At 70.7% G+C, this 113,360-nt stretch carries 96 protein-coding genes, 5 tRNA genes and 1 pseudogene (1 of these 102 only partly in view); 47 read left to right on the top strand and 55 right to left on the bottom strand.

Features of this window, described 5'->3' with window-relative positions; translation table 11 throughout:
- Positions 1-451: the 3' portion of an HNH endonuclease signature motif containing protein gene (locus tag ACFV9W_RS15355; protein WP_385760253.1), read on the top strand. Its footprint begins 299 nt before the window's first position; 451 of the gene's 750 nt are visible here — the last part of the coding sequence; its start codon lies off the left edge, out of view; it ends in the stop codon at positions 449-451.
- A gap of 41 nt (positions 452-492) precedes the next feature.
- Positions 493-576 (top strand) — tRNA-Leu (locus ACFV9W_RS15350).
- 67 nt (positions 577-643) lie between these two features.
- On the opposite strand, the gene ACFV9W_RS15345 is transcribed toward ACFV9W_RS15350, so the two are convergent.
- Positions 644-1,963 carry an SGNH/GDSL hydrolase family protein gene (locus tag ACFV9W_RS15345; RefSeq protein WP_385760250.1) on the bottom strand — a complete coding sequence of 440 codons (1,320 nt, stop codon included), beginning with the start codon at positions 1,961-1,963 and terminating at the stop codon, positions 644-646.
- A 351-nt stretch (positions 1,964-2,314) separates the two neighbouring features.
- Here ACFV9W_RS15345 and ACFV9W_RS15340 point away from each other — a divergent pair, with 351 nt between their 5' ends.
- The 3 genes from ACFV9W_RS15340 to ACFV9W_RS15330 all read left to right on the top strand — a co-directional run bounded on the left by ACFV9W_RS15340 (position 2,315) and on the right by ACFV9W_RS15330 (position 5,152).
- Positions 2,315-3,664 carry a DUF445 domain-containing protein gene (locus tag ACFV9W_RS15340; RefSeq protein ID WP_385760247.1) on the top strand — a complete coding sequence of 450 codons (1,350 nt, stop codon included), beginning with the start codon at positions 2,315-2,317 and terminating at the stop codon, positions 3,662-3,664.
- A 97-nt stretch (positions 3,665-3,761) separates the two neighbouring features.
- A complete protein-coding gene (locus tag ACFV9W_RS15335) occupies positions 3,762-4,754 on the top strand; it encodes a GlxA family transcriptional regulator (RefSeq protein ID WP_385760244.1) in 993 nt (330 codons plus the stop codon).
- A gap of 5 nt (positions 4,755-4,759) precedes the next feature.
- Positions 4,760-5,152, top strand: a complete 393-nt coding sequence (locus ACFV9W_RS15330) for a VOC family protein (protein ID WP_385760241.1) — start codon at positions 4,760-4,762, stop codon at positions 5,150-5,152.
- On the opposite strand, the gene ACFV9W_RS15325 is transcribed toward ACFV9W_RS15330, so the two are convergent.
- Both ACFV9W_RS15325 and ACFV9W_RS15320 read right to left on the bottom strand, forming a co-directional pair.
- On the bottom strand, positions 5,149-5,457 hold the full coding sequence (locus ACFV9W_RS15325; protein WP_385760238.1) for a hypothetical protein: 309 nt from the start codon (positions 5,455-5,457) through the stop codon (positions 5,149-5,151). The genes ACFV9W_RS15330 and ACFV9W_RS15325 overlap by 4 nt on opposite strands.
- A 134-nt stretch (positions 5,458-5,591) precedes the next feature.
- On the bottom strand, positions 5,592-6,065 hold the full coding sequence (locus tag ACFV9W_RS15320; protein WP_385760235.1) for a carboxymuconolactone decarboxylase family protein: 474 nt from the start codon (positions 6,063-6,065) through the stop codon (positions 5,592-5,594).
- 230 nt (positions 6,066-6,295) lie between these two features.
- Between ACFV9W_RS15320 and ACFV9W_RS15315 the strand changes: the two genes are divergently transcribed.
- Positions 6,296-7,282 carry a hypothetical protein gene (locus ACFV9W_RS15315; protein WP_385760232.1) on the top strand — a complete coding sequence of 329 codons (987 nt, stop codon included), beginning with the start codon at positions 6,296-6,298 and terminating at the stop codon, positions 7,280-7,282.
- Here ACFV9W_RS15315 and ACFV9W_RS15310 read toward each other — a convergent pair.
- The gene (locus ACFV9W_RS15310) at positions 7,254-7,493 is read right to left on the bottom strand and encodes a DUF397 domain-containing protein (protein ID WP_385760229.1); all 240 of its coding nucleotides are present in this window, start codon (positions 7,491-7,493) and stop codon (positions 7,254-7,256) included. The two genes, ACFV9W_RS15315 and ACFV9W_RS15310, sit on opposite strands and share 29 nt — an antisense overlap.
- On the bottom strand, positions 7,490-8,344 hold the full coding sequence (locus tag ACFV9W_RS15305; RefSeq protein WP_385760226.1) for a helix-turn-helix domain-containing protein: 855 nt from the start codon (positions 8,342-8,344) through the stop codon (positions 7,490-7,492). Before ACFV9W_RS15305 ends, ACFV9W_RS15310 begins: the two co-directional genes overlap by 4 nt.
- A gap of 160 nt (positions 8,345-8,504) precedes the next feature.
- On the opposite strand from ACFV9W_RS15305, the gene ACFV9W_RS15300 reads away from it, so the two are divergent.
- On the top strand, positions 8,505-9,188 hold the full coding sequence (locus ACFV9W_RS15300; protein WP_385760223.1) for an ATP-binding protein: 684 nt from the start codon (positions 8,505-8,507) through the stop codon (positions 9,186-9,188).
- Positions 9,189-9,235: 47 nt separating this feature from the next.
- Here the strand turns inward: ACFV9W_RS15300 and ACFV9W_RS15295 are convergent, their stop codons facing one another.
- The gene (locus tag ACFV9W_RS15295; protein WP_385760220.1) at positions 9,236-12,382 is read right to left on the bottom strand and encodes a DUF3427 domain-containing protein; all 3,147 of its coding nucleotides are present in this window, start codon (positions 12,380-12,382) and stop codon (positions 9,236-9,238) included.
- Between the two features lie 193 nt (positions 12,383-12,575).
- Between ACFV9W_RS15295 and ACFV9W_RS15290 the strand changes: the two genes are divergently transcribed.
- A complete protein-coding gene (locus tag ACFV9W_RS15290; RefSeq protein ID WP_385760217.1) occupies positions 12,576-13,508 on the top strand; it encodes a YDG/SRA domain-containing protein in 933 nt (310 codons plus the stop codon).
- A 25-nt stretch (positions 13,509-13,533) separates the two neighbouring features.
- Here the strand turns inward: ACFV9W_RS15290 and ACFV9W_RS15285 are convergent, their stop codons facing one another.
- Positions 13,534-14,583, bottom strand: coding sequence for an SEC-C domain-containing protein (locus tag ACFV9W_RS15285; protein WP_385760214.1), 1,050 nt, complete (start codon positions 14,581-14,583; stop codon positions 13,534-13,536).
- 194 nt (positions 14,584-14,777) lie between these two features.
- Between ACFV9W_RS15285 and ACFV9W_RS15280 the strand changes: the two genes are divergently transcribed.
- From ACFV9W_RS15280 to ACFV9W_RS15270, 3 genes are all read left to right on the top strand, one after another.
- The gene (locus ACFV9W_RS15280) at positions 14,778-15,554 is read left to right on the top strand and encodes a class E sortase (protein ID WP_385760398.1); all 777 of its coding nucleotides are present in this window, start codon (positions 14,778-14,780) and stop codon (positions 15,552-15,554) included.
- A gap of 90 nt (positions 15,555-15,644) precedes the next feature.
- Positions 15,645-15,848 (top strand): DUF3311 domain-containing protein, encoded by a 204-nt coding sequence (locus ACFV9W_RS15275; protein ID WP_385760211.1) that lies wholly within the window; start codon positions 15,645-15,647, stop codon positions 15,846-15,848.
- A 38-nt stretch (positions 15,849-15,886) separates the two neighbouring features.
- Positions 15,887-17,338 (top strand): sodium:solute symporter, encoded by a 1,452-nt coding sequence (locus ACFV9W_RS15270; RefSeq protein ID WP_385760395.1) that lies wholly within the window; start codon positions 15,887-15,889, stop codon positions 17,336-17,338.
- A 52-nt stretch (positions 17,339-17,390) separates the two neighbouring features.
- Here ACFV9W_RS15270 and ACFV9W_RS15265 read toward each other — a convergent pair whose 3' ends face one another.
- Positions 17,391-19,916: an ABC transporter permease gene (locus tag ACFV9W_RS15265; protein WP_385760209.1), complete on the bottom strand. Its 2,526-nt coding sequence runs from the start codon at positions 19,914-19,916 to the stop codon at positions 17,391-17,393.
- A gap of 293 nt (positions 19,917-20,209) precedes the next feature.
- On the opposite strand from ACFV9W_RS15265, the gene ACFV9W_RS15260 reads away from it, so the two are divergent.
- The 4 genes from ACFV9W_RS15260 (at position 20,210) to ACFV9W_RS15245 (ending at position 23,893) form a co-directional block, all read left to right on the top strand.
- Positions 20,210-20,527, top strand: coding sequence for a DUF6412 domain-containing protein (locus ACFV9W_RS15260; RefSeq protein WP_385760206.1), 318 nt, complete (start codon positions 20,210-20,212; stop codon positions 20,525-20,527).
- Positions 20,528-20,645: 118 nt separating this feature from the next.
- Entirely contained in the window at positions 20,646-21,407 is a 762-nt protein-coding gene (locus ACFV9W_RS15255) for a YidC/Oxa1 family membrane protein insertase (protein ID WP_385760204.1), read from the top strand.
- A 143-nt stretch (positions 21,408-21,550) separates the two neighbouring features.
- Positions 21,551-22,408, top strand: a complete 858-nt coding sequence (locus ACFV9W_RS15250) for a fumarylacetoacetate hydrolase family protein (protein WP_385760201.1) — start codon at positions 21,551-21,553, stop codon at positions 22,406-22,408.
- Positions 22,409-22,759: 351 nt separating this feature from the next.
- A complete protein-coding gene (locus ACFV9W_RS15245; protein WP_385760198.1) occupies positions 22,760-23,893 on the top strand; it encodes a choice-of-anchor A family protein in 1,134 nt (377 codons plus the stop codon).
- Positions 23,894-23,904: 11 nt separating this feature from the next.
- Here ACFV9W_RS15245 and ACFV9W_RS15240 read toward each other — a convergent pair whose 3' ends face one another.
- Positions 23,905-24,378, bottom strand: a complete 474-nt coding sequence (locus tag ACFV9W_RS15240) for a heme-degrading domain-containing protein (RefSeq protein WP_385760196.1) — start codon at positions 24,376-24,378, stop codon at positions 23,905-23,907.
- Positions 24,375-25,457, bottom strand: a complete 1,083-nt coding sequence (locus tag ACFV9W_RS15235; protein ID WP_385760194.1) for a Gfo/Idh/MocA family oxidoreductase — start codon at positions 25,455-25,457, stop codon at positions 24,375-24,377. The genes ACFV9W_RS15240 and ACFV9W_RS15235 overlap by 4 nt, the downstream gene beginning before the upstream one ends.
- Positions 25,458-25,548: 91 nt before the next feature.
- Between ACFV9W_RS15235 and ACFV9W_RS15230 the strand changes: the two genes are divergently transcribed.
- From ACFV9W_RS15230 to ACFV9W_RS15200, 7 genes are all read left to right on the top strand, one after another.
- Positions 25,549-26,652 carry an ROK family protein gene (locus ACFV9W_RS15230; RefSeq protein WP_385760192.1) on the top strand — a complete coding sequence of 368 codons (1,104 nt, stop codon included), beginning with the start codon at positions 25,549-25,551 and terminating at the stop codon, positions 26,650-26,652.
- A gap of 342 nt (positions 26,653-26,994) precedes the next feature.
- Positions 26,995-27,708, top strand: coding sequence for a hypothetical protein (locus ACFV9W_RS15225; RefSeq protein WP_385760190.1), 714 nt, complete (start codon positions 26,995-26,997; stop codon positions 27,706-27,708).
- 37 nt (positions 27,709-27,745) lie between these two features.
- Entirely contained in the window at positions 27,746-28,513 is a 768-nt protein-coding gene (locus ACFV9W_RS15220; RefSeq protein WP_385760188.1) for a GntR family transcriptional regulator, read from the top strand.
- A 147-nt stretch (positions 28,514-28,660) separates the two neighbouring features.
- Positions 28,661-29,746, top strand: a complete 1,086-nt coding sequence (locus ACFV9W_RS15215) for an ABC transporter ATP-binding protein (protein WP_385760185.1) — start codon at positions 28,661-28,663, stop codon at positions 29,744-29,746.
- A complete protein-coding gene (locus ACFV9W_RS15210) occupies positions 29,739-30,611 on the top strand; it encodes a 2-aminoethylphosphonate ABC transporter permease subunit (protein WP_385760183.1) in 873 nt (290 codons plus the stop codon). Before ACFV9W_RS15215 ends, ACFV9W_RS15210 begins: the two co-directional genes overlap by 8 nt.
- Entirely contained in the window at positions 30,598-31,395 is a 798-nt protein-coding gene (locus ACFV9W_RS15205) for an ABC transporter permease (protein WP_385760179.1), read from the top strand. Before ACFV9W_RS15210 ends, ACFV9W_RS15205 begins: the two co-directional genes overlap by 14 nt.
- Positions 31,396-31,427: 32 nt before the next feature.
- Positions 31,428-32,489 (top strand): 2-aminoethylphosphonate ABC transporter substrate-binding protein, encoded by a 1,062-nt coding sequence (locus ACFV9W_RS15200; RefSeq protein ID WP_385760176.1) that lies wholly within the window; start codon positions 31,428-31,430, stop codon positions 32,487-32,489.
- Positions 32,490-32,515: 26 nt separating this feature from the next.
- Here the strand turns inward: ACFV9W_RS15200 and ACFV9W_RS15195 are convergent, their stop codons facing one another.
- Positions 32,516-33,295: an HAD-IIA family hydrolase gene (locus ACFV9W_RS15195; protein ID WP_385760173.1), complete on the bottom strand. Its 780-nt coding sequence runs from the start codon at positions 33,293-33,295 to the stop codon at positions 32,516-32,518.
- 135 nt (positions 33,296-33,430) lie between these two features.
- Between ACFV9W_RS15195 and ACFV9W_RS15190 the strand changes: the two genes are divergently transcribed.
- From ACFV9W_RS15190 to ACFV9W_RS15180, 3 genes are all read left to right on the top strand, one after another.
- Positions 33,431-34,018, top strand: a complete 588-nt coding sequence (locus ACFV9W_RS15190) for a hypothetical protein (RefSeq protein WP_385760170.1) — start codon at positions 33,431-33,433, stop codon at positions 34,016-34,018.
- Between the two features lie 7 nt (positions 34,019-34,025).
- Positions 34,026-34,697: a class F sortase gene (locus ACFV9W_RS15185; protein WP_385760167.1), complete on the top strand. Its 672-nt coding sequence runs from the start codon at positions 34,026-34,028 to the stop codon at positions 34,695-34,697.
- A gap of 343 nt (positions 34,698-35,040) precedes the next feature.
- Positions 35,041-36,045 carry a glycoside hydrolase family 6 protein gene (locus tag ACFV9W_RS15180; protein WP_385760164.1) on the top strand — a complete coding sequence of 335 codons (1,005 nt, stop codon included), beginning with the start codon at positions 35,041-35,043 and terminating at the stop codon, positions 36,043-36,045.
- A gap of 55 nt (positions 36,046-36,100) precedes the next feature.
- On the opposite strand, the gene ACFV9W_RS15175 is transcribed toward ACFV9W_RS15180, so the two are convergent.
- The 3 genes from ACFV9W_RS15175 to ACFV9W_RS15165 all read right to left on the bottom strand — a co-directional run bounded on the left by ACFV9W_RS15175 (position 36,101) and on the right by ACFV9W_RS15165 (position 40,798).
- Entirely contained in the window at positions 36,101-38,038 is a 1,938-nt protein-coding gene (locus ACFV9W_RS15175) for a galactose oxidase-like domain-containing protein (protein ID WP_385760162.1), read from the bottom strand.
- Positions 38,035-40,005, bottom strand: coding sequence for a glycosyltransferase family 2 protein (locus ACFV9W_RS15170; RefSeq protein WP_385760160.1), 1,971 nt, complete (start codon positions 40,003-40,005; stop codon positions 38,035-38,037). Before ACFV9W_RS15170 ends, ACFV9W_RS15175 begins: the two co-directional genes overlap by 4 nt.
- Before the next feature lie 719 nt (positions 40,006-40,724).
- Positions 40,725-40,798: transfer RNA gene (locus ACFV9W_RS15165), tRNA-Lys, on the bottom strand.
- A gap of 234 nt (positions 40,799-41,032) precedes the next feature.
- On the opposite strand from ACFV9W_RS15165, the gene ACFV9W_RS15160 reads away from it, so the two are divergent.
- The 5 genes from ACFV9W_RS15160 (at position 41,033) to ACFV9W_RS15140 (ending at position 46,148) form a co-directional block, all read left to right on the top strand.
- Entirely contained in the window at positions 41,033-42,319 is a 1,287-nt protein-coding gene (locus tag ACFV9W_RS15160) for a peptidoglycan-binding protein (RefSeq protein WP_385760391.1), read from the top strand.
- 20 nt (positions 42,320-42,339) lie between these two features.
- Entirely contained in the window at positions 42,340-43,446 is a 1,107-nt protein-coding gene (locus tag ACFV9W_RS15155) for an SPFH domain-containing protein (protein WP_385760157.1), read from the top strand.
- A gap of 179 nt (positions 43,447-43,625) precedes the next feature.
- Entirely contained in the window at positions 43,626-44,237 is a 612-nt protein-coding gene (locus tag ACFV9W_RS15150; protein ID WP_385760155.1) for a lytic polysaccharide monooxygenase, read from the top strand.
- Between the two features lie 103 nt (positions 44,238-44,340).
- Positions 44,341-46,011, top strand: coding sequence for an AMP-binding protein (locus tag ACFV9W_RS15145; protein ID WP_385760152.1), 1,671 nt, complete (start codon positions 44,341-44,343; stop codon positions 46,009-46,011).
- Positions 46,012-46,074: 63 nt separating this feature from the next.
- Positions 46,075-46,148: transfer RNA gene (locus ACFV9W_RS15140), tRNA-Lys, on the top strand.
- Between the two features lie 362 nt (positions 46,149-46,510).
- On the opposite strand, the gene ACFV9W_RS15135 is transcribed toward ACFV9W_RS15140, so the two are convergent.
- The 6 genes from ACFV9W_RS15135 to ACFV9W_RS15110 all read right to left on the bottom strand — a co-directional run bounded on the left by ACFV9W_RS15135 (position 46,511) and on the right by ACFV9W_RS15110 (position 52,093).
- Positions 46,511-47,281: an IclR family transcriptional regulator gene (locus ACFV9W_RS15135; protein WP_385760150.1), complete on the bottom strand. Its 771-nt coding sequence runs from the start codon at positions 47,279-47,281 to the stop codon at positions 46,511-46,513.
- Between the two features lie 175 nt (positions 47,282-47,456).
- A complete protein-coding gene (gene ehuA, locus ACFV9W_RS15130) occupies positions 47,457-48,272 on the bottom strand; it encodes an ectoine/hydroxyectoine ABC transporter ATP-binding protein EhuA (protein ID WP_385760148.1) in 816 nt (271 codons plus the stop codon).
- The gene (ehuD, locus tag ACFV9W_RS15125) at positions 48,262-48,909 is read right to left on the bottom strand and encodes an ectoine/hydroxyectoine ABC transporter permease subunit EhuD (protein ID WP_385760145.1); all 648 of its coding nucleotides are present in this window, start codon (positions 48,907-48,909) and stop codon (positions 48,262-48,264) included. Before ehuD ends, ehuA begins: the two co-directional genes overlap by 11 nt.
- Entirely contained in the window at positions 48,906-49,649 is a 744-nt protein-coding gene (ehuC, locus tag ACFV9W_RS15120) for an ectoine/hydroxyectoine ABC transporter permease subunit EhuC (RefSeq protein WP_385760142.1), read from the bottom strand. The genes ehuD and ehuC overlap by 4 nt, the downstream gene beginning before the upstream one ends.
- Positions 49,646-50,578: an ectoine/hydroxyectoine ABC transporter substrate-binding protein EhuB gene (ehuB, locus tag ACFV9W_RS15115; RefSeq protein WP_385760139.1), complete on the bottom strand. Its 933-nt coding sequence runs from the start codon at positions 50,576-50,578 to the stop codon at positions 49,646-49,648. Before ehuB ends, ehuC begins: the two co-directional genes overlap by 4 nt.
- A gap of 99 nt (positions 50,579-50,677) precedes the next feature.
- Entirely contained in the window at positions 50,678-52,093 is a 1,416-nt protein-coding gene (locus tag ACFV9W_RS15110) for an amidase (RefSeq protein WP_385760137.1), read from the bottom strand.
- Between the two features lie 344 nt (positions 52,094-52,437).
- On the opposite strand from ACFV9W_RS15110, the gene ACFV9W_RS15105 reads away from it, so the two are divergent.
- The 3 genes from ACFV9W_RS15105 to ACFV9W_RS15095 all read left to right on the top strand — a co-directional run bounded on the left by ACFV9W_RS15105 (position 52,438) and on the right by ACFV9W_RS15095 (position 55,220).
- A complete protein-coding gene (locus ACFV9W_RS15105) occupies positions 52,438-53,262 on the top strand; it encodes an aspartate/glutamate racemase family protein (protein WP_385760134.1) in 825 nt (274 codons plus the stop codon).
- 3 nt (positions 53,263-53,265) lie between these two features.
- Positions 53,266-53,997: a decarboxylase gene (locus tag ACFV9W_RS15100; protein WP_385760131.1), complete on the top strand. Its 732-nt coding sequence runs from the start codon at positions 53,266-53,268 to the stop codon at positions 53,995-53,997.
- A 143-nt stretch (positions 53,998-54,140) separates the two neighbouring features.
- Complete coding sequence (locus ACFV9W_RS15095; protein WP_385760128.1) at positions 54,141-55,220, top strand: LLM class flavin-dependent oxidoreductase; 1,080 nt, start codon at positions 54,141-54,143, stop codon at positions 55,218-55,220.
- A 28-nt stretch (positions 55,221-55,248) separates the two neighbouring features.
- On the opposite strand, the gene ACFV9W_RS15090 is transcribed toward ACFV9W_RS15095, so the two are convergent.
- Complete coding sequence (locus ACFV9W_RS15090; protein ID WP_385760125.1) at positions 55,249-57,117, bottom strand: putative bifunctional diguanylate cyclase/phosphodiesterase; 1,869 nt, start codon at positions 57,115-57,117, stop codon at positions 55,249-55,251.
- Between the two features lie 336 nt (positions 57,118-57,453).
- Between ACFV9W_RS15090 and ACFV9W_RS15085 the strand changes: the two genes are divergently transcribed.
- Positions 57,454-58,713, top strand: a complete 1,260-nt coding sequence (locus tag ACFV9W_RS15085; RefSeq protein WP_385760388.1) for a M6 family metalloprotease domain-containing protein — start codon at positions 57,454-57,456, stop codon at positions 58,711-58,713.
- 518 nt (positions 58,714-59,231) lie between these two features.
- Here ACFV9W_RS15085 and ACFV9W_RS15080 read toward each other — a convergent pair.
- The 7 genes from ACFV9W_RS15080 to ACFV9W_RS15050 form a co-directional block, all read right to left on the bottom strand.
- Positions 59,232-59,305: transfer RNA gene (locus tag ACFV9W_RS15080), tRNA-Lys, on the bottom strand.
- Positions 59,296-59,937, bottom strand: a complete 642-nt coding sequence (locus ACFV9W_RS15075) for a bifunctional DNA primase/polymerase (protein ID WP_385760122.1) — start codon at positions 59,935-59,937, stop codon at positions 59,296-59,298. Before ACFV9W_RS15075 ends, ACFV9W_RS15080 begins: the two co-directional genes overlap by 10 nt.
- A gap of 144 nt (positions 59,938-60,081) precedes the next feature.
- Positions 60,082-60,432 (bottom strand): hypothetical protein, encoded by a 351-nt coding sequence (locus ACFV9W_RS15070; RefSeq protein ID WP_385760120.1) that lies wholly within the window; start codon positions 60,430-60,432, stop codon positions 60,082-60,084.
- Positions 60,433-60,538: 106 nt separating this feature from the next.
- Entirely contained in the window at positions 60,539-61,879 is a 1,341-nt protein-coding gene (locus ACFV9W_RS15065; protein WP_385760118.1) for an AAA domain-containing protein, read from the bottom strand.
- Entirely contained in the window at positions 61,876-63,462 is a 1,587-nt protein-coding gene (locus ACFV9W_RS15060; protein WP_385760115.1) for a hypothetical protein, read from the bottom strand. Before ACFV9W_RS15060 ends, ACFV9W_RS15065 begins: the two co-directional genes overlap by 4 nt.
- A 46-nt stretch (positions 63,463-63,508) precedes the next feature.
- Positions 63,509-64,666, bottom strand: coding sequence for a hypothetical protein (locus tag ACFV9W_RS15055; RefSeq protein WP_385760112.1), 1,158 nt, complete (start codon positions 64,664-64,666; stop codon positions 63,509-63,511).
- Complete coding sequence (locus ACFV9W_RS15050) at positions 64,590-65,519, bottom strand: phosphatase PAP2 family protein (protein WP_385760109.1); 930 nt, start codon at positions 65,517-65,519, stop codon at positions 64,590-64,592. The genes ACFV9W_RS15055 and ACFV9W_RS15050 overlap by 77 nt, the downstream gene beginning before the upstream one ends.
- A 242-nt stretch (positions 65,520-65,761) precedes the next feature.
- On the opposite strand from ACFV9W_RS15050, the gene ACFV9W_RS15045 reads away from it, so the two are divergent.
- On the top strand, positions 65,762-66,361 hold the full coding sequence (locus tag ACFV9W_RS15045) for a histidine phosphatase family protein (protein WP_385760106.1): 600 nt from the start codon (positions 65,762-65,764) through the stop codon (positions 66,359-66,361).
- Between the two features lie 37 nt (positions 66,362-66,398).
- Here the strand turns inward: ACFV9W_RS15045 and ACFV9W_RS15040 are convergent, their stop codons facing one another.
- Positions 66,399-67,766: a tetratricopeptide repeat protein gene (locus ACFV9W_RS15040; protein WP_385760103.1), complete on the bottom strand. Its 1,368-nt coding sequence runs from the start codon at positions 67,764-67,766 to the stop codon at positions 66,399-66,401.
- Positions 67,767-68,059: 293 nt separating this feature from the next.
- Between ACFV9W_RS15040 and ACFV9W_RS15035 the strand changes: the two genes are divergently transcribed.
- On the top strand, positions 68,060-68,500 hold the full coding sequence (locus ACFV9W_RS15035; RefSeq protein ID WP_385760385.1) for a hypothetical protein: 441 nt from the start codon (positions 68,060-68,062) through the stop codon (positions 68,498-68,500).
- A 33-nt stretch (positions 68,501-68,533) separates the two neighbouring features.
- Positions 68,534-69,406, top strand: a complete 873-nt coding sequence (locus ACFV9W_RS15030; protein ID WP_385760100.1) for a spermidine synthase — start codon at positions 68,534-68,536, stop codon at positions 69,404-69,406.
- Positions 69,407-69,495: 89 nt separating this feature from the next.
- Here the strand turns inward: ACFV9W_RS15030 and ACFV9W_RS15025 are convergent, their stop codons facing one another.
- Positions 69,496-70,053 carry a hypothetical protein gene (locus ACFV9W_RS15025; protein ID WP_385760099.1) on the bottom strand — a complete coding sequence of 186 codons (558 nt, stop codon included), beginning with the start codon at positions 70,051-70,053 and terminating at the stop codon, positions 69,496-69,498.
- Positions 70,054-70,315: 262 nt separating this feature from the next.
- On the opposite strand from ACFV9W_RS15025, the gene ACFV9W_RS15020 reads away from it, so the two are divergent.
- The 3 genes and pseudogenes from ACFV9W_RS15020 to ACFV9W_RS15010 form a co-directional block, all read left to right on the top strand.
- The gene (locus ACFV9W_RS15020) at positions 70,316-71,020 is read left to right on the top strand and encodes a response regulator transcription factor (RefSeq protein WP_385760097.1); all 705 of its coding nucleotides are present in this window, start codon (positions 70,316-70,318) and stop codon (positions 71,018-71,020) included.
- Positions 71,017-72,450, top strand: a complete 1,434-nt coding sequence (locus ACFV9W_RS15015) for a sensor histidine kinase (RefSeq protein ID WP_385760094.1) — start codon at positions 71,017-71,019, stop codon at positions 72,448-72,450. The genes ACFV9W_RS15020 and ACFV9W_RS15015 overlap by 4 nt, the downstream gene beginning before the upstream one ends.
- 253 nt (positions 72,451-72,703) lie before the next feature.
- Positions 72,704-73,603 (top strand): annotated as a pseudogene (locus tag ACFV9W_RS15010) (chitinase); the annotation flags it as partial.
- 9 nt (positions 73,604-73,612) lie between these two features.
- On the opposite strand, the gene ACFV9W_RS15005 reads toward ACFV9W_RS15010, so the two are convergent.
- The 7 genes from ACFV9W_RS15005 to ACFV9W_RS14975 form a co-directional block, all read right to left on the bottom strand.
- Positions 73,613-75,265 carry a bifunctional aspartate transaminase/aspartate 4-decarboxylase gene (locus ACFV9W_RS15005; protein ID WP_385760091.1) on the bottom strand — a complete coding sequence of 551 codons (1,653 nt, stop codon included), beginning with the start codon at positions 75,263-75,265 and terminating at the stop codon, positions 73,613-73,615.
- Positions 75,266-75,293: 28 nt separating this feature from the next.
- Positions 75,294-76,997: an aspartate-alanine antiporter gene (aspT, locus tag ACFV9W_RS15000; RefSeq protein WP_385760088.1), complete on the bottom strand. Its 1,704-nt coding sequence runs from the start codon at positions 76,995-76,997 to the stop codon at positions 75,294-75,296.
- Between the two features lie 16 nt (positions 76,998-77,013).
- Positions 77,014-78,690, bottom strand: coding sequence for an aspartate-alanine antiporter (gene aspT, locus ACFV9W_RS14995; protein ID WP_385760085.1), 1,677 nt, complete (start codon positions 78,688-78,690; stop codon positions 77,014-77,016).
- Positions 78,691-78,796: 106 nt separating this feature from the next.
- Complete coding sequence (locus ACFV9W_RS14990; protein ID WP_385760082.1) at positions 78,797-80,248, bottom strand: GH1 family beta-glucosidase; 1,452 nt, start codon at positions 80,246-80,248, stop codon at positions 78,797-78,799.
- A 202-nt stretch (positions 80,249-80,450) separates the two neighbouring features.
- Complete coding sequence (locus ACFV9W_RS14985; RefSeq protein WP_385760079.1) at positions 80,451-81,326, bottom strand: carbohydrate ABC transporter permease; 876 nt, start codon at positions 81,324-81,326, stop codon at positions 80,451-80,453.
- Entirely contained in the window at positions 81,323-82,354 is a 1,032-nt protein-coding gene (locus ACFV9W_RS14980; RefSeq protein ID WP_385760077.1) for a carbohydrate ABC transporter permease, read from the bottom strand. The genes ACFV9W_RS14985 and ACFV9W_RS14980 overlap by 4 nt, the downstream gene beginning before the upstream one ends.
- On the bottom strand, positions 82,351-83,676 hold the full coding sequence (locus ACFV9W_RS14975; RefSeq protein ID WP_385760074.1) for an ABC transporter substrate-binding protein: 1,326 nt from the start codon (positions 83,674-83,676) through the stop codon (positions 82,351-82,353). Before ACFV9W_RS14975 ends, ACFV9W_RS14980 begins: the two co-directional genes overlap by 4 nt.
- 269 nt (positions 83,677-83,945) lie before the next feature.
- Between ACFV9W_RS14975 and ACFV9W_RS14970 the strand changes: the two genes are divergently transcribed.
- Positions 83,946-85,001 carry a LacI family DNA-binding transcriptional regulator gene (locus tag ACFV9W_RS14970; RefSeq protein ID WP_385760071.1) on the top strand — a complete coding sequence of 352 codons (1,056 nt, stop codon included), beginning with the start codon at positions 83,946-83,948 and terminating at the stop codon, positions 84,999-85,001.
- A gap of 57 nt (positions 85,002-85,058) precedes the next feature.
- Here ACFV9W_RS14970 and ACFV9W_RS14965 read toward each other — a convergent pair.
- The 3 genes from ACFV9W_RS14965 to ACFV9W_RS14955 form a co-directional block, all read right to left on the bottom strand.
- Positions 85,059-85,131, bottom strand: a tRNA-His gene (locus tag ACFV9W_RS14965).
- Positions 85,132-85,253: 122 nt separating this feature from the next.
- Entirely contained in the window at positions 85,254-85,856 is a 603-nt protein-coding gene (gene orn / locus ACFV9W_RS14960) for an oligoribonuclease (protein WP_385760069.1), read from the bottom strand.
- Between the two features lie 80 nt (positions 85,857-85,936).
- The gene (locus ACFV9W_RS14955; RefSeq protein ID WP_385760067.1) at positions 85,937-87,139 is read right to left on the bottom strand and encodes a GlxA family transcriptional regulator; all 1,203 of its coding nucleotides are present in this window, start codon (positions 87,137-87,139) and stop codon (positions 85,937-85,939) included.
- Between the two features lie 1,066 nt (positions 87,140-88,205).
- Between ACFV9W_RS14955 and ACFV9W_RS14950 the strand changes: the two genes are divergently transcribed.
- A complete protein-coding gene (locus tag ACFV9W_RS14950; RefSeq protein WP_385760064.1) occupies positions 88,206-88,730 on the top strand; it encodes a universal stress protein in 525 nt (174 codons plus the stop codon).
- A 265-nt stretch (positions 88,731-88,995) separates the two neighbouring features.
- Here the strand turns inward: ACFV9W_RS14950 and glmS are convergent, their stop codons facing one another.
- Both glmS and ACFV9W_RS14940 read right to left on the bottom strand, forming a co-directional pair.
- Positions 88,996-90,813 (bottom strand): glutamine--fructose-6-phosphate transaminase (isomerizing), encoded by a 1,818-nt coding sequence (gene glmS / locus ACFV9W_RS14945; RefSeq protein WP_385760061.1) that lies wholly within the window; start codon positions 90,811-90,813, stop codon positions 88,996-88,998.
- A gap of 17 nt (positions 90,814-90,830) precedes the next feature.
- Positions 90,831-91,088, bottom strand: a complete 258-nt coding sequence (locus tag ACFV9W_RS14940) for a hypothetical protein (RefSeq protein ID WP_385760058.1) — start codon at positions 91,086-91,088, stop codon at positions 90,831-90,833.
- A gap of 212 nt (positions 91,089-91,300) precedes the next feature.
- Between ACFV9W_RS14940 and ACFV9W_RS14935 the strand changes: the two genes are divergently transcribed.
- The gene (locus ACFV9W_RS14935) at positions 91,301-92,875 is read left to right on the top strand and encodes a purple acid phosphatase family protein (RefSeq protein WP_385760055.1); all 1,575 of its coding nucleotides are present in this window, start codon (positions 91,301-91,303) and stop codon (positions 92,873-92,875) included.
- A 1-nt stretch (position 92,876) separates the two neighbouring features.
- On the opposite strand, the gene ACFV9W_RS14930 is transcribed toward ACFV9W_RS14935, so the two are convergent.
- The 11 genes from ACFV9W_RS14930 to ACFV9W_RS14880 form a co-directional block, all read right to left on the bottom strand.
- Positions 92,877-93,743 (bottom strand): DUF4429 domain-containing protein, encoded by an 867-nt coding sequence (locus ACFV9W_RS14930; protein ID WP_385760053.1) that lies wholly within the window; start codon positions 93,741-93,743, stop codon positions 92,877-92,879.
- A 78-nt stretch (positions 93,744-93,821) separates the two neighbouring features.
- A complete protein-coding gene (locus ACFV9W_RS14925; protein WP_385760050.1) occupies positions 93,822-95,597 on the bottom strand; it encodes an IucA/IucC family protein in 1,776 nt (591 codons plus the stop codon).
- Positions 95,594-96,181, bottom strand: coding sequence for a GNAT family N-acetyltransferase (locus tag ACFV9W_RS14920; RefSeq protein WP_385760048.1), 588 nt, complete (start codon positions 96,179-96,181; stop codon positions 95,594-95,596). Before ACFV9W_RS14920 ends, ACFV9W_RS14925 begins: the two co-directional genes overlap by 4 nt.
- Positions 96,178-97,467 (bottom strand): lysine N(6)-hydroxylase/L-ornithine N(5)-oxygenase family protein, encoded by a 1,290-nt coding sequence (locus tag ACFV9W_RS14915; RefSeq protein ID WP_385760045.1) that lies wholly within the window; start codon positions 97,465-97,467, stop codon positions 96,178-96,180. Before ACFV9W_RS14915 ends, ACFV9W_RS14920 begins: the two co-directional genes overlap by 4 nt.
- A complete protein-coding gene (desA, locus tag ACFV9W_RS14910) occupies positions 97,451-98,893 on the bottom strand; it encodes a lysine decarboxylase DesA (RefSeq protein ID WP_385760042.1) in 1,443 nt (480 codons plus the stop codon). The genes ACFV9W_RS14915 and desA overlap by 17 nt, the downstream gene beginning before the upstream one ends.
- 199 nt (positions 98,894-99,092) lie before the next feature.
- A complete protein-coding gene (locus ACFV9W_RS14905; protein WP_385760039.1) occupies positions 99,093-99,950 on the bottom strand; it encodes a siderophore-interacting protein in 858 nt (285 codons plus the stop codon).
- Positions 99,951-99,954: 4 nt separating this feature from the next.
- Positions 99,955-101,001, bottom strand: coding sequence for an ABC transporter substrate-binding protein (locus ACFV9W_RS14900; RefSeq protein WP_385760037.1), 1,047 nt, complete (start codon positions 100,999-101,001; stop codon positions 99,955-99,957).
- A gap of 152 nt (positions 101,002-101,153) precedes the next feature.
- Entirely contained in the window at positions 101,154-102,314 is a 1,161-nt protein-coding gene (locus ACFV9W_RS14895) for an acyl-CoA dehydrogenase family protein (protein ID WP_385760034.1), read from the bottom strand.
- A gap of 7 nt (positions 102,315-102,321) precedes the next feature.
- The gene (locus ACFV9W_RS14890; RefSeq protein WP_385760031.1) at positions 102,322-103,305 is read right to left on the bottom strand and encodes a hydroxymethylglutaryl-CoA lyase; all 984 of its coding nucleotides are present in this window, start codon (positions 103,303-103,305) and stop codon (positions 102,322-102,324) included.
- Positions 103,302-105,230, bottom strand: a complete 1,929-nt coding sequence (locus ACFV9W_RS14885) for an acetyl/propionyl/methylcrotonyl-CoA carboxylase subunit alpha (protein WP_385760028.1) — start codon at positions 105,228-105,230, stop codon at positions 103,302-103,304. Before ACFV9W_RS14885 ends, ACFV9W_RS14890 begins: the two co-directional genes overlap by 4 nt.
- Positions 105,231-105,244: 14 nt before the next feature.
- The gene (locus tag ACFV9W_RS14880) at positions 105,245-106,867 is read right to left on the bottom strand and encodes a carboxyl transferase domain-containing protein (RefSeq protein WP_385760025.1); all 1,623 of its coding nucleotides are present in this window, start codon (positions 106,865-106,867) and stop codon (positions 105,245-105,247) included.
- Between the two features lie 97 nt (positions 106,868-106,964).
- Between ACFV9W_RS14880 and ACFV9W_RS14875 the strand changes: the two genes are divergently transcribed.
- The 4 genes from ACFV9W_RS14875 to ACFV9W_RS14860 all read left to right on the top strand — a co-directional run bounded on the left by ACFV9W_RS14875 (position 106,965) and on the right by ACFV9W_RS14860 (position 110,759).
- Positions 106,965-107,558 (top strand): TetR/AcrR family transcriptional regulator, encoded by a 594-nt coding sequence (locus ACFV9W_RS14875; protein ID WP_385760022.1) that lies wholly within the window; start codon positions 106,965-106,967, stop codon positions 107,556-107,558.
- 128 nt (positions 107,559-107,686) lie between these two features.
- A complete protein-coding gene (locus tag ACFV9W_RS14870; RefSeq protein ID WP_385760020.1) occupies positions 107,687-108,844 on the top strand; it encodes an acyl-CoA dehydrogenase family protein in 1,158 nt (385 codons plus the stop codon).
- A gap of 35 nt (positions 108,845-108,879) precedes the next feature.
- Positions 108,880-109,752, top strand: coding sequence for an acyl-CoA thioesterase (locus ACFV9W_RS14865; protein WP_385760017.1), 873 nt, complete (start codon positions 108,880-108,882; stop codon positions 109,750-109,752).
- Positions 109,753-109,772: 20 nt separating this feature from the next.
- Complete coding sequence (locus tag ACFV9W_RS14860; protein ID WP_385760014.1) at positions 109,773-110,759, top strand: cation diffusion facilitator family transporter; 987 nt, start codon at positions 109,773-109,775, stop codon at positions 110,757-110,759.
- 117 nt (positions 110,760-110,876) lie between these two features.
- Here ACFV9W_RS14860 and ACFV9W_RS14855 read toward each other — a convergent pair whose 3' ends face one another.
- Together ACFV9W_RS14855 and ACFV9W_RS14850 are read right to left on the bottom strand one after the other, a co-directional pair.
- Positions 110,877-111,677, bottom strand: coding sequence for a phosphatase (locus ACFV9W_RS14855; RefSeq protein WP_385760011.1), 801 nt, complete (start codon positions 111,675-111,677; stop codon positions 110,877-110,879).
- Between the two features lie 69 nt (positions 111,678-111,746).
- Positions 111,747-113,165, bottom strand: a complete 1,419-nt coding sequence (locus ACFV9W_RS14850) for a PucR family transcriptional regulator ligand-binding domain-containing protein (protein ID WP_385760009.1) — start codon at positions 113,163-113,165, stop codon at positions 111,747-111,749.
- Positions 113,166-113,360: the final 195 nt, after the last annotated feature.

Genomic DNA, 113,360 nt, shown 5'->3' with positions numbered 1-113,360 from the left:
CAAAGGGTTGGCCGACCTGCTGCGCCACCTGGGGCTGGCGCCCATGAACGGCAAGGCTCGCGCCAAGGCGAAGCGCAGCATCGACGAGTACGGTCTCTCGACCGAGCACTTCACCGGGCAGGCACACCGCGCCGGTGCCTCCTCGCCCACGCGTAGACCTGCGCAGGAAATCCTTGTAAACCATCCCGCCGGCAGTCGACGCACCCGCACCTCCCTGCTGCGCCGGGCGCTTGACGACATCGGTGTACCGCGTGTGTGTGACGGATGCGATCAGGGCGAGCTGTGGCAAGGCAAGAGGTTGGTCCTGGAGATCGACCACATCAATGCCGACCCGTTGGACAACCGTCGGGAGAACCTGCGCTACCTGTGTCCCAACTGCCATGCGCTGACCAGTACTTGGTGCCGAGGTGGCGGGCGCGCTCCCGTGCCGAGCGGCGTCGCCGTACACTGACGGGGCGGAACGCGCCAGCCAGGCGCAATGTCCGGTTTGTTGCGGTTGTGGCGGAATTGGCAGACGCCCGGGCCTTAGGAGCCCGTGGGAGAAATCCCGTGAGGGTTCGAGTCCCTCCAGCCGCACACACGAAAGGGCGCCCCGGCAGTGGGGCGCCCTTCGTCGTACGTCGCCGGTCTCAGCCGGTACCGGTTACAGCTCCGCCCCCGTCGACCCCCGCAGCGACGACAGGTCCACGGTCTCCGCCATCTTGCGGTAGCCCGCGTCGCTGGGGTGGAGGTGGTCGCCGGAGTCGTACTGGTCCAGGAGGCGGCGCGGGTTGTACGGGTCGCGCAGGGCGCGGTCGAAGTCGGCGTAGCTGTCGAAGACCTTGCCGGCGCGGATCTGCGCGTTCACGGACTGGCGGACCGCCTCGAGGTTCGGGCGGTAGCCGGGGTGGCCCTGGAACGGCATGAGCGTCGCGCCGACGACCCGCAGGCCGCGCGCGTGCGACTGGCGGACCATTTCCTTCAGGCCGTCGACGATCTTCGTGGGGTCGGTCTGCTGCGGCGTGCGCAGGATGTCGTTGATGCCGAGGTCGATGACGACGGCGCGGGCGCCGGAGCGGCTGAGCACGTCGCGCTCGAAGCGGGAGAGGCCGCTCGGGTTGTTGGCGGGGCGGCCGAAGCCGTCGGCCAGTATCCGGTTGCCGCTGATGCCCTGGTTGACGACGCCGTAGCGCGGGGCGTCCGACTCGGTGCGCAGTCGCTCGGCGAGTATGTCCGTCCACCGGCGGTTGGCGCCCATGGTGGAGGTGATGCCGTCGGTGAGGGAGTCGCCGATGACGACGACGGTGCCCTGCGCCTCGTTGCTGAGCACGTCGAGGGCGCTGAGGTAGCGCCAGTACGGGCTCTGCTGGTTGTAGAGCGTGCCGCTGGGGTCCTCGGTGCGGTCACCGCGGGCGACGTACGACATCTGGCGGGCCTGCGGGTGGTACGTGACCGGTCCGGACGGCGTCGGCGAGTACGTGGTGACCAGGATGTCGGAGTCGCTGGGCACGGTGATCCGCAGCGCGTCGCTGACGGCCTGTCGGCCGGGCTGGATGACGACCGAGGAGTTCCCGTTGAACGTCAGGCGGCGCATCGTGTCGGACAGGGCCGTCGGGTTGTTGGGTGCCGAGGCCACGGCGATGGAGGCGTGCGTGATGCGCAGGGGCGACTGCCCGTACAGGTTGGAGAGGGTGATGCGTGCGGCGTTGCCGCCGACGCTGGTGTGCACGATGTTGCGGATGGAGTGGCCGTAGTAGCCGTTCGTCTCCGTGCCGGGTTCGCCGCCCGCGGGGGAGGCGGACCAGCTGCCGGTCCAGGTGCCGGTGGAGGCGGGTGCGGCGGAGCTGCGCGGGTGTGCGCCGCCCGCCTCTATGTTGTCGTCGCCGCCGAGGACTCCTGAGAAGCCCACGTAGATGGCGGCAGAGATCATCACGACGATCGCGGCGAGCGCGGTCAACAAGGCATAACCGTGACGCTTGGTCATGCGGTGTGTGTCTCCTCGGGCAGGGGGAGCCCGAGGCTCCGATGTGATGAATCCATGATGCGTCATGGGGCGGGTGGGGGCCGACACTGCCCCCCTCCGGACAGGTAGACGCCGGGAACCTTTGGTTCGTTCCGGGAGTAGGTCAGGAAGGGACAATGTGTGAGGCGGATGACAGTCGAGTCGAAGTCGACGAGTCGGGCCGATGACCGATGCGGAGTGGGCTGAGTGGACGGCGACGTGAAGCGCGGGGCCCAGGGGGCCGAGGGGGCGTCCCGGGGTGTGTCCCGGGGGGAGTCTCCGGGGGCGTACGACACAGCGGGTACAGCGGGCAAAGCGGTTGAAGCGGCCGAAGTGGACACCGGGGAGTCTTCCCGCGCCACATCGGGCCAATCCCGGTCCTCGGGGCCCACCCGCCCCTCCCATCCCGCCCGCCGCTTCGTCGCCGAGTTCACGGCGGCCGACGAGGAGAAGCGGCGCGGCGTGCGCCGGATGAAGCTGATGGCGACCGGGCTGCTGGTCTTCGTGGCGCTGGTCTACGTACTGGCGACGTGGGCGGAGCACCAGGGGGCGGGCACCTGGGCGGGGTATGTCGCGGCGGCCGCGGAGGCCGGCATGGTGGGCGCGCTGGCCGACTGGTTCGCGGTCACGGCGCTGTTCCGGCACCCGCTGGGCATCCCGATCCCGCACACGGCGATCATCCCGAAGAAGAAGGATCAGCTGGGTGTCTCGCTCGGCGAGTTCGTCGGCGAGAACTTCCTGTCGGGCGAGGTCGTACGGGACCGGCTGCGCTCCGTCGGCATCGCGGGCCGTCTCGGTTCCTGGCTCGCGGAGCCGGAGCACGCCGATCGGGTGACGGCGGAGGCGGCGACGGCGCTGCGGGGCGCTCTGACGGTGCTGCGCGACTCCGATGTGCAGGCGATCGTCGGCGAGGCCATCACACGCCGCGCGGACAACGCGGAGATCGCGCCGGGCCTCGGCAAGATGCTGGAGAAGGTGGTGGCGGACGGCGGCCACAAGCGGGTCGTCGACCTGGTGTGCGCCCGCGCCCATGACTGGCTGGTGCTGCACTCCGCCTCGGTGATGGACGCGGTGGAGGGCGGCGCCCCCGGCTGGACGCCACGTTTCGTCGACAAGCGGGTGGGCGAGCGCGTCTACAAGGAACTGCTGCGTTTCGTGACGGAGATGCGCGACATGCCGGACCACCCGGCGCGCGGCGCGCTCGACCGTTTCCTGGGCGACTTCGCGGGTGACCTCCAGTCGGACTCGGACACCCGGGAGCGGGTGGAGCGTCTGAAGTCGGAGATCCTGGGCCGTTCCGAGGTGCAGGACATCATCGCTTCGGCGTGGTCCGCGGTCCGCCAGATGATCGTCGCGGCGGCCGAGGACGAGCGCAGCGAGCTGCGTCTGCGGGCGCGGGCCTCGCTGCTGTCGCTGGGCCGCCGGATGGCGTCGGAGCCGGATGTCCGCTCGAAGGTCGACGGCTGGGTGGAGGGCGCGGCGGTGTACGTCGTGACGACGTACCGGGCGGAGATCACGTCGCTGATCACGGACACGGTCGCGGGCTGGGACGCCGAGCACACGACCCGCAAGATCGAGGCGCACATCGGCCGTGACCTGCAGTTCATCCGGATCAACGGCACGGTGGTGGGTTCGCTGGCGGGCCTGCTGATCTTCACGGTGTCGCGGGCGCTGGGGGCGTAGGGCGATGCGGCGATGAGCGGGGCGTGACCATGAGTGGGGCGCGGCCATGAGCGGAGCGCGGCCATGAGCGGAGCGCGGCGATGAGTGGGGCGCAGCCATGAGCGGAACGCGCGCGAGGCGCCGCCGTCAGCCGGTGGCGGTCCTCGTACGGGACGGGGTCCTGCCCATGGAGCTGGGCCTGGTCCACCAGCTCTTCGGGACGGCCCGCGACCCGGTCACGGGGGAGCGCCTCTACGAGGTGACGACGTGCGCGCCCCGCCCCGGCCGGATCCGTACGGACGCCGACTTCCCGATCTACGCGGAGCACGGCCTGGAGGCGGTGGCGGCGGCGGACACGGTGCTGGTCCCGGCATCGCACGAGTCGGACGAGGAGCTCCGGGCGGGGGATCTGGACGCCGAACTGGCCGAGTCGCTGTCGGCGGTCCGCGGCCGGGTGGCGTCGATCTGCACGGGCTCGTTCGTCCTGGCGGCGGCGGGCCTCCTGGACGGCCGCCGGGCGACGACGCACTGGATGTCCTCGGCCCGCTTCGCCCGCGCGTTCCCGTCGGTGACGGTCGACGCGGACGTCCTCTACGTCGACGAGGGCCGGGTGCTGACGTCGGCGGGGGAGGCCGCGGGCATCGATCTGTGCCTGCACATGATCCGCGAGGACCACGGCGCGGCGGTGGCGACGGAGCTGGCGCGCCGCACGGTGGTGCCGCCGCACCGGGAGGGCGGCCAGGCGCAGTACATCCAGCGGCCGGTGCCGTTGGAGGAGCCGGGCGGCCCTTCGTCGACGTCCCGCTCGCGGGAGTGGGCGCTGGGGCGACTGGCGGACCCCCTGACCCTGGCGCAGCTGGCCGCGCGCGACGCCATGTCGGTCCGCACGTACAACCGCCGCTTCCGCGAGGAGACCGGTCTGACTCCGATGACGTGGCTGAACCGTCAACGGGTGGACCGGGCGCGGGAGTTGCTGGAGCGGACGGATCACACGGTGGACCGAGTGGCGGCGGAGACGGGCTTCGGTTCCGGGACGACGCTGCGGCAGCACTTCCAGGCGGTGCTCGGGGTGTCGCCGGGGGCGTACAGGGCGACGTTCCGGGGACGATGACGTCCATGGCAACCGACGAGAACGAGACGCACACCCACATCCGCAGGGCAGTCCCGAACGTGTCAGTGCCCGACGAGGCGGCGATGAGGACGAACCGCGACTTCTACGAAACCCTCGGCTTCCGCGAGGCCATGAACATGGGCTGGATCATGACGATGGTCTCCCCGTCCGATCCCACCGCCCAGATCCAGTTCTTCACGCACGAGGCGACGGGCCCGGTGGTGCCGGACATCAGCGTGGAGGTGGACGACGTGGACGGGGTGTACGAGGCGCTGCGCGCGGCGGGCGCCGAGATCGTCCACGACCTGCGGGACGAGGAGTGGGGCGTGCGCCGCTTCTTCGTACGGGACCCGCAGGGCAAGGTGGTGAACGTGCTCACGCACGTCCGCGCCGATTAGGCGGCGCGGCGGTCCACGAGGACGTACGACGCGGCGGCGACGACACCCGCCGCTCCGAACACGGCGGGCCACGCCCCGACCTTCTTGGCCAGCGGGTGCGACCCGGCGAACGCGGCGACGTACGCGCCGGTCAGCGCCCCCGCGACCTTCCCGCCCCGCGTCTTCGTCCACTGCGTCGCGGCGGCGGCCCCGGCCACGGCGAGCACGGCGCCGCCCAGCTGCCGCTTCTTGGTGAACCGGGCGGTGGCGTAGCCCCCGACGAGTCCGGCGGCGGCTATCGGGGCGGTGGGGAGGGCGCGGGCCATGGGGTGAACCTCCTGCGTAGTGGCGTCCGGAAGCGGCTTCCGGTGGGCGGGCCGGGGACCGTGGGTGGTCCGGGGCCTGAAAGTGGTCCGGGTGGTCCGGTCCCGCCCATTTGTGAGGTTACGCCCTGGGTCCGTCAGGCGAACTGGCCGGGCTGGTAGGACCCGGCGGGCATCTGCACCATGACGTTCATGCGGTTGTAGACGTTGATGATCGCGATCAGCGAGACGAGGGCGGTGAGCTGCTCCTCGTCGTAGTGCTTCGCGGCGTTCGCCCACACCTCGTCGGGGACGCCGCCGGCGGCGTCGGCGATCCGGGTGCCCTGCTCGGTGAGTTCGAGGGCGGCGCGCTCGGCGTCGGTGAACACGGTGGCCTCGCGCCAGGCGGCGACGAGGTTGAGCCGCTGCTGGGTCTCGCCGGCGTGCGCGGCGTCCTTGGTGTGCATGTCGGTGCAGAACCCGCACCCGTTGATCTGGCTGGCCCGGATCTTCACGAGTTCCTGGGTGACGGCGGGAAGCGAGGAGTCGGCGACGACCTTCCCGGCGGAGTTGATGTGCTTGATGACCTTCCCGGCGAGGGGGCTGGTGAAGGGGTTGAGGCGGGCTTCCATGGTGGGCTCCTCGGGTACGCCCTGCGCGGGCCTTGTTGATGGCTACGTAGATGTGACGGAGCCGGGAGCGGAAGTGTGACAGCGCGGAATGTGACCTGGGTCTCGCGGTCGCGTGGGACTGTGACGCGAGATCACGGCGGAACGGTGCTGAGCCGTCACAGTCCGGTCCGCGCCCCGCCACAAGCCGGGTACGGGAAGGTGAGCGCGCAGGCGGCGGGCACAAACCGAACGTGAACGCCACATCCATGCGCACCCTGGCCCGCCACCCGCTCGCCCTCACCCAGGACCAACTCCTCACACGCGAACAGCTGATGGAACTCGGCTGCGCGAACTCGACCACGGACCAACGTTGCCGCCGCGGCGGCCCGTGGCAGCGGCTGCTGCCGCGGGTCCACCTCCTCCACTCCGGCACCCCGACCCCACGCCAGCGCATGCGCGCGGCGCTCCTGTACGCGGGTGAGCACTCCCTGCTGACCGGGCACGCGGCACTCGCGACCCACGGTTTCCGCGCGGCGCCGCGCCCGGAGCGGTTGCGGTGGGTGGACGTACTGGTGCCGTACGAGGGGGCGGGCGCGCGCGGAACGTCGTACGTGAAGGTGCACCGCACGCGCCGTATGCCGGAGAACCACCCGATGGCGGGCCTGGGCTGCGCGGCCGTCGCGCGGGCGGTGGCGGACGCGGTGCCGGGGCTGCGCTGCGAGGCGGACGTGACCGCGCTGCTTGCGGAGGCGGTGCAGCGGGGCTTCTGCACGCCGGAGGACCTGCTGGCGGAACTGGCGGCGTCGCGGCGCCGCTACGCCCCGTACGTGGCGAGGTCGACGGCCCACCTGGCGGCGGGCGTCCACTCACCCCTGGAGGCCGACGCCCGCACGCTGATCCACACCTTCGCCCTCCCGGAACCCCTGTGGAACCCGAACCTCCACGACCCGGCGACCGGCGCGTTCCTGGCCCGCCCGGACGCGTACTGGCCGGCGGAGGGCCTGGCCCTGGAGGTCGACTCCCGCGAGTACCACCTGGACCCGTCCTCCTGGCGCCGCACCCTCTCCCACCGCAACCGCCTCGCCGCGGCGGGCCTCCCGGTCCTTGCCGTCACGGCGGAGGATCTGCGGGGGCGGGCGGAGGGGGTGGCGGGGGAGATTCGGGGGGCGTTGGCGCGGTGCCGCGGCCGCCGGGTGCCTGATGTGTGGGTCAACCGGCAGCTTGTGACCGGGAGTTAGCCAGGCGCAGGAAGCCGGTCCAAGCTCGCGGGCCGAAGGTGAGGACGTCGCTGCTCGACCACTTGGAGTCTCGTATGAGGACGGACCCCTTGGGGGCTATGGCGCACTCCAGGCACTCGCCGCCGGCTCCGTTGCTGTACGACGCCTTGAACCAGTCGAGCTGGTCGATGTTCTCCGAACGATCCACGCCACGCTCGTTGTTCACGATCACTGCGCGTACTCCTTGATGGTGTTCTCGATCAGGCGGAGGGATCGATGGGGACTGAGGGCGGCTGCCCTGAGCCCGTCGAACGCTCGCGTGTACTCCCGAACATGATGCTCCCCTTCGAGGTACACGGCATCGGTGATGCCGTCCCGGTACACGACGTCAGGGTCTTCTTGGTCTGGGAAGCCGAGGATGGTGAACGGCCCGGTCAGAGGGCGTGTTCCTGAGTCGAAAGCCAGCACTTGGAGAGTGATCGCGGGGAGTTGAGCGGCCTCCAGTAGGCGCTCGAGCTGGTCCCGCATGACGGCGTGGTCGCCGACGACGTTCCGCAGTGCTGCCTCGCTGATGACGAACCAAGCGTCCGGCGGCGCGGGGTCCTGGCGCGACAGCATCTCCTGGCGTTCGAGCCTGACGCGGATGGCTCGCTCCGCATCCTCCGGCTTCATGTGCGAGCCCGCGACGTGCAGCTCTCGGATGTACGTGGGTGTCTGCATCAAGCCCGGGACGATCTCGCACTGGTATTGGCGAAACGAGTCCGCTTCCTGTTCCAGGCCGATGTAGATGTTGAACCACTCCGGCACGCCCGACCCGTGGACCTGCCACCACCCCTTCGTCTTGGCCTGGCGGGCCAGAGACTTGAGGAAATCCCGCATCTCGGCCGTGGTTTCGTAGAGCCGACACAGGGCTTCCACGTCGGACGGTTGTACGCGCCCGTGGCCGGTCTCCATCCGGTTCACCTTGGAGCCGCTCCAGTCCACAGCGGCGCCAACTTGCGCACAGGTCATTCCGCTTGACTCTCGGAGCTTCTTCAACTCGAACGACAGTCGCCGACGTCGTGCGGTCGGAGATCCAGCCATCTAGACACCCTCCTCGCTAGCGAGGCTCAGTCTCCGCGCCAAGCCCCGTGCTTGCCAATCACTCGAAGGTGGGAATCCCGCCGTGCAAATTGCAAGAAGGGATGCTCTGGCGCCACGCTGGTAGTGCGGTTGGAGCGTGTTGAGGTGGATGTGCAGGCGGATGAACTCGTCTGAACTCGACGCTTACGGCGCCCAGTTGATGCAGGACGGTCCAGCGGTTGTGAACCTCAATGGAGAGGGAGAGCTCGTGATCCAGCAACACTGCATGCTCCGCAAGCCCTGGAGTCTGGCCTTCGCGGCCGAGCCCGAGGAACTGGCGGCCCTGCGGCGCATCGCGCGGCTGCACCTGAGGTTGTGGGGGCTAAGTCACCTGGATGAAGCCGTTGAGCTATGCGTGACCGAGATGGTGGCGAACGTGATCAGGCACGTGGGCCTTGGCACCCCCGTAGAGCTGACGCTCTCGATGAGCGGCACGTATCTACGCATCGAAGTACGAGACCCGGAGCTGAAGGCGCTTCCCACTCTGCTGGTCGGAGCACTCGACTCGGAGTCGGGCCGAGGTATGCGGCTCGTCGACGCGGTGACGGATCGCTGGGGTGTGCTCCTCAAGGCTGACCGGAAGGTGGTCTGGTGCGAACTGACCACGGGTCTCGCACATCCGGAAGGCCATGTGGTGCACGGGGGCGTTGATCGGGCGGAGGCGCTACTCGGAGTATCCGGGCAGACGGCGGTCGAGGTCATCGCCGACATGCTGTGCTGGGCTGACGCGCATGGGCTCGACGTAGACGAGGTGGTGGAGTCCGCCGAACTGCGTTGCGAGAGCGAGATGCGTACCCGTGGATGAGTTGGCGGCACTGGTGCCCTTGCCAACTCATCCACCAGGTGCGGCTGTTATGCGACGGCCGATGCGTACGTCCACACGTCAGCAGGAAGCTCGTGGTGAAGGCGCCAGGTGATGGACATGGGCTTGCTTCCGGTGTGGGAGTCGTACGTGGCCGGGCCGAGCAGCATCCACGGCTGAGCCTTGCCGGTGTCCGTGTCCTTGTAGCGCCTCATGAAGAGAAGGACGTGGCTGCCGCGCTGGGCGTGCTGCTGGTAGCGCTGCCCCGTACGGGATGTGTCTGCGGTCGCGTTCTGCGACTCCCAGTGGAAGAGGCTTGGGCTCAGGGCGTAGTCCTTGTAACGGACGGTGGGCGAGAAGTCCTTCTCGTTCTTCTCCAGGGTGATGAGGAGGGTGTCCGTCTGGTTGGCCTCGTCCCAGAGGACGCCTTGGGCGAATGATCCGGGCATCTGGCCGCCGAACCGGGCCACGCCGAGGGCAGCCAGGATTTCGGAGCGGTTGTATGCGCTGTGGATCTTCAGGGGGAGGTGCGCGTGCGGGCCTTCCAGCGGGATCGGGAAGTGGTCGGCCTCGTCCATGACGTAGTCGAGCACTTGGCGCAACTCGTCGCGGAGCGCTGTCTGTTCGCGCAGTGATGCAAGGCCTGCCTCGTAGGAGCTAAAGCCTCCGGCCTTGTCCCAGAGGTTGAAGAACAGCATGCGGGCGAATGTCTTGTCCGTCGCGTTCAGATCCTCGTAGGCCGGAGCGTCGTCGCTCAGTAGCCGCTTGTAGGCCGCGGCGCGTTCGGGATCGTCGACATGCAGAAAAGCGTGGACGCGCTTCAACAGGTCACTTTCTCCCGGCTGTTCTGGGGTGTCGGCGAGGCCGGCCCGGCGTAGGACGGCGGTCCATGAGTTGCTGGACTTATACAGTTCCTTGATCTCGCGACGACTCTCCCGCAAGTAGTCGGCGAGCCGCGGAGTGCTGTAGGCGCTGACCTCCTTGGCCAAGGTCTGCACTGTTGCCTTGATCTGCGTGCGGATGTTGTCCAGCACCAGGTCCTTGGACTTGCCCTCCAGGATGATTTGGCAGCCAGAGGGCAACTGCGGGAAGTCGTGCTCGGCGTGCTCAAGGAGACGGTTGCGCGACAGGTTCGTCATCGCGCGGAACTGCTCCTCGAAACGGAACTCGGCGCGGTGCTGTCCGATGAAGTCCAAGACGGTCAGAACCGGCTTATGTGGTGTGCGGCGGAGCCCGCGGCCGAGCTGCTGGAGGAACACGGTGGCGCTGCTCGTCGGACGCAAGAGCAGCAGTGTGTCGACGTCAGGAATGTCCAAGCCCTCATTGAAGAGGTCGACAGAGAACAGAACCTGGATCTTCCCCGACTTGAGGTCAGCTAGCGCCTGCTCCCGGACCTCTGGCCTCGATTCGCTGTCCAGCGCCTTGGCTTGGAAGCCGGCCTCTTGGAAGCACTTGGCCATGAAGTGAGCGTGCTTGCGGGACACGCAGAACCCGAGCGCCCGCATGTTCCCGGGGTCGGACACCTTGTCCCGCACTTGCTTGATGACGATGCGGGCGCGGGCGTGGTCAGCCGAGAATAGGTCGCCGAGCTGGCTCTGGTCGTACGTTCCGGAACGCCAGTTGAGGCGGGTCAGGTCGGTTCCATCAGGGACGCCGAAGTAGTGGAACGGGCAGAGTAGGTCGTTATCGAGGGCCTCCCAGAGACGCATCTCTGCGGCGATACGGCCACCGAAGAACTCGCCCTGCACGTTGAGCCCGTCCGCCCGCTCGGGGGTGGCGGTGAGTCCTAGAAGTTGCTTGGGCTTGAAGTGGTTCAGTACGCGGCGATACGTCGTCGCGGTGGCGTGATGGAACTCGTCGACGACGATGATGTCGAAGTGCTCGGGATCGAACTGATCGAGTCGCTGGTCGGTAAGGGACTGGACGCTGGCGAAGACGTGCTTCCAGTCGCGAGGGAGTTCGCCACTGAAGAGCAGCTCGCCGAACGAGGCGTCGTCGAGCACCTCTCGGTACTTGCGTAGCGACTGCTTCAGGATCTCCTTGCGGTGCGCGATAAAGAGGAGCCGCGGGTACTCCTTGCCGCCCCACTGCTGGTGCAGGCTGCGGAAGTCTAGGGCAGCCATGACGGTCTTTCCTGTCCCTGTGGCTGCCACCAGCAAGTTGTGGTCATGGCCTCGCACTTCACGCTCCACACGAAGGCGCTCCAGCATGTCGGCCTGGTGCGGATAGGGCCGCACCTCAAGCCCAGACAGGCTGATCTTGAGGTCATCGGTGGACGTTGAGCTGCCAGCCACTCCCAACGCTTCGTCCAGCTTGGCGGCATCCCGATCAGGGTCGTAGGACTCGAAGGAGATGTCATTCCAGTAGGAGTCGAAACTCGCCTCGAACTTCTTCAAGACGGCAGGTGTGGCGACCGACGACAGCCGAACGTTCCACTCAAGCCCGTCGAGCAAGGCGGCCTTGGAGAGGTTGGAGCTGCCGACGTAGGCGGTGTCGAACCCGCTGTTCCGCCGAAAGAGCCAGGCCTTGGCGTGCAGCCGTGTCGACCGCGTCTCGTAATTGACCTTCACCTCGGCGCCAAAGTCACGAACGAGCCGGTCGAGGGCGTGACGGTCGGTGGCACCCATGTAGGTCGTGGTGACGACGCGAATACGCACACCACGGTCGGCGGCCTCGCGCAGGGCCCCTTCGAGAACTCGGATGCCGTACCACTTCACGAACGCGCAGAGCAGGTCGATGCGGTCGGCCACAGCTATTTCCGCTCGGAGCTCTGCCCCGAGGCTGGGGTCTTCGGGCGAGTTCGTGATGAGAGCCGTTTCAGAGAGCGGTGTCAGCGGGCGGATCGCGTAGACCCCGGGAGCCTCTTGCTCGGCGAGAGCGAGCAGTTGATGAGGGCCGTCTTCAATCTGCTGCGTGCCCGCAGATGAATCGTCCGAGGGGGCTGCCGACTCCAAGGCGGCCATGATCGTGTTGGCTGCTGCGACTTGCTGGTCGTGTGGCAGTTGTTGGAGGCGCCGCCCGATGGCTTCGCCAAGATGATGTGCCAGGACGTGCGGAGTTGACTCTGCGGTCACCTCGCCCTCGATGGCTTTCCAGCCCGCAGCCTCGAGCCGCGTCATGTCGCCTCGAAGGGCTCGGGTGATGAGCCTCTCGTGTACCCCCGGCTCCAGCGGTTCGGGCTGATGTGACGTGGCCATCTGTCCCCCTGTGTGCTCTCGACCTCAGATCCGTGTGGCTCAGTTCTAGCAAGAGCCACTGACAGCCATGGGGTACGTGATGCCAGGGGCTCCCTGGCAGGCAACGACTGGATTCAGCCTGGAGGTGATCGACTGTCGCCAAATCGAGCCCAAAGTAGCTGAACTGCATGCTGCAACTTGTCAGAGTGCCAGCATGACTACGTCTTCGCGCCAGCCCTCCAAAAGCATCTACTTCGGGCCTCCGCCGGGGGTGAGCCCCGGCCAGTGGTTCAAGGGGCACACGGAGCTCCACGCTGCAGGCGTCCATCGCTTCCGCGGGCGAGGCATCTCCGGCACAGCACACGCGGGTGTGGACTCCATCGTCGCAAGCGGCGGGTATGCGGCAGATAGGGATGAAGGAGACGTCGTCATCTACACGGCGATGGGTGGAAATCCAGATAAGGACGGGCACATAACCGAGGACCAGCAACTCGATGGATGTAACGCGGGGTTGGTCCTCAACCAGAACGAAGGGCTCCCCGTGCGCTACGTCCGCGGTCTGGACATTCGTAGCGGTAAGGCTAGGGGTGGGTATAGGTACGCGGGGCTCTATCGCGTAGAGGATCATTGGTGCGCGCGGACCGCGCGGGGGCACCTAATGTGGCAATTTCGCCTTGTTAGGGACATTGGCGAGAGTGTTCCGGGGGACGTGGAAGTCGAGCTGGACCCCGACATGACGGAGCTGGAACGGGCGACCGCTCGCTACGTCACGTCCCAGCGGAGAGTCCGCAACACCAGGGCATCACGCAAGGTCAAGTCGATCTACGCCAATACCTGCCAGGTGTGTCGAATCCCTGTGGTCGTGGGGGTGGATGGAGAGCGATATAGCGAAGGGGCTCATATACAGGCTCTAGGTGAGCCGCATCATGGCCCCGACGTAGTCTCTAACATCCTGTGTCTTTGCCCGAACTGCCACATCAGGTTCGATAACGGTGCGCTACTGATTACCGACGACCTGGACATCGTCGACGGCTTTACCCGGCAAGTGGTGGGGAGGCTTTATGTCGAGAAGCCTCGACACCGCATCGGCGTAGATTTTCTGAAGCAGCACCGATCGCGCTGGGCTGACAGGAGCGAGGGGCTCTAACCCCCATCGCCCAGCGCCGCAGGCTTTACGCCCCGCCCCCGTGGCACTGCCCATACGCCACCCCCGACCCACACCAACACTCCGCCCCCGGAGGCCACGCAACCGCCCGCCCCCGCGCCGCCAGCGTCGTCGCGTACTGCGGCAGCAGCGACACGTCCTCCGGTGAAGACCCCTCCGACGCCGCGAACGCCTCGTAGGACGGGACCGTGCCCGTGACGATGCCGAGGTTGGCTGTGCCGGAGGAGGAGAGTTCGCGGAGGGAGGCCTCCGTGGCGGACAAGTGGGCCTCGTAGGACGGGTATTCCGAGGTCAGGGACGGGTACGCCGACAGGAGTTCCGTGTATTCCTGCGACGGCCAGTGGAGGACTGCCACGGGGAACGGGCGCGACAAGGCCTCCCGGTACGTGCCCAACTCCGCGCGGAGGCGGGAGATTTCGGCCTGGAGTTCTGCCGGGTTCTCCGAGCCGAGGGCCCACGTGCGCTTCGGGTCGTGGAGTTCGTCGAGGGAGACCGGTGTGCGGTTGGCCTGGTCGGCGAGGGCGTCCCACGCGTCGTGCTCCGACCCGAGCATGCGGCGCACGCGGTGGCGGCCGAGGAGCAGGGGGTGTTTCGGCAGCGGGACTCCCGACTCCCGCTCCGAGGCCGGGACCAGGAGTTCCAGGCCCTCCGTGAACGTCTCGTGGGCCTGTTCCAGTTCGTCGTGGGCCTCCAAGGACTCCGCCACGATCACCCAGGGCGCCGGGTCGCGCGGCGCCGACGTGCGGATACCCGTGATGATCGCCCGGGCCTCCGCCTCGTGCCCGTACTCCCACAGGTTCGCCGCCTTGAGCGCGCGGATCAGGGCGGGGGCCTGCGGGGACTCGGCGGCCAGCAGGTTGTCGTAGAGGGTGGTCGCGCGGTCGCGGGCCTCGGCCAGTTCGTAGTGGGCCGCGGCCTGGAGGAGCAGGTGCTCCGCGTCCTCCGGGTACATCGCCGCCGTGCGCTCCAGGCGCTCGGCTTCCGTGACGTGGTTCGCGCGATCGGTCTCGGCGTTCTCGGCGTTCTCTGCGGGCGTGGCAGGGGTGTCGGGGCGCATGGGGGACACCGTACTGCCGGAAGCTTTCGCAGGGACCCGCCCGATCGGGTCGCGGACACCCGGCCACCGCACGCATGTCCGCCACCCCACCGCCCCGCGGCCTCCGCGTCCCGCACACTCCCCGTCGCCCGCCTCTGGCGACTTCGCGCCCCGCGATCTATCTTGCGCGCGTGCTGCTGCAACGTATGCCCCGGATGCGTACCGACCGGCCCGCCGTCGTCACCCAAGGGCGGGGCCGCAGGTCCACCGCCCGGCGCCTGCTGTGGAACAGTGCCGAGGCCGCCGTCACCCTCGGCCTCGTCGTGCTGCTGCTCGTCGTGCACCAGCTGTGGTGGACCAACCGGCAGGCCAGGGCCGGCGCCGACCATCAGGTGCAGGCCCTGGAGCAGGAGTGGGGGGACGGGACCGGAGCCGGTGAACCCGACGTGCCCACCGAACCCGCCGCCGGTACCGCCGAACCCACCAACACCCCTACCAGCGCCCCCGACAGCCCCGCCAAGCCCGACCCCCGGCCCAACTGGGACCAGGCCTACGCCATCCTCGGCATTCCACGGCTCGGCCTGCGCGCCCCCGTCGCCCAGGGGGTCAGCAAGTCCGGCGTTCTCAATCAGGGCTACGTCGGGCACTACCCGGACACCGCGCAGCCCGGCGGCGCCGGGAACTTCGCGGTCGCCGGGCACCGGAACACGCACGGCGAACCGTTCCGGTACATCAACCGGCTGCGGCGCGGCGACACCCTCACCGTCGAGACGAAGTCCGCCTCGTACACGTACGTCGTCGACAAGACGCTCGCGCAGACCTCGGCCGGGGATGGAGGGGTCATCAACCCTGTGCCGCGCAGTCGCGTCGTGCCGGGGGCCGGGTACGAGGACCCCGGGTACTACATCACCCTCACCACCTGTACGCCCGAGTTCACCTCCAAGTACCGGCTCATCGTGTGGGGGAAGCTCAGCGCCATGCGCCCCAGGTAGGCGCCATGCGGCCCAGGTAGTCGCCGTGCGTCCCAGGTAGTCGCCATGCGTCCGCGATGGCCGGGAACACCCCCGATAGGCTGCCGTTTCGTGATCAAACGGCCCCATCTGCTCTGGCTCCTCGTCCCCTTCGTGCTCTACATCGGCGCGCTGCCCTTCGTGAACCGCGTCGAACCCGTCGTGTTCGGGCTGCCGTTCCTGTTCGTGTGGCTGCTGGGGGCCACGCTCGTCACCCCGTTCGCCGCCTGGCTCACCTGGCGCGGCGACCAGCGGCTCAAGGGGGCCCGCAAGTGAGCGACGCCGCTGTCGCCACCAGCCTCTTCGGCGTCTTCATGGTCGCCACCGTCGCCCTCGGGCTGCTCGCCGTGCGCGGCAGGGGCAGTGGCGGCGGGCTCGCCGAGTGGTCCGTGGGCGGGCGCTCGCTGGGGGCCGTGTTCGTGTGGGTGCTGATGGCGGGGGAGGGGTACACCAGCTTCAGTTACCTGGGCGCTGCCGGGTGGGGGTACAACTACGGCGCCCCTGTTCTGTACGTCGTCGCTTACATGTCCTGCGGGTACGCCATCGGGTACGTCGTCGGGCCGTTGTTGTGGTCGTACGCGCGGCAGCACGGGCTCGTCAGCATCACCGACATGGTCGCCCACCGGTACCGCCGGCCCTGGCTGGGTGCCGCCATCGCCGTCCTCGTCACCGTGTTCCTGCTTCCGTACATCCAGTTGCAGATCACGGGGATGGGCGTCGTCGTCTCGACGATCTCGTACGGCGCCGTCAGCCTCAACTGGGCCTATTTCATCGGCTTCGCCGTCACCACGTTGTTCGTGGTGGTCAGCGGGTTGCGCGGGAGCGCGTGGGTGTCGGTGATGAAGGACCTGCTCGTCATCGTCACGCTCGCCTTTCTCGCCTTCTATGTGCCGCTGCACTACTTCGACGGCTACGGGGCGTTCCTCGACCGGCTCGTCGAGGAGAAGAGTGCCTGGCTCACCCTGCCCGGGAGCGGTGGATCGCCTTATGGGGAGGGGTGGTTCGCCACCACCACCTTCCTGAACGCCCTCACCGTCGTCATCTTCCCGACCACCGTCGCCGGGTATCTGGGCGCGCGCAGCGCCGACGCGCTGCGGCGCAATGCCATGTGGCTGCCCGCGTACAACGTGCTGCTGTTCGTGCCCATGCTGCTCGGGATGGCGGCGCTGTTCGTCGTGCCCGGGCTCACCGGGGCCGACTCGAACCTCGCGCTGTTCAAGCTCGTCGTCGATTCGCTGCCCGCGTGGGTCGTGGGGATCGTCGGGGTCGCGGCCGCGCTGTCGTCGATCGTGCCGATGGCCGTGTTCATGCTGGTCATCGGGACGATGTGGGGGAGCAGCGTCTTCTCGCTCGTGCCGCGGTGGCGGGGCGTCTCCCGGGCGCAGAAGACCGGGGCGCAGGTCGTCGTCGTGGTGGCCGGGACGCTCGCGCTGGTCCTCACGTATGCCGCGCCCAACACCCTCGTACGGCTTTCCCTCATCTCGTACGAGGGGATGGCGCAGCTCGTGCCGATGCTGTTGGTGGGGCTGGTGTGGCGGCGGCTGAGTTTCGTGGGCGCGCTGAGCGGGCTCGTCGTCGGGGTCGGTGTCGTGTGCGGGCTCGTGTTCAGCGGGCGCGATCCCGTGTTCGGGGTGAACGCCGGGATCGTCGCGCTCGCCGTCAATCTCGTGGTGACGCTGGTCGTGACGTACGCGCGTCCGGCGGACCGGGACGAGCGGGCGGACGAGGACGTGCTGGCCCGGGATCCGGTCGGGGCGGCGGGGTAGCCGCTCCCGCTCCGGAAACGGTTGCTCCAACTCCTGCGCCCCCCGCCTGCTCCTACTCCTGCGCCCCCGCCGCCTCCACCGGCCGGGTGCGCAGCGCCGACCAGGCCGGCAGCAGCGTCGAGGCCAGCGACAGCGTGACGGCGCCGGTCACGATCGCCCCGTAGATCCACCAGGGCCCGGACGGCATCCAGGTGTTCGCCGCCGCGTGGGCGAACGGGATCAGCGAGGTGCTCGCGGCCGCCGTGCCGAGCAGCAGTCCGATCGCGGCGACCATCAGGGACTCGATGGTCAGCGCCTTCATGACCTGGCCCTTCGTGGCACCGACCAGCCGCTGGAGCGCGAACTCCCGGCGGCGGCTGCCGACGGAGAGCACCAGCGTGTTCACCACCGCGAGCACCGTGTAGGCCACGATCATCGCGATCAGCAGGTAGTTGATCCAGGCCTGGGTCTGCGCGCCCTCGGCATGGGCCTCGATCAGCGTCTCGCGGTCGGTGACCTCAAGACCCGGCGCGAGGGCCGCGAGACCGGCCGCGGCCGAGGGCGAGGCCCGGACCAGGATCTGCGAGGGCCTGCCCGCATCCGTGTGGGCCGCGAGCAGCTCGGCGGGCAGGAAGGCCGTCTCGTAGCCGGGGCGGCCCTTGAACAGCGCGACGACGCGGACGTCGACCTCGGCGCGGTCGCCGAGGCGGAGCGTGAAGCTGTCGCCGACCGTCTTGTCCAGCGCGCGGGCCCGCTCGGTGGTCAGCGCCACGGTGTTCCCGTCGAGTTCGCCGAGGCTGCCCGCGACCGGTCGTACGGCCGTGGTGAGGGAGGCCTGCCGCGCGCTGACGCCCTGGAGCGGGATGCCGTCCTCGTCGGTCACGCCGTCGATGAAGCCCGTGCTCGTGGCGTAGGCGCTCGCCGCCTCGACGCCCTCGGTGCGCCGGACCTCGGCCAGGAGCGTGTCGGAGACCCCGCCCGCCGCCGGTGAGAGCACCGCGTCCGCCCGGAGGTTGGCCGCGTACGCCGAGTTCGTGGCGTCGATCTGCGTGGTCTGGAGGTAGAGGTTGCCGGTCGCCATGCCCGTCGCCAGCATCAGCGGTGTCACCGCGGCGGCCATGCGGACGGCGCGGACCCGGGCGTGCGAGACGGCCAGCTTTCCGCCGGCTCCGGTGAGCCGGCGCACGGGACCGCCGATCAGCCACGCCATCAGCTTGGTGAGACCCGGTCCGAGCAGCGCCAACCCGATGACGGCGCACAGCACGGTCGGTCCCGCGGTGCTGCCCGCGATCGGGCCGTCGAAGAGCAGGACGGTGAGGATCGCCAGCGCGGCGGCCCCGGCCAGGAACAGGACCGCCAAGGCGATGCGCAGCGGGTGCGCCCAGCGCAGCTGCACCTCGGCCTCCCGCAGGGCCTCCACCGGCCTGACGTTCACCCCGCGCCGGGCGCCGATCCAGCCGCCGAGGAGCGCGGTGAGCAGCAGCGCGCCGCCCGCGGCCACGGCCGGGATCCAGCCCTGCGCGTACGTCACGGAGTCGGAGACGAAGCCCGTGTCCTGGAACTCGCCGAACAGCCATCGGCCCACCGGCGGTCCCGCGAACCAGCCCGCGCCCGCCGCGGCCACGGCGACCATCAGCGTCTCGGTCAGCAGCATCCGCCGCAGCTGCCGCTGCGTTGAGCCGATGGACCGCAGCAGCCCGAACTCCCGGCGCCGCTGGCCCACCGACAGCGCGACCGTCCCGGACACCACCATGATCGCGACGACGGTGGTCATGCCGCCGAACGCCCCTGCCAGCGCGACCAGATCGCTGCCGCCGCTCATCACCTCGGGGAACTCCACGGTGCCCCTGCCGTCACCGGACACGACCTCGAGCGGCTGCCCGTCGAGCGCCGCGGCGACCCGCTCGCGCACGTCACCGAGGTCCGTGCCGGAGTCCGTCGTCACGGCGATGTCCGCGACCGCCGGGGCGAGCGCCCGCGCCGCGTCGTCGGAGAGGAACAGCGCCGCCCGGTCCAGCTGCCGGGCGGTGCCCACCACCGCGCTCACGGTGTACTTCCGCGTACCTTCCCCGGCCGCGATCCGGACCTCGTCACCGACGCCGGTGCCCGCGGCCCGAGCCGTCCCGGCGTCCAGCGCCACCTCGCCGTCCCGCGCCGGAGCCCGGCCCTCGACGATGTCGTACGGCGCGAAGGCGGCCGAGGCCCAGCCGTGCGCCTGCGCCTTCACCGGACCCGCCCCGCCCCGGCCGTCTTCTCCGTCCCGTACGAGCGCCGCGTCGAAGGTGCGCTCGGCGACGGCCTCGCGGACGCCCTCGACGCCCCGCACCCGGTCGAGCGCCGAGGCGGGCACGGGGACCCGCTCGGGCATGACCGCCGGGTCCTCGGTGTCGTCACCCTTGGCGGGCGGGGTCACCGAGCGGTCGCCCGTCACCACGAGGTCGGCCTGCGCGAGCCGCTGCGCGGGCGCGTTGTTGCGTACGCCGGTCTCCAGCAGTCCACCGCAGGTCATCACGGTGACCGTGCCGAGGAAGAGCGCGAGGAAGGTCGCCGTGAGGCTCTTCCCCCGGTACCGGATGGTGCGCCTGGCCAGCTTCCACATGTCCCCTCGTCCCCTCCGCCTGATCCCACCGATCACGCTAGGGACGCAGGTCGTGCACGCCCATGGGAGTGGCGCCCGTGTGCGGGGTGGGGAGAACCCCCGTACGGGAGCGGGCCGGTCGAACCGGAGGGCGCCGAGATGCTTCCGGGCACTGCTCGAACCGCGACGCCTCCTTCAGCCGGTCGTGACCGAGCCTGTATAACTGGCAGGACGCCCCAAGGCGGACACGCCTCAAGGCGGACACGCCTCAAGGCGGACACGTACGTACCCGAGCGGCGGGAGGAGGCAGGCGCATGGCACGCACGACCAGCGGCAGCACCGTGCTCCGGCCCGTCGCCCTGCTGCTCTTCGTCCTCCTCGGTTCCGCGCTCGTCGACACCGGAAGCTTCGTCGGTGCCGTCGCGCTCGCCGCGACCGCCGCCGCGGGCTCCGCGCTCGCCGCCTGCGCCGTCCTGGCCGCGCGCTCCGCGCCCACCGTGGCGCGCACCCGCGTCCGCACCGCCATCCGGGACCGCGAGCGGCGCACCGCGTTCCTGCCGCAGCGCGATCCCGACGCCTCCGGCCGGCCCAGGCCCCGAGCACCCGGACGCCTCGTCCCGACGGGCTGCTGAACCCCAGAACCCTTGAACCCCTGAACCCTCTGGGCTCACCGGTCCGTCACGCCGACTCAGTCGACTCATTTCTCGATCTTTGATGTCCGGCACGACGAGACCCCCGGAGGGCTCACCCATGTCGTCGTTCATGTCCGTTTTCGCCAGTCTGGTCGAGCAGCTCGCCGACCTGCTCCAGCCGCTGCTGCACGCCTCCGCCACCGCCGCGGCGATCGTCCTGTTCACCGCGTTCGTACGGCTCCTCGTCCACCCTCTGTCGCGCTCCGCGGCCCGTGGGCAGCGCGAGCGGGCCAGGCTCCAGCCGCGTATCGCCGAACTGCGCAAGAAGCACAAGAACAGCCCCGAGGCGATGCAGAAGGCGATCATGGAGCTGCACCGCGAGGAGAAGGTCTCCCCGCTGACCGGCTGCCTGCCGATGCTCTTCCAGATGCCGGCGTTCTTCCTGCTCTACCACCTGTTCTCCAACCAGAGCATCGGCGGCGAGCCCAACGCCCTGCTCGGCCACACCCTCGGCGCCGCCCCGCTCGGCGGCCGCTTCCACGACGCGCTCGCACACGGCGGGCTCTTCGGGGCGCAGGGGCTCGTCTACGTGGCGCTGTTCGCGCTCGTCGCCGCCGTCGCGACCTTCAATTACCGGCGCACGAAGCGACAGCTGGCGCAGGCGCCGCAGCCGCAGGGCGACCAGCCGGTGCCGGGCATGGCGGTGATGGGCAAATTCATGCCGCTGATGTCCTTCTTCACCCTGTTCACGGTGGCCTTCGTGCCGCTCGCCGCCGCGCTGTACGTCGTCACGTCGACGACGTGGAGCTCGATCGAGCGGGCCGTGCTCTACCGGGACATGCCGTACGCGGGCGGGGCGGCGGCCGCGCCCGCACTCTGACCGCTCCCGCCGGTGATCCGGGTCCAGTCCGTGAACGGGGTATTGCGGACTGGACGTTCTCCTTGGAGGATCGACCAGTCCTCCGATGGCTGCACGCCGCACCGGGCCGTGGAGGCTCCTCCTACTGCAGAGGGAGTTACACCATGAAGCTGCTGCGAGTCGGTCCCGCCGGAGCCGAGCGCCCCGCGCTGCTCGACACCGAGGGAACGCTGCGCGACCTGTCCGGACTCGTCACGGATGTCGACGGGGCACTGCTCGCCGACGACGCCGCGATCGAGCGCGTACGGGCCGCGGCCGCGGCCGGGGAACTGCCCGTCCTCGACGCGTCGGGGCTGCGGATCGGCCCGCCGGTGGCCCGTATCGGCAAGGTCGTGTGCATCGGGCTGAACTACCACGACCACGCGGCGGAGACCGGCGCCCAGCCGCCCGCCGAGCCCGTCGTGTTCTTCAAGGCGGCCGACACGGTCGTCGGGCCCGACGACACGGTCCTCGTGCCGCGCGGCTCCGTGAAGACCGACTGGGAGGTGGAGCTCGCCATCGTCATCGGGCACACGGCCCGCTACGTCGAGTCCCACGAGGCGGCGCTCGCGTGCGTCGCCGGGTACGCGGTCGCGCACGACGTGTCCGAGCGCGAGTTCCAGATCGAGCGCGGCGGCACCTGGGACAAGGGCAAGAACTGCGAGACGTTCAACCCGCTCGGCCCGTGGCTCGTGACCGCCGACGAGGTCCCCGACCCGCAGGCGCTCGGCCTGCGGCTGTGGGTGAACGGCGAGCTGAAGCAGGACGGCACGACGGCCGACCAGATCTTCCCGGTCGCCGAAGTGGTGCGCTACGTCAGCCAGTTCATGACCCTGTACCCCGGCGACGTCATCAACACCGGTACGCCGGCGGGTGTCGCCATGGGGCAGCCCGAGCCGAAGCCGTACCTGCGGGCGGGTGACGTGGTGGAGCTGGAGATCGACGGGCTCGGCCGCCAGCGGCAGGAGCTGAAGCCGGCGTAGCCGCGCCGCCGGGTTCCACGGGCCGAGGGCACCCCCGTTCGGGGTGCCCTTGCCCCGCCTGGGCGCGTGTCCGCGAGGCGGGAGGGCGGGCCGTTCCGTGGTTTCGCCGCTCCTGGCGTCCGCCCTGCTCGTCGTGGGAACCGTCACGGGGCGCTGCCCCGGACCCCGCGCCTCAAGCGCCGGCGGGGCTTGATGTGCCCACCCGCCGCCTGGGGGCGCATCGGGTGGCCGCCACCGCCTTGGGCAATCTGCCGCCTCATGGGGTCTCCCCTGCTCGGAGCTTGTCGGAGAGCTTGGGGAAGGCAGGGTGGGCAAGGCGGCCCCCGGTGCCGCGCACCGCTACGGGAGGCGTTGCCCCGGCACCCGCCGACCCGCCACGCGGGCGTCGGCTCGCGCGTGCCGCCGGACGACGGGACCGACTACCTCACCACCGGCGGCGACCTGTCCGTCGCGGCGGGGGAGCGGGTCGCCGTCGAGGACGCCTCGGCGCACGGCGTCGCGCGCCACGGGGGCGCGCTCGACGGCACCGTCGAGTCGAAGTCCGTGGACGACCCCGACGCCGCCGCCCCGTACGAGGACCTGCGGCAGCGGCTCACCGACGCCAGCCATTGCTACGCGTACGAGAACGGCGCGCGCCGCACCCCGACCGGCACCGCCGTCAACGACGGCTACACCACCGTCTTCACCGGCGACGGCAGCTCCGAGCTGCAAGTCTTCGACATCGACTTCGACGTGGCCGCCGCGAGCGGCGGCATGGGCGGCTTCCGGTTCGACAACATCCCGTCCGGGGCCACCGTCCTCGTCAACGCCTACGGCGACGCGCGGAAGATCAACACGTACGAGGGGCTGCTCCCGGCCGAGCTCCGGGACCGGCTGCTGTGGAACTTCCCCGACGCGAGCGGCGTGGAGCTCGCGGGCGGCACCCAGTTCTCCGGCAGCGCGCTGGTCGGCAACCTGTCGAGCACGACGACGATGACCATGTCCGGGTTCAACGGCCGCTTCTACAGCGCGGGTTCGCTGACCCACACCTCGGCCGCGGGCGGCGGCGGGGGCCAGGAGATCCACGCCTACCCGTTCAAGGGCGACCTGCCCTCCTGCGACGACGACAACGTCATCCCGACGCCGACGCCGACGCCGACGCCGACGCCGACGCCGACGCCGACGCCGACCCCGACCGACGTCACTCCCACTCCGACGCCCACCGAGACCACGCCCACTCCCACGCCCACCGAGACCACCGCGACCCCCACCCCCACCGACTCCACCCCCGCACCCACGCCTGACGGCGGTGACACCGGCGGCACGGACGGCGGCGGAACCACCGGCGGTACGGACGGCGGCTACGGCGGCGGGGACCACCTCGCCGACACCGGGACGCCGTCCCTGGGCGCCGCCGTGCTCGGCTCGATCGCGGCGGTCACCGCGGCGACGGGCGCGGCGCTCGTCTTCCTGAGCCGCAGGCGGCGGGCCGGCGGACGCGGCTGAGCCGCACACCGCTAGCCGACGAACCGCTCCAGCGCCGCCACGACCAGCTTGTGGTCCTCGATCTGAGGGAGGCCCGAGACCACCACGGCGCCGACGACTCCCGCTCCCCGTACGGAGATCGGGAAGGCGCCGCCGTGCGCCGCGTACGTGTCCGGGTCGAGGCGCGAGGCGTCCTCGAACGTCGTGCCCTTGGCCCGGAAGCGGCTGCCGACCAGGTAGGACGAGGCGTGGTAGCGCTCGACGACGCGGCGCTTGCGGGCGATCCACGCGTCGTTGTCCGGGGCCGAGCCCGGCAGCGCCGCGTGGAACAGCTGCTGGCCGCCGCGCGTGATGTCGATCGCCACCGGGGCCTCGCGCTCGCGGGCCAGGTCCACGAGGAGATTGCCGAGGGTCCAGGCGTCGTCGTACGTGAAGGAGTCCAGGACGAGGCGGCGCTCCTGCTCCTCCAACTCGGGGATCTGCGGGGCGCCTTCGGGGTTCGTCACAGGGTCACCGTCACACCGTCGCGGGCGGAGACGCGCGCCGCCTCCAGGACGTCGAGCGCGTCGGCGGCCTGCGTGGCGGGCACCGGGTTCGGGGTGCCGTCGCGCAGGGCCGCGGCGACGGCGGCGTAGTACGCGGGGTAGTCGCCGTCGACCGTCGCCAGCGGCCGGCCGCCGCCCGTCTGCGGGGACTCGCCGGAGCCGACCCGGCCCCACATCGACTCGCCCTCGACGCCCCACGGCTCACCGGCCGCCGGGCGCTTGCCGTCGCGCAGCGCCGCCTCCTGCGGGTCGAGGCCGTACTTCACGTAGCCCGCCTGCGAGCCGAGGACGCGGAAGCGCGGGCCGAGCTGGGCGGTGGTGGCGGAGACGTAGAGGTGCGAGCGCACGCCGTTCGCGTGGGTGATCGCGATGAACGTGTCGTCGTCGGCCTCGGCTCCGGGGCGGCGCACGTCCGACTCGGCGTAGACGGAGACGGCCGGGCCGAACAGGACGAGGGCCTGGTCGACGACGTGGCTGCCGAGGTCGTACAGCAGGCCGCCGATCTCCTCCGGGTCGCCGGACTCGCGCCAGCCGCCCTTGGGGTGCGGACGCCAGCGCTCGAAGCGGGACTCGAAGCGCCAGACGTCGCCCAGCTCGCCGTCCGCGAGGAGCTTTTGGAGGGTCAGGAAGTCGTTGTCCCAGCGGCGGTTCTGGAAGACCGAGAGCAGGACGCCCTGCTTCTCGGCCAGTTCGGCGAGCTCGCGAGCCTCGGCGGCGGTGCCCGCGACCGGCTTGTCGACGACGACCGGGAGGCCCGCGGCGATGGCGGCCTTCGCGAGCGGCACGTGCGTCTTGTTGGGCGACGCGATGACGATCAGGTCAAGGTCGTCCGCGTGCTCCCACAGGTCGTCGGGGGAGGCGGCGAAGCGCAGGTCGTCGCCGTGCTCGGCGCGGGCCTGGGCCTGGCGCTCGGGGTTCGAGGTGACGACCGTGTCCAGGGTCAGGCCCTCGGTCGCGGCGATCAGCGGGGCGTGGAAGACGGAGCCCGCCAGGCCGTAGCCGACCAGGCCCACGCGGAGGGCAGCACTCGTACCAGTCATGCCTCCACTTAAGCAACGGTGTTGCCAAAGTGCAAGCGCGGGGGACAATGGGCTGGTGACCGCACATGTGAGGAGCACCGTGAGGAGGACCATGGCCGCGACGGTGGGCGCCAACCTGAGCGCCCTGCGCGGGCACAACGCGGCGCTCGTGCTCGACCTGCTGCGCACGGCGGGGGAGGCGGGGATAAGCCGTCTTGAGCTCGCCGAGCGCACCGGGCTCACTCCGCAGGCCGTCAGCAAGATCACGGCGCGGCTGCGGGCGGACGGGCTGGCGGTGGAGGCGGGACGCCGGGCCTCCACCGGGGGCAAGCCGCGCACCGTGCTGCGGCTGCTCGCGGGCGCGGCGCACGCGGTCGGCCTGCACCTGGACCGCGACGAGCTGCACACCGTGCTCACCGACCTGTCCGGCGCCGTCGTCGCGGCCCGGCGTGCGCCGCTCGACCTCGGCGCGGGCTCCGACGCGGTGCTGGCGGCCGCAGCCTGCGAGGTGGACGCGCTGCTCGACGCGGACGGGGGCCGGACGGTCCTCGGCGTCGGCGTCGCGGTGCCGGGGCCGCTCGACCACACGGACGGGGTGCTGCACCGGGTCACCGGGTTCCCGCAGTGGGACGGCTTCCCGCTGCGCGACGCGCTCGCCGAGCGGCTGGGCCTGCCGGTCGTCGTGGACAAGGACACGAACGCGGCGGCGCTCGGCCTTGCCCTGGAGGGGGAGGGCGAGCGCTCCTTCGCCTACCTCCACCTCGGTACGGGGCTCGGCGCGGGCCTCGTCCTCGACGGTTCGCTCTACCGGGGCGCGCGCACGGGGGCGGGCGAGTTCGGCCATCAGGTGATCCAGCTCGACGGTCCTGTGTGCAGCTGCGGCAACCGGGGCTGCATCGAGGCGATCTGCCTCGCGGCGGTCGCTTCCGGTACGGAGCGGGGGCTCGATGAGGCGGCGCGGGTGCTGGGGGAGGGGGCGGCGAATCTGGTGAGTTTGCTGGACATCGACGCGGTGCTGCTGGGTGGGCGGACGGTGGCGGCGTACGAGGAGCGGTTCGTACGCGGGGCGGAACGGGTCGTCGCGGCCCGGGCGCGCCGGGAGGGCGGCGGCTCGTCGATACCCGTCCGGGCGGCCCCCGGCGGCGACACCCAAGCGGTGGAGGGCGCGGCCCACATGATCCTGGCCCCGTTGTTCGGGCGAGCGGCTTCGTCGTAAGGGTCCCGTGGCGGGGGCCGCCGTCCTGGGCGCGCGGCACCGGGGGCCGCCTTGCCCACCCTGCCTTCCCCAAGCTCTCCGACAAGCTCCGAGCAGGGGAGACCCCATTAGGCGGCAGATTGCCCAAGGCTCGGTCGGCATGATCAAGCCCCGCCGGCGTTTGAGGCGCGGGGTCCGGGGCGGAGCCCCGAGGCCGTAACCACGGTGCCGGTGTGCGTTCGGCTGGGCCGATCGAGGGAACCGCCGCGCGCGTCGCGGCGCGCAAACCCCACCCGGTCGCCCCGCGATGGAAACGTTCTGGCCCACGACTGTCGTCAACTCCGCGACCAGTGAAGGGCCTTCATGCGACTGCGCCGACCGCTCGCCCTCGCCGTCACCGCCCTCGCCACCTCCGCCCTCACCGCCCTCGCCCCCACGCACGGGGCCACCGCCGACACCGGCACCCAGGCCTGCGCGGCAGCGAAACGCGGCGGCGACTTCCCGGTCGACACCCGTATCGACGAGGGCCCCGCCACCTACCACCCCGGCGACGCCCCCCGGCACTTCTCGCTCGACCTGACCAACACCACCACCGCCCGCTGCGCCGACCTCCACCCCGTCCTCGTACTCGTCGACCGGACCCGGAAGCTGACGCCGAAGCGGATCAGGATGGAGTTCCGGGACGCGGGCCGCTGGCGCCCGGTGACCGTCGAGCGGGCCGACCGGGGCGAGAACATCGGCGTCTTCGACGGCTTCCCCGGGTTCTCGGTCGGCGCGGGCGACACGGTCACCGTCGACGTCCGCCTCGCGTTCGCCGACGGCACCCCGCCCGACCGGGTCGTCGCCAACGCCGCGCTCGTCCGGCGCAAGGACGACGACGGCGAATGGGTCGGCGAGTCCGACGACTACCCGTTCACCATCGAAGAGGCCGCGGGCCCGGGTCCGACCCTCGCCGAGGAACTCGCCCGCACGGGCCCGCGCGCCCTGCTCGGCCTCGGGGTCGCGGCCGGCACCCTCCTCCTCGCCGGCACGGCCCTCGTGGTGGGAGCCCGGCGGCTCCGCGTCGGCGGCAGCTGACCGCCCGCCGTTCACCCGCGTCTGCGACCATCCCCGCGTGGACTACCCGAACGACCAGGCCCCCGGCGCCCCCGTGCGCGACGGCATCCCCGAGCACGGGCGCATTCCGAAGTACTACGCCGTGAAGGCCCAAATCGCCGCGCTCGTCGACGAGTTGAGCGAGGGCGAGACCCTGCCCGCCGAGCGCGAGCTCGCCCTGCGCTACGAGGTGGCGCGCGAGACCGTGCGGCAGGCGCTGCGCGAGCTGCTGCTCGAAGGAAGGCTGCGGCGGCACGGCAGGGGCACCGTCGTCGCGGGCCCGAAGCTGGCGCAGCCGCTGTCCCTCGCCTCGTACACGGAGGGCGTGCGCCGCCAGGGCCGGCGCCCGGGCCGTACCCTCATCGGCCTCGAACGCTTCCCGTGCCCGCCCGCGCTCGCCGCCGAGATCGGCCTGGAGCGCGGCGAACCCGTCTGGCACATGGAGCGCGTGCTGCTCGCCGACGACGAGCGCGTCGGCCTGGAGTCGACCTACGTCCCGGTGTCCCGGGTGCCGAACCTCGACGCCGAGTTCGACCCCGACTCCTCGTTCTACTCCTACGTCCACGACCGTCTCGGCATCGAGTTCGGCTCGGCCGACGAGCGCATCGAGACGGTGCTCGCGACCCCGCGCGAGGCCCTGCTCATCGGCACGCCGCCCGCGCTGCCGATGCTGCTCATCCACCGGATCTCGTACGACACGGGGCGCCGCGCCACGGAGCGGGTGCGGACGCTTTACCGGGGGGACCGGTTCTCGTTCACCGCGCGTTTGGGCTCGGACGGCTGGTAACACCCGCCGTCCCGGCGGGAGTTGATCCGAGCCACTCGCTTGAGGTAACAGAACGATAACGGGTCTGGTCCAAGCTTGGGTGCCCGTTCACCGTCCCGTTGCCGGGCCGCTCCGCGCGGGACACCCGCCGCCAGGAGCGTGGCCGCCGTGAGAGACAACGACCAGAAGCTGAGCGGCATCCGGTTCGACCGGGTGTCGGTCGCGTACGGCGGCACCACCGTTCTCGACTCCCTCGACCTGACCGTCGAGCCCGGCGAGGTGATGGCCCTCCTCGGCCCATCGGGCTCGGGGAAGACCACCGCGCTGCGCGCCGTCGCCGGGTTCGTGCGGCCCGCGTCCGGGCGGGTGCTGCTCGGCGGACGCGACGTCACCGACCTGCCGCCGCACCGGCGCGGCATCGGCATGGTCGTGCAGAGCTACGCGCTCTTCCCGCACCTGCGCGTCGAGGACAACGTCGCCTTCGGGATGCGGGCGCAGAAGGTGCCGAAGGCCGAGATACCCGCGCGGGTCGCCGAGGCCCTCGAACTGACCGGCATGGCCGCCTACGCCAAACGCCACCCGCGCGAGCTCTCCGGCGGCCAGCAGCAGCGCGTCGCCATCGCCCGCGCCCTCGCCGTCCGCCCCGGAGTGCTGCTGCTCGACGAGCCGCTGTCCGCGCTCGACGCGACGCTGCGCTCCGGCATGCTCGCCGAACTGGCCCGGCTGCACCGCGAGCTGCCCGACGTCTCGATCCTGTACGTCACCCACGACCAGGTCGAGGCGCTCACCCTCGCCGACCGCATCGCCGTCATGGACCAGGCCCGCCTCCAGGACGTCGGCACACCCCAGGACCTGTACCGGCGGCCCCGCACCGAGTTCACCGCCTCCTTCGTCGGCAACGCCAACCTGCTCCCCGTACAGGTCGGCACGGACACCGTCTCGTTCGGTGCCGCCGAGCTGAAGGTCCCGACCCAGGACGTGGCCGCCGGGGCGACCGCCACCCTCTGCGTCCGCCCGCACCTCGTCGGCCTCGGCGAAGGCCCCAACTCCCTCACGGGAAAGGTCGCCGAGGTCCAGTGGCGCGGCGCGACCCACCGCCTCTACGTCGACGTGGACGGCCACCGCGTCAAGGCCGACCTGCGCGAACTGCGCGACCCGCCGTCGCTGGGGGAGCGGATCACCGTGCACTTCGCCCCCGAGGACGCGGTGCTGCTCGGCGCCGGGGTCTCGCCGGAGGTGGGCGGCAATGGCTAGCGCCACGCTCGCCGCGCCCCGCCAGGGCGCCGCCACGTCCCGGAAGCGGAACAGCGGCTGGATATGGGCGCTGCCGCCCGTCGCCGCGCTCGCGGTCGTCTTCCTCTACCCGCTCTACCTCGTCGTCCAGCAGTCGCTCACCCCCGACACCGGCGGCACCTCGCTCAAGCCGTACGCCGACGTCTTCGCGTCCTCCGCGTTCCGCGAGGCGCTCGGCACGACAGTGTGGCTCGCCGTCGGGTCCACGGCCGGCTGCCTCGTCCTCGGCTTCGCGCTCGCGCTGATCGTCGCGTTCGTGCCGTTCCCCGGCGCCAAGGCCGTCGCCCGCTTCATCGACGTGTTCCTGTCCTTCCCGTCCTTCCTGATCACGCTCGCGCTGCTGTTCGTGTACGGGCAGGTGGGCATGGCCAACGGGCTGTGGACGGACGTCACCGGGGCCGCCACCGGCCCCTTCCAGTTCCTGGCCACACCGTGGGGCGTGCTGCTCGCCGAGATCACCTACTTCACGCCGTTCGTGATGCGCCCGCTGCTCGCCGCGTTCTCGCAGGTGGAGACGGCGCAGCTGGAGGTCGCCGCCTCGCTCGGGGCGCGGCCCGCCCGGATCGTGCGGCAGGTGATCCTGCCGGAGGCGCTGCCCGCGCTCGCGGCCGGCGGTTCGCTGGTCCTCGTCCTGTGCCTGAACGAGTTCGGCATCGTCCTGTTCACCGGCGCCAAGGGCGTCACGACGCTCCCGACCCTCGTCTACAGCAAGGCGATCCTGGAGTCCGACTACCCGGGCGCCTGCGTGGTCGCCGTCGTCAACGTCCTTGTCTCCGTGGGCCTCTACGGCCTGTACCGGGTGGTGAGCCGTCGTGTTGGTTCATAGCAAGTCCGGCCGGTGGGCCGCCTGGGCGCTCTTCTTCGTCCTCTTCCTGCCGCTGTTCGCCCTGCCGCTGCTCGTCGTGCTCGCGGCGTCCTTCGCCACGAACTGGTCCGGCGCCCTGCCCTCGGGCTTCACCGGCGGGCACTACGACGCGGCCACCCGCGGCGAATCCCTCGCCGCTTTGACCACCAGCCTGGTCACGGCCGTCACCGCGAGCGTGCTCGCGCTGGTCGTCGGCGGCTGGGCCGCGCTCGCCGCCGCCGCGCTGAGGAAGCGCGGACGGCGCGTCATGGACGCCCTGTTCATGCTGCCGGTCGCCGTGCCGTCCGTGGTCGTCGGCCTCGCGGTCCTCGTCGCGTTCAGCCAGCCGCCGATGCTGCTCAACGGCACCCGCTGGATCGTGATCATCGCCCACACGATCCTGGTCACGGCCTTCGCCTACCAGTCCGTGTCGGCCGCGCTCCAGCGCCTCGACCCGGCGTACGAACAGGCCGCGGCCTCCCTCGGCGCCCGGCCCGCGTACGTCCTGTGGAAGGTGAAGCTGCCGCTGCTCCTGCCGTCCCTGAACGCCGCCGCGGGCCTCTGCTTCGCCCTGTCCATGGGTGAGTTGAGCGCCACGATGATGCTCTACCCGCCCGACTGGATGCCGCTCCCGGTGCAGATCTACGCGACCACCGACCGCGGCTCCCTGTTCACCGGCTCCGCGATCGCGGTGGTCCTGATGGCCGCCACGCTGTTCGTCCTGCTGGCCTTCTCGCGGATCCGCACCAAGGCCTCGTACCGCTAACCAGCCCACGCCATACGGGAGTTCACCACGCCATGCGCAAGAACACGCTCACCACCGTCGCCGCGGCCACCGGCTGTCTCGCCCTCGCCGCGACCCTGACCGGCTGCGGCGGCAGCTCCGCCGCCTCCGACGAGAAGACCGTCACCGTCTACAGCGCCGACGGCCTCAAGGGCGAGAACGGCGACGGCTGGTACGACAAGGTCTTCAAGGACTTCACCAAGGAGACCGGTATCAAGGTCAACTACGTGGAGGGCGGCTCCGGCGAGATGGTGCAGCGCGCCGTCCGCGAGAAGGTCAACACCCAGGCCGACGTCCTCGTCACCCTCCCGCCGTTCATCCAGCAGGCCGACGAGAAGGGCCTCCTGGCGAAGTACGCGCCCAAGGGCTCCGACCAGGTCGACGGCGCCGACAAGGCGGCGAACGGCACCTGGACGTCCGTCGTCAACAACTACTTCGGCTTCGTCCACAACAAGAAGGAGCTGAAGACCCCGCCCACCACGTGGGAGCAGCTCCTCGACCCGAAGTACAAGAACAAGCTCCAGTACTCCACGCCCGGCGTCGCGGGCGACGGCACCGCCCTGCTCGTCAAGGCCATGCACGACTTCGGCGGCAAGGAACAGGCCATGGCCTACCTGAAGAAGCTGCAGGCCAACAACGTCGGCCCGTCCGCCTCCACCGGCAAGCTCTCCCCGAAGGTCGACAAGGGCGAACTCCTCGTCGCCAACGGCGACGTGCAGATGAACTACGCCCAGTCCAAGGACATGCCCAACCTCGGCATCTGGTTCCCGAAGAAGGCCTCGGGCAAGCCGACCTCCTTCGCCCTGCCGTACGCGGGCGGCCTCGTGAAGAACGCCCCGCACACCGCCAACGGCAAGAAGCTCCTGGACTTCATGCTCGACGCGAAGCAGCAGAAGCAGGTCAGCTCCGTCGGCGGCGGCTTCTCGCCGCGCTCCGACGTGAAGGCCACCGACGAGGACGCCGTCGAACTCGCCAAGATCATGGACGGCGTGCAGATCTTCGAGCCGGACTGGGACGACGTCGCCAAGAACCTCCAGACGTACGTGGACGACTGGAAGACGGCGACCGGCAGCTGAGAGGGCCGGCCGCCGCCGTACGTTCCTCAGACCCGGTCGACGAGGTCCGCGATCGAGTCGACCACCTCGGTCGGCCGGAACGGGAAACGGTCTATGTCCGACTGGCCGGTCAGCCCGGTCAGGACGAGATACGTCGTCATCCCGGCCTCCAGGCCCGCCAGCACGTCCGTGTCCATCCGGTCGCCGATCATGGCGCTGGACTCGGAGTGCGCCCCGATGGCGTTGAGCCCGGTCCGCATCATCAGCGGATTGGGCTTGCCCACGAAGTACGGGTCCTTGCCGGTCGCCTTGGTGATCAGCGCCGCCACCGAGCCCGTCGCGGGCAGCACGCCCTCAGTGGAGGGGCCGGTGTTGTCGGGGTTGGTGGCGATGAACCGGGCCCCGCCGTTGATCAGCCGGATCGCCTTGGTGAGCGACTCGAAGGAGTACGTGCGGGTCTCGCCGAGGATCACGAAGTCGGGGTCGGAGTCGCTGAGGATGTAGCCCTCCTCGTGCAGCGCCGTCGTGAGCCCCGCCTCGCCGATCACGTACGCCGTGCCGTTCGGCCGCTGGCCGCGCACGAACCGGGCGGTCGCGAGGGCGGACGTCCAGATGTTCTCGACGGGGACTTCCAGGCCGATCCGGTTCAGGCGGGCGTGCAGGTCACGGGCCGTGTACATGGAATTGTTCGTCAGGACGAGGAACGGCTTGCCCGAGTCCCGCAGCTTCTTGATGAACGCGTCCGCGCCCGGGATCGGCACCCCCTCGTGCATGAGGACGCCGTCCATGTCGGTCAGCCACGATTCGATGGGCTTGGGCTCTGCCATGTGTGCGGACTCCTCGGCGCTCGATCGACTGGCTGCCATCGTATGCACGAGCCCCACCCGATGTGACGTGCCACTGGAGCCTCTCGGGATGCGGAACGCGGCCAGGAGCGTGACGCTGACACAAGGAGGTTCACGATGCGTACAGGACTGCTTGCTGTCGGTGTCGCGGGGGTGGCCGTCCTGGTGACCGCACCGGCCACCGCGGCCCAGTCGGCCGACGGCAGAGGAACGATCACCGTCACCCCGCGGGAGGCACCCGCGGGCACCGAGGTCGACCTGCGGGTGACCGGCTGCGACGGCGCCGCGGGCAGCGCCACTTCCGCGGCCTTCGTCTCCCCGGCCCGGCTCGCGCCCTCCGCCGACGAACCCACCCTGTTCGCGGAGGCCCGCGTGAAGTCCTCCGCCGCGCCCGACGCCTACCCGGTCTCGGTGACCTGCGACGGAGTCGAGGGCAAGGTCACCGGCACCCTCCGGGTCCTCGACGGATCCGCCGAGGGCGCCTCGGCCGCCCCGTCCCCGACCGCCCCCGTGCACGCGGGCGGCGGCGGCACCGCGCAGCGGCAGGCGCTCGCCGTCCACCGGGCCCCCTCGGCCGCGCCCAGCGAGGGCCCCGGCACCCGGCACGCGCTCATCGGCCTGGGCCTCGCGGCGGTCGCCGCCGTGGCCGTCGCCGTCCGCAGCACGCGGCGCCGCAGGTCGTCCGGTTCCCCGACGAGGCACTGAGTCCGCCATGGGTGACCGGTCGCAGGGGGCCGGGCGGCTCCTCACGGGAGTGGCCTGGGCCGTGCTGCTGCTCGGCCTGTGGCTGTGGGGCCACGGCGCCACCGATCTGAACCTGTCCTCGCCGACGACCGGGGACGCGGCCGCCGTCGGCCGGCCGTCGGACGTCGACCTGCCGGCCGCCCACCGGCCCGTCGAGGGCGCGCAGCCGCGCCGCGTCGACATCGCGGCGCTGCGTGTCCAGGCGCCCGTCGTGGCCCGCGGCCTCGACGGGAACGGCGCCGTCGACCCGCCGCCGTACGCGCGCGCCGGTGTCGTCGGCTGGTACGGCGACGGGGTGGAGCCGGGGGAGCGCGGCACCGCCCTGTTCGTCGGGCACGTCGACACCGAGAGCAGGCCGGCCGTCTTCTACCACCTCAGCGAGGCCGAGCCCGGGGACACGGTGCGGGTGACGCGGGCCGACGGCTCCGTCGCCTCCTTCACCGTCGACGACGTCCGGGTGTTCTCCCGCGAGAACTTCGACCCGGCCAAGGCGTACGGGCCGCACCGCTCCGAGCGCGCCGAGCTCCGCCTGATCACCTGCGGCGGCACCTTCGACAAGGCCTCGGGGACGTACACCGCGAACGTGGTCGTGTCCGCGTACCTGTCGGACGTGGACGGCTCGCCGCGGAAGGCGGGCTGAGCGTGGGCGCGGGTGCGGTCCACCTGTCCGGTCGGCGGCCCGCTCCCCCCGGGGCCGCCGACCGGACTGGTCCTCGACCGTGCGGGCTGCGGGCTGCGGGAGTGCCCGGCCTCGGCACGGGAGGCTGTGATGGTCCGTCGGGTCGGACCGGCCGAGGACTGGGGCCGCTCATCTCGACTTTAGAACGGATGGGCGGAACAGCACAGGGTCTGGTCGGCAGTTCACGACGGGCCGGTCCCCGCGCACGCTGTAACAGGTCCTTGACAAGCCGCGTACGCGCTCGTGGCACGGCAGGGGCGTGTGCCACGATTGAGAGCCAGACAGTGCACCCAAGGGGGAGTGGATGTACCGGAAATTGAGGGCTGGGGCGGTCGTCGTGGGGGCGGCGCTGCTCATGTCCGCCTGTTCCTCCGGCGGCGGGGACAACAACGAGGGGGGCGGGGCCACGGACCCCGTGAAGCAACAGCCCAAGGGCGCCGACCCGTTCTGGGTCAACCCCGACAGCAAGGCCGCGAAGGCCGCGTCGGCCCTCGCGAAGGACGGCAAGGACGCAGAGGCCGCGAAGGTCCGCAGGATCGCCGAACAGCCCAGCGGTGAATGGCTGTTGCCGGAGAACGCACGGGAACAGGCGCGCGGCTTCACCGAGGCTGCCCAGAAGGCGGACCGGGACGCGCTGCTCGTCGTCTACAACATTCCGCACCGCGACTGCGGCCAGTACTCGGGCGGCGGCGCGGCGGACGGGAACGCGTACCGGGAGTTCATCGACCAGGTCGCCGCGGGCATCGGGGACCGGCCGGCGACGGTGATCCTGGAGCCCGACGCGGTGCAGCACATGGTGGACAACTGCACGCCGGAGCAGTTCCACGAGGAGCGCTACGACCTGCTCAAGGGCGCCATCGCGAAGCTCAAGTCCCTGAAGAACACGACGGTCTACCTCGACGCGGGCAACGCGGGCTGGGGCAAGCCCGACCAGATCTACGAGCCGCTGAAGTGGTCCGGCATCGACCAGGCCGACGGCTTCTCGGTCAACGTGTCGAACTTCTACACCACCGACGAGTCCGTCAAGTACGGCAAGGAGCTGTCGGCGAAGGTCGGCAACAAGCCGTTCGTGGTCGACACGAGCCGCAACGGCAACGGGCCGTACACGGGCGGCGCCGCCGACGAGCGCTGGTGCAACCCGCCGGGCCGCGCCCTCGGCGAGAATCCGACCACCAAGACCGGCGACCCGCAGGTGAAGGCCTACCTCTGGGTCAAGCGCCCCGGCGAGTCCGACGGCACGTGCAAGGGCGGCCCGAAGGCGGGCGAGTGGTGGGGCGAGTACGCCATGAAGCTGGCGGACGCCAAGTAACGCACGAGGGCGGGAGGTTCCCCTCCCGCCCTCTCACGTGTCGCGTGCCGCTCGCCTACGGCACGTGCACCCACTGCGCCTTGCTGGGCGTCCCCTCGTCATCCGTCACGAACAGCATGTACCAGCCCGACTCCACCAGCGACCGGCTCTTCGGCACGGACACCGTCACCGAGCCGGCCGACTTCTTCAGGTCGAGCGCGATGGACGTCTGATCCACGTCCGTCACATGCGTCGAGGCACTCGGCCGGATCAGCCGGGCCGTCTTGATGGACGACGCGTGATCCGTCTTGTACGTCGCCGAGCCGCCGCGCCGGATCGTCTTCTCGCCGCCCTCCAGGGACGGCCGCGAGTCCCGGTACAGATACGGCGGCGTGTACATCTCGATGCGCTGCTCGAACGTGCCCGGCTTGGTGTTGGCCTTGTCGGCGTAGAGCGAGTCCGAGCCGAAGAACAGCACCCGTCCGTCGGGCAGCAGCAGCGAGCCCGAGTGGTAGTTGCGCCCCACGTGCGGGTCGGCGACCCGCTTGAACGCGTTCTTCTTCGTGTCGTAGAGCCGCGCCTCGAGGATGTTCGAGTCGCCGCGCCCCCGGTAGTCCTCCGAGCCGCCGGAGACCAGGATCGAGTCGTCCGGCAGGACCGAGGCCTGCGGGTACCGGGTCCCCTTGTCGAGCTTCGGCCCGTCCACGAACTTCGGGCTGCGGTCCTCCAGGTCGACGATCCGGGTCTTCTCGCTGGAGAGCTTGGACTCGCCGACGCCGCCGCCGCCGACCACCATGTACCTCTGGTCCTGCGCGGGCGGCAGTTCGACGGTGTTCGCCGTCTCCAGCATGTTCGCGTCCGAAAGCCCCGGTATCTTCTGGAACTTATTGTTTGTCAGATCCCAGATGCCGGGCTTGCGGCCGACGTTGTCGGGGCCGTAACCGGCGTTCGCGCCCGAGTAGAAGATCTTCCCGTTCTCCATCTGGAACAGCGCGGGATACGTCGGGAACTGGCGGACGTCCTTCAGGTACGTCCACTTCTTCGTCTTCGGGTCGTACACCTCGTTCTTGCCGGGAACCAGCTGCCCGATCTCGTCGAGCCCGGACACCGAGAGGACCTTGCCGTCGGAGAGCGTGGTCAGCGTCGGGTACCAGCGCGCCTCGTTCATCGGGTCGACCTTGATGTACTTCTCGGCGACCGGGTCGAACTCGAAGCTGTCCTTGATCCCCTGGAAGTCCTTCTTGTCCAGGGCGAGCTTCTGTGCGATGCCGTACAGATTGCGCGCGTCCTGGCCGGTGAGGCCCTGCACCCGGTAGTTGTCCTGGGTGCCGGTCTCGTACTTGGATCCGGACCGCTGCGCCTCCACGTACACCCGGCCGAGGCCCGGCTCATTGCGCAGGAATCTGCCGGTCGCCTTGTCGAAGACCTTCTTGGCGCGCTCGATCGTGATGTTGTCCTTGGCGACGAACGACTTGCCGTTCTTCTTGCCGGTGAAGACCGTGCCCGCCTTGATCGTCTTGGGCGCGTCCGGGTCCTCGTTGTGCACGATCATCAGGCCGCCGGCCTTCGTGACGTCGCCCTTGAGCTTCTCGTAGCGCTTGGTGCCGCCCGCGATCAGCAGATTCCCGTTCGCCAGCTGCGTGTGTCCCGTGCAGAACAGGTCGCTCGGCGTCGGGATCTTCTTGATGGTCTTCTTCACCGGGTCGTACAGCCGGGTGTCGAACTTCTTCGCGTCGAAGTTCTTCTGGTTGTTCCCCGACCCGGCGACGAGCAGGATCTTCCCGGTGTGCAGCAGCGCCGCGTGAATCGTGTTCAGGCGCATGTCCTTGGGGAAGTCGATGACGTCCCAGTGCCCGTTCTCGGCCTTGTACTCCGGTTTGTTGATCTTGTACTCGTGATACTTGGCCGACCCGAAGCGGTACAGCCAGGGTCCGTTCATCCCGGCCAGCGCCAGGACCACCACCGTGCCGATGACTATGCGCCGGGCACGGCGGCGGCTCGCACCGTCTTTCACTTGTTGTGTCCCCCCAGGGAAATCTGCATGGTCTGTTCATTGCCCCCGTCCGCGGCCGGACCCCCGTCCCGCGGCTGGGCGGCCCAACTCGGCTTCTGCTGCGGCGCGGTGTGCGTCCGCGCGGGCGCCGGGCGCTCGGCGGGCTCCGGCTGCGCGGCCTCGGCGGGCTGCTTCTTCGGCTTCTTCTTGTCCTGGCGCAGCATGTAGCGCCACGCGAACATCGGCGCCGCGGTGATCAGCAGCGCGAAGCAGGCCCAGATGATCATCGCCGGGTGGGAGTGGCCGAAGTAGAAGCCCGCGCCGATCGAGCCGCCGAAGATGAGGATGAAGTACCAGTGGTAGCGGAAGGTCCCGAACCAGCGGTCGGGGCTCGCCGAATCGCCCTTGGGGGTCACCACGAACTTGCTCTTGCGGCGCAGCACGGCGTCGAAGAGCGCCTTCGCGTACAGCGGCGCCGACAGCGCGGACATCACCATGCCGGCCACACCGCCGGAGCCCTCCGGCTCGTGCGGCGAGACGTTGTGCCGGCGGTTCCACACGTAGAGGCCGATCTGCAGCGCCGAGGCGTTGCCGTACAGCATCAGCCAGATCGTCGGGTCGATGTTCACGCCGGAGGCGCCGAGGCCCAGGAACAGCGCACAACTCAGCGCCGCCAGGATCCAGTTCATCGCCGCCATCGGGTAGAAGATGATCATCATCGTGTAGTTGAAGAGCTTGCTCGGCGGGAGCGTGAAGAAGCCCTTCCAGTACTGCTTGAGGATCGTCTCGTACGTGCCGCGCGACCAGCGCATCTGCTGAGTGAAGAAGTCCGTCCAGGCGCTGGGGCCCTCGCCGACCGCGAGCACGTCCGGTGTGTACACGGAGCGCCACTTCTTGCCGGTGGAGGGGTTGCGGTGCCGGTGGATCTCGAAGCCGGTGGCCATGTCCTCCGTGATGGAGTCGTACAGGCCGCCGATCTGCTTGAGCGCCTTGATGCGCACGGCGTTGGACGTGCCGACGAACATGGGCGCGCCGTAGCGGTTGCCCGCGCGCTGGATCAGCGCGTGGAAGAGGAACTGCTGGGACTCGGCGGCCTTGGTGACGAAGTTGTCGTAGTTGCCGTACACCTGCGGGCCGATGACGAACCCGACGTCGGGGTCGCGGAAGAAGCCGAGCATCCGCTCCAGGTAGTTGGGCAGCGGCACGTGGTCGGTGTCGACGGAGGCGAAGAAGTCGTAGTCGTCGCCGTGCGCGTCCAGCCAGGCGTTGTAGTTGCCGTGCTTGGTCTTGGCGCGGTGCGGGCCCTTCGGCTGGTTCCACTTCGCGACGCCCTTGCGGGAGAAGTGGTGCACGCCGAGCCGCTCGCAGACCTCCTTGACCTCCGGGTCGTCGCCCTCGTCGAGCAGCCAGACGTGCAGCAGACCCCGGTGGCGCAGCTTGACCGCCGCCTCCAGGGTCTTCGTCACCATCTCCAGCGGCTCCTTGCCGGGCACGAACGAGGTGAGGAACGCGACGCGGGTGCCGGTCTCCGGGACCACCGGGATCGGGTCGCGAGCGACCAGCGTCGCGTGCGCGTTCGACAGCACGTTCATGCAGCGGAAGAACTCGATGAGCCCGATCGACACCAGCATCACCATGTCGAGCGCGGGCAGGAAGTCGTAGGCGGGATAGTCCCGTTCGGTCCAGTGCTCGGGCTGCATCAGCCAGAACAGCAGGACGAGAGAGAGCAGCGGGGCCGCGCCCAGCATCAGCGCGGCCCGCATCCTGTGCGGCTCCTGTGAGAGCAGCGATCGGTAGCGCACCTTGTACGGCTGGTTCGGATCGGGCTGGGTCAGTGGCCCGGCGAGCCGGCTGTAGTGCTCGTAGTCGTAGCGCGGCAACGATTTCCTGATGCGCCGGAAACCGCCAGTGCGGTGCGGTGGCACTCGCAACTGGGTCGTCTCGGACGGGTCGAATTCCGGCCGGGCGCCCGTCGGCGTCGACGTCATGAGTCATCCCCCCGCACGCGTCACCGCGTGGTCGTCGGTCCTGCGCCCGGGAACGGGCCCCCTGACCGTGCCCCCGGACGTATCACTGGCGGGCCACCGTCCCACCCCTACCTACATACGTAAGACTGGTAAGGCGGCCTTCCGGTTGCATGATGCCCCCCTCGACATCGGTTCATGGGCGGGGCCCCCTCCCCGCGCGCTCGGCAACCGGCTCGGGCCCGGCGTGACACGGTGCCCATTTCAACTGCCTTGTACCGTAAGCATCTTGGGAGCCAATGGCTCCATGACAGAGTGCTGTGCCCCGGTTCATGATCGCAAGGCCGATACATGGTGTTTACCGGCCTTGATGCGGGTTGCGCCGCACCCGGGTTGCGGCCGCGGGGCTCCGCCCCGGACCCCGCGGGCTCTCGTCCAAGAGCGGGGCTTGATGGTTCCAGGCGCGCCCTGACCCCGGTTCCTTCATGGGGGTGTGGGTGGCGAAGCCCCCACAACGCGCGGCGGAGCCGCGCAGAAGCGGCGATGGCGGCCCGATTCGCGCTTTCCGCGAATACAGGCCGCCACCGTCAACGTGCGCCATCAGGGACTCGAACCCCGGACACGCGGATGCTGTATTCCCCGGGGGATAACCCCCGGACCCCCAGCCGCGCTTGTCGGCGCCGGGGCAGGCCCGAGGGCACGACAAGAGCCCCCCGCTGCTGCGGAGGGCACTCGCCTTTAGGTGCGCCATCAGGGACTCGAACCCCGGACACGCGGATTAAGAGTCCGCTGCTCTAACCAACTGAGCTAATGGCGCCGGTCGACCTGCATAACTTTACCCGAGCCTCCGGGGTGCTCCTGACCACTCGACACGCCGAGGAGGTGGGTGAATTCTGGTGGTTTCCACCTTTCGGACCGTCAACATGCGATTTGTCTGGACAGTTGAGACGCTTCCTGCGTGCGGAATCGAGGCTCTTTATTCCAAAGTCCGGCACCGGAGTGTGAGGGGAATCGCATGGAGCGGATGGAGCGAGGGGACACGGCGGAGCCGATGGGCGCCCCGGTGTTCGAGGACGTCGACCCGGCCGAGGACTGCGACTGCGCGGGCTGCGCCGAGTGGCGGCGCGCGGTGCCCCACCCGGTGCGCACCAAGGTGGGCGCCCGCCACGCCCTGGTCCTCGCCGCCGCCGCGGGCACCGTCGTCGGCGGCCTCCAGACCACCCCGGCCGCCGCGGCCGAACACCACGAGGCCAGACCGCTGACCCCGCCCCCGGGCGACGCGGGCGGCACGATGCCGCAGGGCGGCAGCGGCCCGCTGCACGGAGCGCCGGCCCCGGCCGCCGGCTCCGTGTCACTGGTCAAGTCCCCGACCCTGCGCAAGACCTCCCGGGCCGCGATCCTCGACCGCGCCCGCAAGTGGGTCGACGCCAAGGTCCCGTACAACATGAACAAGTACTGGAAGGACGGCTACCGTCAGGACTGCTCCGGCTTCGTCTCCATGGCGTGGGGCCTGCCGGGCAACGAGTGGACGGGCAGCCTCGCCCAGTACGGCACCCGGATCACCAAGGCGCAGCTGCAGCCCGGCGACATGCTGCTCTTCCACAACCCGGCCGACCCGGAGAAGGGCTCGCACGTCACGATCTTCGGAGGCTGGGCGGACGCGTCCCGCACCCGGTACATCGCGTACGAGCAGACCAGGCCCGGCACCCGGGTGCAGTCCACCCCGTACGCGTACTGGAGCCACTCGAGCAGCTACGTCGCCTACCGGTACCGGGCGGTCTCGGGCGGCAGCTCCGGGGCGGGCGCGACGACGAAGTTCCCCGGCGCCAAGTACTTCGGGCCCGGCAAGAACAACGCGTACGTGACGCGGCTCGGCAAGATGCTCGTCGAGCGGGGCGGCAAGCGGTACTACCGGGTCGGTCCTGGCCCGAAGTGGAGCGAGGCGGACCGCAGGGCCACGCGCGCGTTCCAGCGTGCGCAGGGCTGGCGCGGCGCGGCGGCGGACGGCATCCCGGGGCCCACGACCTGGTCGTACCTGTCGACGGGCCAGGGCCGGAGCATCCCGCCGGCGGGCAGCGGCGGCGCCGAGCGGACCGGCCCTTCGGCCTTCCCCGGCAAGGCGAAGTTCCGGCCGGGCGCGGAGAACTCCGATGTCACGCGGCTCGGCAAGCAGCTCGTGAAGAAAGGATTCGGCAAGTTCTACCGCACGGGCCCGGGACCGCGCTGGAGCGAGGCGGACCGGCGCAACGTCGAGGCCTTCCAGCGGGCCCAGGGCTGGCGCGGCAAGGCGGCCGACGGCTACCCCGGCCCCGAGACCTGGCGCCGGCTGTTCTCATGACGCGCAACGCGGAGGATTCCATGACCGAAACCGACGGAGGCGCGCGCGCCGCGCGGCTCATCCGCAACGAGTCCACCACCGAGATCCCGGTCCACCTCCTCTTCCGCGACGACCCGGACCCGGTGGCCGTGCCGCTGCGGCCCGCGGTCGTCACCAAGGCCCAGGTCGAGCGCGCGACCGCGGCGAACACCCGCCGGACGCCCGGACCCGCCCCGGCCAGGCCCGTACCCTCCGTCGACCCCGGCCTGGTGGAGCGGCCCGGGCGGGCGCTGCCCGGGGTCCTCGGGGTGGCCGGCGGGGCGGTGGGCGCGGCCGGGTCCGCGGCCGCGCTCGGCTGGGCGGGGGCGCTGCCCCGGATCATGACCGACCTCGCGGGCCTCGACGGATACGCGGGCGCCGGATTCGGGCCCGCGCAGTGGGCGGCGCTCGCCGGGTCGGGGGCGCTCGCCCTGTTCGGCGTCGGCGGGCTCGCGCGCGGGCGCACCGGCGGGGCCTGGGTGCTCACGCGCTTCGGCCGGTACCGGGGGAGCGTGCGCAGGGCGGGGCTGCTGTGGCTGAACCCGCTGCTCGTGCGCCGCCGGGTCGACCTGCGGCTGCGGCACTGGCGCAGCGAGCCGATGCCGGCGGTCGACACCAATGGCGAGGCGCTGCGCGTCGTCGTGCTCGTCGCCTGGCGGATCAAGGACACGGCGCGGGCGACGCTCGGCACCGAGGACCACGAGACGTATCTGCGGGAGTGCGTGGAGGCCGGGCTCGCGCGGGTGCTGTCCAGGCTGCCCGCCGTGGTCGGCGACCGGGACGCGCCCGTGCTGCGCAACGCCGAGGCCCTCGGCGATCTGCTCACCCGGCGTCTCGCGGAGGACGCGGCCCCGGTCGGCATCGAGGTGTTCTCTGCGCAGCCCACGCGCATCGAGTACGAGCCGGAGGTGGCCGCGGCGATGCGGCGCCGCCGGATCGCGGCCCTCGACGCGCGGCGCCGGGACAGCGTCCTCACCACGGTCGTGGACTCGGTGGAGGACACCGTGACGCGGCTGACCGCGCGCGGGCTCGTCGATCTCGACGACTACGAGCGCAAGTTGCTCGTGAAGGATCTGACCGTGGCGTTCTACACGGGCCGAGGGGAGTGACGCCCTGGGGGTGAGCAGGGTGAGCGGAAGGGCTCGTGCCGGGAATTGCGATTGGTCTGGACATGCTCAACTCGCGGTCCTACATTGTGCGTTGGTCTAGACCTGAACTACCTGAACCATCTGAACCATCGCTGTGCGCACAGCTTCCGGCACTCCCAACACCCCCCAGGAGCGGCAGCATGCGAAAGACCTCGAAGCGTACGAAGGCGTACGCGGCCCTGCTCGGCCTGACGACCGCGGGGGCGTTCGCGCTCTCCTCGGGCGGCGCGAGCGGCCACGGCTACACCGATCTGCCGATCAGCAGGCAGAAGCTCTGCGCCAACGGCGGCGTCAGCGGCTGCGGCAGCATCCAGTGGGAGCCGCAGAGCGTCGAGGGCCCCAAGGGCTTCCCGGCGGCCGGCCCCGCCGACGGCAAGCTCTGTTCGGCCGGGAACGGCGGCTTCAGCGCGCTCGACGCGGCGAAGCAGCCGAACGGGAACGCCTGGCCGACCACGAAGGTGACGGGCGGTCAGAGCCAGACCTTCCGCTGGCAGTTCACCGCGCGGCACTCCACCACGGACTTCCGCTACTACATCACCAAGGACGGCTGGGACCAGAGCAAGCCGCTGACCCGGTCGGCCCTGCAGACCGCGCCGTTCCTCACGGTCCCGTTCAGCGGTCAGCCGCCGGCGACGCTCTCGCACTCCGGCACGCTGCCCTCCGGGAAATCGGGCCACCACGTGATCCTCGCGGTGTGGACCGTCGCGGACACGGGGAACGCCTTCTACGCGTGCTCGGACGTCACGTTCTGATCCCATGGCCCCGGTGCGCCGCCCCACGGCGCGCCGGGGCTCCGGACGCAGGCGTCGTCCGCACCCTCCACATCTGACGGTACGTCAATTATGGTTCGCCGCCATGGGATCCATGATGACGCGCACCTTCGCGGAGCTGATCCAGGCGCGCTGGGGCGACCACAGGCCCGGGCTCGCGTACGAGGATCAGGTCCTCAGCCACCACCAGGTCGCGGCCGGGGCGGCGGCCCGCGCGGCGCTCCTCGGTGAGCTGCTGCCGCGGGCGGCGGACCCCCACATCGGCCTGCTCCTCGACAACACCCCCGAGTTCCCCCAGTGGCTGGGCGCGGCCGCGCTCTCCGGCGCCGCCGTCGCCGGCCTCAACCCGACCCGGCGCGGCGCCGAACTCGCCCGCGACATCACCCACACCGAATGCCGCGTCCTGGTCACCGAGCGGGCCCACCTCCCGCTGCTCGACGGCCTCGACCTCCCGGGCGTCCGGATCCTGGTGACCGACACCGACGCGTACGAGGAGCTGCTCACGCCGTACGAGGGCGCGAAGCCGGAGGCCGACGACCGGGTGCGCCCCGGCACCCGCATGCTGCTCTACTTCACCTCCGGGTCGACCGGGGCCCCGAAGGCGGCGCTGTGCACGCAGGGGCGGCTGGCGTCGGCCGGGCAGTCCCTGGTGGACAACTTCAAGGTCCGCCCCGACGACGTGCACTACGTCTGCATGCCCCTCTTCCACGGCAACGCGGTCATCGCGGACTGGGCGCCGGCCGTCGCGGCGGGGGCGGGGGTCGCGCTGCGCCGCCGCTTCTCGGCGTCCGGCTTCCTGGGCGACGTACGCCGATTCGGCGCGACGTACTTCACCTACGTGGGCCGGGCCGTCCAGTACATCCTGGCCACCGAGGAGCGCCCCGACGACCGCGACAACCCGCTCCGGGTCGGTTTCGGCACGGAGGCCGGGGCCGTGGACGCGGCGCGGTTCGAGGAGCGGTTCGGGGCGCGGCTCGTCGAGGGCTACGGGTCGTCGGAGGGCGGCGCCGCGGTGCAGCGGACCTCCGGCACGCCGGCGGGCGCGATCGGCCTGGCGGCCCCCGGCAGCGACCTCGCGGTCCTCGACCCGGAGACGAAGACGGAGTGCCCGCCGGCCCGCTTCGACGAGGGCGGCCGCCTCCTCAACGGCGCGGAGGCGATAGGCGAGCTGGTCAACCGCGGCCGCTCACCCTTCGAGGGCTACTGGCGCAACGACGCCGCGTACGCGGAGCGCGTCCGCGAACACGGCTGGTACTGGACCGGCGACCACTTCTACCGGGACGCCGACGGGTTCCTCTACTTCGCCGGGCGCGGCGACGACAAGATCCGCGTCGACAGCGAGAACCTCGCCCCCGCGATGATCGAGAACATCCTCGCCCGCTGGCCGGACGCGGCGGCCGTCGCGGTCTACGGGGTGCCGGACCCGGTGGCCGGCGACCAGGTGATGGCGACGCTGGCGCTCCGCCCGGGCCGCGCCTTCGACCCGGCCGCCTTCGACGCGTTCCTCCGCTCGCAGCCGGACCTCGGCACGAAGATGGCGCCCCGATTCATCCGGCTGGTGGAACGGATGCCGGTCACCGCGACGAACAAGGTGCGGCGCGGGGAGCTGCGCCGCGAGGGCTTCTGGTCCGGCGGCACCCTGTGGTGGCGCCCACCGACCGCCCCCGCCTACCGCCCCCTGACCCCCGAGGACCGCACGACCCTGACGACGGCCTACCGCACCCACGCCCGCGACCACCTCCTCACCGCCACGTGACGCCTGCGCCCCTGGTGGTCAAAAGCACCCCCTGGGGCCAGGTAGTATTTACCTCGTCAACCGGCGCCATTAGCTCAGTTGGTTAGAGCAGCGGACTCTTAATCCGCGTGTCCGGGGTTCGAGTCCCTGATGGCGCACCTAAAGGTGAGAGCCCTCCGCACCAGCGGGGGGCTCTTGTCGTTGCGGCGTCTTGCCTCGCTCAGGCCTGAGCGAGGGCGGGCAAATCGTCCCCGCTCTTGGGCGAGAGTCCGCGGGGCCCGGGCGGAGCCGGAGGCCGCCACGCCGTCGCCGATGAGCGCGGCTGGGGGTCCGGGGTTATCCCCCGGGGAATGCAGCATCCGCGTGTCCGGGGTTCGAGTCCCTGATGGCGCACAGAAGCGAAGGCCTCCCGCAGTAGCGGGGGGCCTTCGTTGTTGTTCTTGTTTTTAGCCCCTGCGGCGATTGAGCAGCGGGGTCCGGGGCGGAGCCCCGAGTCCGTAACGCCGTCGCCGGTGACCGGTCAGATCGCCATGGAAAGAAGAACCGGCGCCGCCTCCTTGTTGAGCTGTTCCGCCGCATCGTGCAGGCGATGCGCGTGCTCGACCGGAAGCGAGAGCGCCAGGCACCCGACGGCCGCGCCCGCCGTGATGGGAACGGCGGCGCACACCGTGCCCACCGCGTACTCCTGAAGATCGAGCACCGGAACCGTCGCCGGCTGCGAGGCGAGGCGGGACAGCAGCACCTTCTCGTTGGTGATCGTGCGCGACGTGAGCCGCGCCATCTTGTGCCGGGACAGATGGTCCCGCCGCCCGTTCATGTCCAGCTGGCCGAGCAGGCTCTTGCCGATCGCGCTCGCGTGCGCGGAGACGCGGAAGTCCACCCACTCGTTGACCGCGGGGGTCTCGGGCCCCGTCGCCATCTGCGTGACCCGGATCTCCCCGTCGACGTAACGGCTCATGTAGACCGCCGCGCCCACGTCGTCCCGCAGCCGGTCGAGCGTGCGCTGGAGCTTCGCGGTGAGCGCGGCCGCATGGCCGTCCGCCGCGCCGAGCCTGCTCAGGGTCTCGCCGGTGATGTACGCCCCGTCGGCGGTCTGCTGGACGTACCCCTCACGGCGCAGCATCCGCAGCAGGACCGTCAGCTGCTCGGCGGGCAGCGACGTGACGCGCGCCAGCTCCGTGTCGGTCACGCCCACGCCTCGGTGCGCGATGGTCTCCAGCACACGCAACGCGTGCTGCACCGCCTCGTGCGGCTGGTGCGGGGACGCACCCTGCTCGTGCTTCAGCGCCACGGTTCTTCCCCCTGCATGGACCGGTTCCGGACAGCTGGGCTGAAGTCCACGATAGCCGCCAACACCCCTTTCGGGGGCGCCGGTTGGGGAGATTGATGGCGCGCTCCGTGCCTCTCAGCAGGAACGCGCCACCGTGGCATATGCCAAAGTCATGCACCACTCGGTGAGCGGCTGGTCACAGGACCGCGCTCAGGAACTCCCTGGTGCGCTCGTGCTCCGGCTCCCCGAACATCTTCTCCGGCGAACCGGACTCGATGATGCGCCCCGAGTCGAACATCAGGACCTGGTCCGAGATGTCCCGGGCGAAGTTCATCTCGTGCGTCACGCACAGCATGGTGATGTCCGTGCTGTGCGCGATGTCGCGCAGGACGTCGAGGACGCCGGCCACCAGCTCCGGGTCGAGCGCCGACGTGACCTCGTCCAGGAGCAGCACCTGAGGCCGCATCGCCAGGGCGCGCGCGATCGCCACCCGCTGCTGCTGGCCGCCGGAGAGCTGGGACGGGTACGCCTCGCAGCGGTCGCCGAGGCCGACCATGTCGAGCAGCTCCTTGCCCCGCTGCTCCGCCTCGTCCTTGGACAGGCCGAGCACGTTGACCGGGGCCTCGGTGATGTTGCGCAGCACGTTCATGTTCGGGAACAGGTTGAACTGCTGGAAGACCATCCCGATGTTCTTGCGGATCTCGCGGATGTGCTTCTCGCCGGCCTGGACGAGCTTGCCGTCCTTCTGCTCGTGCGTGAGGTACTCGCCGCCGACCTTGATGGTGCCCTCGTCGGGCTTCATCAGCGTCATCAGGAGCCGCAGGATCGTGGTCTTGCCGGAACCGGACGGGCCGATCAGCGTGACGTGCTTGCCGGAGTCGACGGAGAAGTCGAGGTTGTCCAGGACGGTGTTGCTGCCGAACCGCTTGGTGACCTTGTCGAAGCGGATGAGCTCGCTGCCGTCGACGGCAGGATTGGGGATTTCCTGGGAAGTGCTGCTGTCAGCGGACAAGACGACGCTCCAAAACTCGCAGAAGAAGAGAAGCCGGGTAGGCGATGACGATGAAGGCGACACCGACGACGCTGATGGCCTCGTAGGTGAAGGTGGTCTGGCTGAAGCCCTGGGCCTCGCCCAGCATGTCCAGCGCGCCGATCGCCATGATCTGCGGCGATTCCTTCAGCATGACGATCACGTAGTTGCCGAGCGCGGGGATCACCCTGCGCACGGCCTGCGGCAGGATCACCGCGCGCCAGGTGCGGCCCTTGGGGAGGTTGAGCGCCGTGGCCGCCTCCCACTGGCCGGCGGGCACGCCGTCGATGCCGGCCCGGTAGACCTCGGACGTGTACGTCGAGTAGTGAAGGCCGAGCCCGACGATGCCGGTGACCAGCGGGGACATCGAGATGCCCCAGGAGGGAACGACGTAGAAGAGGAAGAACAGCTGCACCAGGAGCGGGGTGTTCCGGATGAACTCGGTGACCGCCGTCACCGGCCAGCTGATCCACTTCTGATCCGAGCGCTGGGCGATCGCCCACACCAGGCCCAGGGCGAAGGCGATGATCGCGCCCCAGAAGAGGGCCTGAAGCGTGACGAGTACGCCGTCCCAGAACTGCGGCATGAAGTCCGCGACGTTGGACCAGTCCCAGTTCACTTGGCACCTCCGGCACCGGTGACGGCGTCGATCGTCGACTTGGAGCGCATCCCGCCGAGGAGCACGCGCAGACCGCCCTGCTCGGGCGTCTGGCCGACACGGCTCTTGGCGTGGCGCTCAAGCAGGCGCATGAGGCGCGTGAAGATGAAGGCGAACACGAAGTACAGGACGAGCAGCAGCGTGTAGATCGGCGCGCTGTCGCCGGAGACGAGCCGCTTGAGGTTGCCCGCGAACGTCATGTCGGCCACCGCGATGAGGGACACCAGCGAGGTTCCCTTGAGCAGCTCGATCAGCAGGTTGTTGAACGGCGGGATCATCTCCGGCCAGGCCTGCGGGAGTTCGATGCGGCGCAGGCGCTGGGCGCGCGTGAAGTTGAGGGCGATGCCGGCCTCGCGCTGGGCGGGCGGCACCGCGGCGAGTGCACCGCGCACGATCTCCGAACCGTAGGCGCCGTAGGTGATGCTGAGCGCCAGAACGCCCGAGAAGAGCGGATCGAACTTGATCTGGAACAGCATCGGCACGGTGAACGCGATCCAGAACATGAAGACCAGCGACGACGTGCTGCGGAAGATCTCGAAGTACGCCCCGGACAGGAAACGCACGAACCACACATTGGACGTGCGCAGCACGCCGATGATGATCGCGACGACGAAGGCGAAGATCGCGCTGAGGACCGTGATCTCGAGCGTGATCCAGATACCCGGCAGGAACCAGTTCTCGAAGAACTTCGAGGACATCATGAGGCGGCTCCCTTGGCAGGGGGGCAGAGTTTCTCGACCGTGAGGTCGGTCATCTCCTCCTTGGTGAAGCCGAAGGGCGCCATGATGCGCAGGAGTTCACCGCTGTCCTTGAGCTTGTGCAACTCCTTGTTGAACGCGTCGCGCAGGTTCATCTCCGACTTCCGGAAGGCGAATCCGCCCGCTCCGTAGGCCGGCTTCCCGTCGACGACGGGCTGGAAGGGCGGGATGGCCTCGACCCCGCTCTTGCCCTTGATCACGGTGCGGACCGTGACGGCCGTGCCGGCGAAGGCGTCGACCCTGCCCTGGCGCACGGCGTCGAGGCCTGCCACCTGGTCGGGCAGGATCAGCATGTCCTTGATGCCGTAGGCCTTGGCGTACTCGATCTCCGCGTAGGCCGTGCCCGTCGCGAACTTCAGCTTCTTCTTCGCGACTTCCTCGTACGTCTTGATGCCGTGCGGATTTCCCTTGCGCACGATGAACGAGTCGGGCATCAGGTAGTCGGGATCGGAGAACAGCACCTGTGCGCAGCGATCCGGATTGATGTACATGCCCGCCGACACCACGTCGAACTGCTGCGCCTGGGTCAGCCCGGGAATCAGCGCGCTGAACTGCGTCGGCACCGCCTTCACCTTGGGCACACCGAGACGCGGGAAAATCACCTTGGCGATCGCCGGCGCCTCTCCGGTGACCTCGCCGTTCTCGTCGATGTATCCGAACGGGACCTCACCCGCGACGCCGATCTTGACCTCGCCCGCGTCACGCAGCCGGTCCAGCAGGTCGCCCCCTTCGACCTTCCCCTCCTCCGGTACGCGGGTACAGGCCGCGGTACCGAGCACACCCAGCGCCGCCGCCCCCGCACCGTAGAGCAGGGAGCGGCGGCGGACTGGTCTGGCGATGAATCCCTCATTGTTACCAAGTGGTGGAGCCATGGCGCGCCATTACCCGAAGCCCCGGGAGGTATGCCTATCGTTTTCGGCCCTTGATAAAGCCGAGATCTGAATTCGCGGCAATACGGCCATGTCCTAACTTCACGCGATTCCAGCGGTGTTGGGACTGGCGTGACTCGCCGTCCCGGACTCGTAGAACGCGTGCGCGGTCCGGAGTACGAGATCGTCCCTGTGGCGGGCGGCCACGAGCTGGAGGCCGACCGGAAGACCGTCCCCGTCGAGCCCCACCGGCACGGAAGCGGCGGGCTGCTGGGTCAGGTTGAAGGGGTATGTGAACGGGGTCCAGCCCGTCCATCGGCGCAGGCCGGAGCCGCGCGGCACCTCGGCCCCCGCCTCGAACGCGGTGATCGGCACGGTCGGCGTCACCAGCAGGTCGTACGTCGAGTGGAAGGCGCCCATCCGGCGCCCGAGCGCCATCCGCGCGTCGACCGCCGCCAGGTAGTCGAGCGCGCTGTACCGCGCGCCCCGCGTGCATATCTCCTGCAGCCCCGGGTCGAGCAACTGGCGCCTGGACGCCGGGAGATGCTGCACCACCCGCGCCGCGCCGCTGAACCACAGGGTGTGGAAGGCCTCGACCGGATCCGTGAAGTCCGGATCCACCTCCTCGACGTACGCGCCGAGTTCCGCCAGCCGGGTCACCGCGGCCCGCACCACCGCGGCGACGTCGGGCCGCACCGCGACCTGCCCGCCCAGCGTCGGCGAGTACGCGACCCGCAGCCCGCGCACCCCGCCGTGCAGCGCATCCTGGAAGCCGCCCGCCTGCGGGCCCGAGGCCGACCAGTCCCGCGGGTCGGGGCCCGAGATCACGTCCATCAGCAGCGCAGCGTCGGCCGCCGTACGCGCGAGCGGCCCCACGTGCGACAGCGTCCCGAACGCCGACGCCGGGTACAGCGGCACCCGCCCGTACGTCGGCTTGAGGCCGAAGATCCCGCAGAACGAGGCGGGGATCCGCACCGAACCCCCGCCGTCCGTGCCGAGCGACAGCGGCCCCGCGCCCACCGCGACCGCCGCCGCGCTGCCGCCGCTCGACCCGCCCGCCGTGCGCGAGGTGTCGTACGGATTGCGGGTCGCGCCCGACAGCGGCGAGTCGGTCACGCCCTTCCAGCCGAACTCGGGCGTCGTCGTCTTGCCGACGAGGACCGCTCCGTGCTCGCGCAGCCGGGCCACCGAAGGCGAGTCCTCGTCCCAGCCGCCCTGCTCGGGGACGGTCAGCGAACCGCGCAGCGTGGGCGCGCCCCGCTGCAGCAGGATGTCCTTCACCGACACCGGAACCCCGTCGACCAGGCCCGCCGGCTCGCCCTCGCGCCACCGCCGCGCGCTCTCCTCGGCCCGGGCGAGGGCCCCCGCCGCGTCGACCCGCACGAACGCGTTCAGCGCCGGTTCGGTTTCCTCGATCCTGGCGAGCACGGCGCGGGTCGCGTCGACCGGGCTGAACTCTCCCTTGCGATATCCCTCGATGAGGTCCTGCGCGGTCAGTCCGATCAGCTCGCCCGTCATCCGCCCTCCAGCGTCAGCGCTCGCGATACGTTGCCGGGGACCTACCCAGGAACACCTCGTCGGGCACGGACATCGCCGCGAAACCGTCCGGCAATGAAGATCCGCTCTGCTGGGGTCGAGGAGCCGGAACCGGCGGCGAACTCGTGAACACGGTAAGAATCGCGGGACCTGCCGACATGTGCGGATTGACCCCGCAGACACCGGAACCTACCGTCGACAACAGAGGTACTCCACTAGGGTTCCTGCACCTTGTTTCGCGCTGTGTCGCTGTCCCGACGTCCCGGCGGTTCGCCGGCTCAAGCACCACTCCGGCATTGATCAGACAGCTGACTTGGGGCCTGCTCATGGACGTCTCATTCCTGGGGGGACCGAAACCGCAGCGCGGTGTGGGCGTCGTCGCCCCGTTCGACTTCGCTCTCGACCGCGAGCTGTGGCGCTGGGTGCCCGACCACGTCTCCCTCCACCTCACCCGTACGCCGTTCGTGCCCGTCGAGGTCGGACTCGATCTGGCGCGCCTCGTCAGCGAGCACGAGACGCTCGGCGAGGCCGTGCGCGCGCTCGGCGCCACCGAACCGGAGGTCCTCGCGTACGCCTGCGCGTCCGGCAGCTTCGTCGGCGGGCTCGCGGGGGAGCGGGCGATGAGCGCGGCGATGCGGCGGGCCGGGGAGCTGCCCGCCGTGACCACATCGGGCGCCCTGCTCGAAGCCCTGTCCGAACTGGGCGCGCGGCGCATCGCGCTCGTCACCCCCTATACGCGCTCGGTCACCGAATCGCTGGAGGAGTATCTGGCGGAAGCCGGGATCACGGTCACCGGGCGGGCCTTCCTCGGACTGACCCGGCACATCTGGAAGGTGCCCTACCGGGACGTGGCGGCGATGGCCAGGGAAGCGGGCAGCGCCGGGGCCGACGCGCTCTTCATCAGCTGCACCAACCTGCCGACGTACGACGTCATCCCGCAGCTGGAGGCGGAGCTGCGGGTGCCGGTGATCTCGGCCAATCAAGTCACGATGTGGGCAGCCCTCGCCCGGCTGGGTACGCGTGCTGTGGGGCCGTACCAGGCGCTGCTCGATCCGGCGGCGCGGGTCTGGCCCCCGTCGGAGCTGCCGGAGGCGCTGCCCCCGGAGGAGCTGCCGAGGGAACGGCCGAAGGAACAGGAAGGGTGGGCATAGGGCATGACCTCGCTGGGATTTCTCTACCCCGGACACTCCGCGGAGGACGACTACCCGCGCATCGAGATGCTGATCGACAGCGATGTGCGGCTGCCCGTCGTCCACACCGACATCGGGGAGGACGCACACCGGGTCGACGCGCTGCTGAAGATGGGCGCGCCCGACCGGCTCGCCGCGGGCGTCGAGGAGCTGCGGCTGTCCGGCGCGGAGGCGGTGGTCTGGGCGTGCACGTCCGGCAGCTTCGTCTTCGGCTGGGACGGGGCGCACGACCAGGTCCGCAATCTCGCGATGGCGGCGGGCCTGCCCGCCTCCAGTACGTCCTTCGCGTTCGCGCACGCGCTGCGGGAGGTGCGGGCGCGCCGGGTGGCGGTCGCCGCGACGTATCCGGAGGACGTGGCCGACCATTTCGCCACGTTCCTCAAGGCGGCTGGGGCGGAGGTCCTGGCCGTCCGAGGGAGCGGGATCATCACGGCCGCCGAGGTGGGCACGTGGGGCTGGGACGAGGTGCTCGCGATGGCCCGCGCGGGTGACCATCCGGAGGCGGACGCGGTGCTTCTGCCCGATACGGCGCTGCACACCGCGGCGTACGTCCGCGACCTGGAGGCCGAGCTCGGCAAGCCGGTCCTCACGGCGAACCAGGTCACGGTCTGGGAGGCGCTGCGACTGGTCGACCGCCGGGTCAACGCGCCGGCCCTGGGCGCGCTCTTCACGAAGGAACCGGTGGTGCAGGTGTGACGTGGTTGCGGCCTCGGGGCTCCGCCCCGGACCCCGCGCCTCAATCGCCGGCGGGGCTTGATCGCGGGAATAAAGCGGAGTAGGCCTCCGTTACGTCGGGGTCGAGACACCCACCCGTAACGAACGTATTCGCAGGAGGACCCGTGATCCGCGGCGCAGCCCTCGGGACCGCACCCACCCCGCTCTCCGTCCTGGACCTGGTCACCGTGGGAGCGGGTCGCACGGCCACGCAGGCCCTGCACACCAGCGTCGACATCGCCCGCCTCGCCGAGTCCCGCGGCTACCACCGCTACTGGGTCGCCGAGCACCACTCGATGCCCGGCGTCGCCTCCAGCAGCCCCGCCGTGATCCTGGCCCACCTGGCCGCCCACACGGACCGCATCCGCCTCGGCTCCGGCGGCGTCATGCTCCCGAACCACGCCCCGCTCGTGATCGCGGAGCAGTTCGGCACGCTGGAGGCCATGGCCCCGGGCCGCGTCGACCTCGGCCTCGGCCGCGCCCCCGGCACGGACGGCGCGACCGCCGCCGCGCTGCGCCGCACCGACCGCCTCAACGAGGGCGCCGACGACTTCCCGCAGCAGCTCGTCGAGCTCACCCGCTTCCTCGACGACGACTTCCCCGACGGCCACCCGTACTCCCGCATCCACGCGGTCCCGGGCCCGGTCCAGGCCACGTCCCCCGGCGGCGTGCAGGACCCGAACCGCCCGCCCGTCTGGCTCCTCGGCTCCTCCGGCTTCAGCGCCCGGCTCGCCGCGACCCTCGGTCTCCCGTTCGCCTTCGCGCACCACTTCTCGGCGCAGAACACGCTCCCGGCGCTCGACCTGTACCGGGAGAACTTCCGCCCGTCCGAGCTGCTGTCCGAGCCGTACGCCCTGATCGGCGTCTCCGCCCTCGCGACCGACGACGACGGCACGGAGGCCCGCCGCCAGGTGCTCGCCGCCGCCCTCAACATGGTCCGGCTGCGCACCGGCCGCCCCGGCCTCGTGCCGACGCCCGAGGAGGCGGAGGCGTACCAGTTCAACGAGATGGAGCGGGACTTCGTCCAGTCCTGGAACTCCAACGTCATCCACGGCACCCCCGACGAGGTCCGCTCCGGCCTCGACGAGCTGCAAAAGCGCACGGGCGCCGACGAGTTGATGCTCACGGCCAACGCGCACGGCGGCGACGTACGCCTGCGTTCCTACGAACTCATCGCGGACGCCTACGGGTTGCCGCGCGCCTGACGGCCGACGACCTTCCGACGGCGGCGGATCACCCGCGCTCCGCGAGGAGCCCCGAGATGCGGTCCGCCGCCACCGGCCGCGAGTAGAGCCAGCCCTGCCCGGTGTCGCAGCCGAGCCGGCGCAGCCGCTCCGCCTGCTCCGCCGTCTCCACGCACTCGGCGGTCACCGTGAGCCCGAGCCGGTGCGCCAGCTGCACGAGCGCCTCGACGATCATCGTGTCCGCCGGCTCCGTGGGCGCGTCCCCGTCCTCCCGGAACCCGCGCACGAACGCCCCGTCGAGCTTGAGCACCGACACCGGAAGGCGGCTGAGGTAGGCGAGGTTGGAGTACCCGGTGCCGAAGTCGTCGATGGCGATGCGCACGCCCATGTCGTGCAGTGCCCGCAGGGCCTGTAGCGGCCGCCCCGTCGGCCCCATCACGGCGGACTCGATCAGCTCCAACTGGAGGAGTTCCGGCGGCAGTCCGGTCTCGGTGAGGATCTGCGCGACGTCCGCCACCAGGTCCGAGTCCCACATCTGACGCACCGCCACATTCACGCTCACGAACACCGGCGGCGCCTCCCGGTGCTCCACCTGCCAGCGCCGCGCCTGCGCGCAGGCCGTCCGCAGCACCCACCGCCCCAGCTCCACGATGGAGCCGTCCTCTTCGGCCAGTCCGATGAACCGATTCGGCGTCAGCAGGCCGAACTGCGGGTGCCGCCAGCGCACCAGCGCCTCGACGCCGCGCAGCTCACCGTCCGCCATTTCCACCAACGGCTGGTACTCCAGGGCGAATTCACCCCGGTCCACCGCGGGCCGCAGGCTCGACGACAGGGCCTGGCGGGTCATCCGGTGGGCGTTGCGCTCCTGGTCGAAGAAGGTCCAGCGGGCCTTTCCGTCGGCCTTCGCCCAGTACAGCGTGGTGTCGGCCGCCTGCATCAGGGCCGTCGTGCTGGTGCCCGTGACCTGCCGCTCGACCACGCCGATCGAGGCGGACACCGACACCTCGTGTCCTGCCAGGTCGAAGGGCTCGCGCAGCGCGTCGAGCACCGTCCGGGCGAGCTCGGCCAGCTGCTCCGTGCCGGTGGAGTCCTCGACGAGCAGCGCGAACTCGTCGCCCCCGAGCCGGGCCACGAGCGGGGCGCCCGTGGCGCTCTGCGCGCGGTCCGCGCAGTGCGTGAGCCGCTCGGCGACGGCGAGGAGCAGCCGGTCGCCGACGGGGTGCCCGAGCGAGTCGTTGACCGCCTTGAACCCGTCGAGGTCGAGCAGGCAGAGCCCCACCCGCCCGGTCGCGCCCGTGCTCTCGTACGCCCCCGCCTCCAGGGCGGCGGAGACGCGCTCGAAGAACAGCGCGCGATTGGGCAGCCGGGTCAGCGGATCGTGCAGCTCCAGGTGGTGCAGCCGGTCCTGGAGCCCGCGGTGCGCGGTGATGTCGCCGAGCGAGAGCAGCACGGCCTCCGCGTCCGGAAGCGGCGACACCGTGACGCGCAGCCACACCGACTGGCCCGAGGGGTGCTTGAGGCGGCGGGTGCGGCTGAGCCGGGCCTGACGGCCGCGCAGGATCTCCTGGTAGGCGTCCGCCGTGCGCGGGTCCGAGCGCAGGTCGAGCAGTTCGTCGGCGGCGTGGCCGACGAGTTCGCCCGCGGTCTCCCCGCCGAGCAGAGCACGGGCGGCGTCGTTCGCGCCGACGATCACGCCGTCGCGGTCCACGACAGCCATGGCCAGCGGCGAGGTCGCGAACGCCGGCCGGTAGAGGGTCTGGGCCTGGGCCTGGGGCTGGGCCTGGTGCTGGGGCTGGGTCTGGGGCTGGGTCTTGGCGGACGGGGGTCGCGAAGCCGACCGCAAATCATCACTCTCCGTGATCTGGCCGGGCGAGGCCACCCGGCGCGCGGTCGTGGGCCCTTCGGGCTGTGCGCTCACCGCTCGCTCCCGTGGTGCGTCGGATGGTTGCGTGGTCTGCTGCGGCCGGGTCCCGGCAGGAAAGTGTGCCGATCATAGAGGCAGGTCGGACGGCCTATCCAGCCTGGAATGCGGTGTGCACGGGTTCCGGGCCGCCGGACCCCGTCCCGGTAGATCGTTTCTGCCCGGTGCTGCCACACCTTCTGTCGTGACCAGATCGCGGGCGATCGACTGTGACGTTCCGTGATCGGACGGAGTGTCGTCCGGTCACTCATCCGGGCCAGATAAACAGGGCAAAGCCATATAAACACCAACACTCTGGGTTGGGTGCCCAGCATTCCCGTCCCGGAGGTCGACTTGCCGCGTCCGCAGCCACTCGGGGGAGTGGACAAGCCACGCCCGCGCGCCCTCGCGGCGGCGCTCACCGCCTTCGCCGCCGTGGCCGCCATGGGGCTCGTCGCGGGGCCGGCCGCGGCCGTGCCGTTCGCGGGGCCCTGCGCACTGGAGCGCACCCCGGCGCATCACTCCGAGGGCCTGGACACCTGGAACCCGGCGTACCCGAAGCCCAAGAAGAGCCTCGACGCCGTGATGGTCTTCCTCTCGTTCCCCGACTCGCGGCCCCTGGCCACGCCCGACGAGCTGGCCGCCGACTACTTCCCGTCCACCAGTCGCTTCTTCGACCGGGCGTCGTACGGGAAGTTCTCCCTGGTGCCGCATCCGCAGCGGCAGTGGGTCGAAATGCCGCACGCCTCGACCGCGTACGCCATACAGCGCGACTGGAACGCCGCGCACCGCAGCGCGTATCTGCGGGACGCGCTCCGGGCGGCGGATCCGCACACGGACTTCAGCAAGTACGACGTCGTCTACTTCGTCGCCGACCCGGACGCGCCCGGTGTCGACTCCGACGCGACGAAGGTCGTGAACTTCGACCGGCCGATGCGCGCGGACGGCACGGACATCCGGCGCATCGTCACGGTCTTCGAGCGGCACCCGCCGGACCGCAATGTGCTCGCGCACGAGACGGGGCACGTCTTCGACCTGCCGGACCTCTACCACCGGCCCACCGACGGCAAGGGCGACTGGGACACGTACGTCGGTGACTGGGACGTCATGGGCAGCCAGTTCGGTCTCTCGCCGGATCTGTTCGGCTGGCACAAGTGGAAGCTGGGCTGGCTTGAGCGGCGGCAGGTGGCGTGTGTGAAGCGCAGTGGTGAGACCCGGTTGACCCTGGAGCAGCTGAGTACGGCGCCGCGGGGGGCGGGGGCGGCGTTCGGTACGGGTGGGGGCACCAAGCTCGCCGTCATTCGTACGGGCGTCGACAGTGCCATCGCCCTGGAGGCGCGGGGTGGCTCAGGCAACGACGCCGCGACCTGCAGCCGGGGCATCCTCGTCTACCGCGTCCGCAGCGATTCCCCGTCCGGGGGTGGACCCATGGAGGTGCTGGACGCGCATCCCCGTACGGAGGCCTGTTACGGCGAGTCCGTCTACCCACCGCTGGCCGACGCGCCCGTGGGGGCGGGGGAGACCTTCACGGTGCCGGAGGACGGCATCCGTGTGGAGGCGGAGGGCCGGACGGGTTCGGGGGCGTGGACGGTGAAGGTGACGACGGCGGACTGATCCTCGACCGGTACCGGCGTTGCGGCCACGGGGCGCTGCCCCGGACCCCGCGGGCTCTCGTCCAAAGAGCGGGGCTGAAATTGCGGAGTCGGCGTTACGGCCTGGGGGTGCTGCCCCGGCCCTCGCGGGCTCTCGTCCAAGAGCGGGCTGAAGTTGCGGCACCGGCGTTCCGGCCACGGGGCTCCGCCCCGGACCCCGCGGGCTCTCGTCCAAGAGCGGGGCTTGATGGGCCCACCCGGGCTCGCCCCCGGTTCCTTCATGGGGGTGTGGGTGGCGAAGCCCCCACAACGCGCGGCGAAGCCGCGCAGAAACGACGATGGCGGCCCGATTCGCGCTTTCCGCGAATACAGGCCGCCACCGTCAACGTGCGCCATCAGGGACTCGAACCCCGGACACGCGGATGCTGTATTCCCCGGGGGATAACCCCCGGACCCCCAGCCGCGCTTGTCGGCGACGGTGGAGCGGTCGGAGGAGACGACGAAGGCCTCCCGCCGTAGCGAGAGGCCTTGTCTGTTAGGTGCGCCATCAGGGACTCGAACCCCGGACACGCGGATTAAGAGTCCGCTGCTCTAACCAACTGAGCTAATGGCGCCGGTTGACGTCGTAGACATTAGCACCAGGATCCGTGGCAGGAAAAATCGAAATCCGCACCGCGGCCTGCGCACTCGTGCGTGCCGCCCGGACGCACGCCCAGCGCATGACCTCGGGCCCCGGCAGCCAGGGGTGCCGGGTGTCGGGGGCCACCACCCAGCGGGACTCCTGGCGCTGGTCGGGGCGGAGCGCGGCGTTGGTCGTGGGGGCCGGGCCCGTGACCGCGTCGCCGGCGCCGTGGCAGAGCAGCGGCGGCACCGAGGGGCCCCACTCCTCCCAGCGCAGGAGGGACGGCAGGCGCTGCGCCGTGCCGGGCGCGGTGAACAGGAGCATGCGGCCCCGGTGCGTGGCGACCGGTCCTGAGCCGGGGCCCTCGGACCAGAGCCGGTCTAACATCCGCCGCCCGAAGATCGAGGGAACGTTCACCACGTCGAAGACGGACCCGCAGGGGAGGACGACGGGGGCCGTGGGCCTGGCCTCCCAGTGGGAGAGCGTGGAGCGGGGGTACGCCCCGGCGGACGCGAGCCAGGCCGCGCCCTCGGGGGTGACGTCGCAGATGTCGAAGTGGTCACGCGCGCCAGGGGCCGTGGCCGACGGGGCGTGGGGGGAGTACGGAGGCGTCGCGGTGCTCATGCCTCATACATCTACAGGGGGTGACGGGGCGATTCCCAGGGGTTGCGGAAAATCGGGACAGGAGGGGGCGGGGTGGAGTATCTTGCCCCCCTGGCATATGCCAAACGATCATTTCGGCCCCCGTGCGGCCCCGGTGCGCCCCCGCTACGGCGACTGCTCCGTGGTCCCGCGCAGCAGGTCACGGCCGAACTCGACCATCTTCTTCGCGTAGTCCTCCGTCCAGTCCGCACGCTCCGCGATGTCCGCCGTCGTGAGCCGGTCGAAGCGGCGCGGGTCGGCGAGCTGGGCCGCGGCGACGGCCTGGAACTCCATCGACCGGTCCGCCGCGGAGCGGAACGCGTGCGTCAGCTCCGTCGCCCGGGTGAGCAGGTCGCGGGGGTCCTCGATGGACTCCAGGTCGAAGAAGTGCTCCGGGTCGCCGGCCGCCTCCGCGGGTTCGAAGATCAGCGGGGCCGGTCGCAGCCGGGGCTGGTGAGTACGGTCGGGCTCCGCCATGGTGCGGCCTCCTGTTGCCGGGGGTGGCCCGCGGTTCCGTGCCGGGCCACCTTCCATTGTCCGTCGGCCCGCAAGGGGGCGAAGGAACCAGTCCGAGGGCGCGGGCTCAATACGAGACCCGGTGTTCGCCCAGGCGTGCCAGCACCGAGTGGTTCGCCTCCCAGCCGTCCGGGAACTTCACCGTCACCCCGAGCTGCACCGGGTCCGCCGACGGGTGCTCGTCCAGGAGGTCCGCGACCCCGGCCCGGCACACCACCACGCACGCGTGCCGGTGCCGCGAGGCCAGTACGCACAGGCGGCCCGTCTCCAGGTGGAACGCCGTCGCGTCCGGGCGTCCGGACAGCGGGTGCAGGACGACCGTGACGTCGAACTCCCGGCCCTGCAGCCGGTTCGCCGTGTCGACCGTGACGTCGTGCACGTCGAGGTCCGCCAGTGCCGCCCGCACCGCCGCCGCCTGGTCGCGGTGCGCGGTGCCGACGCAGATCCGCTCGGCCGTCAGCGCGCCCTCGCCGGACTCGGAGCGCGTGACGCCCTCGCGGTCGAGCAGCCGCCGGACCACTTGGGCGACCGCCCGCACCGCCTCCGGGTCCGTACGGGGAGTGTGCGCGGCGGGCAGTTCGAGCAGGCCCCAGCCGGAGGCCGCGGCCTCGTCGATGACGCGGTCCGGGCCCGAACCGTCCGACTCCACCGTGAAGGCCAGCTCCCGGTCGCCCTCGTCCGTGCCGCTGCGAAACCGCGTGTACGGATAGAAGGCGTCGGAGACGAGCGGCGCCGCCGAGGCCGGGAGCCGCCAGGAGACCGGGAGGCGGTGCTGCGGCAGTTCCGGGTTGTGGGCGAGGAGCGTGGACACCGCGGAGGCCGACGGGTCGTAGGACAGGCCCGCCCACTGCTCCGACCCGACGATCGAGAACGGGTCCAGCTGTCCCGGGTCGCCCACGAACAGCGCCCGCTCGAACAGCCCGGCCACGGCCAGCAGCGCGTCGGAGCGCATCTGGTACGCCTCGTCGACGATCGCGTGCGGCCACGGCCCTCCCGCGTCGGAGGCCTTGACGTGCGCCCACTTCGCCGCCGTCGACACCACGACGGGCAGCGGGGCCAGGTCGCCGGCCTTCGTCGACAGGCGGACGTTCGGCAGGTCGTCGAGCGACTTGTCGTACGCGTCCGGGTCGCTGCTGTGCAGCCGGCCGACGGCGAGCTCCGGGTTCTTCGCGTTCAGGCGCAGGACGAGGTCGTCCACCTGCGCGTTCGTCTGCGCCACGATCATCAGCGGGCGGCCCGCATCGGCCAGTTCGAGCGCGGCGCGCACCACGAGGGTCGACTTCCCGGCACCGGGAGGCGAGTCGACGACGATGCCGCGCGCCGTGCCGTGCAGGGTGTCGCGGAGGATGGCGGCGGTGGCCTGCCCGGCCGCGTCCGACGGGCTGAGGGCGGTGGTCGGCGCGGTCACAGTACGTCCTCCGAAGTCACGGTGTCGGGCGTCTCCGCGGCCGTCCCCGGCGGGCCGCCGTGCGTCCACGGTGTCTCCTCCGGCTCCGGCAGCTTGGGGCCGCCGCGCTGCTCGTGCTCGAACAGCGTCCAGCACACCCGCTCGCCCTTCTCCGGCAGCGAGCCCTCGGCCGGCTCCTTGCCGCGCCCCATCTTGTCCACGATCCGCAGCACGACCGAGGCGGGGTCCCCCTCCTCGTACTCCACGAACTCGGCCGTCTGCGGCTTGCCTTCGAGCGTGCGGTACACCTTCACACCCACGCCGAGGCGCGGCCCGTCGTCCGTGCGGAGCGTGACGAGCGGGCGGGGCCGCTTCTTCTCGTTGTACGCCGCCACCACCTCGGTCACCTCCCCGGCGAACGCCTCGCCGGAGAGGCGGCGGCCCGCCATCACCAGCGGGTCGTCCAGCGCCTCCTGCGCGTCCAGGCGGGCCTGCTCGCGCTCGCGCGTGGCCAGCTTGTTCGCCGCCGTCACCGCGTCGTCCCGGCGCGGCTGCGGGGGCTCGCCCGCCAGGACCCGGTCGCGGTGGCCGGTGAACGACCAGCGGTCGCGGGTCCAGCGCTCCGCCGCGTACCCGCCCTCGGGCAGCGTGCACAGTTGGTCGAGGCCGCGCCACACCGCGTCCCACGTGGGGCGGGTGCGGGACTCGACCAGGGCGTGGATCTCCCGCTCCGCGGCGGTCAGTTCGGCGAGCCGGGCGTCGGACTCGACGGCGTCCTCGGCCGCCGCGTGCCGCGTGCGGGCCTTGTCGTAGCGCTCGATCGCGGGTGCGAGCAGCTTGTTGTCGAAGGCGGGGTCCGTGGCGGGACCGGCCGGCGGGCACAGCAACTGGCCGTGCCGGTCGCGGTCCAGCTCGGCGCCGAGCGCGGCCGCGGCGCCCGACGTGCCCTCCGGGGCCTCGATCCAGGCGAGCAGCGCGCCCAAGTGCTGGTCCTCCAGGCTCGACTGGCCCGTCGCCCAGTGCCGCGACAGCAGGTCCGTCATCGCGAGGAGCAGCGCGGAGCCGGGGACCCGCGCACGCTCCCCGAAGTGCGTGAGCCAGCGGCCGAGCAGCGGGACGTGCGGCGGCGCGGGGTAGGGCGTCTCCGGGTCCTGCTCGGCGGTGCGGCGAAAACGCATCGAGCGGCCCAGCAGGCGGAGGAACTCGATGCCCGCGCGGCCCGGCACGATCAACTGCGGCGCGTCCGCGCACAGTTCGACCTCGACCTTGACCTTCTTGCCGGTCTCCGGGTCGACTTCGCTGCGCTCCGCCGCCTCCACCTCGGTGGCGAACGTGTCGATGTACGGCAGGACCTCGTCGGCCAGTTGCGTCAGGAACGCGAAGCGGAGGTCGCGGTCGCGGGGCTGCGGGACGACCAGGAGACGCGGTGACGTGCGCTCGGTGCCGACGAGCGCGCCGAGCGGGGCGCCGGTCTCTCCGGCCGTCGTGAGCGGGACGACCACCAGCGGGCGCTGGGACAGATGGCGGTGCCGGACGGTGGCCGTGGGCTGGGCGCGGCCCGTGCTCGTGGCCTCCAGCCTGGCCAGGTGGTTGATCAGGCTCACCGGTGCGCCTCCTGGGGTTCCGCGCCGACCTGCCGCGTGTTCCGGATCAGCACCGCGCACCGCCGAGGGCCTCGTCCCGCAGCTGCGCCGCACGCCGCAGCGCCGCCACCGTGGGATCCGCCGGGTCGCCCGCCTCGCCGTGGGCCGCGGCCAGCACCTCGTCGACCGTGGTGAGCGAGCCGAGTTCGGCGCGCAGGGGGCGGCCGAGCGCGGTCACCGCGCCCTGCCCGCGCGCGTGGTCACGGCAGTGGAACGCCAGCTCGCACGCGGCCAGGCACTCCGGCGCGTACGTCGCGGGCACCGACTCGACGGCCGCCGTCAGCTCGGCCGCGGGCAGCTCCGGGTCGAAGACCGTGCCCGGCGGGAGCGCCGCCGCGATGTCCTCCACGCGCGTCAGGCGCGCCAACTGGCGGCGCGTCACCGCGCGTTGCTTGCGCACGTCGACCGCCGACGCCGCCGGCAGGTTCGAGAAGTCCTTGGGGCACACGAGCACGATCCGGTCGCGCACCAGCACCTGCGTGTCCGGCAGCCGCGCCGCGACCTCCTCGAGGGCCAGCACGTACACCGCGGACTGGCGGGCAGCGGCGCCGACCTTCGACGCGTCCGCCGCGCCGTCGATCATCGGGAAGGACTTGATCTCGACGACCGTCCAACTGCCGTCCGGATGCACCACCACCGCGTCCGGCTCCAGGAACGCGGGGCTGCCCGCCACGTCGAGCGCCAGCATCGGGTGGTCGAGGAACGTCCACGTCCCCGGCGACTCGACGGCCTCCCGCAGGGCCAGCGCCGTGCGCGCCGTGCGGCCCTCGGGGCCGATCGCCGACAGGTCCGGGGCCCGTACGAGATCGGGGGTGGGCTCGGGCGCGGCGGCGTCCACGCGCGCGTGCACCAGCTTGAGCAGCTCGGAGCCGCCGTCCGACTTCACCCGCGCCTCGAACACATTGCCGCGGGCCAGGGCGAACTGGGACTGGCCGAACGAGGACGGTGAGCCCAGCGCATCCGCTATGCGCGCCTTGTCGACGCCCGCGCCGTCCAGGAGCGCCCGCCTTCGGCAGCCCGGATTGGCCGCGAGCGCGGCCAGGGCCCGGGCGTCCAGCGGACGCGGCGGATGGTCCGGGCCGCGCAGCTCAGCGAGCCGGTGCCGCAGCCCCGTCGCCGCTGTCGTGCGACGTGGCTTCCTTGCGCTGTCGGGGAATTCGCTCACCCGGGAAAGTCTGGCACTCTCCACTGACAATCGGGGCGTGCGTGGCGGAAGGGGAGGCCGGCGCCCCCGCGAACACGCCGTACGCCCGGTCCTTCAGGCGTGCCGCGACGAGCCGCACCGGCTTCGTCAGGAGCAGGCCGAGGGCCATCGCCGCGACCCCGGCGAGCGCGTCGAAGAAGTAGTGGTTGGCCGTGCCCATCACGATGACCGTGGTGAGCAGCGGGTACGCGATGCCCGCCGCCTTCACGTACGGGGAGCGGGCGTGCCGCCACAGCAGGACACCGCACCACACCGCCCAGCCGACGTGCAGGCTCGGCATCGCCGCGTACTGGTTGGTCATGTCGCCCATGCCCTTGGGCGCGCTGGCCGCGTCGCCCCACCAGCCGTACGAGCTGTAGTGGGCCATCGTGTCGATGAAGCCGTGGTGCGCGGCGAGCAGCCGGGGCGGGGCGGTCGGCAGCAGGATGAAGCCGACGAGGCCGATCACCGTCGAGGTCATCAGCCAGGTGCGGGCCGTGCGGTAGATCTCGGAGCGGCGGCGGAACAGCCAGACGAGGACGATCGGCGTGATCAGATAGTGCAGCGAGGCGTACCAGAAGTCGGCGGGGACGCCGATCCACGGTTCGCGGGTGAAGAGACGGTTCAGCGGGTTCTCGAGGTTGAGGTGGACGGCCCGCTCGGCGCGGAGGATCGCGAGACCGTGGTCGACGGCCTGTTCCACGTTGCCGCGGGCGAGCAGCCGGCCGACCGAGTACGCGCCGTACACCAGAAGGATCAGCGGCAGCTCCGTCCACCAGCGGAGCCCGGCGCCGGGTATCGCTTCCGTGCGCGGTGCCTCGTCGGTCTGCGACATTCGGGCCGCTCCCCCTCTTCGTTCGTGCGGCGGCCTCTGGCCACGGCCTCACTCTTACGGTGTGCGCGGGGTTCTGTCCGGGCGACCCCTGACCCTCCTAGACGCAGCGATCACACTGCGGGTTGCCCGCCGGGCGTCCTCCCTGTGGGTTGCGCGATGATGGACGGGGCGATCCTTCCCGCTCGCCCTATGTTCACCCTTGAACCCTTGTAGTTGCTTGTAGTTTCGAAAGAGGCCTCCTCATGGCACCGCGCATCCTGTTGGCCCGGCACGGACAGACCGAATGGTCGCTGTCCGGACGGCACACCGGGAGGACGGACATTCCGCTCCTGGAAGAGGGCAGGCGCGGCGCGAAACTGCTCGGCGAGCGCCTCGGACGCGCGCCCTACGACGGGCTCGACGGCGCAGAGGTGCGCACGTCACCGCTGGTGCGCGCGAGCGAGACGTGCGAGCTCGCCGGGTTCGGCGAGCGGGCGACCACCTGGGACGCGCTGATGGAGTGGGACTACGGGGCGTACGAAGGGCTGACGCCGGCGCAGATCCAGGAGCTCAGGCCCGGCTGGTTCATCTGGCGGGACGGGGTGCCGGAGGGCGAGACGCTCGCCGAGGTGACGGCGCGCGCCGACGAGGTCGTCCAGTGGGCGCGCTCCGCCGACCGGGACGTCCTGGTCTTCGCCCACGGCCACATCCTGCGCTCGATCGGGGCGCGCTGGCTCGGCCTCCCGCTGGACTTCGCGGCGCGGATCCGGCTGAACCCGACGTCGCTGTCCGTACTGGGATGGGCGTACGGCGAGCCCGCACTGGAGTCGTGGAACGAGACGGGCCACCTGACGGCGGGCTGACCCCGGCCCGTGCGGGCGGCCGGGTCCTCGCGGGGAGCTACGCCGAGCGGCGCGACAGCGCGTGGGTGTCCAGGAACGTGGAGACACCCGGCGCGCGGCGGTGCGGAAGCAGCACCCGGGCCGTCGCGGCCAGCATCCCCTCGATGCGGGACGAGCGGACGTCCTGGAGGAGGTTGAGGGTGCGCAGACCGGCGGAGGCCGACTCGTCGGGGTGCCCCGCGCGCGCCAGGTCGTCGGCCAACTCGGCCGTGTAGAGCGCCATGTTGCGGGTGAAGTGCGGGTCCTGGAGGGCCACCGCGCGCCGCGCGTGCACGGACGCGCGGTCCCAGCCGCCCAGCGCCGACCAGCACTGCGCCTCCAGGCCCTCCAGCTCGGCCTCGCCGTAGAACGACATCCACTCCGGATCCGCGTCCGACACCCCCTGCGCGAACAGCGCCTGCGCGCGGGCGAGGGAGCGTTCGCAGGAGGGCTGGTCGCCGAGCCCCGCCCAGCCGCCCGCCTCCCGCAGCGCGAGCAGCGAGAGCAGCCGGGGCGAGCCGAGGCGGGACGCCACGCGGGCCGCCGCCTGGGCGGCGCGCACCGCCTCGCGGGGGCGCCCGGCGTCGCGCGCCAGGAACGCCGTGTTGCAGAACGCGTGCGCCTCCAGCGCCTCGTCGCCCGCCATCCGCGCCGTCGCGAGCGCCTCCGCGTAGTGCGAGCGCGCGTCGTCGAAGCGGCCCGAGTCGTGGGCCAACCAGCCGACGGAGATGGCCAGTTCGCCCGCGCCCGCCTGCAGGCGCTCGGTGACCTCGCGGCGGCCCGTGCCCGCGTCGAGCAGCTCGAAGGCGGTACGCAGCGGGGCCGAGGCCCGCCGGTACAGGCCGTCGGCGCCGTGCCGGTCGTCGAGCAGCCGGATCCGCCGGATCGCCTCCTCGACGGCCCCGACCCCGGCCCGCGCCGGATGCCGGTCGAGGTCCGCGGGCAGCGTGGGGACGCCGAAGGGCGCCAGGGCCGCGACGGCCACGGTGGCGGTCGAGCCGGTCATGCCGGTCATGAATGCGCGACGTCGCACGTCGCTCTCCTCGTCGTACGGGTACTGCGGGTCGGCGGAAGCGGAAGCGGGGCGTGCGCCCCGGCCACGTACCGCGGAGCGGGGCGCGAACCCCAGGTCCGCGAGGGTCCGGCCCGGGAACATGTGCAGGAACACCCGCTCGTACGCGTAGTTGGGGCAGCGGATCTCGCCGGCCTCCACACGTCCGATGTAGCGCGCGTCGCAGCTGACCCGCTCACCGATCTCCCGGGCCGCGCGCCGCACCGCGGCCGCGAACTCGCCCGGCGAGCGCTGACCGCGCAGCTCCCGGAAGGCGAGGTTCGGCCGTGGAGACTGCGGCGTCGAGGTGTCCGGGGCGATCGGCGACGACGTCATGAGCGGGTCCTCCCGTGCGAACCGTGCCGGACGGCAGGGAAGTTGGGAGCACCCCGGATCCCGAGGGGAGGGCTGCCTGCCGCAACTTCCTTGTTCCGGCGAGGCTCGAAGGTACCGGCTGTCACGACCGCGACACGCTGGGTTTGGCTACAAACCGGATATCTCACCCACGATCCGCCATGAACTGCCATCCTTTGCGGCGGCGTGCCGCCGTAGCTGTTGACGGCGCGTGCGCGTTGAACCATGCGGCGAATCCCCACGAGTGAGGAGGGGCCGACGTGTTGAACGCGTCCATGCCCACGGTTTCACTGCCCACGCCCCCCACGACGGTGCGGCACCGGCCGAGCGAGGAGTGCAGCGCACCGCCGCCCGGCGACTGCGACCTGGTCACGGTGTCGGCCCGGCAGGGCCTCGAGGCGGTCGACATCCTGCGCCGCGGCTGTACGGAAACGGTTGGCCCCGTGCTGCACGACGGCGGCGGCGACACCCTCGGCTTCCTCGTCCCGCCCGGCACCGCGGACGGCTGGGACGTGCCCGGCAGCGACTGCACGCAGACACAGGGCCGCGGCCTCGCGATCGGCGTGCGGACCGACCCGCCGGTCGAGGGCACGGGCTGGCTGCTGCCCCCGGACCCCGCGGAGCGGCCCTCGGACCTGGTCACCGATCCCGCGGTGCTGCGGGCCGCGCTCGACGAGGCGGCGCGCATGATCGACGCCGCGGACAGCTGCCGCTGAGCCGAACCGTGCGCGGCCGTCGATAATGGGCGAATGGCAAGGTCACGAGGGAGTCAGGGGCGCGGGCGCGCGGGGCGGGAAGCCGTCGTCGAGACGGTCGACGGCGGGCTCGCCGAGCTGGTGCCCGACCGGGACCGGCCGGCCGGCTGGACGCTGCTCGTGGACGGCGCGCCGCAGTCCCACGTGGACCTCGACGACCCGTCGTACCTGTCCTTCGAGTACCAGCGGCGGATCGGGCACGTCATCGATCTGGCCGCCGAGCGGGGGCGGCCCGTGCAGGCCGTGCACCTCGGCGGCGGGGCGTTCACGCTGGCGCGCTACGTCGCCGCGACCCGGCCGCGGTCCACGCAGCAGGTCGTGGAGCGGGACGGGGCGCTGGTCCAACTCGTGCGGGGGGCGCTGCCGTTGGATCCGGGGCAGCGGATCCGGGTGCGGACCGCCGACGCGCGTGAGGCGCTCGCGAAGCTGCCCGACGACTGGGCCGATGTGCTCGTCGCGGATGTGTTCAGTGGGGCGCGTACGCCCGCCCATCTCACCAGTACGGAGTTCCTGACCGAGGTGCGGCGCGTGCTGCGGCCCACGGGGACGTACGTCGCCAATATCGCGGACGGGCCGCCGCTCGCGTATCTGCGGGGGCAGATCGCCACGGCGGCGGCCGTCTTCCCCGAGCTGGCGCTGGTCGCGGATCCGGCGGTGCTGAGGGGGAAGCGGTTCGGGAACGCGGTGCTTGTCGCGTCCGCGGGGGTGCTGGATGTGGGGGAGCTGACCCGGCGGGCGGCGGGGGACTCGCATCCGGGGCGGGTTGAGCACGGTAAGGCGCTGTTGGATTTCGCGGGTGGGGCGGTTGCGGTTGGTGATGCTTCGGCGAAGGCGTCTCCGGCGCCGCCGCCGTCGGTGTTCCGGTAGTCGTTGCCCACGTCGCGGGGCTCTGCCCCGGACCCCGCGCCTCAATCGCCGGCGGGGCTTGATTGGTCCAACCTGCGGGCTTAATTGGGTCAGTAGTCGGCGATCTCGACCGTTGGTTCGTGGTCGTGCCAGGTGCAGAAGGCCGAGACCTTTTTGTCGCCCGAGGTGAATTCGACGCGGATCCACGTGGGCTGTTTCCAGACCTGGACCGACCAGCCGGCCGCCGGTGTCGCCGAGACGAGGGTCGCCGAGGTCTTCTTGAGGTCGAAGACGGCGCGGCCACCGGCCGTCGCGTAGCTCTTGACGGAGCCGGAGGGCGGCGGGGACGGGGACGTCGTGCGCGGGGTGGGCGTGGGCTTCGGGGAGTGCGACGTGCGGCTCGGGGACGCCGAAGGGGCGGAGGCCGACGCCGATGGTTCCGGGCGGTGTGTCGAGGACGACACCGGGGGCTTCGCGGTCGGTTCGTCCTGGGTCGCCGCGACGGGGAGCGCCTGCGGCGGGTCGTAGACCGTGCCCGCCATCACCGTGTGCACGCCCCACCACGACAGCGTCACCGCCGCCCCGGTCGCGAGCAGCCACGCCGCCCCGTGCACGAGCCGCCGTCGGGCGGGGTGCGGGCTGCGCGGCGTTCCAGGGGTCTCGTGCATCGCGGGCCATACTGCACCACACCCGCCCCGGCTGTCCCGCGAGGCCCGCGACCACCCGAAAGAGACCCAGGGCCTGGGTGGAGTGATGGTCCGGGCTCGCGGGGCGTGGCACGCACGCTCGCTGCGTTGCCGAAAAATCCTGGTAGCTCCGCTACGAGAACTTTTCGGCGCCTTGCGATCGCACGCACCACGCCCCGCTCCCTATTCCGGACCATCACTCCACCCAGACCCTGAACCGCCGGATGGCGTACGGTGCCGTCCCATGGCAAGTGTGCTCGTGGTCGAGGACGACCAGTTCGTACGCTCAGCCCTCATCCGGCACCTGACCGACGCCGCGCACACCGTGCGCAGCGTCGGCACGGCCCTGGAGGCGCTGCGCGAGGTCGCCCATCTCCGGTTCGACGTGGTGATCCTGGATCTTGGCCTGCCCGATCTCGACGGGGCCGAGGCCCTGAAGATGCTGCGGGGGATCACCGACGTACCCGTGATCATCGCCACGGCGCGGGACGACGAGGCCGAGATCGTGCGGCTGCTCAACGACGGTGCCGACGACTACCTGACGAAGCCGTTCTCGCCCGAGCACCTGTCCGCGCGGATGGCCGCCGTGCTGCGGCGCTCGCGGGGGAACACCGGCGCCGAGCCGCCCTCGCGGGTGATCCGGGTCGGCGGGCTCGCCATCGATCCGCTGCGGCGGCAGGCCGAGCTGGACGGGGCGCCGCTGGATCTCACGCGGCGCGAGTTCGACCTGCTGACCTTCCTCGCCGGGCGGCCCGGTGTGGTCGTCGCCCGCAAGGAGCTGCTCGCCGAGGTGTGGCAGCAGTCGTACGGGGACGATCAGACCATTGATGTGCACTTGTCCTGGTTGAGAAGGAAGCTCGGGGAGACTGCCGCTCGGCCGCGGTATCTGCACACCCTGCGTGGCGTCGGCGTGAAGCTGGAGCCCCCGCGGGCGGAGCCGCCCGCATGAGATGGGCGCTCGTCAAGGTGTGCCTGGCCGTCACGACGATGGTCGTGGTCGCCTTCGCCGTCCCGCTCGGCCTCGTGATCAAGGAGATGGCGCGGGACCGGGCCTTCTCCAACGCCGAGCGGACCGCCGCCGCCATCGGCCCCACCCTCTCCATCACCACAGACCGCGACCAGCTCGACCGCGCCCTCGCCACCGCGCAGACCGGCGGCGAGGACCGGATGTCGGTCTACGTTCCGGCCGGGGGCGGGCGCGAGGCGATCCGGCTCGGTGAGCAGCGGGTCGGCACCGACCGGCTCGACATCCGGCAGGCCACCGTCGTGGACGTGCCGGGCGGCTCGGTGTGGCTGCAGCCCATCGCGGTGAGCACCGGCAAGATCGCCGTCGTCGAGGTGTACGTGCCCGAGGACGAGGTCACCAACGGTGTGACGACCGCGTGGGTCGTGCTCGGTGGCGTCGGCATCGCGCTGATCATCGGCTCCGTGGCGGTCGCGGACCGGCTCGGCGGGCGGATGGTGCAGCCGGCCCAGCGGCTCGTGGGGGCCGCGCACGACCTGGGGGACGGGAAGCTCGGGGCGCGGGTGCCCGAGGACGGGCCGACCGAGCTGCGGCTCGCCGCCGTCGCGTTCAATTCCATGGCTGATCAAGTGGTGCAACTGCTCGCCAATGAGCGGGAGTTGGCGGCCGACCTCTCGCACCGGCTGCGGACTCCGCTGACCGTGCTGCGGCTCAACGCCGCCTCGCTCGGGGACGGGCCCGCCGCCGAGCAGACCCGGGCCGCCGTGGAGCAGCTGGAGCACGAGGTCGACACCATCATCCGTACGGCCAGGGACGCCAAGCCGCAGACGGCGGCGGCCGGGCCCGGGGCCGGCTGCGACGCCGCCGAGGTGATCCGCGAGCGCATGGACTTCTGGTCGGCGCTCGCCGAGGACGAGGGCCGCAAGGTGCGGGTCGCCGGGGTCGAACGCCCCGTCCGCATCCCCGTCGCCCGCGGCGAGCTGGCGGCCGCGCTCGACGCGCTGCTCGGCAACGTGTTCCGGCACACCCCGGAGGGCACGGCGTTCGCGGTCGACGTGCACCGGGCGGAGGGCGCCGTGATCGTGCTGGTCTCCGACGCGGGGCCCGGGATCGCCGACCCGGAGGCCGCGCTCGCCCGTGGCACGGAGGGCGTCGAGGTCGGCTCCACCGGGCTCGGCCTGGACATCGTGCGCCGGGTCGCCGAGTCCACCGGCGGCGACGTGCGCATCGGCTCGTCCGTGCTCGGCGGCACCGAGGTGCGGATCTGGCTGCAGCTGGAGGGGTACCGGCCGGTCGCCGGGCGGCGCGGGCACGGGCGGCGGGGCCGGGACCGGAAGGGCGGGAACGGCAGCCGAAAGAAGTCGGTCGTACACGGACTGGTGTCGACCTTTAACCGGTCCCGATCCCTCACTTAAGCCAAGCCTAAGATCCTCAACACCCCTCCCTGTTGCCCGAATTGCCGGGTTGCGGATCGCTAGCGTGCTGCCGCGCCCCACCTCCTCGTGGGCGCATCCACCCCCCACGTAGACCTAAGGCAGGCACGCGATGAGCAGCAGCACGCACCGGCGCACGATCAGCGGCAGGAAGAAGGCGGTGGGCGGTGCCGTGGCCGCCGCGCTCGTGGGCGGCGGCGCGTTCCTCTTCGCCTCCGGCGCGTCCGCCGAGGTGACGGACGCGGGCGCCACCTTCGCCCCGTACGTGGACACCTCGCTCCAGCCGAAGTTCGACCTGGTCGGCTCCTCCAAGGCCACCGGCGTCAAGGAGTACAACCTCGCCTTCATCACCTCCGGCGGCGACTGTGCGCCGAAGTGGGGTGGCGTCACCGACCTCGGCAGTGACGAAGTCGCCGCGCAGATCGGCGACTTGAGGTCGGCGGGTGGCGATGTGCGGGTCTCCTTCGGCGGCGCGAGCGGCACCGAGCTGGCGCAGGCCTGCTCCTCGGCCGGCGAGCTGGCGGCGGCGTACCAGAAGGTCATCGACCAGTTCGACCTCACCAAGGTCGACTTCGACATCGAGGGCGGCGCGCTGCCCGACACGGCGGCCAACACCAGGCGCGCCGAGGCCATCGCGACGCTGCAGAAGGACAACCCCGGCCTGAACGTCTCGGTCACCCTGCCGGTGATGCCCGAGGGGCTCACCCAGGACGGTGTGAACTTCCTGAAGAACGCCAAGGCGGGCGGCGCCTCGCCCGACCTCGTCAACATCATGGCGATGGACTACGGGGCCTCGTACAGCGGCGACATGGGCGACTACGCCGAGCAGGCGGCGACCGCCACGCAGGCGCAGGTGAAGTCGGCGTTCGGCCTGTCGGACGCGGACGCCTGGAAGGCCGTCGCGATCACCCCGATGATCGGCGTCAACGACGTCACGACCGAGGTCTTCAAGGTCGAGGACGCCACGCAGCTGGTCTCCTTCGCGAAGGAGAAGGGCCTCGGCGGCCTCTCCATGTGGTCGGCGACCCGCGACAAGGCCTGTGAGGGCGGGGCCTCCGAGTCGGCGCAGCCGACGTGCAGTTCGATCGAGCAGGAGGCGAACGCCTTCCAGAAGGCGTTCGCCTCGTTCAACTGACTCCTGGGGTCACGCCTTTGAGGCCTGCCATTCCTCCGCGTAGTCGTTGAAGATGCCGCGCAGATGGTGGCCGATCTTCAGGTAGTCCAGGTTGTCGAGGTTGGCCAGGGAGACGCGGACCGACCACTCCGGTCCCTCGAAGCCGCCGCCGTTCAGGAGCACCACGCCGGTCTGCTGGGCGAGCCGGAAGAGGGCGTCGACCGGCTCGTAGTTCTTCTCCAGGAATTGGGCGAACGCAGTGCCGTGGACGCGCTCCGCCTCGGCGAGGAGGTCCAGCTCGATGTAGTAGGCGGCCCGGTGGGGATCCTCGTGGATCTTCATCTGGGCGCCTTCGAGGAGCAGGTCGAGGCGCTGTTGGACGATCGAGCGGATCTTGCCCTTGTACGCCTGGCCCTCCTCCAGCATGTCGAACAGGGAGAAGAGCGACATCATCACCTGCTGCGGCAGCGACAGGCCCGCCGTGTGGTTGAGCGCCACCTGCCGGGAGTCCGCGACGAGCCGGTCGATGAATTTGATCTTCTCCGGCTCCAGGGTCAGCGAGCCGTACCGCTTGTTGAGCCGGTCCTTCTCCTCCTGCGGGAGCTGGGCGATCCGCTCGTCGATGATGTTGTCGTCGTGCAGCCCGATGACGCCGAGCCGCCAGCCCGTGCACCCGTAGTGCTTCGAGTACGAGTAGACGAGCAGGGTGTTGCGCGGCAGGTCGGCGGCGATGGAGCGGAAGCCCTCGACGAACGTGCCGTACACGTCGTCGGTGACGATCAGCAGGTTCGGGTTCTTCGTCGCGACGATCTCCTTGATCTGGTTCGCGACCCGGGTGCTCAGCGCGAGGGACGGCGGGTTGGAGGGGTTCACCAGGCAGACCAGCTTGATCTCCGGGTCCTCCAGCTTGGCGACCTCCTCCTCCGGGTACCGCCACTCGCGCACGCCCGTCTCGGCGAACTTGCTGGCCGAGATGTACGTGACGTCGAACTCGTAGGTGTCGAGCTCCGGGATCTCGATGTACGGGGTGAACACCGGGACCATCAGCGCGATCTTGTCGCCCTTCTTCAACAGCCCGTTCTTCATGAGGGAGTCGAAGATGTAGCACATGGCCGCGGTGCCGCCCTCGGTGGCGAACAGCGACAGGTTGTTGTCCGCGGGCGCCTTCTTGTCGAACATCTCGTCCGCGAGATAGCCGCGCACCACCTGCTCGCCGTGGGTCAGCATGCGGTCGGGGACCGGGTAGTTGTCGCCCGTGATGCCGTCGGTCAGCTCGTGCACCCACTCGTCCTTGTCGAACCCGAAGCGCTGGATGCCGTGCTGGACGCACTGCGCGAGGAGTTCGATGCCCGGCAGGTCCGGGTGGCGGCGCACGAACGTGTCGAAGCGCTCGTACGCGCCGTGCTTCTCCGGCATCCCGCCGAGGTTGTCGGCGGTCCACACGCGCCGCGACTCCTCCAGGGCGAAGTAGCCGAGCGCGTAGAACGCCTCGCGGGGCCCGGTGGCGATCCAGTTCGGGTTGCCGCGGCCCGCGTTGAGCATCTGACGGCTGGACTTCTCCTTCTGGCCCGGCTTGTCGGCCTGCGCCTGCTCGGCGAGCTCGATGAAGATGTTCTTCAGCTCGAAGGGGGAGAGCTGGGCGTACTGCTGGATCTCTTCGCGCGTGAACGTCGTCTTGGTCATCTGTGGTCCTTAAGTGCGGTGCGGGGGCTCAGTGTTGGAGGAGGACGATCACGGCGCCCCAGATGGTGAGGAGCACGTTGCCGACCGCGTACGGGATCGTGTAGCCGAGGGTCGGCACCTGGGAGCGGGAGGCCTCGTTGATCGCGCCGATCGCCGCGGTGGTGGTCTGGCCGCCGGCGAGGACCCCCATCAACAGCGGGAAGCGCATCTTCTGCACGTAGTGGCCGAACAGGAAGCCGACGATCAGCGGGACGACGGTGGCGACCGCGCCGAAGACCAGCAGGCCCCAGCCGGCGTCGGAGAGCCCGGAGGTGAAGCTCGGGCCCGCGTTGATGCCGACGATGGCGACGAACATGCACAGGCCGAGCGTGTCCATGAACCACTGGGCGCCGGGCGGCACATTGCCGTACGTCGGGTACTTGCCGCGGATCCAGCCGAAGACCAGGCCCATGATGAGCGCGCCGCCCGAGGTGGACAGCGAGATCGGGACGCCGGACACCGTCAGCGCGGGGATGCCGATGCAGCCGCCGAGGAAGATGCCGAGCCCGACCCAGATCATGTCGGTGGCGAACGAGGTCGGCACCGGCTTGCCGAGGGCCGCGCCCGCCGGGTCCACCAGGCGCTTGGGCCCGGTGAGGACGAGCGTGTCGCCGCGCTCGACCTTCGAGGAGAGCCGGTAGGGGAACTCGGCGCCCGAGCGGTAGATCTTGTCGATGTAGACGCCGACCATGAACGGCTCCCGCCGCAACTCCGCGACGGTCCGGCCCAGTTGGGCCTTCTCGGACGCCACGACGTGCAGCGTCTCCGTCTCGTAGCCGAGGAGTTCGACGTCGTCGGTCTCCCTGCCGATGTGGGTGCGGGCGTCGTAGTCGACGAGCGAGCCGCGCAGCGCGCTCACCGCGACGATGTCGCCCTCGCGCAGCACCGTCTGCTGGTCGTGGTCGAGGAGCTGCCCGTCGCGGCGCACCCGCGTCAGGTAGATGCGGTGGCCGAGCTCCTTCTGCTGGTTCTCGAAGTCGTCGATGGTGCGGCCGACGATGTCGGGGCGTTCGATGGTGTACGCCCGCAGCACCACCTCGTAGTAGCCCTCGGCGAGGTCCGGATCGTTGTCGGGGGCGTCCAGCTCCTTCGCCATCTGGGCCGATTCGGCGGCGAGGTCCTTCTTGTAGAGCCTCGGCAGGATGTTGGCGAGCAGCATCGCGCACAGGATGGTGCCGAGCGGATACGTCACCGCGTAGCCGATCGCGACGAGGTTCTCCTCGTGCTTGGCCGCCCCGGAGGACAGGCCGGGCAGGGTGCCGATGGCGTCCTGCGCGACACCGATCACGGCGGACTGGGTGAGCGCGCCGCCGAGCAGTCCGGCCGAGAGCCCGGGGCCGTAGCCGAGCATCGCGGCGAAGACCCAGCAGATCAGCAGGCCGGATACGCAGACCACGACGGCGTTGAGGACCTGTGGCAGGCCGTCCGTCCTGAGGCCGCGGAAGAACTGCGGGCCGACCTTGTAGCCGAGGGCGAACAGAAACATGATGAAGAACAGGCTCTTCACCGTGCCGTTGATCTCGACCTCGGTCCAGGCGCCGAGCAGCAGGCCCGCGATGAGGCAGCCGGTGACGGCGCCGAGCGCGATGGCCTTGTAGCGGATCTTCCCGAGCAGGAAGCCGAAGGCGACCGTGATGAAGATCAGGAGTTCCGGATAGGGCTGGAAGATGTTCCGGTTGAGGAAGTCGATCACGTGAAGTGCCGCCCTCTCAGTTGCCGAGGATGCCGACGAGCACGGGGCCCGTCAGCGGGAGCAGGAAGTTCGAGAGGGCGTACGTGATCGTGTAGCCGAGCATCGGCACCGACGACTGCGCCACCTGGGTGACGGCGGTGATCGCGGGGGTCGAGCACTGCTGTCCCGCGATGGCACCGATCAGGAGCGGTTTCTCGATCTTGAGCAGCTTGCGGCCGACGAACAGCGAGACGGTCGCGGGGATCAGCACCATCGCGATCCCGGCGAACGGGAGGAGCGCCCCGTACTCCTTGATCAGCGGCCAGGCCTGCGGCCCGGAGACGAGACCCGTGCAGGCGATGAAGACCGCGAGCCCCATGTCCTTGATGGTCGAGGCGGCCTGCGGCGGGAACGCGCCGAAGGTCTGCGAGCGCGAGCGGAACCAGCCGAAGAGCAGCCCGGAGATCAGACAGCCGCCGCCGGTGCCGAGCGACATCGGGATGTCGCCGAACTTGACCACGACCTGCCCGAGCAGCGAACCGGCCGCGATGCCGAGCCCCAGGTAGATGAAGTCCGTGGCGTCGTTCTTCACGACCGAGCCGATCCGCGCGACCAGCTTGTTCAGGCCCGAGCGGGCGCCCACCAGGGTCAGCACGTCGCCGCGGTGCAGCACGGTGTCCCCGGTGGCGGGCATGTCCTGGTCGCCGCGGGTGATGTCGGTGACGTAGACGCCGTCCTCGTAGAACTCGGGGTACGCCTTCTGCACCTCGTCGACGGACTTGCCGTCCAGCGCCTTGTCGGTGACCGACACCTCGCGGGAGGCGAGCGGCGAGTCGAGGCCCGGCACGCCCGGGGTCTCAGGGCCGATCAGCCGGCCCGCGTCGATCACGTTCGCCCGGCGCCCGACCAGGAGCACCAGGTCGGAGAGGGTGAGTTCGAGCCCGGGTGCGACGTCGAGGACCTTGCTGCCGCGCTTGACCGCCTCGACGGTGACCCGCTCCCCGAACGAGGACCGCAGATCACCGACCGTACGGCCGTCGGCGGTCGTCACCAGGTACGTGCGGCCCACCATGCCCGGCAGGGCGGGGAGCTCGTCCGCCTCCAGGCTGCCGCGGCTGCGCGTGCGCTCCCACAGCTCGCGGGCGGCGTCGCGCAGATTGATGCGCATCATCATCGGCATGATCTGGCTCGTGTAGAGCACGATCGTGATCAGGCCGAACAGGTAGCAGACCGTGTACGCGGTGGCGACGTTGCCCTGGTACTCGGTGATCTGGGCGGCGGTGAGGTCGCTGAGCTTGCCGATGGACTCGGTGGCCGTGCCGACCACGGCGGACTCGGTGGCGGCGCCCGCCAGGATGCCGGAGGCCGTGCCGACGTCCAGGTCGAACCAGCTCGCGAGGCCGAGCGCGATGCCGATGACACAGACCAGCTCGATGCCGCACAGCACGAAGAAGCGCAGGCTCTTCTTGTTGAGGTTGCGGAAGAACTGCGGCCCGGCCATGTAGCCGAGCGCGAAGATGAACAGCGCGAAGAACACGGTCTTCACGTCGTCGGAGACCTGGGCCTTGGTCCAGGCCCCGAGCAGCAGCGAGACGATCAGCGTCCCGCAGATGCCGCCCAGCGTCAGCGGCCCCACGCGCAGCTTCCCCACGAGGTAGCCGAGCGCGAGGCTCACGAACAGGACGAGTTCCGGATGGTCCTTGAGCACACCCATGGCGCTTCAGGACCGCTCGTATAGGTAAGTATCGGGCATATGCGAAAAATAAGGGCCGATGCGTGCTGCTGCCACACAGCGCGCACCGGCCCTCCGCCCGCCGGGGTCAGGATTCGGCGGGCAGCCCCCCGGCTCGGGCCACCCGGGAGTACCAGGCGGCGCTGGACTTAGGGATGCGCTCCTGCGTCTCGTAGTCGACGTACACGGCACCGAACCGCTTGCCGTATCCGTAGGCCCACTCGAAGTTGTCGAGCAGCGACCAGAGGAAGTAGCCGCGGACGTCGGCGCCCTGCTCGATGGCCTCGTGGACGGCGGCGAGGTGGCCGTGCAGATAGGCGATGCGGTCCGGGTCGTGCACCCGGCCCTCGGCGTCGACCACGTCCTCGTACGCCGCCCCGTTCTCGGTCACGTAGAGCGGGACGCCCGGCGCCTGCGCGGTGTGGTCGAGCAGCAGGTCGGTGAGGCCGGTCGGGTCCACGGGCCAGTCCATGGCGGTGAGTTCGCCGGACGCGCGGTGGAAGGCGACGCCGTCGGCGCCCGGCCACGGGGTGTGCTCACTGGCGCCGTGGCCGTCGAGGCGGGGCCCGTCCTGGTCGGGGCGGGCGGCGGAGACGACGGCCGGCGTGTAGTAGTTCAGGCCGATGAAGTCGAGCGGCTGGTGGATCGCCGCGGTGTCCCCGTCCCGCACGAACGACCAGTCCGTGACGGCCGCGGTGTCGGTGATCAGGTCGCGCGGGTAGGCGCCCTTCAGCAACGGCCCGGTGAAGACGCGGTTCGCCAGCGCGTCGATACGGCGGCGGGCGTCCAGGTCGGCGGGGGCGTCGGTGAGCGCCCGCACCACGCTCGGATTCAGGCTGATGCCGATGTTCGCGCGGGCCGGCAGCACACCCCGCAGGACCGAACTGGCGAGCCCGTGCCCCAGGTTGAGGTGGTGCGCCGCCCGCAGCGCCGCCGCCGGATCGGTCCGTCCGGGGGCGTGCACCCCGGAGCCGTAGCCCAGGAAGGCACTGCACCAGGGCTCGTTGAGGGTCACCCAGCTCTCCACACGGTCGCCGAGCGCCTCGCCGACGAGCCCCGCGTACTCGGCGAACCGGTGGGCGGTGTCCCGCTCGGGCCAGCCGCCCGCGCTCTCCAACTCCTGCGGCAGGTCCCAGTGGTAGAGCGTCACGACGGGCTTGATCCCATGGGCGAGCAGCTCGTCGACGAGCCCTCGGTAGAAGTCCAGCCCGCGCTGCACGGCGGGCCCGCGCCCGGTCGGCTGCACCCGCGGCCACGCCACGGAGAACCGGTACGCGGTGAGCCCCAGGTCGGCCATCAGCCGCACGTCGTCGCGCCACCGGTGGTAGTGGTCCACGGCGACGTCCCCGGTGTCACCGTTCACCACCTTCCCCGGCGTATGACTGAACGTGTCCCAGATCGACGGCGTCCGCCCGTCCTCCCGCACGGCCCCCTCGATCTGATACGAGGCGGTGGCCGCCCCCCAAAGAAACCCAGCGGGAAACCGGGTCGCGACGGGCGCGTCGGCGAGTTCGGGACCGGTGTTGTCAGTGGTGGTCATAGGAGCGCTCCCATAGCTAGTAATCAATCGGGCGGACGCATCGGCGAGCAGCCCACATCAGCGGGACTGCCAATCAACGGCTGGGCCAATCAACGGCTGGGCCATCAAGCCCCGCCGGCGATTGAGGCGCGGGGTCCGGGGCAGAGCCCCGAGACGTAGGACCGGACGGGGCAGAACCAGGCCACCCCGCCCGCCCCCGTGGTCAACCCTTAACGGCCCCTTGCATGATCCCGCCCACAATCTGCTTCCCGAACAGCAGAAACGCGACGAGCAACGGCAACGTCCCCAACAACGCCCCCGCCATGATCACCGAGTCGTCGGGGATGTACCCCGTCCCCAACGCGTTCAGGGCGACCTGAACCGTCGGGTTCTCCTGGGTGAGCGCGATGATCGGCCACAGGAAGTCGTTCCAGGCCATGACGAAGGTCAGTAGCCCGAGCACGGCCATCGCGGGCCGCGCCGCGGGAAACACGACGTGCCACACGACCCGCAGGCTGCTCGCCCCGTCGACCCGCGCCGCCTCGATGAGCTCGGACGGCAGCGCCTGCACCAGGTACTGGCGCATGAAGAACGTGCCGAAGGCGGACACGAGCGTCGGCAGGATCACGGTCTGCAGATGGTTCGCCCACCCGAGGTCCGTCATCCACAAGTACAGCGGTACGACGGCCAGTTGCGGCGGGATCATCATCGTGCCGATGGTCATCAGGAGCAGCGTCGTCGAGAACCGGAACTTCAGCTTGGCGAAGGCGAACCCGGCCAGCGTGGAGAACAGCACCGTGCCGACGGTGATCGCCGACGCGACGAGGATGGAGTTCCACATCGCCGTGCCGAGCCCGGCCTGGTTCCAGGCGGTCTCCAGGTTCTTGAACAGGTTCCCGCCGACCCAGAACGGCGGCGGCGTCTGCGCGAGCCGCGCGTTGGTGCGCGAGGCCGCGATCACCGTCCACAGCAGCGGGGCGAGGGAGATCAGGGCGAACAGGGCGAGGACGACGTACGTGACGGGTCCCGCGTGCAGCTGCTTGCCCGCGCCGAGGACCCGGCGCCGCTTCGGCCGCGTCACATCTTCGATGGTGGTCATTGGGACTTCCTCAGCCGGCGGGAGATCAGCATGTTGATCGCGGCGACGACCAGCAGGATCAGGAACATCGACCAGGCGATCGCGGACGCCTTGCCGAGGTTGCCGACGATCCAGCCCTGGTCGTACATGTAGAGGCCGATCGTCTGGTACTGGTGCTCGGACCCGCCCTTGGTGCCGCTGACCCCGCCGAACAGCAGGGGCTCACCGAAGAGTTGCATCGCGCCGATGGTGGAGACGACGACCGTGAACAGGATCGTCGGCCGCAGCATCGGAATGGTCACGTGCCGGAACTGCTGCCAGCGGTTGGCCCCGTCGAGTGCCGCCGACTCGTAGAGGTCGGCAGGGATGGCCTGCATCGCCGCCAGGTAGATCAGCGCGTTGTACCCGGTCCACCGCCAGATCACGATCGACGACACCGCTGCTTGCGAACCCCAGTCGGACTCCCGCCAGTTGACCTTGTCGAGGCCGATGGAGTCGAGGGCCCAGTTGATCATTCCGCTGTCCGGGGCGAACAGCATCACGAAGACGAGCGTCGCCGCCGCCACCGACGTGGCGTACGGGGTGAGCACGACGACCCGCCACACGACCGAGCCGCGCAGCCGGTAGTTGAGCATGTGTGCGAGCCAGATCGCCGCGGCCAGCTGCGGCACCGTGGAGATCACCCCGATGGTCAGGGTGTTCTTCAGCGCGTTCCAGAAGAAGTCCGACTGGAACAGGTTGGTGTAGTTCTCCAGGCCCGCCCAGGTCTGGCCGTCCAGGTTCGACAGCTGCACGTCGTGCAGCGAGTACCAGGCGGTGTAGAGCAGCGGCACCAGGGAGAAGGCGCCGAAGACGATGAAGAAGGGGGCGATGAAGGCGTACGGGGACGCCTTCATGTCCCAGCGGTACAGCCGGCTGCGCCAGGAGTCGGCGTTCTTCGGCGTACCTCGACCCTGAGCGCCCCGGGCCGCGCCCGACTCCTCGGTGGAGTCGGGCGCGGCGTCGGCGCTCGACGCGGTCTGCGCGAGAGCCTCGTTGGAGCTGGTCACTGGCCGAGCACGTCCTTGACCTCATTGGTGGCCGCGTCCCAGCCCTGCTCGGGCGACTTGCCCTTCTGCTCGACCTGGAGGATGCCGGTGTCGGTGATCGCCGTGTTGATCGGCTGGTCCTTGACGCCGAAGATCTGCACCGGGATGGTCTTCGCCGAGTCCGAGAAGATCTGCGTGAGCGGCGCGTCCGAGAAGTACGCGGTGGTGTCCGCCTTCGGCTTCAGCGTCGAGTACGCCGACGGGGTCGACGGGAAGCTGGCCTGCTTGCCGAAGACCTTCGCCTGCTGCTCGGGGGCGGTCAGCCACTTCGCCAGGGCGATGGCCTCCTTCTGGTTCTTGCTCGCCGTCGGCACACCGATGAACGAGCCGCCCCAGTTGGCCGCGGTCGGCGCGGCCGCGACGTCCCACTTGCCCTTGCCGGAGTCACCGGACTTCTCCTGGATGTAGCCGATCATCCACGCCGGGCAGGCGACGGTGGCGAAGGTGCCGTTCGCGTAGCCCTGGTCCCACGGCTTGTCGAACTGCTTCAGCTTCGCCGACATGTCGGAGGTGGCCACCTCCATCGCGGCGTCCCACGAGTCCTGCACGCCCTGGGACTTGTCCCAGATGACCTTGCCGCTCTTGTCGTAGTAGCGGTCCTTCGCGCCGCCGAGGGCCGCGTTGTAGACCGAGGAGGCGGAGTCCACGAACTTGGTGCCGTCCGGCGCCTTCTTCATGTAGTCCTTGCCGACGTCGACGTACTTCGCCCAGTCGCCCTTCCACAGCTCGGCGAGCTTGGTGCGGTCGGTGGGCAGCCCGGCCTTCTTGAAGAGGTCCTTGCGGTAGCAGATCGCCATCGGGCCGACGTCGGTGCCGAGGCCGATCAGCTTGCCGTCCTTGGTGGTGGCCTGCTTGTTCTTCCAGTCCAGCCACTGCGACTTGTCGACCTCCTTGCCGAGGTCGACGAACTTGGCCGCCTGCGTCTGCACGGCCTCGGTGATGTTGCCGATCTCGATGGCCTGGACGTCGTCGGTGCCGGAACCGGCCTGCAGACGGGTGAGGGTCTTGGGCCAGTAGACGTCGGTCCTGGTGGTGACGTTCTCCTTGATGGTGATGTTCTTGTGCAGCTTCATGTACTCGTCGTAGAGCCCGGCCTGCTTGTAACCGAAGGTGCCGAAGGTGCCGACCGTCAGCGTGGTCGAGCCCTTCTTGTCCCCGGAACCTCCGGCGCCCCCGGAGCCGCCGTCGTCGTCATCGCTCGCACAACCGGCAAGCAGCCCTGTGGCCAGGGCGGCGACGACCGCGAAGGTCATCGCGCGTCGGGACGTACGGGCACTGCGCATTGCGTCCTCCAAGTGCTCATGTGCTCTTGATGCTGAGACGTGCAGATCCCGGCCTGCTGCCAACTGCTGTACTGGGCCCGTTCGTTCACGTGCGGCTCGGGCGGGGAACGTGCGGCTTCTGTATGCGTCCAGTAGGGTGGGAGCGCTCCCATCCGTGATGAGTTGAAGGGTCGTCGCTCGGACCCGGGGTGTCAAGACACCCGGCGGCGACAAGTTCGTGCGGTTATCGGGCTGTTAGATTCCGCTCAAGATCTGGGGAGGTAGGAGTCATGGTGGCTCACGGCACGCACGGCAGGCGCCCGACCCTCGAGGAGGTCGCGGCCCGAGCGGGCGTCGGCCGGGGCACGGTCTCCCGCGTCATCAACGGATCGCCGCGGGTCAGCGACCGCACCCGGGCGGCGGTGGAGGAGGCGGTGGCCGAGCTCGGCTACGTACCGAACACGGCGGCGCGCGCCCTCGCGGCCAACCGCTCGGACTCCATAGCCGTGGTGGTCCCGGAGGCCGAGTCCCGGTTCTTCTCCGAGCCGTACTTCTCCGGCATGGTCGGCGGCGTGGGCCTCGCCCTCGCCGAGACCGGCCTCCAGCTGCTGCTCACCTTCGCCCGCGGCGAGCGCGAACAGGACCGGCTCGCCGCCTACCTCGCCGCCCACCGGGTCGACGGCGTCCTGCTGGTCTCGGTGCACTCCGACGACCCGCTCGCGGACCGCCTCATGCAGATGGACATACCGACCGTGATCAGCGGCCCCCGCTCCGCGGACGAGCCGCTGCCCTCGGTCGACACCGACAACTACGCCGGCGCCCGCTCGGCCGTCGAGCACCTGCTCTCCCGCGGCCGCCGCTCCGTCGCGATCATCACGGGCCCCCTCGACGTGTACGGGGCGCAGCGCCGGCTCGTCGGCTACCAGGACGAGCTGGCCGAGGGCGGGCTCTCGTACGACGAGAAGCTCGTGGCGTACGGAGACTTCACGGAGGAGGGCGGCAGGCGCTGCATGGCGGAGCTGCTGGAGCGCAGCCCCGGCCTCGACGCGGTCTTCGCCTGCTCCGACCTGATGGCCTCCGGCGCCCGCCAGGTGCTGCGCGAGGCAGGGCGCCGCATCCCCGACGACGTCTCCCTGGTCGGCTTCGACGACTCGGTGATCGCCCGCCACATGGAGCCCGGCCTCACCAGCGTGCGCCAGCCCACCCGGGACATGGGCCGGGCGATGACGGAGCTGCTGCTCGACGAGATAGCCCTGGCCGCGGCGGGGAAGCGCTCGTCGGTCCGGCGCGGCACGCAGCGCCACCTGGTGCTTCCGACGGAGCTGGTGGTCCGCGCCTCGTCGTAGTCCCAGGGAACGCCGAAGGCCCCGGTTCTCGCGAACCGGGGCCTTCGGACCCTTCAGGGTGAGTGACGGGACTTGAACCCGCGGCCACCTGGACCACAACCAGGTGCTCTACCAACTGAGCTACACCCACCATGTCCGGTCGTTTGTCTTTCTTCCGACCGGCCGAGAAAAAGTGTACAGGGTCCGAAGGGGTGCTCGCGCACACCTTTTCCCGAGGGGGCCCGGACCCCGTACACAGGGGTTTACGAGGGGTTACTCGGCAGGCAGGACGTACTTCGCCGCGATGGTCTTCGCGGTGTCCGAGTCCGGGCCGGGCTGCGGGACGAAGACCGCCTCGCGGTAGTAGCGCAGCTCGGCGATGGACTCGCGGATGTCGGCGAGCGCCCGGTGGTTGCCGTTCTTGTCCGGACTGTTGAAGTACGCCCTCGGGTACCAGCGCCTGGCGAGCTCCTTGACCGAGGACACATCGACGATCCGGTAGTGGAGGTAGTCCTCCAGCGTCGGCATGTCACGCAGCAGGAATCCGCGGTCGGTGCCGACCGAGTTCCCGCACAGCGGGGCCTTGCCCGCGTCCTTGACGTGCTCACGTACATACGCCAGGACCTGCTCCTCGGCGTCCGCGAGCGTCGTGCCGCCCGCCAGCTCGTCGAGGAGGCCCGAGGCGGTGTGCATCGTGCGCACCACCTCGGGCATCTGTTCCAGGGCCTCGTCCGGCGGGCGGATCACGATGTCCACTCCGTCGCCGAGTACGTTCAGCTCCGAGTCGGTGACCAGTGCGGCCACCTCGATGAGCGCGTCGTTCGCCAGCGAGAGTCCGGTCATCTCGCAGTCGATCCACACCATGCGATCGTTCATGCGCCCAACCCTACGGGTCCGACCTTCTCACTGGCAGACGACGGGCGTCGGCTCCTGTGCCCGGTGCCTCGTCCCGGGGGCTACGAGGCCGTGCGCGGGCCCGGCAGTCCCGAGTGGCCCGTCGGCATCGAGGCCGCCGGCGGGCCCAGCGCGTTCGCGGCCGCCGTGCGCCGGGACTGCGCGGGGACCGGCGCCCCCTCGCCGCCCGGCACGCCCGTGAGCTCGACCGGCCTGTCGGGCTTCTCCGGCCTCCCCTCGCTCTGCTGCGGCCGGCGCGCCCGGTAGGCCGCCCGGTACGCGGCGGGCGACGAGCCCAGCTGGCGGCGGAAGTGCCCGCGCAGCGCGACGGGGGAGCGGAAGCCGCAGCGGCCCGCCACCTCGTCGACCGAGTAGTCGGAGGTCTCCAGGAGCCGCTGGGCCTGCAGCACCCGCTGCGTGATCAGCCACTGCAGCGGGGCGGACCCCGTCAGCGACCGGAAGCGGCGGTCGAAGGTGCGGCGGCTCATATAGGCGCGGGCGGCCAGCGTCTCCACGTCGAACTGCTCGTGTAAATGCTCCAGCGCCCAGGCGACGACCTCGGCCAGCGGGTCGGCGCCGATCTCCTCCGGCAGCGACCGGTCGAGGTAGCGCTCCTGGCCGCCGCTGCGGCGGGGCGGGACCACCAGGCGGCGGGCGAGCGCTCCGGCCGCCTCGTTGCCGTGGTCCGTGCGCACGATGTGCAGGCAGAGATCTATTCCGGCCGCCGTGCCGGCGCTCGTCAGTACGTCGCCGTCGTCCACGAAGAGCTCGCGCGGGTCCACGTGGACCGACGGGTAGCGCTTGGCGAGCGTCGGCGCGTACATCCAGTGCGTGGTCGCCGGACGGCCGTCCAGCAGGCCCGCCGCGGCGAGCACGAAGGCTCCCGTGCACAGGCCGACGATGCGCGCGCCCTCCTCGTGAGCGCGGCGCAGCGCGTCCAGCGCCTCCTCCGGTGGCGGAGAAGTGATGGACCGCCAGGCGGGCACGACGACCGTGCCCGCTCGCGATATCGCCTCAAGACCGTGCGGCGCGGTGAGTTCGAGTCCCCCCGTGGTCCTCAGGGGTCCGTCTTCGCCCGAGCACACGAGCAATCGATAGCGCGGAACTCCCGCGTCCTGTCGGTCGATCCCGAACACGGAGAGTGGAATGGAACTCTCGAAGATGGGTCCGCCGCTGAACAGCAGCACCGCGACGATCTCTCGTCGACGGCGCCCCGACAGCTTGCGAGCCGCCGCCTCCGGCGCGGTGGTGGCGTCGTGGCTCATGCTGCTAAGCCCCCCTCGGTGATCCCGGCTCCCTCAATATTTTGACGGGTTGTTCGCTCCTGCACGTTTCCCCTCGGTGATGCACGAAGTCCCCCGCCGCCTTCAGATCAGACAGTCATGATCGAATCTACTGCGTCCCATGGTGCCGTCGTGACCAGTTAAGAACCTGACAGATTGTCGACATGGCAACTTGGCGTGAAGCATTCGATCACGAAGCGTCGCACTCAGGGGCGTTGCTGGGAAGTGGGCCTCAACTCCGTGGCCGGTCCCCGTAGGGCTGAAGCGCCCTTCCTCGTGGTTTCCGCCCTGGTGGCAAGGGGGTTGGAGGAGGCGGAACGCAAGGGGAGGCCCGCTGGCCCAAGTTGGCTGAAAATTATCGGAGCGTCGCGTTGAAACCGGTCAGCCAACCGGCGTATCCCACCCGGCCCGACGGCCGCGGTCGCGCGCGTCCGGTCCGCTTCCTTCGCACTGAACACGATGCGCGCCGCATTGTTCACTGTGCAACTGTGCAGCCCCGCGTTCCGACTGCCGAAGGAGCAGCCGGCACGCCGCGGTGATCGCCACGAGGCCCAGGGCCGCGCCGCCGGCGCCCGCGGCGGACGAGCCGTACCAGACGAGTGCGAGCGGCACCAGAACGCAGCTGAAGGCGGCCCAGCGCGCGGGCAGGGGCGTGTCGTGGTGGGGCGCGGCGCCGGGGCGCCGGTCGGGGGTCGGTCCGGGCACTGAGCGCTCCCTGTGTCTTCGGTACGCGAGTTCAACGCCGCCGACCGGCCCTGGTCACTTCGTCGGGGGAGCGCAGACGCCCAGTTGAGTGCGCAAACCGCCTGTACGGGGCAGCAACCATTGCCATCCGGTCGCCCCTCGTGCATGCTCCCCTGAACGCGGCGGAGCGAGACCATCGACGAAGAAGGCGCAGCTCTGGGGCCCGGAATCAGAGTCTGGGCAGAGGAGGAGTGTCGCCGTACCCTTGGGGGTATGGGGTTGGGAAGATGATTCCCGGACACAGCTCCGCCGATCAGTTGTCGTCCCCTCTTTAGAGGCCCACGAGGTACACGCCGAGACACTCATGGCCGGTCACGAAATCCCCGAACCCGCGGACCGCAAGCGGCAGGTCGCCGACCCCACGGCGACGCCCCGAGCGGCGGAAGAGACACGTCAAGCCTGTGATCCCGCTTTCAAGCACGGTGTCGTCGTCGGTTTCGACGGCTCGATGTCGAGCGAGCGGGCCCTGGCGTACGCGATCGGCATGGCCCACCGTTCGGGCTCGGGGCTGATCATCGTCCATGTGGCCAATCGGCTGCCCACCACGGTGTGGGCGGGCTGCGAGCCGCCCGTGTTCGTGGACGTGCCGGATCACCGCACGGAGGTCCTGGGGCTCGAGCTGGCCTGTGCGGAGTATCTGTCCGAGGTGCCCTGGATCCTCGTCGAGCGCGGTGGCGACATCTGCCACGAGCTGGAGGAGGTCGGGCACGAGTACTCGGCCGACGCGATCGTCGTGGGCTCGACCCACGGGCTCGTCGGGCGGATCTTCGGCTCGGTCGCGGGACGCCTTGCGCGGCGCGCGCAGCGGCCCGTCATCGTCATCCCGTAGGTAAGTCCCCGCGGTGCGACCGCAGTTGATCCGGCGTCGGATTCGCGCCGCTGGATAAATCTACTCTCGCGTAGAGGTGCTTTGTGCCCTTGTGAAGGGTACATACGGGTCGCTGGAAGATGCCGGGCGGGCTGATGGCCGGCGGGTGACGGCCGCCGGCCGACGGCCAAGGGGCGGGGCAATGGGCGGCCCCGGCCCTCTCGAAAACGGGTCCCGTACGCATGGTGGCGCGTACGGGACCCGTTTGTGTCGGCTTGAGCCCTGCCTACTCGACCGTGACCGACTTCGCCAGGTTGCGGGGCTTGTCGATGTCGCGGCCGAGGGCCAAGGCCGTGTGGTAGGCGAGGAGTTGGAGCGGGATGCCCATCAGGATCGGGTCCAGCTCGTCCTCGTTCTTCGGGACGACGATCGTGCGGTCGGCCTTCTCCTGCTCCTGGTGGGCGACCGCGAGGATGCGGCCGGAGCGGGCCTTGATCTCCTCCATCGCGGCGCGGTTCTTCTCCAGCAGGTCGTCGTCCGGGACGATCGCCACCGTCGGGAGCGCGGGCTCGATGAGGGCCAGCGGGCCGTGCTTCAGCTCGGAGGCCGGGTAGGCCTCGGCGTGGATGTACGAGACCTCCTTGAGCTTCAGGGAGGCCTCGCGGGCCACCGGGTAGCCACGGACGCGGCCGATGAACATCATCGAGCGGGCGTCCGCGTACTCCTCGGCGATCTTCTTGATCTCCGCCTCCTGCTCCAGGATCTCGCTGATCTGGGCCGGGAGCTTGCGCAGGCCCTCGATGATCCGCTTGCCGTCGGCGACCGAGAGGTCGCGGATGCGGCCGAGGTGCAGGGCGAGCAGCGCGAAGGCGACCGTCGTGTTGGTGAAGCACTTGGTCGAGACGACGCAGACCTCCGGGCCCGCGTGGACGTAGACGCCCGCGTCCGACTCGCGGGCGATGGCCGAGCCGACGACGTTCACGACGCCGAAGACGCGGGCGCCCTTGCGCTTCAGCTCCTGGACGGCGGCCAGCACGTCGTACGTCTCGCCGGACTGGGAGACCGCGATGTAGAGGGTGTCGGGGTCCACCACCGCGTTGCGGTAGCGGAACTCGGAGGCCGGCTCGGCGTCCGCGGGGATGCGGGCCAGCTCCTCGATCATCTGGGCGCCGATCAGACCCGCGTGGTACGAGGTGCCGCAGCCGAGGATCTTCACGCGGCGCACGGTGCGGGCCTCGCGGGCGTCCAGGTTGAGGCCGCCCAGGTGCACGGTGGAGAAGCGGTCGTCGATGCGGCCGCGCAGCACGCGGTCCACGGCGTCGGCCTGCTCGGAGATCTCCTTGTGCATGTACGTGTCGTGGTCGCCCATGTCGAAGGAGGCGGCCTCGAGGTCCACGGTGGTCGGCTCGTTGGCGGTGCGGGTGCCGGCCGTGGTGTACGTACGGAAGTCGTCGGCCTTCAGCGTGGCCATCTCGCCGTCGTCGAGCGTGACGATCTGGCGGGTGTGGGTGATCAGCGCGGCGATGTCGGAGGCGACGAACATCTCCTTGTCGCCGATGCCGAGGACGACCGGCGAGCCGTTGCGCGCGACCACGATGCGGTCCGGGAAGTCGGCGTGCACGACCGCGATGCCGTACGTGCCCTCGATCAGGTGCAGCGCCTCGCGGACCTTGTCCTCGAGCTCGGGCAGCTGGGAGCGGGCGATGAGGTGGGTGAGCACCTCGGTGTCGGTCTCCGAGCTGAACTCGACGCCCTCGGCAACCAGCTTGGCGCGCAGGTCGGAGGCGTTGTCGATGATGCCGTTGTGGACGACCGCGACCTTGTTGTCCTCCGACATGTGCGGGTGCGCGTTCTCGTCGGACGGGGCGCCGTGCGTGGCCCAGCGGGTGTGGGCGATGCCGGTGGTGCCCTTGAAGCGGGCCGGGACCCTGGCCTCCAGGTCGCGCACCCGGCCCTTGGCCTTGACCATCTTCAGGCCGGTGGCCTTGGGACTGGTGATGACGACGCCCGCGGAGTCGTACCCGCGGTACTCCAGGCGCTGCAGTCCTTCGAGAAGGAGCGGCGCGACGTCACGCTTGCCGATGTAACCGACGATTCCGCACATAAGTGTTGAGATTCCCCTCAGCCGTAGACGATGCGGCGCAGCTGGCGGAGGGAGAGCTCCGGCGGCGACACCGCCCGGTAGCGCAGATCCGCCAGGATCCGCTCGAAGATCTCCGCGTTCACCAGGCCCTGACCCTGGAGTTCGCGGTGCCGGCGGCGGACGTAGTCCTCCGTCGACTCGTCGAAGTAGGCGAGCACGTCCTGGATCACCCGCAGCGCCTCGCCCCGGCTCAGGGCGGTGCTGCGCGTCAGGTGGTCGATCAGGTCCTCGTGCACGAGCCGATCCTCGGGGGTGCGGGTGGGTTTTGCAAGAATCCTGCCCGATATCGGGCAGGGATTCGCTCGGGTGGTCGTGGCTGAGGTCGCGGGGCTTCGCCCCGGGCCCCGCTGCTCAATCGCCGCAGGGGCTTGAATGAGCAGGGCTGATTTAGGGGCGCGTTCACCCCGTGTACCCCCGCCGGATAGATGCCTGGGCCATCTTTCCGGCCATGGACATTCCACGTATGGGCGTACCCGACGAGCTCGCCGACCGGTCGCTCGCCGAGCAGCACGAGTATCTGCGCAGCCGGTTCTCGCGGCGCACCGTGATGCGCGGCGGGGCCGTCACGATCGGCGCGGTCGCGGGCGGGGTCTTCGTGCCGGGTGCCGCGCGGGCCGCGAGCAGCACGGCCCCGGCCGCCGCCACGGAGGCCGTCGACGGTGCGCTCGTCGCGCCCTTCGGCCGGCACCTCTCCTACGGTGACGACGCGCGCACCGAGATGACCGTGTCCTGGCAGGTGCCGGTCGCGGTGAAGGACCCGTTCATCCGGGTCGGGGCCGCTGCCGGTGAGCTGTCGCGGAAGATCCCGGCCGAGCTGCGGGCGCTGCACACCCCGGCGGGCGTCGGTACCAGCGCCGACCACACCCAGTACTACGTGCACGCGAGGCTGACGCACCTCAAGCCCGGCAGGACGTACTACTACGGGGTCGGGCACCAGGGCTTCGACCCGGCCTCGCCGAAGTTCGCGGGCACCATCGGCACGTTCACCACCGCGCCGTCCCGCTCCGAGCGCTTCACGTTCACCGCCTTCGGCGACCAGGGCGTCAGCTACCACGCGCTCGCCAACGACAGCCTGATCCTCGCGCAGGGCCCCGCCTTCCACCTGCACGCGGGCGACATCGCGTACGCCGATCCCTCCGGGCAGGGGAAGACCAGCGACACGTTCGACGCGCGCACCTGGGACCTGTTTCTCGCGCAGACCGAGACCGTCGCCAAGTCCGTGCCGTGGATGGTGTCGTACGGCAACCACGACATGGAGGCCTGGTACTCGCCGAACGGGTACGGGAGCCAGGAGGCCCGGTTCGCGCCGCCGACGAACGGGCCCGACCCGAAGAACCTGCCGGGCGCCTACTCCTTCGTGCACGGGAACACGGCCGTCGTCTCGCTCGACGCGAACGACGTGTCGTACGAGATTCCGGCGAACCTGGGGGTGAGCGGGGGGACCCAGACCACCTGGTTCGAGCGGCAGTTGCGGAAGTTCCGGGCGCCGGGTTCCGGGATCGATTTCGTTGTCGTCTTCTTCCACCACTGCGCCTACTGCACCGCCTCCGCGCACGCCTCCGAGGGCGGGGTGCGCAAGGAGTGGGTGCCGCTGTTCGAGAAGTACACGGTCGACCTGGTGATCAACGGGCACAACCACGTGTACGAGCGCACGGATGTGCTCAAGGGCGACAAGGTGACCAAGGAGCTGCCGATCGGCGGCACGGCGTACCCGGAGACGGACGGCGTCGTGTACGTCACCGCGGGGGCGGCGGGCAAGGGGCTCTACGAGTTCCCGGTCGAGGACTCCTACGAGGGGCACGAGAAGAAGGTCGACCCCTTCGCCTCGTACGTGACCCAGGAGGGCGGCAAGAAGGACGTCACCGTCGACTGGTCGCGGGTGCGGTACACCAACTATTCGTTCCTGCGGGTCGACGTGGAGCCCGCGCCCGTGGGGCGTACGGCGAAGCTGACCGTTCGGGGGCTGGCGGAGACGGGCGCGGAGGTCGACCGGTTCGTGGTGGCGCGGAAGGTGCGCGCGTAGGTCACATCCGCTTGAGCAGAGCCGCCTTCGCGAGCTTGAACTCCTCCTCCGTCAGGACGCCCTCGCGGTGGAGGTCGCCCAGCTCGCGCAGGCGGCGGAGGAGGGCGTCGTGGTCGTCCTCCGCCGGGAGCTGCGGGGGAGGCGGGGTCTCCTCCAGGGCGGGGGCCGGGGCCGCGTGCGGGAGGCGGGCCTGGACCGCCGCCGCCACCAGGGCCATCAGCGGGTCCTTCTTGAAGCCCCACAGTTCGATGGAGTTCGGGTCGTACTTCGGCGGCGCCTTCGTCGGTGACGAGCGGACCGTGAAGCGCAGGCAGCCGTTCTCCAGGCCGATGGCCGGCTGCCACTCGACGGCCGTGATGTCGCCGAGCTCGAGCACCCGCGTGCCCGCCGAGGACTTCGCCTCCTCGGTCTTCCAGTTCCACTCCAGGCGCACCCGCTCCCCGTCGAAGCTCGCCGTGCCGTCCCCGGCGGAGACGGACAGCGGCACGGCGGGGCCCGGCAGCAGGTACGAGGAGCAGGGCGTGGCGGGGACCTCGTCGAGCAGCAGCGCGTTGCGCACCTCGTCCACGAAGTACTCGGCGACGCCGTAGCGGTCCGATTCGACGGTGAGCTGGTACGGGTCCGTGGCCTCGGACAGTTTGCCGCCCGTCGCCTGGAGCAGCGGGTCGGCGCCGTCGCGCAGCCGCAGGCGCAGCCGGCCCGTCTTCTTGCCCTGTTCGAAGGAGGCCCCGGCGAGCGCCGTCAGCGGCACGGTCAGCTCGCCCAGCGCCTTGCGCAGCGGGCTCACGCCCTTGTCGCGCCCCGGCACCAGCCGCAGCGTGTCCCCGAGATACGTCCACGTGCCGTCGCGCTGGATGATTTCCGCCATGCCGCCATTCTCGTACGGGAAAGGGGCCCGGGAGGACCGTCTCCCGAGCCCCTGGTCCACAGGACCGGACAAACCCCGTTACGCGATGGGGTTCTCCAGGTCGCCCACGAGCTGCAGGGCGCCCGAGGGGTCCGCCAGGTCGACCATCTGCTCGTTGTTGCGCAGCTGGAGGCGGTTGAGGGCGGAGAGCGAGAAGTGCGGGGCGAACATGTCGAACCGCTCGAACTTCTCCGCCAGTTGGGGCATCGACGCCTGGTAGTCGCGCACGCAGTCCGCGACCGCCGACCAGAACGTCTCCTCGTCCACGACGCCGTCCTCGACGAGGTTCGCCGCGAGGAAGCGGAAGAAGCAGTCGAAGACGTCCGTGAAGATGGAGAGCAGCTTCATGTCGTCGGGGACTTCGGCCTTGATGCGCTCCACGGCGGGCGGCAGGACCGCGTCCATGTCCATCACCGCGATCTCCTCGGCGATGTCCTTGAAGATCGACCGCTTGACGACGCCCTGCTCGTCCAGGACCAGGATGACGTTCTCGCCGTGCGGCATGAACACCAGGTCGTAGGCGTAGAAGCTGTGGAGGAGCGGGGTGAGGTACGACTTCAGGTACGGCTTCAGCCACTCGCGCGGGGTCAGGCCCGAGCGCTCGATCAGGGCGCCCGCGAAGGACTTGCCCTCGCGGTCCACGTGCAGGAGGGACGCCATCGTAGCCAGGCGCTCGCCCTCGCCGAGCGAGTCCACCGGGGACTCGCGCCACAGCGCCGCCAGCATCTTGCGGTACGGCGAGTAGCGGTCGGTGGCGGCCTCGTACTCCAGGTGCCGGTAGCCGACGGCCGCGCGCTCGCGGATGATCGTCAGGCCGGTGTCCTTGAGGACCTCGTCGTTCTCGATGAGGTTCGCGAGCCAGTCGTTGATCGCAGGCGTCGCCTCCATGTACGCCGCCGAAAGGCCGCGCATGAAGCCCATGTTGATGACCGACAGGGCCGTCTTCACGTAGTGCTTGGCCGGCGCGCTCTTGTTGAAGAACGTGCGGATCGACTGCTGCGCCAGGTACTCGTCGTCGCCCTCGCCCAGGCACACCAGGTTCTGCTGCGCGACCTCGGCGGCGAACGTGACGGAGAGCTTGTTCCACCACTGCCACGGGTGGGCGGGGATCAGGAGGTAGTCGGCCGGGTCGAGGCCCTTGTCGCGCAGGACGCCGTCGAAGCGGTCGAGGGTCTCCTGGCCCAGCTCGGCGCGGAAGAACGACTCGTACTCCAGGCCCACGCCCGCCGTGAACGCGGCGCGCTCGCGGCTCGCCGCCAGCCAGATCAGCCGGACGGGGCTCGCGGTCTCGGGGGCGTACGAGAGGTACTCGTGGACGCCGAAGCCGAGGCGGCCGTTGTTCGCGACGAAGCAGGGGTGGCCCTCGGTCATGCCCGTCTCGATCTCCTGGAAGTCGCCGGTGGCGGCGAGTTCGGCGGAGTTCACGTACGGCTTCGTCAGTTTGAAGCAGGTGCCGGAGAGCGTGGAGGAGATCTCCTCCAGGTAGACCGGGAGCGTCGAGTCGCTCAGGCCCAGGCTGTCCTTCAGCTCGATGAAGAACTGCAGGGCGTTCAGCGGGAGTTCGGCGCCGTCGCGGTGCCGGGTGATCGAGTCGGCGGAGACCTGCCAGTGGTCCAGGCGCAGCCGGCGCGCGGTGAACTCGTAGCGGGTCAGGCCGTCGTCGCTGAGGACGGAGTACAGGTCGGGGCCCGTGGCGGCCTCGGGTATGAGGAGCCGCTCGTGGCTGAACTCGGCGAGTGCCTTGCGGATGAGGAGGCGGTTGGCCTCGGCCCAGTGCTCGGGGGAGAGGTGGGTGGCGGCGTCGGCGATGGTCATGCTGCGGTCGTCCTTCCCGTGGCCGCTTCGAACTGGGCGCGCGTGCAGAAGCTCAGCAGCGCCTTCTTCTCGGGCTTGTCGATCTCACGCTCGGGGACGAAGCCGACGGCCTCGTTCAGGGCGTGCACTGCCTTGTTGCCGACGTCGGGTTCGACGACGACGCGGTTCACCGACGGGTCGGCGAACAGGGACTCCATCACCGCGGTGATCACGGCGCGCGTGAAGCCGGGGACGCGGACGTCCGAGGGCGCGGTGAGGAAGTGCATGCCGATGTCGCCGGGCTCGGGCTCGTACAGGCCGACCAGCTCGACGTAACGGGGGTCGTAGCGCTCCATCAGGAACGCCGGTATGCCGTCGTGCAGGCCGAGGAACGCGTCGTGGTGCTCGTGCGCCGCGATCGACATGTACTCGCGCTCGACGTCCTGGAGCTTGGCGTCCTGCATCAGCCAGAACGCGGCCTTGGGGTCGGTGACCCAGCGGTGCAGCAGCTCGGCGTCGGCCTGTGCGTCGACGGGCCGGAGGGTCAGTTTCCCTACGGCGCTTTTCGAGGTGCTCGTGTTGCTCGGGGTGCTCGTGTTGCTCATGCTGCGAACTCCTGGAAGGCGATGGTCTTCTCGACGGGGTAGTACTCGGTGCCGAGCAGCTCGCCGATGATGTAACTGTTGCGGTAGGCGCCCATGCCCAGGTCCGGGCTGGTGATCGAGTGGGTGTGCACGCCCGCGTTCTGCAGGAAGATGCCGCGGCCCGTGGTGTCGATCGAGTAGTTGCGGGCGACGTCGTAGCGGCCCTTGCCGTCCCAGCGGATGCGGTCCTTGACCGGCTCGAGGAAGGCGGGAGTCGCGTACTTGTAGCCCGTGGCGAGGATCAGGCCCTCGGTCTCCAGCTCGAACTCCTTGTCCTGCTCCTCCTGGTGCAGGCCGAGGGTGTACGTGCCGTTGTCGTAGTCCGCCGTGCGCAGCGCCGAGTTGGTGAGCAGCCGCGTCGGGACCGGGCCGTTCAGGCCCTTCTGGTAGAGCAGGTCGAAGATCGCGTCGATCAGCTCGCCGTCGATGCCCTTGAACAGGCCCTTCTGGCGCTCCTCCAGGGAGTAGCGCTTCTGCTCCGGCAGCGCGTGGAAGTAGTCGATGTAGTCCGGGGACGTCATCTCCAGCGTGAGCTTGGTGTACTCCAGCGGGAAGAAGCGCGGCGAGCGCGTCACCCAGTTCAGCCGGTAGCCGTGCACGTCGATCTCGCCGAGGAGGTCGTAGTAGATCTCGGCGGCGGACTGCCCGGAGCCGATCAGCGTGATCGACTTCTTCTTCTGGAGCTGCTCCCTGTGCTGCACGTAGCGGGAGTTGTGGATGACTCCGTCGCCGCCGAGCCCCTGGCAGGCCTCGGGCACGTACGGCGGGGTGCCGGTGCCGAGGACGAGGCGGCGGGCGCGGTACGTGTCGCCCTTGTCCGTGCTGATGACGTAGAGCTCGTCCCCGTCGTCGTAGCGGACCTCGGTGACGGTCGTCGAGAAGCGGATGGACGACAGCTTGGCGGCCGCCCAACGGCAGTAGTCGTTGTACTCGACGCGCAGCGGATAGAAGTTCTCGCGGATGTAGAACGAGTACAACCGCCCCGATTCCTTCAGGTAGTTGAGGAAGGAGTACGGCGAGGTGGGGTCGGCGAGCGTCACCAGGTCCGACATGAACGGGGTCTGGAGGTGCGCGCCGTCGAGGAACATGCCCGAGTGCCACTCGAAGTCCGGCTTGGACTCGATGAACAGGCCGTTCAGCTCGTCGATCGGTTCGGTGAGCGCGGCCAGGCCGAGGTTGAAGGGGCCGAGCCCGATCCCGATGAAGTCGTACACGGTGTTCTTCGTCGTCTCAGGATGCGCGGTCAAGGGTGTCTCCCAGGTACTGCTCGGCGTGGCCGGCGATGAGGTCGAGGACGGCTCGGATGTCGGCGAGTGTCGTCTCGGGGTTGAGCAGGGTGAACTTCAGGTACTGGCGCTCGCCGACCTTGGTGCCCGCGACGACGGCGTCACCGGAGGCGAACAGGGCCTTGCGGGCGTAGAGGTTGGCGCGGTCGATCTCCGCGGGGTCGGTGGCGTCGGCCGGGATGTAGCGGTAGACGAGCGTGGACAGGCTCGGCTCCACGACCACGTCGAAGCGCGGGTCGGCGGCGAGCAGCTGCCAGCCCTCCCGGGCCAGGTCGCAGACCTCGTCGAAGAGGGAGCCGATGCCCTTGGCGCCCATCACGCGCAGCGTCAGCCACAGCTTGAGCGCGTCGAAGCGGCGCGTCGTCTGCAGGGACTTGTCGACCTGGTTGGGGATCCGCTCGGCGACCGTGCGCCGCGGGTTGAGGTACTCCGCGTGGTACGTGGCGTGCCGCAGGGTGGCGCCGTCGCGGACCAGGATCGCGCTCGAACTCACGGGCTGGAAGAAGGACTTGTGGTAGTCCACGGTGACCGAGTCGGCGCGCTCGATGCCGTCGATCCGGTCGCGGTTCTTGTTGGAGACGAGCAGTCCGCAGCCGTACGCGGCGTCGACGTGCATCCACGTGTCGTACTGGGCGCACAGCTCGGCGATCTCGGGGAGCGGGTCGATGGAACCGAAGTCCGTCGTCCCCGCGGTCGCGACGACGGCCATCGGGACGAGCCCGTTCTCGCGGCAGCGCTGCAGCTCGGCGGCGAGGGCCACCGTCTGCATGCGCTTCTCCCGGTCGACCGGGACGGAGACGACCGCCTCCGCGGGGAGGCCGAGCAGCGTCGCGGACTTCTTGACGCTGAAGTGGCTGACCTCGGAGGCGAAGACGCGGAGTTTGGCCAGATCCTTCGACTTGGCCTCCTCCCGGGCGAGCAGCAGCGCCTGGAGGTTGGACTGGGAGCCGCCGGAGGTGAACACGCCGTCGGCGGCGGGGCCGAGGCCGATCCGCCCGGTGGTCCAGTCGATGAGCTTGCGCTCGATGAGCGTGCCGCCCGCGGACTGGTCCCAGGTGTCGAGCGAGGAGTTGACCGCGGCGAGGATCGCCTCGCCGAGCACGGCCGGGATGACGACCGGGCAGTTGAGGTGGGCGAGATAGCGGGGGTGGTGGAAGTAGACGGCGTCGCGGAGGTACACGTCCTCCAGCTCGTCCAGGGCGGCGATGGTGTCCTGGAGCGGCTCGTCCAGGTCGACGGCGTCGACGGTGGGGGCGAGTGCGTCGGGGGTGACGCCGGTGAACGGCCTTGTGGTGGTGGCGAGTTTGGCCGCCACCCGCTCGACTCCCTCGGTCACGGAACTGCGGTACAGCTCCGCGGTGGTGTCATTGAGCAGGTGCGAGCGCATGAACGGTTCCTCCGGGTGGGGTGGGGTGGTTCCCGGGTGGGGCAGGAAAAAGGGCGAGGTCGCGAGCCCTTCGATTAGGTTAGCCTAACCTAACTTCGGCTCGCGACCCCGCCCCCTGTTCTGTGGCTGGAATGGCTGGAATGTTCTGCTGTGAACCAAGCGATGGGTGTTGCGGCGGCGGGTGTTGCGGCGATGGCGGTTACGCCGCCCGCAGCGCGTCCTCGCTCATGCCGCGCCGCCAGTACCCGACGAAGGTGACCGCACGCTTGTCGTAGCCGCGCTCGCGCACCAGGTGCCGCCGCAGCTCCTTCATCGTTCCGGACTCACCGGCCAGCCAGGCGTACGGACTTGTGGCCTCGGGGAGCCGGGCCGCGCGCACCGCGTCCACCACGGAGGGCGCGCCCTCGTCGCGGACCAGCCAGGTCACCTGGACGTCCGCGAGCGTGATGACCGGCTGGATGTCCGCGCGGTGCGGAACCTCCAAGTACACGTGCGCCGAGACGTGTTCGGGCAGCCAGGCCAGGACGCCGAGCGCGGCCGGCAGTGCCGTCTCGTCGCCCCACATGAGGATCTGGTCGAAGTCGTCCTGGGGGCGGCAGCGCACCGCGGCGTTGTCGGCGATCGCCGGGCCGAGCACGACGGCACGGTCGCCGGGGGCCGCGGCGCGGGCCCAGCGGCAGGCGGGGCCGGACGTCGACGGGTCGTCGTCGTGCAGCACGAAGTCGATGTCGACTTCCTCCGCGGGGAAGCGGCGCTGGCCGCTCAGCGTGTACGAGCGCATGATCGCGCGCTCGTCGTCCGGGATCGCCCGGTACGCGGCGTGCCAGCCGCGGCCGTCGTCGCCGGGCGTGGCCGGCGGGAGCACGGGAGCCTCCTGGCCCGGGTGCGGCAGGAAGAGGGAGAGGGACTGGTCCCGGCCGCCGCCGTGGAAGTCGGCGAGGTCGGGGCCTGTGAAGGTGACCCTGAGGAGCGACGGGCCGAGCCGCCGCGTGCGGACCACTTGCAGATCGAAGAATCGGAAAGGGGCAACAGCGGGGGCTTCGGCCGTCGTCGTCATGGGATCAGGACACCTTCTTCGCCGTCTCGATGGCCTTCGCGAGGTTCTCCAGCATGGGAGCGCACTTGTCGTAGGAGAGGATCGGCTCGGGGGAGCGGGCGATGACCTGGCCGGCCTTGACCGCCGGCAGCTTCTTCCAGGTCGGCTCGTCGATGTCGGCGGGCTGAATCGCCTGGGCGCGGTCGTCCATCATGATGATGTCGGCCTTGTGCTTGTTGACGTTCTCCCAGCTCAGGTTCTCGAACCAGCCGCCGGACGCCTTCTTCGCGCCCTCCGAGGGCTCCACGAAGTTCACGCCGAGCGCCTTGAAGTACTCCAGGTCGATGGAGAGGTTCGTGCCCGACACGTAGAAGATGTCGGGGCTCGCGCTGCCCGCGAGCACCTTGATGTCGGGGTTGGCCTTGGCCGCCTTGCGCAGCCGGGCCGCGGCGTCCTCGAAGCGCTTCTTGGCCTTGACGACCTTGTCGGCCTTCAGGTCGGCGCCGAGCGACTCGGCCAGCTTGTAGACGTGCTCCAGCGGGGTCGTCAGCTGGCGGTCGTAGACCGAGATGCCGACGCTCGGGGCGAGCTTGGCGACCTTCTTGGCGGACTCCTCGGGGACGTACCAGAGGGTGCCCGCGCCGTCGAAGATCGTGGTGATCAGTACCTGGGGGGCGAGCCCCGCGTACTTCTCGATGTTGAACTGGCCCCACTCGTTGCCGATGACGGTGACCTTGTCGACCGGCATGTCACCGGCCTGGACGTCGGGCTTGCCGCCCTTCGTGGTGGTCGGGCCGAAGACGCCCTTGACCTGGATGCCGTAGTCGTACAGGGCGGCGCCCATGCCGGTGAAGGCGACGATCTCCGTGGGGACCTTGTCCAGCTTCACGGTCTTGCCGCGGTCGTCCTTGTACGACCAGGGGCCGGACTTCTTCGCGGCGCCCGCCGGGCTGGAGCCGCCGTCTTTGGAGCCGCCGTCGCCGCAGGCGGCGAGCGCGGCCCCGAGGCCGATGGCGCCGGTCGCGGCGAGGATGCCGCGGCGGGTGGGGCGGGACAGTCGGGCGTTGGACATACGGACTACTTTCGGACGTGCCGGGGCGTCGGCCGGACGGGACGTAAACTCAGGGTAGGTTAACCTAAGTTCTGTCGTTGTCCAGGGGGCGGGGGACGTCCCGATCAAGCCCCCGGAGGGGCTCGAATCGCTCGACCGGTGCCGGCGGGGCTCTACGTGGTCAGGCCCAGCTCCCGCGCGATCAGCATCCGCTGCACCTCACTCGTGCCCTCCCCGATCTCCAGGATCTTGGAGTCCCGCCACATGCGGGCGACCGGGTACTCGTTCATGAACCCGTACCCGCCGTGGATCTGCGTCGCCTCACGCGCGTTGTCCACCGCCACCGTCGACGAGTACAGCTTCGCGAGGGCCGCCTCCTTCTTGAACGGTTCCCCCGCGACGAGCCGCGACGCCGCGTCCCGCCACGCGAGCCGGGACGTGTGCGCCTTCATCTCCATGTCGGCGATCTTGAACTGGATGGCCTGGTACCCGCCGATGGCCTGCCCGAACGCACGGCGCTCCTTGGCGTACTTCACCGACTCGTCGACGCACCCCTGCGCGAGGCCCGTGGCGAGCGCCGAGATCGCGACGCGCCCCTCGTCGAGGATCCGCAGGAACTGGGCGAAGCCCCGGCCCTCCGTGCCCAGCAGGTTCGCGGCGGGCACCCGGACGTCGTCGAAGTGCAGCTCACGGGTGTCCGACGCGTTCCACCCCACCTTCGAGTAGGGCGCCGCCACCGTGAACCCCGGTGTGCCGGACGGGACGATGATCGAGGAGATCGCCGGGCGGCCGTCCGCCGTGCGGTCGGTGACCGCCGTGACCGTCACCAGGCCCGTGATGTCCGTGCCCGAGTTGGTGATGAAGCACTTCGTGCCATTGATGACCCAGTCGCCGGTCTCCTCGTCCCGCACGGCCGTGGTGCGGGTGCCGCCCGCGTCCGAGCCGGCCTCGGGTTCGGTGAGACCGAACGCGCCGAGGACCTCGCCCGCGCACAGCTTCGGCAGCCACTGACGCTTCTGCTCCTCGGTGCCGAAGAGATGGATCGGCATGGCGCCGAGCGAGACCCCGGCCTCCAGCGTGATCGCGACCGAGGAGTCGACGCGCGCCAACTCCTCCAGGGCGATGCCGAGCGCCAGATAGTCGCCGCCCATGCCGCCGTACTCCTCGGGGAACGGCAGTCCGAACAGGCCCATGCGGCCCATCTCGCGGACGATCTCGTAGGGGAACTCGTGCCGCTCGTAGAAGTCGCCGATCTTCGGGGCGACGACGTCGTGCGCGAACTCCTCGACGGTGCGCCGGAGTTCCTCGTGCTCGGGGGAGAGGTGGTGATCCATGACTGCCTCACTGCTCCTGGCCGGGATCGGCATGGGTGTCGGCGTCGGCCTCGGGTGCGAGGGCGCGAACGGTGCGGGACGGGCTGGGCCGGCCCAGGTGCCCGGCCATCCACCTGCTGGTGTCGGTGAGACGGCCGAGGTCGACCCCGGTCTCGATGCCGAGTCCGCGCAGCATCCAGACGAGGTCCTCGGTGGCGAGATTGCCGGTGGCGCTCTTCGCGTACGGGCAGCCGCCGAGGCCGCCCGCGGAGGCGTCCACCGTGCTCACGCCGTGCTGGAGCGCCGCCAGGGTGTTGGCGAGCGCCTGGCCGTACGTGTCATGGAAGTGCACGCCGATCGCGGTCGTCGGCACGCCCTCCTCGGTCAGCTCCGCCAGAAGTGCCTGTACGTGACCGGGGGTGGCCACGCCGATGGTGTCGCCGAGGCTCAGCTCGTCGCAGCCCATGTCCATCAGGGACTTGGCGACGGAGACGACCTGGTGGACCGGGACCGGGCCCTCCCACGGGTCGCCGAAACACATGGAGAGGTAGCCGCGGACGTGCGCCCGCGACTCCTTGGCGCGCGCCACGACCGGCTCGAAGACGGCCAGGGACTCCGCCACCGTCCGGTTCAGGTTCGCCTTCGCGAAGGACTCGGTGGCGCTGGCGAACACGGCGACGCGGTCGGCCCCGAGGGCCAGCGCCCGGTCGAGGCCCCGCCCGTTCGGTACGAGGACGGGGAGGTGGACGCCGGGCGAGAGGTCCTGGACGAGCGGGAACAGGTCCTCCGCGTCCGCCAGTTGGGGCACCCACTTGGGGTGCACGAAACTCGTGGCCTCGATGGTGGTGAGGCCGGAGGCGGCGAGGCGGTGGACGAACTCCGCCTTCACCTCCGTGGGCACGGCCCGCTTCTCGTTCTGCAACCCGTCGCGCGCGCCCACCTCGTGGATCCGGACGCGGGCCGGGAGGCCCTGGGCGGGGACGACCATGGGGAGCTGTGGCGTGGCGGTCATCGCGCGGCCTCCCCGCCGTCGGCCGTCTCCTCGGGGGCGACGACCGCGAGGACCTGGTCCATCGCCACCGTCGTCCCCGGCGATACGTCCAGCTCGCTCACCGTGCCCGCGTGCGGGGACGTGATCACGTGTTCCATCTTCATCGCCTCCACCACCAACAGGCTCTGGCCCGCCGTCACCTGGTCACCGACGGCGACCTTCACCACGGTCACCGTGCCGGGCATCGGGGCGGTCAGGGAGCCCGCGCCGCCGGCCCCCGACCCGGTCAGGTTCGCCGCCACCGGGTCGTGGTCCCGGACGTGCCAGGCGTCGCCCTCGCGTGCCAGCCAGTCGCCCGCGGTCGCGGTGAGGCGGGCGGGAGCGGTGGGCACGCCGTCGACCAGGACCTCGGTGCCGCGCACCCGGACCTCGACCGGGTCGTGGCCCGCGGCCCTCAAGGGGTGCACGGTCCACGCCGGTTCGCCGCCGAGCCGCCAGCCGCTCGGCCGGTCGAACGGGTCCGTCCAGCCCTCGGTCGGCGCCGGGGCGAGCCGCTCCTGGCGCAGCACGCCCGCCGCCGCGTAGATCCCCGCGGGGACCTCCGCGTCGACCAGCTCGTCCGTCGCGCGCTCCACCAGGCCGGTGTCCAACTCGCCCGCCACGACGTCCGGGTGGGCGAGCAGGCGCCGCAGATACCCGGCGTTCGTCGGCACGCCCAGCGTCACCGTGCGGGCGAGCGCCGCCCGCAGCCTGCGCAGCGCCGTGCCCCGGTCGGGGCCGTACGCGATGATCTTCGCGAGCATCGGGTCGTAGAGGCTGGAGACCTCCGTGCCCTCGGTGAGGCCGGAGTCGACCCGGATGCCCTCGCCCTCGGGTTCGCTCAGCGCCAGGACCGTGCCGCCGGAGGGGAGGAAGCCGCGCGCCGGGTCTTCCGCGCACAGGCGGGCCTCCACCGCGTGCCCGGTGAGCGTGATGTCGTCCTGTGTGAAGGGGAGTTGTTCGCCCGCCGCGACCCGGACCTGCCACTCCACCAGGTCCACGCCCGTGACCAGCTCGGTCACCGGGTGCTCGACCTGGAGGCGCGTGTTCATCTCCATGAAGCAGTACGCGGCCGGGTCCTCGCCCGGCACGATGAACTCCACCGTGCCCGCGCCCCGGTAGCCGCAGGAGCGCGCCGCCTCCACGGCCGCCGCGCCCATCGCCGCGCGCGTGGCCTCGTCGAGCAGCACCGAGGGCGCCTCCTCGACGATCTTCTGGTGGCGGCGCTGGAGGGAGCACTCGCGCTCGCCGAGGTGCACCACGTTCCCGTGGCCGTCCGCCAGGACCTGGATCTCGATGTGGCGGGGGCGGTCGATCCAGCGCTCCACGAGGAGTGTGTCGTCGCCGAAGGAGGTCCGCGCCTCGCGCCGGGCGGCCGCGATCTCCTCGTCCAGGGCGGTGAGGTCGCGCACGAGGCGCATGCCCTTGCCGCCGCCGCCCGCGCTGGGCTTGATGAGGACGGGTGCGCCCAACTTCCGGGCCGCCTCGGCCAGTTCCGGGTCGCGGCCGCCCGGTACCACCGGGACCCCGGCCGTGCTCACCGTCTCCTTGGCGCGGATCTTGTCGCCCATCAGGGCGATGGCCTCGGCGGGCGGGCCGATGAAGACCAGGCCCGCCTCCTCGCAGGCCCGCGCGAACTCCGCGTTCTCCGCCAGGAATCCGTACCCCGGGTGCACCGCCTGTGCGCCGGTCGCCGCCGCGGCCTCGATCAGCCGCTCCGCCACCAAGTAGCTCTCGGTGGCCGCCGGCGGGCCGATCCGCACCGCCTCGTCCGCCTCGCGCACATGCCGCGCGTCCGCGTCGGCGTCGCTGTAGACCGCCACGGAGCGGATGCCGAGCGCCCGCAGCGTACGGATGACGCGCACCGCGATCTCGCCGCGGTTGGCCACAAGTACCGTCTCGAACACGTCTGGTCCGCCCCTCACATCCGGAAGACGCCGAAGCCGGCGGACTTCTCCGGCAGCGGCGCGTTGGCACACGCGGTCAGGGCCAGGCCGAGGACCTGGCGGGTCTCCATCGGGTCGATCACGCCGTCGTCCCACAGCCGGGCCGTCGCGTAGTAGGCATTCCCCTGCGACTCGTACTGGGCGCGGATCGGGGCCTTGAAGGCGTCCTCGTCCTCGGCCGCCCACTGTTCGCCGCGCGCCTCCAGCTGGTCACGCTTGACGGTCGCGAGCACCGAGGCGGCCTGCTCGCCGCCCATCACGGAGATCTTCGCGCCGGGCCACATCCACAGGAAGCGGGGCGAGTACGCCCGGCCGCACATCGAGTAGTTGCCCGCGCCGTACGAACCGCCGATCACCACGGTCAGCTTCGGCACGCGCGTGCAGGCCACCGCCGTGACCATCTTGGCGCCGTGCTTGGCGATGCCGCCCGCCTCGTAGTCCTTGCCGACCATGAAGCCCGAGATGTTCTGGAGGAACAGCAGCGGAATGCCGCGCTGGTCGCACAGCTCGATGAAGTGGGCGCCCTTCTGGGCGGATTCGGCGAACAGGATGCCGTTGTTCGCGACGATGCCGACCGGGTGCCCGTGGATCCGCGCGAAACCGGTGATCAGCGTCTGCCCGTACTCCGACTTGAACTCGGCGAACCGCGAACCGTCCACTACGCGCGCGATGACCTCCCGCACGTCGTACGGGGTCCGCGAGTCGACCGGCACCGCGCCGTAGAGCCCCGCCGGGTCCACCTTCGGCTCGATGGCCGCCTTCACCGCCCACGGCAGCGGACCGCGCTCCGGCAGCGTCGAGACGATGGTCCGCACGATCCGCAGCGCGTGCGCGTCGTCCTCCGCCAGGTGGTCCGTCACGCCCGAGATCCGCGAGTGGACCTCGCCGCCGCCCAGCTCCTCGGCCGTCACCACCTCGCCCGTGGCCGCCTTCACCAGCGGCGGGCCGCCCAGGAAGATCGTGCCCTGGTTCCGGACGATCACCGCTTCGTCGCTCATCGCCGGGACGTACGCCCCGCCCGCCGTGCACGAACCGAGGACCGCCGCGATCTGCGGGATGCCCGCGCCCGACATCCGCGCCTGGTTGTAGAAGATCCGCCCGAAGTGCTCGCGGTCCGGGAACACGTCGTCCTGCATCGGCAGGAAGGCGCCGCCGGAGTCCACCAGGTAGACGCACGGCAGCCGGTTCTCCAGGGCCACCTCCTGCGCGCGCAGGTGCTTCTTCACCGTCATCGGGTAGTACGTGCCGCCCTTGACCGTCGCGTCATTGGCGACGATCACGCACTCGCGGCCGCTGACCCGGCCGATCCCGGCGATCACCCCGGCCGCCGGGGCCTGCCCCTCGTACATCCCGTCCGCCGCGAGCGGCGCCAGCTCCAGGAACGGGGAGCCGGGGTCGAGCAGCGCGTCCACCCGGTCGCGCGGCAGCAGCTTGCCACGCGCGGTGTGCCGCGCCCGCGCCTTCTCGCCGCCGCCGAGCCGGGCCGCGGCGAGCTTCGCGCGCAGCTCCTCGCCGAGCGCCCGGTGCGCCGCCTCATTGGCCCGCCAGGCCTCCGACGCGGGCTCCGCCGCGCTGGTCAGCTCCGGTGCCTCCTGCATGGCTTCGAGCCCCCTTGCCCGTACCCAGAAAGTTAATGAGCGTTAACCCGTTTCCGTCAGGTTAACGCTCGCTAACGTCCCTGTCTAGAATTGCCTCATGGCCACGAGAACCGACGCCCCCACCCGCCGCGAGCAGATCCTCAGGGAGGCCGCGCGGCTCTTCGCCGAGCGCGGGTTCCACGGCGTGGGGGTGGACGAGATAGGGGCGGCGGTCGGCATCAGCGGCCCCGGCCTGTACCGGCACTTCGCCGGCAAGGACGCGATGCTCGCCGAGCTGCTCGTCGGGATCAGCGGACAGCTGCTGACCGGCGGCAAGCGGCGGGTCGCCGAGGCCGAGCACGGGCCGGAGGCGCTGCTCGACTCGCTCATCGAGGGGCACATCGACTTCGCGCTCGACGACCGCGACCTGATCACGCTGCACGACCGCGAGCTCGACCGGCTGCGCGACAGCGACCGCAAGCTGGTGCGCCAGTTGCAGCGCCAGTACGTGGAGCTGTGGGTGGACGCGGTGCGCAAGGTCTACCCCGAACTGGTGGAGGCGCACGCGCGCGTGGCCGTGCACGCGGTCTTCGGGCTGCTGAACTCGACCCCGCACCTGAGCCGTCCGGGCTCGCTGCCCGGCAGGACGGCGACCGCGGGGATGCTGCACAAGCTGGCGCGTGGCGCGTTCGCCGCGGCTGCCGCAGAGTGAGGTCGGCGGCCGCCGCGGAGTGACCTGTATCTCTGGACGCTCCTTGCGACTCGCGGGTAACCTGCATCTGAGCAAGCGCTTAGTCGCTTGCCGCCGTCCGCACACTCGTCGTAGAGGGAGAGTTCTCCGTGCGCCGTACCGTTTTTGATGAGGACCACGAGGCGTTCCGGGAGACCCTGCGCGCCTTCATCGAGGCCGAGGTCGTCCCCCATTACGACGAGTGGTTCCAGCAGGGCGTCGTGCCGCGCGAGCTGTACGCCAAGATGGCGGAGCTCGGCCTGTTCGGCATCAACGTGCCCGAGGAGTACGACGGCGCCGGCCTGGACACCCACAAGTTCGAGGCCATCCAGTACGAGGAGACCGCCCGCGCGGGCGTCTCCTTCGGCGGCTCCGGCGTGCACGTGCTGCTCGCCCTGCCGTACATCAAGATGCTCGCCACCGACGAGCAGAAGAAGCGCTACCTGCCGAACTTCGTCTCCGGCGAGGAGATGTGGGCCCTCGCGATGACCGAGCCGGGCACCGGCTCCGACGTCGCGGGCATGAAGACCACCGCCAAGCTCTCCGACGACGGCACGCACTACGTGCTCAACGGCGCCAAGACCTTCATCACCGGCGGCGTCCACGCCGACCGCGTCATCGTCTGCGCCCGCACCTCCGCGCCGCGCGAGGACGACCGCCGCTTCGGCATCTCCCTCTTCGCCGTCGACACCAAGTCCGAGGGCTACTCCATCGGCCGCAAGCTCGACAAGCTGGGCCTGCGCACCTCCGACACCGCCGAGCTGGCGTTCGTCGACGTGAAGGTGCCCGTCGAGGACCTGCTCGGCGAGGAGAACAAGGGCTTCGGCTACCTCGGCACGAACCTGGCCTCCGAGCGCTGGGGCATCGCCTACGGCGCGTACGCGCAGGCCAAGGCCGCCGTCCGGTTCGCCAAGGAGTACGTCCAGGAGCGCACCGTCTTCGGCAAGCCGGTCGCGTCCTTCCAGAACACCAAGTTCGAGCTCGCCGCCTGCCAGGCCGAGGTGGACGCCGCCGAGGCCGTCGCCGACCGTGCCCTGGAGGCCCTCGACGCCGGTGAGCTGACCGCCGCCGAGGCCGCGTCCGCGAAGCTGTTCTGCACCGAGGTCGCGCACCGCGTCATCGACCGCTGCCTCCAGCTGCACGGCGGCTACGGGTTCATGAACGAGTACCCGATCGCCCGCCTGTACGCGGACAACCGCGTGAACCGCATCTACGGCGGCACCAGCGAGGTCATGAAGATGATCATCGCGAAGAACATGGGCCTGTAACCAGCAGAGAATCTTTGCTCGGTACAACTGATCCCATGCATCAGGCACTCGAATCCCTCCTCGATCTGCTCGACCTCGAGCAGATCGAGGAGGACATCTTCCGCGGCCAGTCCCGGTCCTCCGTCGTCCCGCGCGTCTTCGGCGGGCAGGTGGCGGCCCAGGCGCTGGTCGCGGCCGGGCGCACCGTCCCGGCCGACCGGCACGCCCACTCCCTGCACGCGTACTTCCTCGTCGCGGGGGACCCGGGCGCGCCCATCGTCTACACCGTCGACCGGATCCGCGACGGCCGCTCCTTCACGACGCGGCGCGTCGTCGCCGTCCAGCACGGGCAGCCGATCTTCCACCTCTCCGCGTCCTTCCAGACGTACGAGGAGGGGCTCGACCATCAGGCCGACATGCCGCCCGCGCCCGACCCGGAGTCGCTGCCGACCGCGGAGGAGATGCTGCCGCGGTACGCCGACGACGTGCTGAAGCCCGAGGTCGTCCAGCGTCTCCTGGAGGCCCGTGAGGCCGTCGACCTGCGGTACGTGGACGCGCCGCCGTTCGCCTTCGTCGGCGACCCGCAGCCGCCGCGCTCCCAGGTCTGGTTCCGCGCGCGGGGCAAGCTCGCGGACGACCCGCTGCTGCACGTCTGCCTCGCCACCTACGTCTCCGACATGACGCTCCTCGACTCCGTGCTGCTCGCCCACGGGCGCGGCGGCTGGGCCGTCGGCGACGTCGTGGGCGCCTCCCTCGACCACGCGATGTGGTTCCACCGGCCGTTCCGGGCCGACGAATGGCTGCTGTACGACCAGGAGTCGCCGTCCACGTCCGGTGGGCGCGGGCTCGGACAGGCCCGGATCTACACGCAGGACGGACGGCTCGCGATCACCGTCATCCAGGAGGGCGTCGTTCGCGTTCCGCGCTGACCGGACATAACGTGCCGTACATGGATGTACGGGCGGACGATCGTGCGGGCGGCACGGAAGAAGCGGGCGGGGAGAGCGCCTTCACGGTGCTCGTCGCCGCGGCGGCCAACCTGGGCATCGCCCTCGCGAAGGCCGTCGCGGGCGTCATCAGCGGCTCCAGCGCGATGCTCTCCGAGGCCGCGCACTCGTTCGCCGACACCGTCACCGAACTGCTGCTGCTCGCCTCCCTGAAGCGCAGCGACAAGCCCGCCGACGAGGAGCATCCGCTCGGCTACGGCGGCGAGCGCTACGTATGGGCGCTGCTCGCGGCCGTCGCCACGTTCGTGGGCGGCGCCGTCTTCTCCCTGTACGACGGGATCCACACGCTCGTCGCGGGCGAGGAACTGGGCAACCCCGTCGTGTCGTACGTGGTGCTGGGCGTCGCCTTCGTGCTGGAGGGGTTCTCGCTGCGGACCGCCGTGAAGCAGGCGCGGGGCGAGGCGGCCCGGGTGCGGGTGCCCTTCGGTACGTATCTGCGGCACACCCCCGACACGGCGGTGAAGGCCGTCGTACTGGAGGACAGTGCGGCCCTCGCCGGTCTGCTGCTCGCGGCCGGCGGGCTGCTCGGCGCGCAGCTCACCGGGTCGGGGGCGTGGGACGGGGCGGCGTCCCTGTGCATCGGGTTGCTGCTGCTGTGGGTGGCGTGGGTGCTCGGGCGGTCCAACGCGGAGCTGTTGGTGGGGCGGCCGTTGCCGAAGCCGTTCCGGGACGAGATCCGGGAGATCGTGCTCGGGGTCACGCATGTCGAGGCCGTGCTCGAGCTGACGACGCTGGTGCAGGGGCCGCGGGAGGCGCTCGTCGCGGCGAAGGTCGATTTCCGGGATGCGTCCACCGCGGCGCAGATCGAGTGGGCGTGCGAGGACGCCTCGCGGCGGATCCGGGAGCGGTTTCCCGCGGTGCGGCGAGTGTTTCTCGACCCGACCCCGGGGTTCGCGGCGCGCCGCACGGAGGGGCTCAATCCGTGGTGATGCACCCCCTGCGGCGATTGAGCAGGCGGCGCCGTGGTTGACGACTCGGGGCTCCGCCCCGGACCCCGCTGGCTCTCGTCCGACGGCGGGGCTTGATTTGCTCGACCGGCGCCGAGGCTAAACGAGGCCCGCCGCGTCCAGCAGGTAGGCCGTCAGCGGGTCGTAGTGCCTCGGGCTCGTCACGTGGTCGTCCAAGGGGACCGTCACCTGCATCGTGCCCTCGGACTCGGCGACGAAGAGGGCCGGGTCGTTGCAGTCCGCGTAACCGACGGAGTCGAGGCCGCGCTGCGCCGCGCAGCCCGCCCAGCCGTGGTCGGCGACGACCAGGTCCGGCAGCGCGCGGCCCTCGCGGGCGAGGCCGTCGAGGATCGCCGCCATGGGGTCGGGGGAGTGCGTGTGCCACAGCGTCGCGCCGCGCTCCAGCATCGCCACGTCCGCGAACTGGAAGACCATGCCCTCGTCCGTGGCCAGGCCCTCGGGGATCGTCATGATCTCGCAGCCCGCCGCGCGCAGGGCGGTCGCCGTCGCCCGGTGGACGTCCAGGAGACCGCCCGGGTGGCCCGTGGCGAACAGGACCCGCTGGTTGTCCTCCGCCGCCTTGCGCAGGCGCGCCGCCGTCCGGTCCAGGGCGTCGACCGTCAGCTCGGGGTCGATGGTGTCCTGGCCGGAGCGGTGCGCCGCGTCGGGCACGACCCCGCAGCGTTCGGCCATGACGGCGAGCACGTCGGCCTCGTCCGTCCAGCGGTCGCCGAGTTCCAGGCCCAGCCAGTAGTGGCGGTCACCGTTCGCGAGCTTCCGGTAGTGCGAAAGGTTGTTCTCACGGGGCGTCGCCACGTCGCCCGCGATGCGCGTGCGGACGAGGTGCTTGATCAGGGCGGCACGGGTCGGGACGTCGCTGGGCAATCCGGGTATCGGCATGAGCCCATTGTGCAGGGGGCCGCGGGGCAACGGTGATCGGTTCCGGGGAGTGGAACGACGGTCACACCGTCACCGCGTCCGGCGCAGCGCGAACCAGAGCTCCATGCGGATGTCCGGGTCGTCGAGGTCCGTGTCCAGGAGCGTGCCGCAGCGGGCGATGCGCTGGCGGACCGTGTTGCGGTGGATGTCCAGGGCGAGGGCCGTGCTCTCCCAGCTGCCGTGCAGGGAAAGCCAGGTGCGCAGGGTCTCCACGAGGGCCGGCTTGTCGGCCAGCGCCGCCAGGGTCGGCGCGGGGGTGTCGTCCGGGCGGTGGTGGGCCAGCGGGCTGCGGGTCGCCCGGGCCCGGGTGAGCGCGTGGGCCGCCTGCGCGTCGGCGAGCGGCAGGTCCCGGGGGAGCGCCGGGGCGCTGACGCCGAGCACATGACCGGTGTGCGGCGTGACGTCCTGGTCGGACGGGACGAGGGCGCGGGTGAGCGGTTCCGCGGAGGAGGCGGAGGGCGACGTGGCCGTCAGCGGCGTCGCCAGGTCGGGGGCCGGGCGGGGCGACAGCGGGCGGGCGTGGATCACGCGCCACGTGGTGTCCGCGCCGAGCAGTTCCGTCGCCGCCTCCGCACGGTCCGCGCCGAGGAGGAGGTCCACCAGCGTCGCCGCGCGGCGCGTGTCGGCCGTTGAGCGGTGCTCGCCCGTGAGGAGCGAGAGCAGGACTACGGCCGCGCCCGCGATCGTGTGGTCGCCCGGCGAGCGGACCCGCGTCGCGAGGCCGAGCGCGCCGCCCGTCTGCAGCGCGTACGCCGACAGGTGCGTCCCGTCCACCGTGTCCGCCGCCGACGACGGGGTGGGGAAGAGGTGCGTGGCGTGCGGGCGGACCACCGCCGTCAGTTCGGCGAGGGCCTCGCTCACGGCGCGCGGCGGGCGGGCCCCCGCGTGGTGCGGCTCGTCGCCCTCCGGGGTGACGGCCACCGCGAACCCGCCGGTGCGCTGGGCGAGTTGGCGAAGGACGGAGGGCAGCGGATCGGGCCGCGCCGCCGCCGAGGCCAGCGCCTGCTGAGCCTCGGTCACCCGGCGCAGCTCCGCGTTCCTGGCCTGCGCCATCAGCTCCCACACGGCCCGCGCGACCCCGCTGAACGTGGTCCGCGGCGGCACCTCGAGGAGCGGGATCCCGCGCCGCTCGCAGGCCGCCACCAGCTCCGGCGGCACCGTGTCGAAGACCGGCGTCACACCGAAGCCGAGCGCCACCGCCCCGCCCCGCGCGACCCGCTCCGCGTACTCCTCGAAGTAGCCGTCGACGGGCGCCGCGGGCGCGTGCACGCCGGCCGTGAGCAGCAGCTCGCCGCCCAGCAGGTACGGCTCCGGGTCCGTCAGCTCCGACGTGTGCGCCCCGTGCACGGGGACGTCCGCCGCCGCGGGCCCCGCGATCTGGCGAAGGCCCAGGTCGGCGCGGGCGAGCACCGCGGCGAGCGGAACGCCCTGTGTGGGGGGTGCGGTCACGGTCACCTGTGGATGATTCCTCTGCTCTAATCCAGAACGGTGGATGAAACGTACACTTCAGCGCCGCTTTTCGGCCACCTAGATTTCTTCCGACCGGTGGGTGCGGGTACGGGCGGATGTCCCCGACACTCCCAGAGGCCCGACAGGGGTCTCGCAGCCGGACACACTCCCTTGCACGACACGCCACCGAGGTGG

The organism is Streptomyces sp. NPDC059897 (genome assembly GCF_042730865.1).
GTDB lineage: Bacteria > Actinomycetota > Actinomycetes > Streptomycetales > Streptomycetaceae > Streptomyces.
The sequence above is the reverse complement of the archived record's forward strand: the minus strand, read 5'-3'. Positions and strand labels throughout refer to the sequence as shown.

Bases quoted from the DNA above. Each gene is read 5' to 3' on its own strand.
- ACFV9W_RS14880 (WP_385760025.1), bottom strand. From the start codon at position 106,867: ATGCAGGAGGCACCGGAGCTGACCAGCGCGGCGGAGCCCGCGTCGGAG.
- ACFV9W_RS15225 (WP_385760190.1), top strand. From the start codon at position 26,995: ATGCGACTGCGCCGACCGCTCGCCCTCGCCGTCACCGCCCTCGCCACC.
- ACFV9W_RS15170 (WP_385760160.1), bottom strand. From the start codon at position 40,005: ATGACGTCGACGCCGACGGGCGCCCGGCCGGAATTCGACCCGTCCGAG.
- ACFV9W_RS15110 (WP_385760137.1), bottom strand. From the start codon at position 52,093: ATGACGGGCGAGCTGATCGGACTGACCGCGCAGGACCTCATCGAGGGA.
- ACFV9W_RS15190 (WP_385760170.1), top strand. From the start codon at position 33,431: ATGCGTACAGGACTGCTTGCTGTCGGTGTCGCGGGGGTGGCCGTCCTG.
- ACFV9W_RS15200 (WP_385760176.1), top strand. From the start codon at position 31,428: ATGCGCAAGAACACGCTCACCACCGTCGCCGCGGCCACCGGCTGTCTC.
- ACFV9W_RS15300 (WP_385760223.1), top strand. From the start codon at position 8,505: ATGAACTCGTCTGAACTCGACGCTTACGGCGCCCAGTTGATGCAGGAC.
- ACFV9W_RS15285 (WP_385760214.1), bottom strand. From the start codon at position 14,583: ATGCGCCCCGACACCCCTGCCACGCCCGCAGAGAACGCCGAGAACGCC.
- ACFV9W_RS14950 (WP_385760064.1), top strand. From the start codon at position 88,206: ATGGCCGGTCACGAAATCCCCGAACCCGCGGACCGCAAGCGGCAGGTC.
- ACFV9W_RS14865 (WP_385760017.1), top strand. From the start codon at position 108,880: ATGCATCAGGCACTCGAATCCCTCCTCGATCTGCTCGACCTCGAGCAG.
- ACFV9W_RS15005 (WP_385760091.1), bottom strand. From the start codon at position 75,265: ATGACCAAGACGACGTTCACGCGCGAAGAGATCCAGCAGTACGCCCAG.
- ACFV9W_RS14895 (WP_385760034.1), bottom strand. From the start codon at position 102,314: ATGGATCACCACCTCTCCCCCGAGCACGAGGAACTCCGGCGCACCGTC.
- ACFV9W_RS14955 (WP_385760067.1), bottom strand. From the start codon at position 87,139: ATGAGCCACGACGCCACCACCGCGCCGGAGGCGGCGGCTCGCAAGCTG.
- ACFV9W_RS15325 (WP_385760238.1), bottom strand. From the start codon at position 5,457: ATGGCCCGCGCCCTCCCCACCGCCCCGATAGCCGCCGCCGGACTCGTC.
- ACFV9W_RS15105 (WP_385760134.1), top strand. From the start codon at position 52,438: ATGGACGTCTCATTCCTGGGGGGACCGAAACCGCAGCGCGGTGTGGGC.
- ACFV9W_RS15075 (WP_385760122.1), bottom strand. From the start codon at position 59,937: ATGAGCACCGCGACGCCTCCGTACTCCCCCCACGCCCCGTCGGCCACG.
- ACFV9W_RS15235 (WP_385760194.1), bottom strand. From the start codon at position 25,457: ATGACTGGTACGAGTGCTGCCCTCCGCGTGGGCCTGGTCGGCTACGGC.
- orn (WP_385760069.1), bottom strand. From the start codon at position 85,856: ATGAACGATCGCATGGTGTGGATCGACTGCGAGATGACCGGACTCTCG.
- ACFV9W_RS15155 (WP_385760157.1), top strand. From the start codon at position 42,340: ATGACCGAAACCGACGGAGGCGCGCGCGCCGCGCGGCTCATCCGCAAC.
- ACFV9W_RS15265 (WP_385760209.1), bottom strand. From the start codon at position 19,916: ATGTGGAAGCTGGCCAGGCGCACCATCCGGTACCGGGGGAAGAGCCTC.
- ACFV9W_RS15035 (WP_385760385.1), top strand. From the start codon at position 68,060: ATGCCCACGGTTTCACTGCCCACGCCCCCCACGACGGTGCGGCACCGG.
- ACFV9W_RS15260 (WP_385760206.1), top strand. From the start codon at position 20,210: ATGGCACGCACGACCAGCGGCAGCACCGTGCTCCGGCCCGTCGCCCTG.
- ACFV9W_RS14875 (WP_385760022.1), top strand. From the start codon at position 106,965: ATGGCCACGAGAACCGACGCCCCCACCCGCCGCGAGCAGATCCTCAGG.
- ACFV9W_RS15345 (WP_385760250.1), bottom strand. From the start codon at position 1,963: ATGACCAAGCGTCACGGTTATGCCTTGTTGACCGCGCTCGCCGCGATC.
- ACFV9W_RS15100 (WP_385760131.1), top strand. From the start codon at position 53,266: ATGACCTCGCTGGGATTTCTCTACCCCGGACACTCCGCGGAGGACGAC.
- ACFV9W_RS15195 (WP_385760173.1), bottom strand. From the start codon at position 33,295: ATGGCAGAGCCCAAGCCCATCGAATCGTGGCTGACCGACATGGACGGC.
- ACFV9W_RS15015 (WP_385760094.1), top strand. From the start codon at position 71,017: ATGAGATGGGCGCTCGTCAAGGTGTGCCTGGCCGTCACGACGATGGTC.
- ACFV9W_RS15145 (WP_385760152.1), top strand. From the start codon at position 44,341: ATGGGATCCATGATGACGCGCACCTTCGCGGAGCTGATCCAGGCGCGC.
- ACFV9W_RS15280 (WP_385760398.1), top strand. From the start codon at position 14,778: ATGCGTACCGACCGGCCCGCCGTCGTCACCCAAGGGCGGGGCCGCAGG.
- ACFV9W_RS15230 (WP_385760192.1), top strand. From the start codon at position 25,549: ATGGCCGCGACGGTGGGCGCCAACCTGAGCGCCCTGCGCGGGCACAAC.
- aspT (WP_385760085.1), bottom strand. From the start codon at position 78,690: ATGGGTGTGCTCAAGGACCATCCGGAACTCGTCCTGTTCGTGAGCCTC.
- ACFV9W_RS15320 (WP_385760235.1), bottom strand. From the start codon at position 6,065: ATGGAAGCCCGCCTCAACCCCTTCACCAGCCCCCTCGCCGGGAAGGTC.
- ACFV9W_RS15330 (WP_385760241.1), top strand. From the start codon at position 4,760: ATGGCAACCGACGAGAACGAGACGCACACCCACATCCGCAGGGCAGTC.
- ACFV9W_RS15290 (WP_385760217.1), top strand. From the start codon at position 12,576: ATGACTACGTCTTCGCGCCAGCCCTCCAAAAGCATCTACTTCGGGCCT.
- ACFV9W_RS15040 (WP_385760103.1), bottom strand. From the start codon at position 67,766: ATGACGTCGTCGCCGATCGCCCCGGACACCTCGACGCCGCAGTCTCCA.
- ACFV9W_RS15305 (WP_385760226.1), bottom strand. From the start codon at position 8,344: ATGGCTGGATCTCCGACCGCACGACGTCGGCGACTGTCGTTCGAGTTG.
- ACFV9W_RS15030 (WP_385760100.1), top strand. From the start codon at position 68,534: ATGGCAAGGTCACGAGGGAGTCAGGGGCGCGGGCGCGCGGGGCGGGAA.
- ehuB (WP_385760139.1), bottom strand. From the start codon at position 50,578: ATGGCTCCACCACTTGGTAACAATGAGGGATTCATCGCCAGACCAGTC.
- ACFV9W_RS14920 (WP_385760048.1), bottom strand. From the start codon at position 96,181: ATGAGCAACACGAGCACCCCGAGCAACACGAGCACCTCGAAAAGCGCC.
- ACFV9W_RS15335 (WP_385760244.1), top strand. From the start codon at position 3,762: ATGAGCGGAACGCGCGCGAGGCGCCGCCGTCAGCCGGTGGCGGTCCTC.
- ACFV9W_RS15255 (WP_385760204.1), top strand. From the start codon at position 20,646: ATGTCGTCGTTCATGTCCGTTTTCGCCAGTCTGGTCGAGCAGCTCGCC.
- ACFV9W_RS15270 (WP_385760395.1), top strand. From the start codon at position 15,887: ATGGTCGCCACCGTCGCCCTCGGGCTGCTCGCCGTGCGCGGCAGGGGC.
- ACFV9W_RS14935 (WP_385760055.1), top strand. From the start codon at position 91,301: ATGGACATTCCACGTATGGGCGTACCCGACGAGCTCGCCGACCGGTCG.
- ACFV9W_RS15050 (WP_385760109.1), bottom strand. From the start codon at position 65,519: ATGTCGCAGACCGACGAGGCACCGCGCACGGAAGCGATACCCGGCGCC.
- ACFV9W_RS15045 (WP_385760106.1), top strand. From the start codon at position 65,762: ATGGCACCGCGCATCCTGTTGGCCCGGCACGGACAGACCGAATGGTCG.
- ACFV9W_RS14900 (WP_385760037.1), bottom strand. From the start codon at position 101,001: ATGTCCAACGCCCGACTGTCCCGCCCCACCCGCCGCGGCATCCTCGCC.
- ACFV9W_RS14985 (WP_385760079.1), bottom strand. From the start codon at position 81,326: ATGACCACCATCGAAGATGTGACGCGGCCGAAGCGGCGCCGGGTCCTC.
- ACFV9W_RS14860 (WP_385760014.1), top strand. From the start codon at position 109,773: ATGGATGTACGGGCGGACGATCGTGCGGGCGGCACGGAAGAAGCGGGC.
- ACFV9W_RS14975 (WP_385760074.1), bottom strand. From the start codon at position 83,676: ATGCGCAGTGCCCGTACGTCCCGACGCGCGATGACCTTCGCGGTCGTC.
- ACFV9W_RS14890 (WP_385760031.1), bottom strand. From the start codon at position 103,305: ATGACCGCCACGCCACAGCTCCCCATGGTCGTCCCCGCCCAGGGCCTC.
- ACFV9W_RS14905 (WP_385760039.1), bottom strand. From the start codon at position 99,950: ATGACGACGACGGCCGAAGCCCCCGCTGTTGCCCCTTTCCGATTCTTC.
- ACFV9W_RS15250 (WP_385760201.1), top strand. From the start codon at position 21,551: ATGAAGCTGCTGCGAGTCGGTCCCGCCGGAGCCGAGCGCCCCGCGCTG.
- ACFV9W_RS15180 (WP_385760164.1), top strand. From the start codon at position 35,041: ATGTACCGGAAATTGAGGGCTGGGGCGGTCGTCGTGGGGGCGGCGCTG.
- ACFV9W_RS14970 (WP_385760071.1), top strand. From the start codon at position 83,946: ATGGTGGCTCACGGCACGCACGGCAGGCGCCCGACCCTCGAGGAGGTC.
- ehuC (WP_385760142.1), bottom strand. From the start codon at position 49,649: ATGATGTCCTCGAAGTTCTTCGAGAACTGGTTCCTGCCGGGTATCTGG.
- ACFV9W_RS15025 (WP_385760099.1), bottom strand. From the start codon at position 70,053: ATGCACGAGACCCCTGGAACGCCGCGCAGCCCGCACCCCGCCCGACGG.
- glmS (WP_385760061.1), bottom strand. From the start codon at position 90,813: ATGTGCGGAATCGTCGGTTACATCGGCAAGCGTGACGTCGCGCCGCTC.
- ACFV9W_RS14855 (WP_385760011.1), bottom strand. From the start codon at position 111,677: ATGCCGATACCCGGATTGCCCAGCGACGTCCCGACCCGTGCCGCCCTG.
- ACFV9W_RS15150 (WP_385760155.1), top strand. From the start codon at position 43,626: ATGCGAAAGACCTCGAAGCGTACGAAGGCGTACGCGGCCCTGCTCGGC.
- ACFV9W_RS14925 (WP_385760050.1), bottom strand. From the start codon at position 95,597: ATGACCATCGCCGACGCCGCCACCCACCTCTCCCCCGAGCACTGGGCC.
- ACFV9W_RS15295 (WP_385760220.1), bottom strand. From the start codon at position 12,382: ATGGCCACGTCACATCAGCCCGAACCGCTGGAGCCGGGGGTACACGAG.
- ACFV9W_RS15185 (WP_385760167.1), top strand. From the start codon at position 34,026: ATGGGTGACCGGTCGCAGGGGGCCGGGCGGCTCCTCACGGGAGTGGCC.
- ACFV9W_RS15210 (WP_385760183.1), top strand. From the start codon at position 29,739: ATGGCTAGCGCCACGCTCGCCGCGCCCCGCCAGGGCGCCGCCACGTCC.
- desA (WP_385760042.1), bottom strand. From the start codon at position 98,893: ATGCGCTCGCACCTGCTCAATGACACCACCGCGGAGCTGTACCGCAGT.
- ACFV9W_RS15160 (WP_385760391.1), top strand. From the start codon at position 41,033: ATGGGCGCCCCGGTGTTCGAGGACGTCGACCCGGCCGAGGACTGCGAC.
- ACFV9W_RS15020 (WP_385760097.1), top strand. From the start codon at position 70,316: ATGGCAAGTGTGCTCGTGGTCGAGGACGACCAGTTCGTACGCTCAGCC.
- ACFV9W_RS14930 (WP_385760053.1), bottom strand. From the start codon at position 93,743: ATGGCGGAAATCATCCAGCGCGACGGCACGTGGACGTATCTCGGGGAC.
- ACFV9W_RS15070 (WP_385760120.1), bottom strand. From the start codon at position 60,432: ATGGCGGAGCCCGACCGTACTCACCAGCCCCGGCTGCGACCGGCCCCG.
- ACFV9W_RS14990 (WP_385760082.1), bottom strand. From the start codon at position 80,248: ATGACCACCACTGACAACACCGGTCCCGAACTCGCCGACGCGCCCGTC.